Source organism: Sporosarcina siberiensis (assembly GCF_042681925.1).
GTDB lineage: Bacteria > Bacillota > Bacilli > Bacillales_A > Planococcaceae > Sporosarcina > Sporosarcina siberiensis.
Map to the genome: position 1 here is coordinate 115,344 of NZ_JBHUGI010000034.1, position 115,343 is coordinate 230,686.

The window sequence follows — 115,343 nt, forward strand, 5'->3', positions numbered from 1 at the left end:
GCCGATAACGGCAGCAATGGCCATATTCAACTTCGGATCTGGTTTTATCGGTGAAGGGTTTTCAGGAATTTCTGCTTTTGCAAGAATATTGACGTTATCGACGTTCATTAACGTAACGATTTCTTTTTGGAAGACAGATGCAATGGCGTTCGCAATATCGACCGCTTTGTACGGATTCGGATCTTGTACGGCGACCGTTATGATTTGTGAGTTTTGCACGCTGCTCACTGTAACTTTATTGTGAAGTTGTGTGTGCGTTATATCTAAATCGAGATCCTCTATCACAATGGATAGAATGGCAGGGCTTTTAATAATTCCGTTGTATGTATTAATCAGTTGTAAGTTTGTCTGAATATCTTGTGAGTTAAAAGAAGGTGATTCTGATTTCGTTTGGTTGACAAGAATTTGTGTGGATGATTGATAGATTGGTGTGAGTACTAAGAAACTAACAACCCCACTCACTGTGACTGCTATAACCGTAATGATTGCAATCAGCAACAGCCTCTTTCGAAGTGTTTTGAACAAATCTTGTAAACTAATTGTTTCTTCCATTATGTATTCGTGCTCCTTTGCCAATGTACGTTATGTATATGATTTCCAGTGTACCATATTCCTTCTTGTTTCGACATATGCAAGTGAATGAATTTGTGCCATAATTAAGAGAACACAGTAATATTCAACTAGATTACTTTTTGAAAGGGGTTTCCTATGACTAAAAAGGTTTTATTTGCATACATAGTACTAATTGGTTGTATTCTTTTATTAGTAGGGGGGTATTCGCAGTGGAAGGATAAGCTTTCTTCATTTCAAAGGGAGCGTCCTACCCAAACAGTCGTGTCTGCCGCACCGGTTACCGAGGTTGAACAAAAGGAGACTGTTGAAGAGGAGGAAGCTGCTGTTGAACCGATGGATTCGGTTCGTTTACAAAAGCTTACTGCTAATCAAGATGAATCGGTTCGTGCTCTCTTCCAGAAACGGTTGGATTCTAGTGAGAAGGTAGATTTTCTTATGATTGGGTCCACATCGATGGACTATGGTGATTCGGGATACGCAGAACGTCTGCAAGTAGCTCTTGGGGAGACTTACGCAGAATTCATAACCTTTCATAAAATTTCATTCGACGGAACGTCCAGCGAGTTCATGAAGGAAATTGAAGAAGAGAGAATTACGTTAGATGGAGATTATGATGTTGTTCTGATGGAGCCTTTCACATTACGGAATAACGGTAAAGTGATCATTGAAAAAGAGCATGCCCATATTAAAACAGTTCGGGGTCAATTGAGTGGGTTTGTGGAAGATTCGGTTCTCATCTTGCAACCGCCGAATCCGATTTATAAAATGCAGTATTATGAAACTCAAGTGCGAGCACTAAATACCTTCGCAGGAGCACAGGGCATTCCTTATATTAACCACTGGCTGGATTGGCCAGCTAAAGATTCAGCGGATTTGCCTTTATTATTGGGTGAAAATAGTATGCCGAATAGCGATGGTGCTGAGTTGTGGGCGAATGCGCTTATTGGGTATTTTATTGCGGAATAGGAATTAAAATCAGGATTCCTGCTAACCGCTGATTTCCGTTCCGACCGGACGCGTTCCACTAGCGAAGAATATAAACCATTCTTCTTAGGGCCGGGCGTCGAGCTTCATCCCGCTGGAGTCGGCGGTCTGCACTTCAATCAGCTAGAATGTAGAAAAGTTCGGCTTGACTGGAGCAAAAGACCAGTGGGGTTCACTGTATAATAAAAGTGTACTAAGCCAGAATCCCGTAGGGATTTCACTTGAAACTTTCTAATAGCGGTAAAACCTAATTTGGTGTTTCAGCTCCAAACATCACTCTTAAGGAAAACTAAAAAATGAAGGGACTTTTAAAGAGTATATAGATGGAACCCAGTCCTCCTGAACAATCTTACCTATTACTTTACTTACTTACTTACTTACTTACTTACTTACTTACTTACTTACTTACTTACTTACTTACTTACTTACTTACTTACTTACTTACTTACTTACTTACTTACTTACTCTTAAACATGCGGTGTTTCAACTGATTTTCAATTGCATTCTTAGTTGCTTGGAGTGCAAGGCGGCGACTCGGGGAGGATTGAGGAAGAATGAATTTCAATTCTTCCCGAGGACAGGTGAAACAACCAACGGCAGCGAAGCGAACGGGTTGGTCCACCGCCCGCCCTCCCGAACGCGTCCGCCTGGAACGGAAAGCAACGGGCTACTCGGAAACCTACAAAAAGTCCTCTCAAGATGTACAACTTCTTGAGAGGACTTTTTTATTGTGTACCCTATTAGTTCATCGCTTTTTTCAGAAGTTCATCACGTCTTGCTTTTTTTCGTGCATTGTAATCATCTGCATAGCTTTGTGCGTAGGATTTATCATAGCCGTTTGCTGCGAGATCTTTTTCGACAGCATTCAACACACTGTTGAACACAGTGTCTGTTTGTCCTTCGAGCGCTTCTGCTGCACCATAATATTTATTATAAAAGTACGGAAAGTCGATTTTTTTCCCTTGTGCTTTATTATCAGAGAATTCTTTTTTTGCACGGCCGATGAGTGAATTGAGTTTACCATCCGCTTGGGACTGCAGTGACTCGAATGCCGGTGTATATTTTCCTTTTATTGAAGCTACAGTTGTTTCTTTTGCTGCATCGTTTTTTCCAGATGTGCCTGTTCCTGGTGTACCTGGGCTGGATTCAGTAGTGCTTGAAACGGTGTTGTTATTTGAATTTGTGCCTGAGCTCGTGTTCGAGTTTGAACTCGTATCTGAACTTGAGTCGTTATCGGAAGTGCCACTAGTAGCAGCGTCGCTATCCGCAGTATCCTCTTCGATCTTATCGGGAGCAGGTTCTTCTCCGTCCACTGTAATCACAGTGCCATCCGGAAGCTCAATACTATAAGTATCCTCCATTATTTTATCAATTTCATTGTCCGCCACGTCATAATCTTTAAATTTAAAGAGATAGAGTAAATAACTTCCTGCACCAAGAATAATAATTAAAGAAATAGTTAAAAAGATTTTAAGACTTTTCTTCATGTTTTTACAGACTTCCCCTTCCAACCTATTATATATCTATTAGTTTATCATGAAATGGTAGTTTGGGGTACCGTCCAATCGTTAAACTTTTCTAAATCGAAACAGGTCCCTTGACGTCATGTAGAATGAAACGCAGTCAAAGAACACGAAAAAGCACAAGCACCGGACGAACCGGTTACTTGTGCATCAACAAATCACTTCTTTTTATTCTTATTATTATAATCCTTCTGTGCTTTCTGGATCCTATGCTCATCCAGCTTCTTAAACTCAGTTGGTCTCTTCACAAAACCTGTTTCCTCGCCAAACTCCGTATCGTAATTCAACTTATTCAACCGACCGCGCTCCGTCCGATCGACAACAACCTCGTCCACATCTTCCATCGGACTAAACAAAAGCCCCAAACAAACAATACCACTCAGACCTACAAGACCATAAACCGCTCGAGATAATAACGCACCCTGTCCACCAAATAGAGTGGCCACTAAATCAAATTGAAACAATGCAATCAAGCCCCAGTTTATTGCCCCAATGATCACCAACGCCAATGCAATTCGTTGTATCGTTCTCATACACTCAACCTCCTTCTTTCTAATTAAATACGCAACAAATATTTTTTCTCGCAATTTCTAACTTATCTTCTTCCAAAATCGATATTTCATACATAAAATTTAACAAAAAAAAGTGCCACAGAGATTTCCTCCGCAGCACTTATTTCTAAATAGATTTTACAACGCATCTTTAACTACTTTACTAATCAAACCGCCATCTGTTTTCCCTTTAAGCTCAGCCATTGCAAGTCCCATTACCTTGCCCATGTCTTGCTTACCGGAAAATCCGTTTGTTTCAATAATTTTTTCAATAACCACTCGAACTTCATCTTCAGTCAACTGCTTCGGCAAATACTGCATCAGTAGCTCAACACGGTTATTAAGATTCGTAATCATCTCTTCTTTATTCGTTTGTTTTGCGTATGTTAATGACTCGTGAGTTTGCTTAATTTCCGTTTGGATGATTTGCATCACTTCTGCATCGCTTAAGTCTACCCCGTCGTTTTTATCAATCTCTTTTTTCTGAATCGTACTAAGAACCAAACGAACGCTTGTTAAGTCCTCTTTGTTTTTAGCTTTCATTAATTCTTTCATCGAACCTTTTAGCTGTTCTTTCAGTGTCATAGTAAACTTCCTTTCCGATTTTTAAATCCAATACTTCGTATACCTAATTATATCGCACGTTTATTCCAATTGGAAAAAATTTTGATTTAGATTGGTCGGGAAATCGTTGATTTGCGCTACAGACGGTTGCTTTCCGGGGGGCGTGCGTTGAGCCGCTTCCCTCGCTACGCTCAGTCCAGGGTCTCAACAGTCACGCTAAATGAGGCCACTGAAAAACTTTCAGTTTTTACATCCACAACGGATTAAATAAAAAGAAAAAGAGTTGAATTCCATTTTGGAATCCAACTCTCTACTTTAATAAGGGTATATGCCCCTTATTTTTCATTCATCAGTTTGATAATTCGTTTAAGATTGACCACAAATATGGTCGCTGCACCTTGTATTTGCATGCCAAATAGACCCGAGGCAATGGCTTTTTTATACCCGTGTCTTTGTTTTAATTCGCTATTTTTTGCTTCTATTTTATATCGTTCTCTAGCCATTTTCTTGAATTGATCGGATTCTTGAAAAACCATTTGTTCTTGGTGTTCCGTAGATTTTTGAGCGACGTAAAATGATTTTGATTTTGCACCATTTTTATAACATCCCTTTTTGAAAGGACAGACTTTGCATTTTTCTACATCAAACATATAACGGGTTCTGGGATTTCTCTTATTTTGTCCGGTTATTTCTCTTTTGATATTTTTTGCTAAATGTCCGGCTTTACATGAATAGGTTCCTGCGTCTTTATTAAACACAAAATCTTCATTATTAGATCGAATACCATTAGATATAATTGGATGCAGCTTCGAGACAAGTTCAATTTGTCGTTCTTTTGTATAGGCAATATTTTCTTTTGCTGAGTAAGCTGTATCGCCGATTACTGTGTCTACCTTTACCCCTGTCAATTTACTTTTTTCTACCAGTTCCTGTAGATGTTTCCCATCATTCTTATTTCCCGTTGTGATTATAGCTGCAGTAATCAAACGTTCTTCATTCATTGCGATATGTGTCTTATATCCAAAGAAAGAGTGATCTGCTGTTTTATGCCCGAATCGGGCATCCTTGTCATTTGAATAGCTTAATTCTATTGTAAAGTCTTCTATGGTTTCTTTAAGGACGTTTAATCTTTCTTTTACAACAGGGATATCTGCATAATCGGAATGTTGTTCTACCGCTTCAATCACTCGTCGGCAGTATGTTAATTCTTCTTCAACATCTGAAGAACAGGGTTTTGTGGGGAATTTTTCCTTAAAATCCGGATTTAATTGATAAACTGCTTTTCTTACAGCTTTCGATTTCTCCTGGAGAAATTGATTTGCGGTCTTATGATTGTAACGAGCATTAGTATGAGTAGAGTCTACAATTATTGAACGACTTTTAATGACATCTTTTTCTAATGCGATTTCAATTGTTTTTGAAATCAACAAATCCATCAACTGATTATCTTTTAGACGACCCCTGCGAAATTTAGTTAAAGAACTGGGATTGATAACATCTTCTTCAGGTGTCATATTTAAGAAATATTTAAAAGACATGTCGAACTGAGAACGCTCCACAACATCCACGTCTGAAAGTTTGTAAATGGATTTTAATAATAAATACTTAAACATGCGGATTGGGCAAATGGCCATACGGCCATTATCGTGGCAGTAACTAGATTGCAATTCATCGAATACAAATGAAAAGTCGACCAAATCATTGATTTGTCTCAACAAATTGTTTTTGGGAACAATTAAATCGTAAATCACACTGAGTGGACTTAAATTGAATTCATCTTGAATTGAAATCATTCGTACTCACCTCGAAGTTATGTAATAAATTTATTATACAAAAAAATCCTTAAAAAGTCTGATAGAAATCGGACTTTTCAAAGATTTAATTTAGAATCGGACTTTTTCAGTGGCCTCACGCTAAATCCCCCAGGAGTCAACCGTCCTCCGCTCCAATCAACGGATAGTACATAATCAAATAAAGACTGTGACATCGGTTGACATCGGTGACAGTCCCCTTTACAACTCAGACACTATTCAGTCAACTACATACGCTTATTTCAGATTTGCATAGTCATAGAAAAAACTATTAGAAACCACCGTCCCACAAACAATATAAATCTCCAGTCACACCCCAAGGAGAGACCACTAAAATACAATCTAGGAAAATGAACTAATCCAGCGCCAAAGCGTCAAGCCTGAGCCGATGCAAGGAGATTGGCAGTGTACTTCTGCCGAGCTCCTTGCGTAAGGCCATCGCTAGCGCCAAGCGAATTTGAAAACCACACACCATTAGAAATCCCAATAATTCTTTATTATGGTTTTGCATACTCCAATATCGGGAATATGAGCTGGGAATCTATATACAACGAGAGAGGTGCATATTTTTGAGAGTGAGTGCGAAGTTAACTTCCTTCATTGTAGTAGTTTTGGTCACTCAACTATTTTTACCGCAGACATCAACTGCACAGAGTGAGGAGAGTTCTACATATATGGTCGTTTCATTCGATGGAATGCGCCATGATTTCACGAAGAACTACATAGACGATGGATTGCTGCCAAACTTTAAGAAAGTCGCGGATAGTGGCCTGGTTGCTGAGGACATTCGAACGATTTATCCTTCACTAACTTCAGCTTCCCACGCTGCGATGGCTACCGGCGCAATGCCTGGTAAGACAGGAATGATCAGTAATCACTTGCGCATGTCCAACACGGATTTAGCCGACAATAAAAGCGCATTTTTCTCACCGCTGGACGCCACACCGATTTGGGCAGAAGCGAAGAAGCAAGGCAAAACAACAGCAACCGTTCTCTTCCCAGGTTCCAATCCTTCACAAGGAAATAAAGCTACATACGCCGTTTATTTTGGAACGACATGGGCTAAAAACGGTTTGGATGATTTAACGTTTACAGTACCCATTGAGTGGACGGACCTTCCCGAAAGTTTCAGTCCGGTTCAGGAAGCGACTCTTACATTGAAACTGGAAGACTCAATGGATCAGAAAGTGTATATTTTAGCTGTGGATTCAACGGATAACGAAAAAAAGGACTACGATACGTTTTATTTTTATACAAAGAAAAATGGAGTAGTAATGGATTCGATTTCAGATTCCGAATGGGGTTCGATTTCATTTTTAATCAATACGGATCACCTCGCTGGCTTTTCATTCAAATTAAAAGAACCAGATCCTACTCTTGACAAAGTTGAACTCTATCGAACGGAAGTCACTTCAGCGGACGTACAAGGACCCGCACAATTTCAAAAAAACATCGCATCTGAATTCGGGTTTCTTCCTGTCCAATACGACGACGATGCGCTTAAAAAGGGTTGGATCACGCGCGTGGACTACGAAGACATTCAGGAACGTTTTGCGCAGTGGACAACCGATGTATCGCTGTATATTAAAGAACAGTACAAACCCGATATTTTATTCTTTTATTATCCACAAATTGACCATGAAGAACATAAATACTTATTAGTAGACCCAAGACAGTTGGACTATACAAAGAAAAAGTCGGCACAGTTTATGGAGTACATTACATGGGCGTATGAGCTTTCGGATCAAGCCGTTGGCGAAGTGTTGAAGACGATGAACAAAAACGATCGCCTTTTACTCGTTTCGGATCACGGTATGGAACCTGTCCACACGATGATTTCTCCCAATCATGAACTTGAAGAGGCCGGGCTTTTAATTAAAGACAAAGACGGTAACATTGATTCTAAAAAATCGAAGGCCTTTGCTGTCGCAAGTGGAGCCATTGCACATATTTACATCAACTTGGAAGACCGAGAGAAAAACGGCGTCGTGACCGAAGAGGAGTATCCCGAAGTTCAACGAGAAATCAAGGAGCTCTTTACCGATTTTAAGGCGACAGAACCCTCTTTCATCAACAGAGTAAAGTATTTATATCACAGATGGAACGAAGACATTCGTCAAGATGATGAACGCTCTTTCTTTAAAGTGTTGGCCGGGTCGAAAGAAAGTCCCTTCGAAAAAGTAGTTTCAGTTGGAGAAAAAGACGAGGACATGGAAATTCTAGAACACGAACAAGCCGGCGACGTGTTGTTGATTGCGAAGCAAGGGTATTACATCGGCCAAGACGACATCGGTTCCTCCGTCGAACTAGCAGAAGACCGCGGCAGCCACGGAGGCAATCCCGAGCGAACGGAACTGCGTCCGATTTTGTATGTGACGGGTGGTTCGTATTCTAAAGGCGAGATTAAGGAGGAAATTTCCACGCTCGATATTGCGCCGACGTTATATGAATTAATGGGGTTGGACGCGCCAGGGTTTATGGACGGGAAGGTTATTCGGGAGATGCTTGAGGGTGGGGAATAGGTTTGTGGAATGCTAAAAAGGTGTTGTCCAACCAAATTTGTCGATAGTCCAACCAGGCGTTGGGTTTGTGCAAGCAATTTTTATTTACTCCAACCAGATTCGTTTAGTACAACCAAGCAACGGGTTTGCCCAACCAAAACATTTTTAGTCCAACCAAACTTTTTTGTGTTATTATCACTCACGAAAAAAGTAGTCTATTTTTGATTTAATCAAGAAATAGACCATTTATCAAATAGAAAGAAGTTAGACATATACAAACAATGTCTAACTTCTGATTAATAATATTTATAATTAGTTACAAAATTAATTGCTATTCACTAACAGATGTATTCCAATAAATCGGGCCAGAAAGAGTAGTTATTCCTTCAACTTTATTTGATGCACCATATAAATTATTGTATCCACCTAAAATTGTAATTGGCATATGTTTTTCCCACGCGTATCCTTGTAGTTCATCCCAAATCTTTTTTGCGTCTTCATGGTTGTCTGATGTCTCCAATGAATGTAGTAATTCAGTCATTTTAGGGTCATGCATTCCTCCTGCAAAAGAAGGACTTAAGGATACTAGTTGTGATGGTGTTGTTACCGTAGACGATCCCGTAATAACCACATCCCAAGCACCAGCATTATTTTGCTTATCCAAAAGTGTAGGCCAATCATAAAGTTCCAATTTCACATTTACACCAATTGCATTTAATTGCTCCTGCATTACTACAGCCGCATTATAGAACTGCGGATAATCACGGGTAGTCATAATTCTATATTCTTCATTATTATAACCTGCTTCAACTAATAGCTTTTTAGCTTTTTCTGGATCTTTCTGATTATAAAATTCACTTCCTTCATTACTTGCCCAATTACTAACTTTATCGGTCATATAACCGGACTGAAGCCAGTATAAATCTTTATTTGCAAAAGATGTCATCATAATTTTATCTATATCAAGTGCAGCATTAATTGCCTGTCTCATTTCAAGTTTGGAAGAGAGTCCTTCATTTTCATTATATATTAAAAGCATTTCTCCATAAGTATCAAAAACCGGATATAAATCCTCTTCATTTTGTAGTTGCTCGTAGTTATCGAAAGGGATTGTGTAGGCAAAGTCATATTCCCCAGTCTTTAATCCATTTAAACGCGTAGAGGCATCCGATACAATGTAAAAGAAGATGTCTTTAACCAACGCTTCTTTATTCCCCGCCAATCCATCTGCATTCGCTTCCACGGGAACATAATCGTCAAATTTAGTAAATTTAATATACTGATCTTGTTTCCATTCTACAAACTTGAATGGACCTGTTCCTATATATTCCCCCACTCCATCTTCAGTAGCAGCTTCAACAACATCTTTCGGCATAATTGCTGCAGCCATCTTTGCTGACGCCATTGTATCCAAAGTAAGTGGAGAAGGTTTCATTAGTTGTAAAACCACAGTGTATTCATCTTGTTCTTCAAACGTAGCCCCTTCAAATATTGCACCAGTTATTGATGACTTTTCCATCCATCGATTCATAGATGCGACGACGTCTTTTGCTTTCATTTCATCCCCATTGTGGAATTTAACCGCTTTTCTCAAATGAAATGTATATGTTTTATTATCTTCGCTCGTATCAACGGATTCCGCCAACATTGGAACAGCTTTGTACTCAGAATCTGTTGTTAGTAATGTCTCGAACATAAGTCGAGCAGTGTCTCTAGCAACAGTAGCCGTCGTTGTGGGCTGATCGAGAGTAGGAGGTTGCGTAACTAAAGCCACATTCAGCGTGTCTTGTTTATTTGAAGTTTCATCTTTTCCGGGATCATCTGTCGTTTCCGAATTGCATCCAGTTAACATAACTGCTAGTAAAACAGTAAAAATCAGTTTAGTTTTAATAAACTTCATAATAAAGTACACCTCTCCCATATCTCATTTTGAGTTCTCTTCATTAAAACTTAAAACAGCTGAAACAAATACTTTAGCTGTAATCAACATTGCACTTTCATCAAAATCAAAGCGCGGATGATGATGTGGGTAAACGAGATCTGGTTCCTCCAGTTTTGCACCGACAAAAAAGTAACTGCCCGGAACTTCATTTAAATAGTAAGCAAAATCTTCACTTCCCATTCCAAGTTCCCTCTCCTTTACATTTTCGTCGCCTACTACACCACTTGCTATTTTTCGAATAAAATTGGTCTCATTTGGATGATTCCAAACAGCATCATAACCTCGATCATAAACAACTTCACAGGTTGCTCCACTTAATTGACATGTAGCTAATGCAAGTTTCTTCAACTCGTTTTCCATTAAATCACGCGTATCTGAATCGTACGTTCTAATAGTACCGCCAATGTAAGCTCCTTCAGGAATCACATTTAAAGCACTACCAGAATTAAAAGCGCCTACCGAGAGTACTGCTGGGTTTACTGGATTTACTTTTCGACTTACAATTTGTTGTAAATTTAGAACGAGCTGACTTGCAGTGACTAATGAATCTACAGTTAGATGGGGAGAAGCGCCATGTCCTCCTTTACCAGTTATTTTAATTTCAAAGAAATCCGATGCCGCCATTGTATAGCCTTCACGATAGAATACTTCACCAACTGGTAATCCACCTTGTAAATGGGCACCAAAAATCACATCCACTCCATCCAAACAACCGTCCTCAATCATAGATCTTGCTCCACCAGGTGGTAATTCTTCTGCAAATTGGTGAATAAAAACAACATTTCCTTTTATCTTTTCTTTATATTTCGCTAGTATTGTAGCTACACCTAACAAAGTTGCTGTATGTCCGTCATGGCCACAGGCATGCATCGCTCCAGATATTGTGGACTTGTAGGTAACCTCTTTCTCATCTTGGATGGGCAACGCATCAAAATCAGCCCTCAATGCAATAGTCTTACCCTTTTTACCTCCCCTTAATATTCCTACAACACCTCTTCCTCCTACACCCTTTCTGACCTCTAGTCCTAAATTTTCCAAGTAGTCTGCAATAATTTTAGGTGTTCTAACTTCTTGAAAAGAAATTTCTGGATGCATATGGAAATCTCTTCGTATTTCTATCATTTTCGGGAAAATCAGTTCTAAATCTTCGTGTAATTTATGGATATCCATATCATCTCTCCATTTCTAACTCTTTTTAAAGTTAATAAAGCAGCTACCAACATTAATTTTTTAAATTTCCAGCAACACTCCCATTATTCACTGTAGTAATAGTAGAAATCTTTGAATATAGTTTGGTTTTCTTATTTCCAATAATTAATAATTAACAAGTCGATTTTAAGTGAAGTTCCTTTTTCAACCGTGCAATGTACCGCACGCTTTTCAAAATAAACATTCGTTGGCACTATGTTTTCCTTATTAGGAGCCATCCGACTCAACCTCATTTACTAGTGTTTATTTATTAAACGTATACAAGCCATTCGCAAATTCAAGTGTGTCACGTTCAATACCGTCTATGATGACTTCAAAAATCCCTTGTTCATTATGGAGCCGATTGCTTTCGGTTTCTGAGACGTTTTCTATCGAATAGAATACAATTTGGAAATCTGAAAAGGATACAACAGACGCTTTCGCTTCATCATAGGCAACATCAAAATAATACGCCCATTTCGCAGCAAGTTCAGTCGGATTTTTGGCAACGATGTTCAACTGACTGATTTTTTCACTATGATTATCGGTATCTGCCAATAAACCACTTCTAACAAGACGTTGTACTCTTGCAGCATCCTTTTCATCCCATTCAATAATATAGGGTAAATCCAAACCCCCTTCAGGATCCTTTAGAAACAAAAGTTTCCATGAGATGAGCTCACCGTTTTGATCTTTTCTTTGCAAAACGACTGGACCTTCTGTAACGAGGCCTTTCTTTTCCAGCTTTTCTTTCACAGCATAAATGTCTGTTGTTCGTAAAATAAATCGGGCGAATCCTTCCTGGTATCCTCTATTGATGATGGATTGAATCATGCTCGATTCACCATGCGGGAGAGCTTCTAGAAGTTCTTTATTGCTGATGGAAAGAAATTCAACATATGAAAGACCGAAATGCAGTAAAGAATTGTACGTCGGCCGATTTTCATGAGATCCACCATTCCTTACATTCAATTGGTGATTTTTCAACTTAAGAGTTTCAGCTTCTGGACGTTCTAAATAATGGACAACATGGTCAAGCTGATACAATTCTCTTTGCACTCCCTTCTCTTAGTACGTCAAGGCACGTCGGTCTTTTGGATCTTTTTTGCTGTCTGCTCTCCAATTGGTTACCGGTGGAACAAGTTCTGTAATCGGCGTAATAATAAAGTCTAAGAACACAGGTCCATCTTGTTCCATTGCCCAATCGAGCGCTGGTTGAACATCACTGTTATTCAATATTTTTTTGCTCTTCAACCCAAATCCTTCTGCAATTTTTGCACCATCAATTTCAGAAAAGTCGACTGCGATGTATTCTTCATTATGGTAAAGCTGGTGTAACTTTTTGATCCAACCGTAGGCGTTGTTTTGGAAGAGCATGAACACGATTGGCAAGTTTTTTCTTCTCGCTGTTTCAAGTTCTCCTACCGACATTGCAAAACTTCCATCTCCAAACATCGAGAACACTTTCGACGCTTTTGAATTCCCGTAATAAGCACCAATTGAAGCGGAAAGTGCATATCCTAAATTCCCGTGACCTCGGTCAAAGACTGTTTGGCGGCTTGCTTTTTTAACTTTATAATGAGCGGCCATATACGGGTTTTGTGTTCCAGCGTCCACTACAAATAGATGATTTTCATCCGTCATTTTGTCTAAACAATTGATGATTTTAGCCGGATTGACAAGTGCCGAATCTTCATCCGCCTCTATTTGTGCTTGCTCCTGTTTTTCTTTCACTTTATCTTGATAAAACTCTTGCCATGAAACACTTGTCTGTGAATAACCCGATTCCTGCAACTCTTCATCCAAACCTACTAAAAATTGTTGGATATCGCACATAAACGCAAGATCTGTATGCACATTCAATTCCAAAATCTCTTCACTCATATCTACTTGAATGATTGTTGGATCGTCTCTGAGTAATGTTTTAGCTACAGTTGTTACGTTATTTAGTTTTGAACCCAACACAATGACAGTGTCCGCTTCTCGTACAACATCATTACTTTGGTCAGTTCCGCCGTTTACGCCAATGACGCCTACCGCATGTTTGTTTGTTTCTGCAATACAGCCTTTTCCGTTAATTGAAGTCGCAACCGGTATTCCGTATTTATTCGCAAAGTCTGTCAACACTTTATATGCTTGCGATAAATGCGCTCCGCCTCCAGCGAGAATAACGGGTCTTTCAGATGCTTTTATTTTTTCAGCAACTTCTTTTAAGTCTTCTGATTTAGGTGCATTAATATGTCTCAAGTAATTGGATTTTTTGAAATCGCTTTCTTTAAAATCAAATTCTTGTTCATGAATATCTTCTGGTATGGAAATATGAACTGCACCAGGGCGGCCGCTTGCAGCTATTCTAAATGCTTTTTTAATGACTTGAGGTGTTTTCGATGCTTTCCGAAGCGTCACATTCCATTTCGTAACAGCATTCGAAACCTCTTCTTGCTTCAATTCTGTTAAAGCCCCAGTGCCTTCACTTTCCGTTGAAATATCGGAAGAAAAACAAACGATGGGAATCGAAGAAGCCGTTGCCTCACTAAGACCCGGTAATGCATATAAAAGTCCCCCGCCGCTCGGCACATCCAAGACTCCCGGCTTACCGGACACTCTCGCATAAGTATCGGCCATATAAGCAGCATGTCGTTCATCTCTACACGACAAATATTGAATTTCATTTTGATGCTTTTCAAAAGCGTTGTGAAAATCCATACTTGTATCCCCAGGAACCCCAAAAACAATCTCTACATCATTAGCAATCAACAACTTTACTACCGCATCTGCTACTCTCATAATTTATTCATACCTCCTAATATTTTTAATTCGCAATTATGAATTAATTTGATTATATTAGTAGTGGTTATAAAAAGCAACAACTATTTTAAGTGCCACTAATACTATTTTAATGTTATAATAGAATTTAAGTAAAGATCTTTTTAGGACAAGGAGATATGAATATGGATGACATCGGACAAAAAATACGTGAAATAAGGCTCTCTAAAGGCTTAAAGTTAAAAGAGGTAGCAGAGTTAACCGGTCTATCCCAAGGTTTTCTATCACAAGTAGAGACATCAAAATCTTCAGTAACACTACAATCCATTTCAAAAATAGCAGATGCTCTAGAAGTAAGTAGAGCCTACTTTTTTGAAACTGAAGAAAAACCAGCTGCAAAAATAGAAATTGATAAAGAGAAAATCGAATCCAAGTCACATTTCAACTTTCATAATTCGAGTTTTGTATATCAAAGTCTGTCCAAAAAACTGGAGAATCCGTTATTCGAACCAATGCTCGTCGTCCTTATGCCGACCGACGAAGAAGTAAACGCATCCATTCACAACGGACAAGAATTCGTCTACGTCCTCGAGGGAACATTGACCGTCATCATAGAAGACGAAAAAGTCCAACTCGAAAAAGGCGAAAGCTTCCACATCAACTCAACCACACCACACACGTGGTTCAACAACACCACACAGCCCGTAAAGCTGTTATACATCTACGCCAAACACTAAAAAACTTGTGACCTCCTGAAAACAGGAGGTCACAAGTTTTTTAGTTCAAGGGGTTGAGTGGAGACAGTCCCCTTTATAAGGTGTTTAACCAACCAACGTCGCGTATAGTCCAACCAAGCACCGGGTTAGTGCAACCAAACTTTATTTAGTCCAACCAGATTCGTTTAGTGCAACCAAGACTCGGGTTTGTCCAACCAAGCACCGGGATTGTCCAACCAGAAATTTCTAAGGACAGCCACCACTTTGTCTTTCCTCTTTAATTACAGAATATCCAGTTGATTGGAGTGGATTGCGGCGACTCCAGCGGGATGAAGCAGGATAGGTAAGACCCCGCAGTGGAGCGATAGCGACCGAGGAGGCTTTCCTCCTGCCCCGTGGAACGCGTCCGCAAGAAACGCAAATCAACTTTGTATGGACTTTCTTCACTTGCATATTAACACCCTCAATCAAACATAAGTAACAAACCCATGTGCATTCGCATACAGCGCCGCACGAGTTCGATCCGACACATCCAGCTTCGCTAATATTTGACTCACATGTTTTTTCACCGTGAATTCCGTGATGAACAAACTATTTGAAATCTCTTTATTGGATAAACCTTTACCCATCTCAATCAACACCTCTTTCTCCCTCGGTGTCAATTGTTCTCTAGAGTCATTTATTTCAGTCAACGTACTGGATTCCATAATCATATCCAACACACCGGGATCGTAATATCTGCGTCCTCTACCAATCAGTCGCAAAGCATGTAGAAGTTCATCTGGAAAAGCCTCTTTTAAAATATAACCAGCAACCCCTATTTCTTTCGCCCTTCTAAACATATCCTCATTTGAAGAAGTAGTAAACACGACAAACTTACACTCAACCCCTTGCCTAAGAGCTTCTTCTATTAAATCCAAGCCCGATTCTGATCCCAATCGAAGATCTACAATAGCCAAATCAGGTTTGACCGAACTGAATAAAAGCAGCGCCTCTCTACTATTTGCCGCTTCGCCCAGAACTTCCATGGACCCATCTAACGTAAGTAGGGATTTTAACCCTTTTCGAACCAAAGGATGATCATCTACAATAACAACTTTCATTACCCAGCCACCTCTTCTTCCTTCAAAGCTTTTAGTGCAGGTATTTCAATAATAAGTTCCGTCCCTTGCCGAGTCGTTCCATCGATTGAAAATGTGCCCGAAAAAGCGGATACCAATCGTTCTATATTCAGAAGACCGATCCCCTTTTCTTTAATCAAACCTAAAGGCTGCTGAGTAATTCCCAGTCCATCGTCCTGAATGGCCAGAATCGTTTTGTTCTCCAATACCGATAAATTGAGTTCGATTGTAGTGCATTTCCCATGCCGAACCGCATTTCCACAAGCCTCGCACACAATACGGTACAGTGCATTTTGCAGCTCATCTGATATCAATAGTTCATTGCCAATCATTTGGTGATTTATTTGAATGTCATAAAGTTTTGCATATTCATCTAAATATGTTTTCAGTCGCATATAAAATGAGTTTTCCCCATTCTTTATAGAACTCAGCTGATAAATGGCTGCCCGAAGCTCTTTAATCGTTGTGTTCGCGGACTGTTCCAAAAACTTGAATTCTTGATTCATCTCACTATTTGCACTCTGGTTGTTTTTGACCCCTAAATTATGCAAAGAATATACGATACCAAACAGCCTTTGCGATACGCTGTCATGAATTTCATTGGCAATGCGGTTTTGCTCCTCAACTACGAGCATTTGTCCCGCCATATGATCCATGTGGATTCGTTCAAGCATGATTTCACTTAAATCCGCAATATACTCAAACGTTCGCCCCACCAATGAACCTGCACCGAAACTTGTCGATTTCACTCCAAGCACACCTACGTTCGTTGAAGTTCTAATGACTTTCATTAAAAAGACTTGATTATGAATGGTGTAAATAAAGGCCTCTTTCGTTCCACGTAAAACGTGCCATTCCTTTTTAAGCCCTTGTTCCAAATCGGGATTGTTTGTTGAATTGGCGAGATGACTTTTTTGATGATTACTGTCCGTTAACCACACAAACGATTCCGTACTTTGCGTACACTTCATGAGTGTTTTATTGATTTCATAAATGAGTTTTTCAGGGTTTTTATTGGAAGAAAGGGTATCGACTACATGATAAAGAGATAGGATATGCTCCAATCTTTCCTCGTACTTCATGTTCGCTTTTATCGATTCGGTATTGATTTTCAACAGTTCTTTTTGCTGTTTTTTGAGATACATTGCTTTTGCATCTAAATCCATCGCGAGTCTCGAAAAAAGTCTCACAAGTAATGTGATGAGTATGCATACTAAATAGAAATAGGAATTGTTTTGGACGATGGTTAGTAAATCGGTTTGAAATACGTTCTGCGTGATCCATGTCGCAGTGCCTAGGAAAATTGCCAGCATCGCATAACAATAGACGGGTGAGAGAAAAAGGGCTGCTACGAGAACCGGATTGAGCGCGTACCATATAAAAACGCTTGAAATGCCACCCGTTGGAATTAACAGCAAGGTCAATCCGATGAGTTCCGCCATCACGATTGCTTGTAAAGCCTTTGTATTCCCTTCATACTTTTTTTGTACTTTTGTGACCACCCAACCTACGATAACGAGCGAGCCAATGATTGTCGCATAAAAAAGAATCGAAGACGTCGGTCCAAATAAATAGAAGAACAAACAACTGAGCCCTAATGAAAGAACCCGATACAATAGAAGATATTGCATTCGTCCGGGTGGTTTCTTGCTTAATTCGTGAGTAAAGTGATTAACCATTTGCATTTGCAAAATCCTCATCTCCAAACACTCGTTTTAGAAGGATAAAAACTTTTCTGGCTTGCACCATAGTAAATTCCCCCTTTATTTTATGGAAAATAAAAGCCCAACTAAACGGAACAAATTGTCCACGTTTAATTAGGCCGGTTGCACCAGTTACTCCATACATCCAAGGTGCCCAAATAAAGGATGTACATCATCGTTTCCTAGATTGATTATTCGTTTATATTTATAGTATAACCGTGCCAGTTTGAATACATTGTCGTTTGGTGTCAGCAAATTGGTTCTATTTATGTATATTTTCAGAAGATTGTATCGCATTCGATAAAGATGATTCTTTTTACCTAAGCCCTTTCCTCTCTTGGGTTGTCCTTCACTCACACAACTCCAACACTATCCCAATTCTATAATGGATTTTGTCATTTGAATACTGACGAATGTTAATCTTTTCAGATTTATTTCGGTAGAACGGTGACAGTCCCCTTTACAATTCAGACACTATTCTGACTACTACTGTTTTCTGGTTCAATTCCTAAAACATTAAAAAAATCCTTTCCAAGTCACGAAAGACTTGGAAAGGATTTTAATATGTTGTTAATTTAAAGAACTTCTGCAAGTTATAAAGCCCTCTTTGATAAAATGTGAATCCGTCTTGATACTCCTCGAAATCCAATGTGTACACTGCGTCTTCATTAGTCCAAAGTTTACTGAAGTAGCTGTCGAGTTCCTGAACAAATTCACTCTCGGTTGGAGCAATGACTCGTAAGTTTGCTTCCAAATTGTAATTGTCCAGCGTTCTCTCAGTTAAATTCGCGGAACCGTTGGATATATACGTCTCGTCCTTTGTTTGAATTAGAACCAGTTTTGTATGATATTGTCCGACGACGGTATTGTACCAGCGAACCTTTATTTTGCCGTCTGTCTTCTCCACCATTTTCTGCGCAACCGGTCGATTTGGAAGTCCTGATTTTTCATTACCAAATGCATTTTCATTCGGATCCAAAATCATTTCCACTTGAACACCTCGATTTGCAGCGTCCACAAACGCTTGAATGATCTCACCTTCTGCAATGAAAAACATACCGAGACGAATCAAATCTCCTTCTTCCGTTTTGGCAATATCCTCAAGTAATGCATCTAAAATCTTTCGTTCAGTCACATATTGCACCTCATATTGCCCAGTACTTTCTTCTACATCATCAATACGGGGAAGCGTTCCACCGGTCGTATACTTTACAACGGATTCCTCCGCTTCTAAAATGTCGTTCAATACCGGTCCCGTTACTTTAAATGCAATATTACCATGAAAACCACTTGCATTATGTGGATTCCCTGAAGAAATCAGTCCTTCTTTTTCGGTAATGACCGCTTTACGATGGTTCGCTTTAATATTCATCATCGTCATATAGGAAGCGAGTTTCAACTTCGGAGCATCACTCGACATCGCATTTCCGATCCAACCCTCACTGCCAAAATCAGCCCAGCGAAACAGCGTTCGATACAAACCTGAATAGAGCGGTGTAGAATCACGAAGCTGATCTAAATCGGTGTAAACAACCTCGATGCCAACATCCTCCATTTGCTTAAACCATTTCGATTCATACGAACCGTATCCACTATTCAATGGATCGGTAATAAATACAATGGGCATTTCAGGATGAGTTTCTTTTTTCTTCACAAGATTTGCCGTCAATGTTTGAACAATTTTGGGAAATTCTATACCTTCATCCGAATAATGATCAAATAGAAAATAATCCAAGACAATAAATTCTTCAGCCTCGTCAATCATCTTGTACACTTCATCGAAAATCGCTAATTCATTTACGATGTTTTTGCCTTCTTGATCTGTCGCGAACGATAAATCCGTAAAAAACGTCAGATCATCTGTTTTATGTACACCACCTGCATACGAAATCCCTTTCGGAAGCGGTTTGTATGTATGCCATAAAATAACACTCGCATAAAGCACACCAAATATTCCTACACCAATCCATATTGTTTTCTTCCGTTTCTTCTTCACATACCCATCTCCACTCAAAATCTAAATAGTTATAGATGTATCCCCATTGTTGCAAGGTTGCAAACACTATCTTGGTGACAATCCTTTTTATATTTTAGAAACTATTCAGTCAACTCAAACCAAAAGACGGCACCCTACATTTTTAAGGGGGCCGTCGTTGTATTTAAATGATTGGCGTTTTGAATAATAACCATCGCTATTTGCTGGAATTCTTGTATTTGTTGCTGCAGGATTTTAAATTCTTGCAGCTCGGCAACTGTAGTATTGGCTTTCAATTGTTCAAGGTCCATCATTGCTTGTTTGAAGTTCTTTGCTGCCGGATAAACAAGTTCGTTAATCCAAAGATTTACGCTGTAATTAGAGTACGCATTTGTTGCTCTAAAACACTCCACATACCCCTGACATCTGTAATGATAGTACGTTCCTTCATTGAACGAACGATTGAAAGCATTCCATTCTTCTGGCAATGGTGCCGATAATCTTCCCGTAATGTGATAAGACAGGTTTTGAATCACTTGTATTTTCCCACTGAACTTGATCAACAGAATATAAATCTGTTCAAATACAGATTGAATGGTCGGTGCGGCTATAATCTACACCCCCTTAGTGGTGACAGTCCCCTTTACAACTCTTACACTATTCTGGCAATTCTAGTAATGGCGACTCATTTGTATTGTATGCTGATTTAGTTCTTTGAGTGCCAAACACTTACACAAAAACAGCCTGGAATTCAATTGAATTCCAGGCTGTTTTTATAGTTTAATAATGAGGCACTGTTTGTTAAACCAAAACACCGTACCAGATTACTTTAGCTAGAACTTCCACATTCCCAATTTCCTCGAATGGTATGACAACATCATACAGTAAAGGATTGGTAGATTCCGGTTTAAATAAAAACACGTTCTTGGCATCATTCTTTCTAAAACGCCTAATCGCATATGCGTCTTGGAAAAAGTATACAACAATATCCCCATCCACTAAATCCCTTTGTTCAACTCTTTTTACAACAATTGTTGATCCGTTCGGAAATAAATGATCCATACCGTCTTCGAGAACCACAAACGCTTCCAGACCATCTTCATTATAATAAGATCCTAAAAAGCTTGCTGGTAGTTTAATATACTCAACTTTTTTATCCGAAATCCCATTACACATAGACTGCGTAGATTGGGAAGCCTTTGTATACAGTGGAATCTTTACCGTTTCAGTTACGAGTAGAACGTCCTCTTTAAAAAAGTATTCCATAGGAACATTGAAATGAATAGCCAATCCTTGTAAAGCGCCCGCTCTAGGAAACTTATTCCCCTTTTCCCATTCGGAAATCGTCGCCTGACTCATACCAAGAACTCCTGCAAGTTCGACCATCGTTATTCCGCTGTCTTCCCGTAACTTTCTTAATCGTTTTGAAAACAATTCCTGTACCGTATTAACCATGTACAAAACCTCCAGTTATATTCCAAGGTGTGAAAACACCACAGTATTCAATTAAATTGAATTCCAGGGATTTTTCATGATTTACAAGGTTTATTGTTAGGTATCTTTGCGAAGTTCTGCCTCTATATCAAGTACCGTAAGTCAAATTAAAACACCATACCATATGACTTTGGCTACAATTTTCACATTTTGAATTTTTTCGAAAGGAACGACTATATCATATAATAAAGCATTTGTAGATTCCGGTTTAAACAAAAACACTTTCCCAGCATCGTTCCTTCTAAATCGACCGATTGCATATTTTCCATCAAAAATATAAATAACGATATCCTCATCCACTAAGTCTGCTTGCCCTATTTCTTTAACAACGATTGTTGAGTCTTCTGGAAACAGATGATTCATACTGTCTCCTGGAACTAAAAATGCATCTAGGTTTTCCTCATCTGCATAAGATCCTAAAAGGCTCGTTGGTAATTTAATTTGTTTAACATCTTCATCCAAAACATCGTCATTATTGGAAACAGCGCTTTGTAGGATTGTTGGATGCAGTGGAATATTCACCATTTCAGTTACAAGGAAAACTTTTTCTTTAAAAAAGTATTCCATCGGGACATCGAAATGGTTTGCCAATCCCTGCAGCGCGGCAGCTCTAGGAAACTTATTCCCTTTCTCCCATTCAGAAATCGTTGCCTGGCTCATACCAAGAATACCCGCAAGTTCAACCATCGTTAATCCGCTTTCTTCACGTAATCTCCTTAATCGCTTTGAAAACAAGTCTTTTACGACATTGACCAAGCATAAAACCCCCAATTAGACACATACTAGTTTCAGTATACAGCATTAAGTATGTATACAATACATGATTTAAAAAAGTATTTAATACGCCAAGTTGAATCAAAAGTACCTAATTATCACTATTAGCAATAAAATTAAGGGTTTATAACTATGAATTATGGGCTATACATACGTTATAGGTATTGATTTATTACTATTAGTAATATAACATAGAGTTAAGGAGTGATTTACTTGAATTCTGAAAATGGCGTTCCCTTTTATCTTATCCAAACCATTTATTCATTACGATTAAAAAGTGGTATGAATCCTTCTGAACTCGCAAACAAAATTGGCGTTACTTTGGAAGAATATGAAGGTTGGGAAAGAGACTCCTCCGATATTTCATATGAACACATTTTGAAACTGGAAGAAGTATTCCAAATACCATCCCGCTATATATTTTTCGGGAGCGATATTACGTTATACAATACTCAAAGAAATGAACCTAAATAATGTGACATTCAAAAGAATACTCTATAAACAAAAGCACTTTCATTGGAGGCTATCCTACATATGTGCACTGAGAATTCTTTAGATGAATTAAAAGAACTCTTATCCAAGATTATTGAAGATCAAACCTTGTCCCTTGAAACTGGATTGGCTGATTCATATGAATTACTCGCACTCGATCAGCTAAAAGAAGTTTATATTAAAAACAGCATGTCGCTCTTACATTCTTTAGAAATTATGCACAAAGAAAAAGTAATTGACACCAATCAGTTTAACAACCGGATTGGATCTTTACGGAACATCCTTGAACTAGCTCAAGAACTTTCATCGTTTGAAAAAAGATAACTTTTCATGCTTTTATGCATAGTATAACTCAATTGAGCACCGGATTCCCACTGTAAACTGGGAAACGGTACTCGATTTTTTAATTTATTTAAGGAGTTAGAAATGTGTGCTGACTTGCTGTATGTAAATTACGCCAAATTCGATTTAAATCGGATGATTCCATAACTGCTTCCATTCCGAAGTGTCGGAAAAGACGATTGGCACAGCCGATTGTTGTATCAGCAGCTTCTTTACAAACCTTTGAAAAGTTGTTCAAATCCGCTTCTTCCAGCATTTCTCCATCTTTATGCGTTTGCCAGATTTCCTGTAGTGTCGAATAAAAAACGCCTTCTATTTGATCATAGGTAACAAGCTCTTCATCTAAAATCGAAGTAATTGCTTCGTATTTATCATTCCCATCTTTCGACCACTGCTCTTTATTGGCCTCCAGAATTCGTCTTGCTTCTTCAAAAAAGCCCTGTCCAATTCCCAAACTCACCGCAGTAAATGAACTTTGTCCAAATTGCACAAATGGAAAAGTATGAACGATATCTCCAAATTCATTGGCATTCTTCATTAAATCAAACGTTCTCACTATAGGAACAAATGCATTTTCCACTCGAATGGTGTGACTCCCCGTTCCTTTTAACCCAAATGCATCCCAATCTTGAATGACGTCCACTTGATCGGGCGTGAAAATACACGTAACGATTTCCTCTGTACCTTCCAATTTACTATTCGCCGTAAACATCGAAGCATACGGAGCACCGCTGCAATATCTCCACTCACCCGTCACACGATAACCGCCGTTTTCTTTCACCGCAATCGCTGTCGAATGGGCACTTCCCGCAATGACTGCTTCCTTAGGGCTGAAAAGTTCTCTACACGTTTCTTCTTTAAAATTCGGGACAAACGCATTCCCCCCTGAACCGATTGCCACAAGCCAACCAAAACTACCGTCGAGTGCAGATGCTTCTTGAAAAACACGAACCGCTTCAGGCAGTTCCAACATTTTCCCACCAAGCTCTACTGGAACAAAACACTTAAACAACTTTTCTTCATAAGCAAATTGCAGCAAGTCATCCGGCAATGTACCCAACTTTTCAATCGCCGCCCCTTGCGCTTTAATCTCTTCACGAATCGATTCATTAAACATACTAGTATCCCCATTTCATATGTATTATCCTTTTTATAGTATACACCAAACAGGTGCCAGTCACTCACACAACTCGGACACGATTCGGACAACTGACTCCAGTAGAAACAAAGCCTTTATTAGAGATTCGAACTCGATTCAATTTGTTGATTATATACCTACACGGGTATATAATCAGGGTATAGATAATTAAAGGAGGAACTCGAAATGACACAAACAGCTACTGTATATACAACATCTACATGCCCATATTGCTCAATGATGACCAATTATTTAACGGAACAAAACATTCCATTTAAAGAAGTGAACGTGCAGACCGATCCAGCTGCAGGACAGAAATTAGTAGAAACAACTGGTCAAATGGGAGTTCCGCAAACAGAACTCAATGGAAAATGGATCCTTGGGTTCGATACGAACGGGATTCAGGAAGCATTAAAAGGATAAGTATTTTGAGTAATCTCAGAAAGTCCTCACTTTTTTGCAACTCATGTACCGAACAAACACCTGAAATGATTGAAAAAGAAATGAACCGAAAACTATTTCCACGCATTTGCATCGGACACGTGGCTTTATTTATTACAGGTGTCGCGATCTTGATCATGGAGTTTACAAAGTAATCGTTAATAGAGGAGGATTCCACAGACAGTACTTGTCTGTTGGAGTCCTTTTTTATCAGATTGGTGCCAGTCACTCACACGACTCCAACACTATTCAGACAACTAAATCGTATACTCTTTCCCGGCTACCGCAAGTTCTGCAGACCCCTTGTACTCCTGGATTGCGGCTTCTAGAATCTCCTCGACATTTCCGTGTAAAGGTAAGTGCGTGAGCATAAGTTGTTTTACATTCGCCTCTGCAGCTAATTTCCCCGCTTCGCTTCCACCCATATGGCCCGGTGCAACGCCGATATGTTCTTCAAACAAATTCGCTTCACTGATTAACAAATCCGCTTTTCTTGAAAAATCGACGAGTTCATCGCGCCACTCTGTATCGGCTGTCAGTACAACCGTTTTTTCTCCAACTGTGAATTTCATTGCTAAGCAATAAGCCGGGTGAATGGTTCTACAAAAGGACACTGTAAATGGACCGATTTCCACTGTTTCGTCTTCCGTAATCTCAACGCCGATTGTACGCTCTTTGTACGAGAGTTTTGCGAAATTCTCCTCATCCTGTCTATGTCCATAAATCGGTAACACAGGCGATGGATTGTTCAAGTAAAACTGAATAAGTCTGCTGTACTGAAGGCTGCCAATATCCGCAATATGATCCGCATGATAATGACTAATGACGACCGCATCTATCTTTTCTAGAGGCAAGTAGTTTTGCACTGATGAAAGAACCCCACTTCCACAATCAATCAAACAATGAAATCCCTCGTGTTCAATCAAAAAAGAAGACGTCGCTTCATTCGCTTTCGGGTACCCACCCCATATACCAATCGGAATAATCTTCATGTTTTCTCTCCTCACTAAATCAGTAATCTTATGTAGAGTGTACACGAAAACCACCGATTATAAATTATATTATTCTTTAATAAAATAATCCCAAATCCGCCTTTAATCCAAAGGTAGGTTTGGGATTATTAATGGAATCGGTTCATGGAACGCACTACTGAATATATCTTCTAACTTCGTCAATTTCCTGAAACTTGAAGCTGTTTACTAGCAATAGTTTCAAGGCAGCTGTATCCGAATTCACGATGCCTTCTTTAATGTCTTCTGGAACTTTTCCAAATCGTTCAATCAACATTTGAAGAGCCGTTTCAGAAAGTGCCGCGACTCCACCTTTTTCCATGCCTTTTTCCATGCCTTCTTCTCTCAACATATCAGCTAAAGTCCTAGCTACTTCACTCCCTTCTGGATAAGTCATTTCAAATCGCTGTATCATTCGTTCAACATCATTTTTTGTCAGGTCTTTTGCAGCACTAAATATATACCGTATCATCGTTTCAAAGTATTCAATCCCGGTTTTCTTATCTTCCAATTCATTTAGATATTGGATGGACAGAAGAACCGATTGCAAAAGTTCATCACTATCTTTCGTGTAAATATCACGAAGAAGCGTTAACAATATTCGTGTTTGTGCTTTTCCTTTGATTTCTTCATCAGCATAGGTTGACAGGTCAAACAGCAGATATTCGAAGTTGGGCACGTATATGTTCAAGTCTTCTGGAAGTTCATTGTATCCATTCAGCATAGCACCCAAATTAGTTGGTAAACGTCAATTTGACCGACCATGATGAATAACAAGTGGAATAATGATTGGCAATTCTTTAGCATTCTCTTTATTCGACTTAGCTTCCCAAATTTCAATCATATATTTTAGTAATTGAAAAGCAATCCCTTTATCCTCATAACATTTATGTTCAAACAGAAAGTAAAGGTAACCTTCTTTTCCCAAAATATTCACTTTAAATAGTAAATCCGAGAAGCTCTCAAGTAGTTTTCCATTGATATAACTATCTTTTTGTGGTTCTAAAGTGTTCACGTCAATAACTTTCATGATATTGTCTGGCAAGTAATGAGTTAGGAAATCCTTCGCTGTTGACACATTACCTAATGTTTCCTTGAAAAACTTATCATGCGGATTCTGTATTTTCATTGGCAAGACTTCCCCCTCATACCATTATCCTTACTTTATATTATACAATCTAACATCGGACTTGACCAATATTGTTGGTGGAGAAATTGAACTAGTTTGAACGGGTGACTGAACGGGTGACAGTCCCCCATACAATTCCCACACAATTCATTTCATCCGATTTTATCTGTGTGTAGTAAAAAACGACTGCTTTTCCACGATTTCTCTCACCGGAGAATTTGCTTGCACTCAGAATGATTTGGTTGCACTTAAGCTGGATTTGTTTGCAAGTCAGGACTTCCGACTCACCATATTTGAATCGGTGATGAATCGGTGACAGTCCCCCAAACAATTCTCACACAATTCACTTCATCAAAAACCCATTTAAAAAGCCTTCCAGCCGATTTCCGGGTTGGAAGACTCATTACTTCGAATATAAAACGAATTTCTGAATTTTACGGAGTAGAAATAAACCGAATTCCAACCAAATCCAACTATATAATAATGAAAATACGAATATTAGGACGAGCATAGTGACGCTGATTGAAGATGTGCTGCTTGGTCCGAAAACGGGAAAACCGAGTACATACAGCGGGATGCAAATGCCGAGGAATAGTAAAACACCATTCATGAATACGATTCCATAGCTTGAGGAAAGCGCACGGAAAGACCATCCCAAACCAAGTCCCAACAGACCTGTCGTAAATGGAAAGATAAATAATTCGGCTGGTTGAATGATCAGCAACAAAAGTATGCTTACAAAATATGTGAATACACCAGAACGAAACGATACGAGTGTGGCCATTAGGATTGGAGCGGTGGCAAATGGACTTATGAAGAATCCGATCCCTACCAACAATCCACCGGCTGATTGTAAAATAGCCGCGAATGCAGCCATAAGTGCTGCGAAAATCATTATTTTTGCCTGGGACCAATTTCGTTTTATATGCTGATGAATGTCGTTTGGAAAAGTAGATAGGGGTTTGATTACATAAATGCGTCTTCCTCCTCTCGGTTATCCATTGTATTCTTTATAATGAAGTACCTGTTTAACTCTTCGCTACTTTCCAAATAACGCCTGTGCCCGGGACCGCACTGCTTCCTGAAAAAACACCAAAATCCACAATATACATATCACCTTTCGGACAAAAAATGACGTCAATCGGTCGCTCAAAACCACCGCCACCCGTGAGTGATGCAGGCATTCCCGTTTTGTTGATGGCAAACAGGTTTACCTGACCTGTCGTCATATCGATCCACGAAATACGATGTCCCACATATGGAGTCAATTTCCCGCCTGTTGTGATTGGATCATTCGCACCGAATTCCGCAATAAATGCATTGTGGAGGGGCCCAAAGTCTGGATTCAAATTGAAACTAAAACCCATAATGGCTGAGTGAGGCGCAAATGTTGTTACCGGACGGGAAGGTTGCATAGGGTGATTAACCAGTAAAAATTCGGGCTGGGGCTTGTTTTCCGGCTTGAAACTCGACATTGTGACGGGCAATCCCCCCGTATAATCTGGAAAACCGTACCACATACCCGGTTGTATGCTGTGAAATTCATCCGGAGAATTGGCAATCGGTCGGCTTCCACGTTCATCCATTCCGTGATTTGCGGCAAACAGGCGATGATGTGCATCAAAGCGAAGTCGAAAAGGATTTCTGAGTCCCCATGCAACCAGTTCCAACTCCGAACCATCCGCATTTGCCCGCAGTATACTTCCGCTCGCACGCTTAATCCCTTTCACGACTTCACCTTTCGTACTTGGAACGTCAAAAGGAGAATATGCCCCCGTGATTACAGATTTTTTATTGCCATCCGCTAAAAAGCTAGACGTTGTAAAGTTTTTGCCCACAAGAGGGACGTCGCCGCCAGCATAATCATGAAAAAAAGGATGTTCCTTCACCCAATCATTGTCTTTGCCGACAACCCCGCTGTTCGTCGCAGTGCCCTGCCCAAAATACATTTTCCCATCCGGACCAAAAACGACGCGGTTGTTGTGATGATCGCCGTTACTCGGTAAACCTTCAATAATATCCCTTTTCGTCCCATCCGGTAAAATCATCGTTACATAGCGGCGATGCGCGACGTAAATATTTCCTTGGTGCTCCGTAATTCCAGTAAGTGGTGGATTGAAACCGTCTGCAACGAGAATCCACCCACCTTCTCCCAGTTTCCATACCTTCCCATTGCCGTCTGTAATGCCTGAATCCGCAACGAATAATTCACCTGCATCTGTAAAAGTCGCATTTATTGGAGTCGTCAAACCTTCCGCAAAAACCTCAATCTTATATCCAGGCGGAAGCGAAATATCCTCAGGATTCAACAAACGTTCATTCGGCATAAGTTGGTTCTTCACTTCTTTATGCCCCTTTCGATTTTATGATCAGTTCTCCTATACTTATGCGTTGGGTAGGGCATTTGTTCCTTTTTGGTGCCAGTCACTCACACAACTCGGACACTACTCTGACAATCCTGAATGGAATACAAAAAAAACACAGAGATTTCCTTTGCCGGTGAATTTGCTTGCACTCGGGGGCGTGTTGGTTGCACTCAAGTGGAGTTTGCTTGCGCTCAAGATGATTTTGCTTGCACTCAAGCCAATGTTGCTTGCACTCCACCCGATTTGCTTGCAAGTCAGGACTTTTGGCTTACCCAATTATCGGTAATAAAAGTTTGTATGCTTTCACGTCTGTTGATTAACCAGATATAGGAAACCGTTTCAGGTAAAATTATCATATCCACACAAGAAATTTGCGGAATGAGAAAGTCCCATCGAAAAGAATGGTATATATCACTATTGCGTGTTAGACTATTCTTACTATGAATACTCGGAGGTGAGGAATGATGTTGGATACTGTGTATGCACGTGGAAGCTTGTTGGAGTTTTTAGCCACTTCATGTGCGATTATTCATGAAATTACGCCTAACGGGACACGTCTGTCCTTTTTAGACAATTTCAGTAATCACACAGCTGTTTAGCACTCATTCCTTGCAATGCTTTTAAGGGAAAGATCGCTTACACGCGGTCTTTTTTTGTTTGTCTAGACTCCGGGTGCCAGACGCTTAAGTCATAAGCAATTGAGCTGTGTGGCAAAGAACGCCACGTCGCTAAATCGACTTATGCCTGTCGCGTCTACCGGGCACCCTGCGCTTTTCAAAGTTGTCTAGACTCCGGGTGCCAGACGCTTGGGTTGCTTCCAGCTGTGATAACAGAACGAGAGGAAGCGGAAAATATGATCTGTACAATACAACAAATAAGTAAAATGCTTGGTGGCAATACGATATTTGAAAACCTTTCTTTGGAAATAAAGACGGGAGATAAGTTAGGCGTTGTTGGACGCAATGGAAGTGGGAAAACAACGTTATTCAAGTTAATTTCAGGAGTAGAACAACCGGATAGCGGCGCGCTTCATTTTAAAAAAGGGTCGAAAATCGGCTATTTAGCACAAATTCCTTCATTCGAAAAAGAAACGACCGGCTACGATGTACTAAGCGGTGCATTTAAAGAATTAAAGGCAATGCAAGTGAAAATGACGGAATTGGAAATCGCGTTAGCCAATCCCACTACAGATGAAATGGATACGTTGCTTCGTGTATACGGGGATTTGCAGGAAGAGTTTGCCCGTCGCGACGGCTATATAATCGACTCCGAAATCGAAAAAATCATTAACGGTTTGCAATTGCAATCCTTTGTCAGCCGGTCTTTCGGGCAATTAAGCGGTGGAGAACAAACGAAAATCATGCTTGGTAAACTATTATTGACGAAACCGGACTTATTGTTATTGGATGAACCAACGAATCACTTGGATTTATTTGCAGTCGAATGGCTTGAAGATTTTTTAACAGATTATCCGGGAACAATCGTCATTGTTTCACATGATCGCTATTTTTTAGACTGCGTTGTAACAAAGGTTGCAGATCTTGAGGAAGGAGAACTTCATCTTTATTTCGGAAATTACTCCGCCTCCCTTCTGGAGAAAGAAGAACGTCTGATGCGGGAGTTCCAAAATTATGAAGAGCAACAAAAGAAGATTAAAAAAATGAAAGAAGCCATTAAGCGACTTCATCAGTGGGCAAATGAAGCCAATCCCCCGAGTGAGGGACTGCACCGACAAGCAAGGAATATGGAACGGGCGTTGGAACGAATGGAAAAGGTGCGAAAACCGCTCATCGATCCGAAGAAAATGGCGTTGTCGTTTGAAGCCGCCCCGCGAAGTGGGAAAGAAGTTGTTGTAATGGAAGGTATCACGAAATCGTTCGGACAACAGCAATTATTAAAGGCCGCCAACTTTCATGTATATTGGAAGGACCGGACAGCGATTGTCGGCCGAAATGGCAGCGGAAAGTCGACGGTATTGAAGATTCTATTGGGTGAACTACCGATTGATGGCGGGCTGAACAAATTAGGAAGCAATGTCAAAATCGGATTCTTATCGCAGCACTTTGAAATTACGGATCCAAAGGCTCGTCTCATCGATGTATTTCGACAAGAAGTGCAAGTAGCTGAAGGCGATGCGCGGCATATTTTAGCGAAATTCATGTTTTATGGACCCGATGTATTCAAGCGGATCGGGGATTTAAGCGGTGGAGAACGAATGCGGCTTCGTTTGGTCCAACTTATGCATCAGGATGTCAATTTCCTTGTACTGGATGAACCAACAAATCATTTAGACATTGAATCGCGCGAAGTATTGGAAGAAGCCTTGGAAGATTTCACGGGCACAATCGTCGCCGTTTCACATGATCGTTACTTTCTGAATAAACTATTCTCCCGTACGGCATGGCTGGAAGACGGAGTGATTACGACTTTCGAGGGGCCCTATAATTGGGCGCGGGACAAATGGCAGGAGCTCCAAATTCGAATGAAACCTGAAATAAATATGGTGCCAGCACCCGTTCTAAAACCGAAGATAGAGAGAATAAAAGAAGTCCCATCCGTAAATCCAGAAGAGGAAATCGCAAAGCTTGAACTTGTAATTACTTCATTGATAAAGAAAGCTGAATCTGAAACGGATTGGGTGAAATATGAATCGATTACGGCAGAGATTGCCGCTTTAAAAGATGAATTGGCAGCTTATTATGAACTATGGATGGGCGAAATGGAATAATACATGAATCCTGGAGAGGGAAGATTCCTTTTTGTACCGATTAGTTACTATAAAGGAACAGCTACCAGACCGATTTAAACGGCTTGACGAGCAAAAAGTAGAATAAAGAGTACCAGATTCTTAAGTTGTATCGAGAATCTGGTGTTTTTTTGGTGTTCTGGACGCTCCGACGGGTTTGCTTGCACTCGAGCAGGGTTTGCTTGCACTCGAGTCGGTTTTGCTCGCACTCAAGCGGCGTTTGCTTGCACTCAAAAGAGATCTGCTTGCAAGTCAGGACTTCCGACCCGCCAAATTATCCAATAAAAAACGTCCATTAAGCGAGTGGAGCACTTAATGGACATTTAACTTCATTTGACTCCACGCCTATTTCAAAACCCATATTCCTCATCTTTCACTTTCCGTATCGCCTCATAAGCATCCACGAGAAGCACGGTATCTTCCACCAAACGCTCCATGCGGAAAAGTACGTCGTCATTCACGATTTCTTTTCGGTGAAAATCCTGTTCTTCAATAAATACATACGTGGGCACAATATGCGCTTTCATATACGCTAAAATCGGTTTCAGCTGTTGCTCCACCATCAAATAATGCTTCGCCGTGCCTGCTGTAACAAGCATACTCACTACTTTATCTCGGAATGCATCGACCGGTAATAAATCGAAAATATTTTTGAGCGTAGCCGGAATCGAAGCTTGGAACGTCGGCGTCCCAATGATGATCGTGTCCGCTGCCATAATTGTTTCCGTCACATATTTTGTGTCGCCTTCATATTCAAAGTAATTCCGTCCATCACTGAAGACCATTTCAAATTCCGCAAGATCCAGCAATGTAACCTCTACATCCGGATACTTTTCACGAGTAATGTTCAGTGTATAATCCATCGCCGTTCTAGTTTTAGACCCTACTTTGGAGCCTGATAGTAATACGATTTTCATGCGAATCTCCCCTTATTTCCCCGCTGTATATTTCTTCACTGCTGGTAAGATTTCTGTTGCAATCAATTCAATATTTTTCATGATTTTATCAAAAGGAACACCGCCAAAGTCAATTTGAGCCATGAAACGCTGATGACCAAACAGTTCATATTGATAAAGCATTTTTTCAATAATTTGTTGTGGACTTCCAATCATTAGAGCATCGCGCGAATCCGTCGATTGAGCAAATTGTTGTTTCGGATAGCCGCCGCCTCTGAGAGCCATCATTCCTGAATTCGCATATGGATAATATTCACGAAGAGCATCCTGTGAAGTTTCCGCTGTATAAAATAAACTCGTCGTAGAAATCGGCAACTTCGCTGGATCAAAACCGCTGCGCTGCAACGCCTCACGATACGCATCGACCGAAACTTTAAAGTTCGCCGCTGGACCGCCAAGTGTTGTAAGCATCATTGGCACACCGGCATACCCCGCCTTAATCGCACTCGCAGGCGGTCCACCCACACCGCGCCAAATCGGCAAATGTCCGTTTTTCGGTTGCGGTAAAATCGTTGCATTTTCCAAAGGCGCACGGAATTGACCTTGCCACGTCACTTTTTCTTCGTCATTTAATTTCAGTAAAAGCTCCAGTTTCTCTTCAAACAATTCTTCATAATCCTGCACATCATACCCAAGCAAACTATAGGCCCCTATGCGCGAACCTCTTCCCGCAACAATTTCAGCCCGACCTTTAGAAATTAAATCAATCGTCGCGAAATCTTCATAGACACGAACGGGATCCGACACACTTAACACAGTGGCAGAACTCGCAATTTTAATCGTTTTTGTTGCTTGTGCAATAGCACCTAAAATAACGGTATGTGCCTGCGTTGTAAAATGCGTTTGGTGACTTTCACCAACAGCAAACACATCCAGCCCCGCCTCTTCCGCAAGTTTACTCGCCTCAATTAATTCATGAATCCGCTGCTGCGCACTGATTCGGCTTCCTGTTAACGGATCCAGTAAATGGTCCCCAATCGAATACAACCCGAATTCAAGTCCTTTAGTTTGATCTATGCGATATTTCTCCATTAGTATTCTCTCCTTTTTCGATGTCAAGTTGCTTTGAATTGATTAGTCAAGTGATGTTGTAAAAAAAATCACTCCGATGGCAATCCTTTTTTCTGACTGTGTTTATGCACACGCGTCATCAATCTATAGAGTGTTTTCTCTTCTTCTTTCGTTAATACATCTTCAAAAAAGGACGTTTGAAACGCCAGTTGAGCCGGCATTGCTTCTTCTAAAATCGCTTCCGCCTTCTCAGTCAAATTAATCGTTTTCGTTTTCCAGTCCTGTTTACGCACAATATAACCTTCCGTTTCAAGTCGCGCAAGCATACGAGAAATCCCGCCCTGCGTAACCGTCACTCTATCCGCTAATTCACTTTGTGTAAGTGGCTGGTGTAGTTGAATTTGTGCAAGTACATCAAATTGAGCCGTTGTTAAATCAAAACGCTTTAAAAAATCATTCGACAACTGGTTGCTTTGATTCGTAAACCGCATTAAGCGTAACCAAATCAACGATCCCATTGTATTATTACGCATCCAATTTTCCTCCCCATCACTAACCTGACAATCACTTTACTACGCAAGTGATTGGTTTTCAAGCTATTTGTCTTAAATTTGAGTGTCTGGCACTGCTTTTCATCTCACCGGGGAGTTTCCTTACACTCAAGATGGTTTTGGTTGCACTCAAGCCAGATTTGCTTGCACTCCACCCCAGTTTGCTTGCAAGTCATGACTTTCGACCGACCCGATTATCCTCTTTCAGAGTTTTTCTCGGTTTTCTTGGTGCCAGTTTTTTCTTGGTGCCAGTCACTCACACGATTCCGACACTATTCTGAATTGCGTAGGTGACTGGCACTTTTTCTGCTAGTCCAACACATAGCGTTCAAATAGTTCACGAGTAAGGTTGAATCGCGGGTTGATTGTATCGCTTCCATCTGCTTGAACGCCAATCACGACTGAAATATACCGTTTTCCATCGAAAACACCAGTGCTTACAAAGCAAGAATCGGCTTCATCTGTGTACCCTGTTTTCAAACCATCGATTCCCGCCATCGCTTGTGGCATGCCCGACAACATTAAGTTTGTAGCCCATAGTCGAGCGCCGTCGCTAGTTGTAAAATCCGTTATTTTTGTGAATTCAAGCACTGCAGGATGCTTGGCAATTAATTCCTGCGCAAGCACCGCAACATCTTTGGCGGATGAAACATTCGCGTACCCCGCCCCTTTGCCAATATAAGCCCCATCAAGGCCACTTGCGGTGAAATACGTTGTCGCCTTCATTCCAAATAACTTCGCCTGTTCATTCATAATTTCCACAAATGCATCTTCTGTTCCCGCAACCATTTCTGCAAGCGCAATAGCTGCATCATTTGCGGAAACCACCGTCATCGCGGTGAATAGTTCTTTCACGCTATATAATTTATCCGGCGACATCCCCAGTTTAACGACTCCCGATTGCCCAACCATTTGCTGCACATAATCCGTCGGTTCATATGTACTTTCCCAAGTCAGCGATCCGCTTTCAATAGCGTTCAGCACAAGATACTGAGTCATGAGCTTTGACATACTCGCAATCGGCAAGGACTCCGTACTGTTTTCTTTATAAAGCACTTTTCCTGTCTCAGCTTCAATCAAAATAATCGCTTTCGCGTCCTCATTCAAATCAACAGTCTTCGCCATTTCTTCCCGATCTTTAAGTACAAACGTTGCACCCAGCACACATACAAATAAAATAAATAACCATTTCTTCATTCCCCACACCTCTTAATTGCAATCATACACGCAAATAATGAAGAATCCTAAAGTACATTTCTTAAGAATTTCTTAAGATGCGAAAAAACCCTTCTGAATGTAAACAGAAGGGTTGCTAGTTTTTCGCATGAATAGTGTCGGAGTTGTGTGAGTGACTGGCACTTTCTCTACTTTAACTTAATCGTTATTTCACTTTTTCAGTAAACCGAGTAAAGAAGAGTAAGCCGTAACAACTTGTTGGTAATAACCGACTATGTTGTCCCAAACTGTTGTTTTAACAGCTTCTTTTGCTGGAGCTTCTGCAGCATCATCGCTATCAACAGCTTCTTCTGCTACTTCATCACCATCAGTAGGAACTTCTGTAACATCATCGCTATCAACAGCTTCTTCTGCTACTTCCTCACCATCGGTAGGAACTTCTGTAACATCATCGCTATCAACAGCTTCTTCTGCTACTTCCTCACCATCAGCTGGAACTTCTGTAACATCATCGCTATCAACAGTTTCTTCTGCTACGTCCTCACCAGCAGTAGGAACTTCTGTAGCATCATCGCCTTCAACAGTTTCTTCTGCTACGTCCTCACCATCGGCAGGTACTTCTGTAGCATCATCGCCTTCTACTACATCCTCACCATCGGCGGGTACTTCGACCACATTGCCAACATCATCTGGTAAGTTCATACCAAGATGATCTTGAATAATGAAGTCATAGTAATCAATTAAACTACTATAATTTTGTATTACAGATCTATATTCATTTACTTGCTCTTCTGTTAAAATAGTGCCATCGGTTGATTGGTCAGTTGACGTAGTATCTTCATTGATATTATCGTCGGCTGGCCATTCTGTTTCGTCTTCAATTACTGGTACGTCTGTCGCTTCATCTTCATCAACAGGTACATCTGTCGCTTCGTCTTCATCAACAGGTACATCTGTCGCTTCGTCTTCAATTACAGGTACATCTGTTGCTTCATCTTCATCAACAGGTACGTCTGTTGCATCGTCTTCAATTACTGGTACATCTGCTGCTTCATCTTCATCAACAGGTACATCTGTCGCTTCGTCTTCATTAACAGGTACGTCTGTTGCATCGTCTTCGTCAACTGGTACGTCTGTTGCTTCGTCTTCATCAACAGGTACGTCTGTTGCATCGTCTTCACCAACAGGTATGTCAGTTCCTTCGTCTTCATCAACAGGTACATCTGTCGCTTCATCTTCATCAACAGGTATGTCAGTTCCTTCGTCTTCAATTACAGGTACGTCTGTTGCATCGTCTTCACCAACAGGTATGTCAGTTCCTTCGTCTTCATCAACAGGTACATCTGTCGCTTCATCTTCATCAACAGGTATGTCATCATCAACAGGTACATCTGTTGCTTCATCTTCATCAACAGGTATGTCAGTTCCTTCGTCTTCAATTACAGGTACGTCTGTTGCATCGTCTTCACCAACAGGTATGTCAGTTCCTTTGTCTTCATCAACAGGTACATCTGTCGCTTCATCTTCATCAACAGGTACGTCAATTGCATCGTCTTCATCTATAGGATCATCCGAATCGCCCTCATTGGGTGCTTTTTCCAGAAAGTTTTTATTAGCAATTGCACGCATTACTTTTCCTTTTTCAGGTGAACCAGGAATGCTTGTTGCAAAAGATGAGACCTCTTCACCATGATTTTTAAACTCTTTCTCCTCACCCTTTTCGGCAGCTAAAGCTGAACCGCCCGCTCCGAAAATAGCAGCAGTTATCATTGAGCTTGACATTACAAACGGCAAAATCTTCTTATTTTTATTCGTATTCTTCTCTTGTGGATTAGTTTCTTTAGACATGAATCATCAGACTCCCTTTTTTTGTTTTTTAATTTCGACTACTAAATAAGAAAATGAAATAACACTCATTCTATTAAGTCGTTTTGTACATCTACCTCCTACTAAAGCAAAAGCTAAAACCAGGGTCAGTGTTTTAATATCCGTTATGAAGATTTTCAATCGAATAATTTAGCAGTGCCCCGTCTGCTTGTTAACTACACTAACAAATGAAAACAACTCAAGTGTTACAACCAAATAACAATTTTCCATGGAAATGTTATCCTATGTCACAAACGGAAACCACTCCAGTAGTCCTTACTTATAATTGGCCAAAGACCAAAAAGAGGGCCTATTCTGATAGACTTTCCCGGTTAATCCAGTTTACTCCTCTTTTTGAGATCCAAAGTCAAAGCCGTATGCAGACGTGTTGTACTACTTTACTAACATCATTATTGAATGACCCAAATGGCCTGACGTTATTCGATTTTAATATTACAGTTGTCTACAATTCTGGTGCCAGTCACTCACACAACTAAGACACTACTCCGACAACAAACGTATAGGAAACTATGCAAAATAAAACTTTGATGCCAAAAGTGGTGTGATTATTTCATTTTGGGCGTATATTCAAGGTTAAAACCTAGTTATCTAGTTATCAGATTAATTAACACAGTTGTGACAATTCTTCATATTGAGTATGATGAGGTAAAAGAAAGAAGTGAGTCTTATCGTAGCAATATTTAGAAGTGTTGTAGTAGAAATGGAATGTCCCATGAAGAAATCCGCGATCTTTCAACGTCTGGAAGGAATTGCGTATGGCTAGGAAGAATAGAATATGGAATCCCCGTTACTTCGACCATGTCATCATGCGTGGCAACAATCGACAAGATATTTTCCGGACAAAAGCAGATTTCGACGAATTTTTCCGGGTCCTTCACTACGCATATATGAAATACCCCTTTCAAATCGTCGCATATTGCATCATGACCAACCATTATCATCTACTGATCAGGTCGCCAGAAGTTCCTTTAGGTAAAATAATGGCACTCATCAACCGCCGCTATTCGGATTATTTTAACAAGCGATATTCGTACTCTGGTTATTTATACGGAGGCCGCTATTTCGCCAAGGTCGCCGCCAGTACTCATTCTTTATTGGAAGTAAGCCGATACATCCACCAAAACCCCATTGAAACAAAAATCCCTATGGTCAGTAAAATGGAAGAGTATCCATACAGCTCCTTTGCTCTCTACCACAGCAAAAAGCCATCCCCTTATGCATTCCTAGATCTTGAGCTTCTGCCATCCCATCTGCCTCCCCCCTATTCGAAATGCAACAAAGGATATCACATCTTTTGCAACGAGAAAAAAGATGCCGCAATTCACGTGACATCTTTAGACTAAAAAACAGTGCATCAGATCATTCACTTGATCTGATGCACTGTTTTTCGAATTGTGCGAATGGTTCCCGAGTTGTGTGAGTGACTGGCACCGTCTAAAAAGCCAACACCAACCAGAAGTTTATATCTCCAAGTTTTCACCCATACTACGGATACTTGTTGTTTTAGGGGTGGATTGTTTGGACAATAAAGAAATTGATGCCGTTTTTCCATTTAAAGTGGAGGAATTAGAGAAATTGGTTAAAAGTACGTTTGAACATAATTCTGCTGATGATTTACTCTTTTCTATCTACGAACATCGAGGAAAGAAGATTGCTGTATTTGGGATTTCCTATTTGATGGATACAAATAAGCTAGAACGTTCATTGTTGGAACCCCTCATTAACCATAGCAAAAAGTGGACAAGCCAAAGCTTATTAAATGATATTCCATTAGGGAACGGGTCCTCGACTGCGTCATTCCAAGCAATACTAGACGAATTACTGACCGGTAACGTTTTCATCTATATAGAAGAAGAATTGAAAATTGTGTACTACACCCTTTATATGGAGGAAAAACGCAATGTAGAAAAATCCGAACTCGAATCCGTCGTAATCGGCCCGCAACTAGCCTTTACTGAATCTTTAAACACAAATATGAATATGCTTCGCAAGCTCAATAAAACCCCGGACCTCGTCTTAGAAAAGTTGATTGTTGGTGAAATAGTTCCGTGCGAAGTTCGATTGGTTTATATAAAATCAATCGCCAATGAAACAGATGTAAATACGATGCGTCAACGAATTCAAGATTTAGACATTGATGAACTAGAAGATAGTACTGTTTTAAAACAATACATTCATGATTCCTCGTTGGCTCTATTCCCACTATTTTATGAAACAGAATTACCAAGCCGACTAAGCTATGCAATCCAAGAAGGTAAAGTAGGCGTTCTCGTTGAAAATAGCCCACTCAGTTTTATAGCTCCTTCAACATTTTTCAGTTTTTTTGAATCTATGGAAGATATGTATATGCGGTGGCACATCGGATCTGCTTTACGGATTTTAAGAATGTTTGCCATGCTGATTGCACTTTTTTCCACACCAATCTATGTAGCTATTCTGACCTATCAGTATGAGCTTCTTCCAACCGAATTGCTCATTTCCCTTGGTAAGTCCAGAGCTGGCGTTCCTTTCCCACCTATCATAGAAGCGATATTAATTGAACTGTTCATTGAATTACTACGTGAAGCGGGGGTAAGACTTCCGACAAAAGTCGCTCAAGTTATGGGAATCGTTGGGGGAATCGTTATTGGACAGGCAGCTGTTGAAGCTGGGTTAACGAGTAACGTTTTAATTATCGTTGTGGCAATAGGAGCAATTGCTTCATATACGACACCTAGCTCTTTGATGAGTTCTTCTCTTCGGATTCTACGCTTTCCATTGATTTTATTAGCAGGACTTTACGGACTCGTTGGCATTATGTTTGGTGTTTGTCTATTACTGATTCATCTGCTGAAACAGACTTCATTGGGACGTTCCTACTTGTCACCCATTTATCCATTTAGACTTCAAGACTTTAACAAAGTATTTTTCCGCTCACCCCCTTCTAAAAATGACAATCGTGCAACAATGTATCGTCCAAAAGATACCGTTCGATTTTCGCAAAAAAAAGCGAGTAAAAAGCATGATATAGATGAGTAGGTGGAATGTATGGAAATAAATATAAAAATAAAAAAAAGCCTCCGTATCCGAGCTTTTCAACTGTTTTTTATTATGCTTGGAATTCAAACAGGTGTGGGGATCTTAGGAGCACCGCGCTATATTTTCGAAAAATCACATCATGATGCGTGGGTATCCGTATTAATCGCCTTTGTTTATATGCTCATTGTTCTATGGGCGATGTTTCTCATTTTAAGTCAATATGAGAATTCGGACATTTTCGGTATTCAAGTGGATATCTTTGGAAAGTGGTTCGGAAAATTCCTTGGAACCATATATCTCTTTTGTTTTGCAGCTGAATTGCTTTCAGTCCTATTAAGTTACATCGAAGTTATTCAAGTGTTTATTTATCCTTCAATCCCCCCTTATGTCATGGCTTTACTGTTACTAATATTAACCGTTTCTACTGTTAGTGGCGGTATTCGAGTTGTTGTCGGTGTTGTATTCATATTCCTATTGTTAGCGCTATCCATTCTTTCTTTATTATATGATCCAATCTCAAGAATGGAAATCACACATTTCCTTCCAATGTTTGATGCATCCTTTACAGAATTACTGAAAGGCGCTAAAACAACTACTTATACTTTTCTCGGTTTGGAAATCCTGTTTATTATCTATCCATTTATTGATAATAAACAAAATGCGAAGCTCCCTGCCTATTTAGGTGTATCTGCTTCCGCATTCCTTGTTTTACTTGCGACGGTTATTTCAATTGGTTATTACAGCCCCTATGATTTCGACACAATGAAGTGGCCTGTTTTATCCATATTTAAATCTGTTTCCTATTCATTTATGGAACGCTTTGACTATTTCGTTGTTATAGAATGGATGATGCATGTCATTCCAACGATGGTATTGCTTATGTGGGCAATTACGTATGGGACGAAACGATTATATGCCATTCCACAAAAAACGACGTTATACGTAGTCGCAATTTGTTTACTACTCATTTCCAGCTTCATAAAACAAAGCTACAAAATCGAAAACATTACAAATCGTATATCTGAAGTTGGGTTTTGGATAATATTTGTCTATCCAATCGTACTGCTTCCTATTGTTTTAATTAAAAAGAAACGGCAAAAACCTAAAGGGAGTGCAAACTGATGAAAGGCATAAAAGTATCGATGTTATTCCTATTCAGTCTACTTCTTGTAAGTTGTATACAAACCCAAGAAATCGAAAAGTTAGCAGTGATTAACGTTCTAGGAATCGATCATTTTGAAGAGGACCAAATAGAACTCACCGTAGCCGTTTTTCAGTTTTCTGCACAATCAGAGGAAATTACTAAATTAATGTATGGAAAGGGAAAAACGATTAAAGGAGCCGCGGATGATGTAGAAAGTTCTTCTACTTTCAGATTAGCGCCCGGCAAAACGAGATTATCTATTTTTGGGAAAGAAATGGCCGAAATAGGAATTTTGCCTCTTTTAGATACAGCTGTACGTGATGCGAGACTACCTGACTTAATGTATTTGTCGGTCAGTAAGGCAACGGCTAAAGAAATCATTTCTACTGGTGCAGAAGAGCTGACCGTCGATGTCGGAGAATTACTCCACGGAATCATCAAAAATCATTCTACAAATCATAATGTTCCCCGGAGAACAGTACATGACTTTTTACGTATTTATCACGACATAGGACATGATAATGTACTACCACTATTTGAAATTCAAGACAACAACCCGAAACTAACGGCCATTGCGGTATTTAAAGGAGATGAATTTGTTGGAGAAATGACGCTTCAAGAAGCGCTCTTATTGAATTTAATGGATAAAACCGTTAAAGGAGAAAATCTGGATTTGTCACTACCTATTGAACCATTTGAAAATCATCTTGAAAAAAGAGAAGACCGAGATCAGAATAAGGAGGTCGAGATTTCAGTCTTAATTAACAAAGGAAAGAGTAAAACAAAGTTAGTTGATTTTGAGAATCAGATTTTTCAAACGAACACAAATATGGAAGTACGTTTATTAGAACAATCCGCAGGAATTAACCTTGAAAGTCCACATGTTCTAAAACAAATTGAGAAGGAAATAGAAAAGATAATGAAGAGTCGATTTGAAAAACTTTTAAACAAACTTCAAAAGCTTAATGCCGATACTTTTGGTTATGGACGCTATTATAAAAGTCATGAAAAAGGCAAAGACCTTACAAAAGACGAATGGCGCGAAAAGTACCCTGAAATCGATGTTCAATTTAATGTCAGCATAAAAATCCTCCGCCACGGCGTGAAGGACTGATGTGGTTTTGACGTGGTGACAGTCCCCTTTACAATTCAGGCACAATTCAAATCACACCGATATGAACAGTATAATTTCACTCCATTCTTTGCGAATGACTTACACTAATTAACTAAAAAAACAGCGAATCCAATCAAGTTAATTGGATTCGCTGTTTTTCTATGTGTGATTGACTGACATCCTGAAATTAATGACTAGCTACATATAACAAACTTGCGGATTTCAACCTTTTTCGAACCGCAATTCCAACCGACGCCGCCAGTACTGCTTTTATGATCCCTACTGGAATAAACGGTGCAAATCCACCCATAAATGCCGCTTGCCATGGAATTTCAGCAATGAACTTTAACCAAACTGTTCCAAAAACTAATGTGATGATCATCCCGATAAGATTGGCAATAATTGCATTCCGTACTGTGAAACTCGTTTTTTCTAAATAATAACCAATGATAAATGCTGCTGGTATAAAGCCAAATAAAAAGCCACCCGTCGGACCAACCAAACTGCCTAAACCACCTGACATACCCGCAAAAACAGGTACGCCAACCGCTCCAAGACCTAAATATACAAGTACAGAAACTGTCCCGTACTTAGCCCCCAAAATCGTTGCAGCAAGGCCGATTGCTAGTGTTTGTCCTGTAATTGGAACAAGTGGCAACGGAATCGTCACTTGAGCCAACACTCCAATTATTGCTGCAAATAACGCCGTGACAATCATCATTCGCAGTTTTTGATTTGATTCTGTCATTATGTATATATCCCCCTTTAGGTTAACCTTAATGCTTTAAAGGTTAACTCATATTCTATACGAATCGAAAGGAACTTGTCAAATACTATTTTGGGGTCTAGGTTATGTGGGCCTAGTTGGATACGGTGCCAGTCACTCATACAATTCCAATACTATTAAAGTCAAAAATATACCTCATTTCCCCCTATCTATTGAACATTCTTTTCATAACTTAACCTTCTCTTAACCTTGCTCATTTATGATAAAGACGTTTTAAAGAATAGGAGGAGAAGAAGATGAAGAAAACAAAATGGTTGATTGGTACATTTATCATTTCAATTTCAATGTTATTAGCTCCAATGGCTCACGCGGATTTTTCAGACGTTCCTGACGATCATAAATTCAAGAATTATATTGATCATTTAGTTGAATTGGATGCAATTGGTGGCTATCCGGACGGGACATTTCGTGCAGAAAGTAATGTAACACGTGGCCAAGCTGCTAAGATTTTAGCAGTAGCACTTAAAATGCCTTTGATTAATCCAGCAACTCCGACGTTCAAGGATGTACCAAAAACAAATGGTTTCTATACCTACATCGAAACACTTGCAGCAAAAGGAATCATTGCCGGGAATCCCGATGGAACATTCAAGAGTCAAAATAGTTTAACTCGGGCACAAGTGGCTGCAATTATTGCAAACAGCTTTGATTTGGCGGAGAGATCTTATGTTGAATTCAAAGATGTTGACCGTAACCAATGGTATTATCTAAACATAGACAAACTGGCAACTTCTGAAATAACAGTAGGTTACCCTGGAAATTTGTTTAAACCGAGTGGAATTGTAACCCGTGGAGAGATTGCAGCTTTTATAAGTAGAGGAATCAATGGCTACGATACAAGTAAATACGAATACCGAAACGTTTTCCTAAATATGTCCAAAGCTCAGGTAAGGGTTATTGAAGGCATTCCGTCATTAGAAAATGAAAAGTACTTGGTGTACAACTCTGTTAAAGGAAATCCACTAAACGCCAAAATCACTTATACTTTTTTCTACGGCGAGCTTGATATTATGGAATTCGATTTTGATTTAAGTCATATTCCTGCTACCGAAGCTGCAACAGAAGCTTTCTTCAACGACATTGTAAATAAAACATTTAAACCACAGTTCGGAGATGTTACTTCCAATGAAAAATATGAATGGATGCATTCGGATTTCACCAAAGACTCACTCTATGCATTTTGGTTTACACCTACAGGAAACAGAATTGAATTAGTACTTCAAGTGAAATCTGTAGAAAAAGGACCAGAAATGATTTTACGTGTTGTTCGATAACTCTTTTGAGAGATTTTAATTTTGGTAATTAGAACAACAATGATAACATGTAAAGAAAAGGGAGCGAGTCTTAAAAGACCTGTTCCCTTTTTCTTTTCAGAACCACGCGCTAGTAAGCACCCAATATCAGTCATAATAATAGATCTCAAAGTTTAGTTTGGAACTCTAACATTTAGGGTAAACACTAGATTAGGAGGAGGTTTTCTTCAAGTGTTTATAACTGAGCATTCCCTACTTATGTTCAGGAATAGAAATCCCTTCTATTCTATTATTCTAAAAGGAAACAAGAGTTTACCTAGCGAAAAAAGTTTACAATTTCTAAAGGAGGAAATAAACTAATGACGAATCATTCAAAGAAACGCAAATTTTTAGCAACATCAATAACAGCAACAATGGTAGCTGCAGCAGTAGCTCCAGTAGCAGGTTTTGCCGCAGCACCAGGGCCATTCCCAGACGTTCCAGCTACTCATAATTATGCAGGTGCGATTGCTGACATGGCAAATGCCAATGTCATCGAAGGTCTACCAAACGGTAACTTTGACTTAGGAGGTCACATCACACGATCTCAAGCAGCACAAATGGTAGCAGGTCTGCGTAGTTTACAAACTGGTGCACAAGCAAACACTACAAACTTTGCTGATGTTAAAAGTAATGTATGGTATACAGGTGCGATAAACTCATTAGTATCTGAAGGAATTATTGCAGGAATTTCAGCAACAACATTTGCACCAAATGAAAAAATTACACGTGGCCAATTGGCACAGTTATTAGTGGTAGCATATGATTTACAAGGTGAAAATGTAGACAACGTTACATTGCCATTCACAGATATTACGGGTGATGAATGGTATGCAAATCCGATCAAGATTCTATATAAACATAATTTAATCAATGGTCAGACACCAACGAAGTTTGGTCCTAAAGACAACATGAAACGTGGAGACTTCGCATGGTTAGCCGCTAACATTGATTACGCACAAGGTAATAAACTTCCAAAGCCTACACCATCAGCACCAAGTGTGGAATCGATAGAAGCTATTAATGCTACTCAAACTGAAGTTAAGTTTACCAAAGCAGTAGATAAGGCTAGTTTATTTACAACTGGTTCAAGTGGTGCTTTTATTGGTACGGCAACCGTAACAATGTCAACACTTGATGGTAAACCTGCTGGTACTTATTCAGGAAAGTTGTCTTCTGATGGGAAAACACTAACTGTTACTACTCAAAATCCTTTATCGAAACGTTATGACGTTGTAATTGACGGACTAATGACTACAGAGGGAGACAGCGTGGCAAAATATGAGGAAACGATAACAATTTCTGCAGATCAAACTGCACCAACTATTATAGGAACTGAAAAATTAAATGCTTCTAAAGTGAAAGTTAACTTCTCAGAGCCAATGAAAGCATTCACAACAGTTACTTTTAAGTATGCGGATAATGGAGCTGCGATTGTAAATGGTGCGGCTGCTGGACAAATTGCTGCCGCAATTACTGCCGGTGCATCTGATGTTACTTTCTCAATTGGTGCTAATATTGACGCATCAAGAGAAATTATTGCTACATTTATCGGTGCGGAGGACCAAGCCGGTAACCTAATATCGCCAAACCCAGCAACAGTTTCATTCATGAAAGGTGCTGCTGATGGGGTTGCCCCAACAGTAGGCCCAATAACTCAAACTGGTGCTAAATCCTTTTCCATCAAGTTTTCAGAGGAAATTCAAACGCCTCCAACAGTAACCGGTACTGGTTTAGCTCCAAACACCGTTATGAAAGATGAAACTGATCCTACAGTGTATCACTACACTTTAAATACTGGTATGTTACCTGTTGTCGCTACAACACTATCAATTGGATCCTTTGATGACTTGAGTGGAGAAAATAATCCTGGAACTACTAAAGTTGTAACATTTACTCAAGATACAACTGCACCTCAAGTAACTTCTAGTGCAGTAGTTAAAGATGCAACAAGTAAGAAAGAATATCTAGAACTTACGCTTGATAAAAATGTTGATTTAATTGCTGCATCTAGGATAGCAGGAGGAACAACAAATGGTTCATATATTAAAAACTCTGTAACAACTGCAATTGCTAATGGATCTCTCGCGAATGCACCTATTACTTATAAGTCGCTTGGAAACAAAAAAGTAGTTCGCTTTGAATTAAAAACATTACTCGGAAATACTATGGACGTTAAAGATGCCGTCTACTCTCTTAATTTAGCTATCAGTAATATAGTAAGTGAAGCAAATACACCAATTACTAGTGCTGGGGTTACATTTACTCGCGGTGAAGACGGAGTAGTAGCCAATACAAATACGAATGTTTTAGGGGCTCCTGTAGTAAGTGCTGTAGCTAATGATAATAGCAAAGTACACGTATTGTTCCCGGCAGAAGTAGATGGTGCTTCTGCGGTTGATGTTTCTAATTATTCAATTGACGGCGCTGTAATTGAATCAGTAACACTACAACCTGTCTCTGGAGGAACTCAGTTAGCAATACTAAATCTAGCAGCCAATTCCAATACATTTACGGGTGTTCGTAATAGTATGGTAAGTGGTGTAAAAGCTATAAATTCATCCAAAACAATGCTTCCATTCTCTAGTACACTAAACCTTAAGGAGAATGTTGTTCCAACAGTAACTTCCGCTCAGTTAACAGACGTTGATAAAGTGACTCTTACTTTCAGTGAATCGGTTACTACAGCCGCCGTTACTACAGATTTCGAATTACTTATCGGTGGTTCTGCGGTTGCAACTAAAACAGTAGTCACTACAGATGCACAAACTAAAAAGTCAACTATTGTATTTACTATAGAAAACCCTGTTAGTGCAGCAAACATCGCTACAGGATTATCATTAAAAGCTTTAAGTGGTTTAAATATACTAGATGATGTTGGAAATAATCTTTCAGTACCTGCTACTATTACAATTACTCAATAAATTATTTCAAGTTTTAGCCGAAGAAACTCTCTGATCAGTTGAAACTTAAATAACTAAAGCTCTGTAGAGATAACTCTCTACAGAGCTTTTTCTATTCTGAGTGGAAATAGTTTGGTGTGGAGTACCTGTGCATGAAAAACAACGAACAATTCAACCAACTGTATATACATTCAAATCTAAAGACTGCTTCAGCATATACCTTATAAATATGTAATTGGAGTGTATTGTAAGAATACTATTATGCATAGGCACCCAAAACTAAATTTTACCTATGCTTTTATTTTAAGTAGATGGTCCGTCCTACTCCCCAATCTACTGCATTTCCTGTTTTTTCTGTCGCAAATCGAATCGGGATAAGTGTCCTGCCATTTCGTATGGTGGCAGGTACATCTAGTTGAATTTTCGTTCCATTGACGTAAACATCTTTATTGTTGATTTTCATTGTAATGCTTGTATCTTCTGAAAAAGCTTGAACGGTTTGTGTTTTTTCATCCCATGTCAATTGAAGTCCTACTTTCTCAAAAAAAGATCGGGCTGGAACAAGCATACGTCCGTTCTCAATGGTTGCTGTATCTGGTTCAAACGCCAAAAGTTCCTTGTTAATCGTCGCTTTCAGTTCTTGTGTTTGACTCATATAAACAGTTGAAATAGATGGTGACAGATTTTTGAATAAATCAATTGATATATAAGTTACATTCGATTTGGTAAAAACATCATTTTTAGTATCTAGTAATTTATTGTTTAAATAAATGGAATGATTAAACGAATTGAAGGTCATCGTTTTTTTATTTCTGTCTAATTGAGTTCTTTTTCCATAAGCCTCCATAAGTAATTTTTTCGTATCAGCATATCTCTTTGTTCGGTCTCCACGCAGCATAACTACAATGTATTGATGATCGCCATTCATTGCAATGCTCACAAGGTTATGTCGAGCTAAGTCAGTGTACCCTGTTTTTCCTGCTTGAATCGAAGGGAAATAATGAGCACTATTCCGGTTGATAATCTCGTTTGTACTACTCCAAGATTTCATTACCCTCACACCTTTTTTATTCAGATAGCTTGTTAGATAATAGGGCGTCCTAGCTATTTTAAGGAACTCAGGATGCGTAGCAGCCTCTCCAACAATCAGAGCAAGATCTGAAGCGGTTGTATATAGATTTTTGTTATGATATCCATGCGCATTGGTAAAATTCGTATGAAGTGCGCCTAATTCTTTTGCTCTTTGGGTCATCATTCTAGCAAAGTTTTGTTCTGTACCACCGATGTGTTGGGCAACAGCTACAGCTGCATCATTCCCTGATGGAAGCATCAGGGCATAAAGAAGCTGTTCTAGTGTCATGACATCACCTGGTTTTATCCCTGCCTTTGAACTATCCGATGGAACATTTTTCACTCCATTTCCGATTTTAACAATATCTTGTAAACTCCCTTTTTCAATAGCAAGTAGAGCTGTCATAACTTTTGTCGTACTGGCTGGATATAATTTCGCATGAGCATTTTTTGAAAAAATAGGTTGAGCGTGGTTGGTATTTTCGACTACTAAACCCGCATATGTATTAATTATAGGATTCATTCGAAAAGTATCTTCCACATTTCCAGATTGTTTGGGTAGTTCATCAACTAGATTAGATGGTTTCTCTATATTATCATTAGATAAATATAGATTTCCTGAGTCCATACTCAAAGATAAACTTAAAAATTGTGCAGCATCTTGAAGGGGGATATACCCTTTCCCCTTATATGAAATTAGACTTCCACCTTGTAAAGTTTGAAAATCATTATATTGAATAAAGTAGGATTCTTCATGTGCTTTAATCTCCTTTGGAAACTCCATCGCATTTCCAATATTTACAGGTAATATGAATATAACCGCTATAAATAAGGCTATTATTTTCTTCGGCATGTTTTAAACTCCTTTTATTTTTTGATATTCCAAATCAGCAACAACTTTACAACAAAACACAACTTTCTACCCGTTTTTTTATAATACATCTATCTACATATTACTAGTAACCTAGGCAAAAGGAAAGGTATTTTTCTTCCTTGGGTGAATATTCGGAAGGTTATAAATATATTTATATTGACAAACATTATCGGAACTGTAATGATATTTGTAGGGAGAATTTACTATAATGGTAAGAAAGAGTAGTTACTTTTTTTAGTATAATTATAGAAATTGAGGTGGGCAAATGAAAAGATATCTTCTATTATTTATGGTTGCTATTTTCCTAATCTTCGTTCCTAAAGAGACGAATGCAGCAGAAAGTCAGCTTATTATTATTAATAAGTCAAATAACCAACTGGCCTTTTTCGAAGATGGCGAGTTAGTTCGAACTTTCCCGGTCGGAACGGGACGCTCTAAGGAGCTAACACCAGAAGGGACATTTCCAATTGTGAATAAAATTAAAAATCGACCTTATTATTCCGGGGGGATTCCAGGCGGAAGTCCAGAGAATCCATTAGGGAATCGTTGGCTTGGCTTAAAAGTACGCGGGACCAATGGCACTACATACGCGATTCATGGCAATAATAATCCAAGTTCCATTGGAGAGTATGTTAGTGCCGGCTGTGTTCGGATGCATAACGAAGATGTTCACTGGCTGTTTGATCGTGTACAAACAGGGACAAATGTAGTTATTTTAACTTCTTCAAAGTCATTCAATGACATAGCTATAGAAAAAGGATACCGGCCAACACCTCCGGTTAAGGTAATGCTTGATGGAAAAGAAATCACAACAAGTGAAAATGCAATTATTGAGAATGGCCGTGTATTAGTTCCAATGCGTTCGATTTTCCAAGAACTTGGAGCTACCGTTCGTTGGGAAGCTGCCACCTCTTCAATAACCGCTACCAAAAAGAGCGATACCGTTCAGTTAAAAATCGGTTCCAAGCAAGCAATGGTTAATGGCCGTTCGACTGTTCTAGAAGTAGCTCCAAAAATCTATCAAAGCGTTACTTTTGTCCCTACTCGATTTGTAAGTGAATCACTCCGTATTAATGTGAAATGGGATAGCTCAAGTAGAACGGTTATCTTGACTACACCAAAGGCTCCTTCAAAAACATCCATTAGCGTTTCGGTCAATAGTAACAAATTAACCGAAACAGGATATCTCACTGAGGGCAGGTCGTTTATTCCTGTTAGCGGAGTTTTCACTTCACTAGGAGCATCCGTTTCTTTTAATGGAACGACATCGACACTGACAGTTACAAATGGTGGCAATGTGCTAGTTTTGAAGGCTAGTAGTAAACATGCGATATTAAATGGTCAATCAATCACTCTATCAGCTGAGGCTAAAATTGATAAGGGACGTTTTTATGCTCCAACCACTTCTGTAATACAGGCATTAAACGGAACCGTTATGTTTGATTCGAAAACGAACACAGTAAACATTACATTACAATAGGATATGGAAGAGTTCTTTTCCATGTATCCAGTTATAACTACCCAAAGAAAAAGGATCTCAATTAAGAGATCCTTTTCAGTTTACTCCAAATTAAGACAGCTTATTTCAATCTTTGTAATGAAATTTATCCACAGGGAACAGTTCCGGTTTCAGGTGAAATCTCCTCGGATTTACTTTTTGAAGTAGACCAGCATCAATCCATGATCAAAGTCCATATGCCTCCAAGAATTGTGATGCTAGTAAGTTAATCTCATAGAAGTCATCATCACCTAAGATAGGACGTTTGCCCATGAAGGTGTAGGACTCAATATATTCTTCTGAGCTATATTTTCCGCCCAAGAGAAAGTTTCCCTCGTGGTCATACGCGACTATTGAGACCTTAGTTCTTCCCGGAATTCCATAATCAGGGATGAAGACAAGTACTTCAGTGATTTTTCCTCCGCCAGGAAGAGATTTGGTGTATGAATAATTAGTGAAGCCTATACCCTTTTCTACTACACTTGCTCCTGTTGGAACTGCTGACACCAACTTACCTAGTGTAGGTAAGTTCCCAATATATATAGATCGAGTAGAACTATCCCACTGAACCTTTTCACCCAATGCCTCACTAATAAATCTTAGAGGTACAAGCGTTCTTCCGTATTGTACTTTAGCGGGAACAGATAATGTTACCGTTTTCCCATTCACTTTTGCATTTCTAGATCCAATCTTCAGCCAAATTTTCGTATTGCCTTTATGAGCCTCTATTGTTTGGCTTTTCGAGTTCCAGTTTACACTAGCTCCCAATGATTCAAAAATTCCCCTTAGAGGTGTAAGCGTTGTTCCTTTTTCCACATCTGCCTGATAACTATACTCTTGTCTTTGACCATCTATGTATATTGATACCCCACCTTGTACGTATACTTGTGCTACAGATGCAGCATTAACACTATGACTCCCTAAAGCAAAAACGAAACAAAAAATTAAAGGTAAAATAACAAATCTACTATATTTTTTCATAATTCTCCTCCTCAACTCAATCTAACTCTACTATACTACAAACCAATTGAATTTGTGAGATAGCTGTGCAAGAAAAAAACGACAAACAATTCAAGCAATTGCATATACATACAAATACGAGGAGTTTTTCAGTATATTTCGAATAAATATGTAATTGGATTGTATAGTCAAAATAACTTTACATACAGGTATCTAGAGTGAATGGATTCTACGGGGTACCTGTTTCAGGAAAAAAACCCTTCAGTCGAATACTCGATTGAAGGGTTGAATTAGATGACGTGAAAAGGATCTTAGATTATTTTATTCGAATGAGAATGTATACGTGTCTGCAAAGGCTTTGCCATCAATTGTACCTGTTACCGTAAATTCGATAGACTTTCCATTTAAGAAATCTATTGGAGTTTCTTTTGAAATATCTTCTCCAGATACTACAGCATTAACTTTCACTAGAGCCTTAGTAATCATGTCATCAAAATTAATGACATTGTTATTCACTGACTGTTGTGAAGTTATATCAAAATTATCTCCATTAATTGTTAGTTTATAAGTTACAGCAGCAGTCGAAACTACTGTATTTGACTTAAACGCATTAAATACGGTAGTTGCATCCGTGGTGAAATCACCAAGTTTCTTATTTCCCGTAGTATCTACAGTGAATGTATTTCCCGTTAAACTCTTTATAACACCCTCGCCTTTATTCAAGTACGCGCGAAGTTGATTATTCAACAATTGTTCTCCAGTTAGATTAGCAGCAGGTGGAGCTACAACAGTACCACCGCCACCAGGTGATGGTGCTACCGGTTTCGCATCAGGGTTTGTTACTCCGTCGATTTCGCCGATGTTGCCTTTGACTGCGCTGTAGTTTTTAATCAAATCTTCTACTTTTGCGCCTTTAGGTAGGACGATGTTGCCGATTTTTGCGTTAGTTCCTAAAGTAAGGTTCGAGTTTGGTGTGCTGATAGTTAAGCTGACGACATTACCATCAATTTTGATGTTGGATGCGCCGGTCATTATTGTTACCGATGGAATTGAAATTCCTTTATCCGCTACTAAATTGACGTTGGATGATACTGTAACCGCTCCAACTTTTGTCGTTCCTCTTAATTCAAGTGTAACAGCACCCGTTTGTGATAGGTTTACAGCGCCAAGTACCGAGTTATGGAAAATAATTTGTGCCGCCGATTCTGCTGCTGCAGCTGTTGAAAGTCCTGTATTTCCGGATATATTTGAAGCGACTTTTGCTAATGCACTAGCCACAGTTTTATCGGAAACATTTGTTGCTCCTTTAACTGTAACACCATCAGCTTTGAAGATGTGACCCACTGATTTTCCGATTTCCAAACTACCGTTAATCGTTAAGTTATTCAAATTAACGTAGTCGCCGTTAATAACTATATTTCCTACAAATGTAGATTTTTTACCGTCGAGTACAACGTTGTTTTTAGCGTCTCCACTTGCATTGATTTCGATAGATTTCACCTTTGTAATTACATCGTCTACTGTCTTAAATTTAATTACTGCACCTTTAAGGGCTGCTTGGTTAGAAGTGTTAAATAGAGTTTGTAAGTCTTCTGAAAGTTTGTAAGTTCCAGTTGACAACTCTACTGAATCTGCTGTTACGCTTATAACTTCCGCCTTCTCTTGAGCAGCTGTTTCACTACGGACAACAAATGATGCCATTTGTCCACGAAGAACGGGTGCATTTGGTGAGAATGTTGTGGCAGTTGTTCCTGCTGTGATGTTGTTTGTTAGTAATGTTTGAACATATCCCGCATATGGAGCTTTAGCATCAACGTCCTTAAAGCGTTTATCCGTCAGAGCTTCTCCTTCGAATTCAAAGCCAAGCGTGATGATTGTCGCCATTTCAGAACGTTTCAAAGTTTTTTCTTGTCCGAATGTACCATCAGGGAACCCATTGATGATCCCTTTTTGCGCTAGTGCTGCAATTGCACCATAGTAATTATCCGTTACTTTTAGATCAGTGAAACCTGGGTTTTTAACGTTTTTTGTATCCAAGTCTAAGACGTTAGCAAGTATTATTGCCGCTTGGCCACGGGTAACTTCTTGATACGGCTTATATGTACTGTCAGGGAACCCTACTATAACCCCGCGTTCTACTAATTGTAATACGTCTTGGTAGAAGTATTGTCCTTTCTCTAGATCTTTAAGAGTTGGTGCTGCTGCATCTGCAAACGTTGGAACAACTGCAACGAAAGCCCCCGTAGCGACGGTTGCTGCAAGTGTAGCTTTAAAAAGTTTCTGGTAAGAATTTGAATACTTTTTCAATGTTATTTCCTCCCTATAATTCATGTTATTTATTAGAACATTCACATACCCTCCTATTTTACCATACATTCTCAATTTTAACCTTACTATTAATTTGGTCTTTGGAAGTTTACTAGTTCCACACACTGAATAATTTATTCCTTCAATAATTGATAGCCTATCATCGAACCATCGAATTCAAATAACTCCTGTAAAACATCACCATATATTGTACAGACCATCGCTGTATGAATCGCTACAATACAGTATTCCTTAGCTTTTTCCTCTTGCATTAAATGATTCCAACGACCTCCGTTCTTTCCCTAAAACAGAAAAAGCCCCCCAACCAATCTCATGGTTAGAGGACAATCTCTTTCATTCACTTCTCCATCGTTTTGACTAGTGTATTAATTCAGTGTTGCACAGAAATCTTAGTGTAATGTGTTTCATTCTAAAATATCTATACTAATTGCAATAGGTAAATCAGACCCTCCAGCGTGCATAAACTTAAGTTCTATAAATCCTTTTTCATCTGTAACTTTTCGTTCTAAAACATTAACGACATCTATCATAGGATTTAAAGTTGGTATATTTAAAACACCATTTTCTGTTTTAACCACGCCGGTATATACGCCACCCCTACTACCAACACGTACTCTAATCTTTTTATCTTCGTTTGTTTTATTAACATAAGGTATTTTAACAGTATAAACTGCACCGAAGTGTCCCCTGTTAGCTAAAGACTCTGCGTTCTTTACTAAGCTTGTGGATTCGTTGAACAAGTTGTCTGTCAAACCATTTGATATATTATATGATCTTTCAGAACCTTCACCTACGTCATAAACAGGAAATGTAGTCATGATTTCAGAACTACTCCATACACCTCTTGGATGTCGTCTAATAAAATCAAGCGGGACCGGAATGGATTTGATATCTGTCAGGATGCTATTATCCAGCGTTACAACCGTTCTAATTATATAATTCAATTCTCCGGTACCTGAAGATTTAATAACAGTAAAGTCATTTAGAAAGCCAAGCATGTCTCGAGGTTTTAAGGTAAATGAATCTAACACGATGTCTTGGCTATCACTATTTATAAATTTCTCACTCAACTGATCATTTAAAACAGCTTTTGCAACCGGAAGGCCCACTTCATACCTATAATTTCTGGCACTGATCTTATGAACTCCTTTTAGTTCCATTAATTCAATTGTGTTCGTTTCAGATAGATTTTCAATTGTAATGCCAACTGTTATATCACTGTCAAATTGATTGGTGTGCCAACCAAATACACGATGTTCTATTGACTCTTTATTTTCACTAATAACGTCATTCCATAACGTAGCATTGTTTTCTTTAATGGTATTCAAATCTAATGTCTCTGGATTATCGCTTAACATTAATCTTCTATTCCCCACTATTTGTATATTACTTGCATCTTGAATATTCGAAATAAGACTCTGTTCTTTTTCTAGAAAATCAGAGGTAATCTCTGGCATGATGATATAGATTTCATTTACTTCATTATCATAATAAACTTTTCCATTAAATGCCTCACCAACGAAACGTAAGGGAATAATTGTTTTGCCTTCATAAACAATGGGTGCCTCTTGTAAATCAATTTCTTTATTATTAATCCATGCTCTATTAGAACCAATCTGTAACTTTATATCTTGATTGCCTTTGGTTGCATATACAGATCCTTCTTCTTGATTCCAGACTACTTCTACTCCCATTGCCTCAAACGTTTCTCTAATTGGAACTAGTGTAGCTCCATTTCTAATAATTGGTTTGACAGGATAATCCACTTTTTCACCATTAACATAGATATCCGGGGGCGTCGGTTCAGGTTCGGGTTTAGGTTCAGGTTTCTCCGGGTTCGGCTTTTCTGCCGGATTCACAGGAATTGGTTTTGCCACATAATTCTTATCTAAATTAATACTACGATATAAGAACTCGGCGTACTGCTCTCTTGTCACTTTGCCAGTTGGTATATATGTATTATCTCCTGAACCAAATGTGATGCCATTTGAATATAATGCTTGTACACTTTCACTTGACCAGTGTCCTTTTTTCATGTCCCAAAACAAGTCGTCTGTTTTCACTTTTAAACCAAATAACCTTGTTAAAACAGCCGCCATTTCCTCACGTGTGAGCACACCATCTGGATGAAATATATTTGCAGCTATTCCGCCCATATAGCCGAGTTCAGACACTGCTAGAATCTCTTTTTCAAACATCGTATCTTTTACATCTGCATACGGATTAGTAGTCACTTTACTCGTGTCTAATTTCAAATAACGCGATATAAGTGCGGCCACTTGTCCACGTGTCACATTATCCTGAAACCCAAATTTGCCATTGCCGTATCCTGAAATAATATCGTTTTCAGCTAGGTACATAATTGCGTCAAATGAATAATGATTTTTTGGGACATCTGTGAACGTAACTCCATGACTTTTAACTTCCTCGGACTTTTCTTCTTCCGCTGCAGAAACGTTAATCAACCCTAGTGAGCTACCCAATAATAGTACTATCGATAGTGCCGCAAATGCCTTGTTCTTAATTCTCACTTATTATTCCCCTATCGTGGATTGTATCGAATTAGTACAAACTTTAATACACCACTTGTATTATTCTCTCTATTAGTGCGTAATTATCAAATCGGATAATTATGTTTATTATAGCATGTTTCGTAGGGTTTTGACATAATCAGCCAATAGAGAAAATAACTCTCCACAAGCTACATCGTCAACAATCAGTACAAATTCCCGTCTGATTTTAGGGCATCTGTGTGGGAAACAACAACGAACAATTCAAAAAATTTTATATACATGCAAAACCGACACCTTTTTGAGTGTATACCTAATAAATATGTAATTGTAGTGTACAGTCGGAATACTTTCATGCACAGGTAACTGAAAAAATTGCTATCACAAGTATTTAGACGTTCTTTAGGGAATCCTGTGAATAATTCAGGTTTCGGACTCCATAAAAAAAGGACCCCATTAAGGCCCATTTATGATATTAATTATTCAACAGTTGCTACCAAATAAACAAAGGATTTTTCATGTGTTTATTCTGTAAGCTACAGTTTCTTATACACTTCTCTTTTATTTTAGAATAAATATTTTTAGTTAAGCGAATCCAACAGTGTCGCCAATTGCGGATGGAGCTTCAACGCATTTAGAATACTAGTTAGAGCTTGTGCACGTGTGACGTTGTTCTTAGGATTAAACTTTCCATCTGATTGGCCATTGATAATACCAGTTTGTACTGCAGCTTTAATCTCATTTGCTGCAAATGATCCCTCCAAGTCATCAAAATCGCCCTTTGTGTTGTCCTTCGATGCATTGTTAAGGTTCAAGATCCGCGCCAGCATGGCAACCATTTCCTCGCGGGAAATCGTATTATTCGGCCTAAACGTACCGTCCTCATACCCCGTGATTACTCCAGTCATTGTAAGATTCTCAATTGAGCCTTTTGCCCAATGGTTCCCAATATCCCTCAATGCAGGTCCAGCATTCTCAATCCCCTTAATATCGAACACAATACCCAGGATCACTGCAAATTCAGCACGAGTGATCTTACTATCCGGCTTGAAATTTCCATCGCTGTATCCTTTGATCATTTGTAACTTTAAGAAAGTGTCAATGCTTTTTTCAGCCCAATGACCTTTTGCATCCGAAAAGTTGTTTGTAATTGAAGTTCTATTTGCTTCTTGAACGAGTGTCTCAATGTACTTAACAACATTGACATCACCTTTCCCTACACTTAAATTGAACAATTCCGATATAGGTGTAGGGTCAATTGGTTTAGGAACAATTGGTGTCGGGTTATTATCGTGTCCGGAGGGGCGATTATTGATGGTAACGACTTTCCCCCCTACAACACCGGATCCATCATGAGATGTTGCCTGAACTGTAATCGTCCCAGCTTGAGTTGAAACGAGTATACCGTCAGCATTAATCGTTGCTGCACCTGTACCAGGAATGACCGACCAACTAAAGGTTTGATCCGTTGCATTGATAGGAGTTACATTTGCATTAAACTGAAGAGATTCTCCGACGTACATTGTTGCCCCAACGCTTGAAACGACGATAGCATCTATCAACTGCGGACGTGTAACATTGACTGTATAGGTTTTCTTCGTTCCATCTTGCGCAGTCACAACATAGCTAATGATATTTGATCCCACACTTAGATTAATCGGATTGTTAACTGGCGTCCCATTGAGATGTAACACAACCGTCGCTTGACTATCATCAGTTACATACGTAGCCGTGGTGTCAGAAACATTATTAAGTACTGTCCCTATATAGTCGTACACATTTCCGCTTACAGAAGGGTTGAGAGTAATGTCGCTTAAATCAAAAGAATTTAAGGTAGTATTATTTGATTTCGGTGTGATAGTACTGGAAGGATCAGACCCCACTGAAGTGCCTATGCTGTTTGTCGCTGTAACCGTAAATGTGTATGGCGTGCCATTCGTTAAGTCAGTAACGGTAAGCGGACTGCTGGACCCCGTGGCTGTAATTCCTTCCGGCAACGACGTTACTGTATAGTTCGTAATCGCACTTCCACCAGTACTTCCCCCTGCGTTGAAGCTGATCTCCGCTTTTCCATTTCCAGCGACAGCAATCACACTCAAAGGAGCGTCAGGAGCTGCGGGTGCATACAAACCAAATTCACTTATTTGGCTCGACAAAGTAGTATTGTCAACATTGGCTGTAAATAATACTCTAATATAACGGCTTGTTATGGGGTGATCGAGCGTGATATTTGTGTGATTACTTAAATTAGAAGTTACTGAAGTACCTGCATTGTCCATAATAGAGGTATAAGTTACCCCATCTATACTCGTTTGCAATTCGTAATCTGCATTTCTATGAATATATGTCGTAAGCGTCCATCTACCAATCGTTGTCATTTCTCCTAAGTCTACACTCAAAAATCTAGGGAATGCCGCGCCGTTACTGCTAAACCAAAAAGTAGAATCATTCCCGTCGACAGCATTTGCAGTTGGATATAAGGTTGATAATGTCGAATCGCTAGCAACTGGTTTATTTAAAGCCAAGTTATCTGCGGAAGCCATCGCCTTATTGGATACTAAACTTCCATCCATACCAAGTAAGACATCCAAACTAATCACCATAATAAAAATGATTTTCCAAAAACTATTCATAACATCTCCTCTTTCTATTTTTCAAGAGTTAGAACGAATGCTTGATCAAATACCTAATCAGGATGTTGTAGAATTGTTCGATCTTATCGGTTAATTAAATATCAGGCAAGAACGAGACAAAGTATATAGCGATCAGTCAAAAATCGACCTTAAAACTCATTTTCCTAGGTTAATTATATAATTATTTTGGCAATGTGAATACTGAGGAATGTTAATAATTCAATTTTTATTGAAAGAAAGCTTAAAAAAGGATGTCTATGTTGAATAACCTGCCTTACACAGCTTGTTTCAAACTACTTAAACTATTAGTTAACATGAAAAAAACCTTCCAACCGATTGCCCGATTGGAAGGCTGTAATTTCGTACTTGTTTTTTTATGGTACCTGTGCATGAAAAAACAACGAACAATTCAACCAATTGTATATACATGCAAAATCAACACTTTTTTATGTATATACCGAATAAATATGTAATTGTAGTGTATAGTCAGAATAGTTTTATGCACAGGTACCCAAAAATTCAATCCCAACACAAGAAAAGCCCTTCAACCGATTATTCAGTCGAAGGGCTTGTATTCTTTGGTGTAGTACTCAGTTGTCAGAACCATGTCTGAATTGTATGAGTGACTAGCACTTGATGTTTATATTATGGTTTTAAATTTCCAGCAACAACAATAATAGGAGCTGTTGTATTACTTGGAGGTGTTGAATTAACTGCCGCATATCTAACAACAATTGAGTCTCCAACGTTTACAGCAATATCATCAGCAGCTGCAGCATTAGCGATATTAACAAAGATTCCGCCATTAATGCTATATTCTACTGTACCGTCTGTTGCTACACCAGTTAACTTAGTAGCGCCTGTAGTAATAGTAGCAGCTGCAATTGCAACTCCAGTTGGTGCTGCTAAAACAGAACCAATTGTAATAGTTTGCGTATCACTAGCGGGAAGTGTAGCAGTAGCTGCTACTCTAACTTTAACGTTTGTAGATGGATTAGAAGCTAAAACAACTGATGTAGCACCAGTTGGTACAGCTACCCAAGTACCGTTATCAACGCTGTATTCATGAACATCTGTCACTGAACCAATAGTTTTAGTAGCATAAGTAAATGTTGCAGAAGGTGCTAATGCACGATCTTGATCAATATTTACCCATGCTGTTGTATTCAAGTTAACATCAATGTAACGTACATACAATTTATCCCCAATTGTAGGAGTAACTGTAGCTTCTGTTGTAGTACCAACTGTGAATACAGTTCCTACACCAGAATTTCCGAATGTTGAATAAGGATTAGCAACTGTTGCTGGTAAAGCACTAACATCAGATGAAGCTGAAACTAAGAATTCTACTTTTACATTTTCATTCGTAATAAATGCAGATGTAATGTTTAATTTATCAGTCGCAGCATTGATAAAGCTAAAGTTAGCCTTAACTGGTGCAGCAGATACGATTTTATCAGTTACTGATGCATTAGTGATAGACAATGGAACTCCTAATGCAGATTTAGTAACATCTACTCCAGTTTTAGTAGAAATAGTTACTGCTGTCGAAGTTCCATCAACAGTGTATTTCCCATCAGCATTTAATGCATCTTCTAAAGTAATTTTAACTAATTGATCTCCTACAGCTACACCTGTTAAGTCATGACCAGTGCCTGTTTTAGCTAATTTGTTTACATCATCGTCAGCAGTAACTAACTCTGCATTAGCTACTTTAAGAGTTTTAGATCCAGCAGTTACTACAAAATCACCATTAAATACGTTCGCTAAAGCAACTGAGGGTTCAAAGTATAGCGTTTTCGTATCGTGTGCCATTACAGTTCCAGCAGATACTGTTGCTGCTGCATTAGCTACTGTAAGAGTTTTTGCAACATTTTTATTACCAGCCAAGTCTTTAACATCTACAACGTAGAAGTTAGAACCCCCTAGTAATGATGCAGCTGTTAATGAATTACTTGGACCAAAATTAGCAGGTAAAGTAATATTTACAGTCTTGGTACCGACAAATTCGATATAAGAAGTTGCAGGTAAAGTTTCAAAAGTTGAACCATTAGTTGTTGAATAACGGAAATTGCTTAAATCAACTTCTGATTGATTAATATCTTCACTGAAAGTAATTGAAATAATGTTACCACTACGAACAGCATTTCCAACAACTGTAGGAGCAACTTTATCTTCTGTATCTAAAGATACAGTAGTATCCGTAATTTTGTTTTTAAGGTATGTTGTGTCAATCACATCTTTAATAGTAATGCTATAAGGATTGCGATCTGCTCTGATATCACTTGTAAGAGTTAAAACAACAGTAGTTTTATCTGTACCTTTATATGCTACACCAGATTTACCAAGTGCTACACCTTTAGAATCAGTTACAGTGTAGTTAGCTACATTCAACTCCACAGCTTTAGAGAACTTAAATTCAAGAGTTCTTGCATTTACTTGTTTTACAGATTGATACTCAGGGCGAACTGTATCAACAGTTGAATTAACTTTTACTTCATAATCTACTTTAGAATTTCCAGAGAAGTCTACAACTTTATCAATTTTCAAAGTGTTTTCTCCAGATGGCAAACGATTACCTTCTGTAAATGAGAAAGTCCATACAGAAGGATCTAATGTTGATTGACTTTCTGTAGCGTAATGTTTAGTACCATTGTTAGTCCAATAAAGATCCATATCTGCCGGAGAAACTGCTTTAACTTCACGATCAAATTTAATTTTCACTTCTTGTTGTGTAGAAGAAACTACAGTGTAACCTGGTAGAGCTGCATCTTTTGTTACTGTAAATTTAGATTCATTTAAACCAATGCTATATGCAGCAAAGTCTTTAACATTTGTAGGGTCAACAACTAAAGTATATTCACCATCAGCAAGTGGAGAACTTAAAGCGATGTTAACTGTTTTATTCATATTCGAAAGTGTAACAGCACCACTACGAACAGCATTGTTAATTTTGAAATTGCTAATTGAGGCAGTACCAGTAGCGATTGGTTCAGTGAAAGTAATTTTCACTAATTCATTACCAACAGTTTCTACTGATGCTACTTGAGGTAATTGACTGTCGCTAACAACTACATCATATAGTTTAGTATCGATATTCGCTATGTTTTGAACAGCAACTTTAACTTTTTGTCCTTGTTTAGGAGTGGCAGCGTTGAAAAGTGTAACTGTTTTTTTGTCATCAGATAATTTGAAATTATCTTCATGTACAGCTACTCCATCAATTAAGAAGTTATCTTCAGTTGCTTCAACTTTACCATCAAATGTTACTGTAACTTCTTTAAGGTTAGTCGCACTTACCGAAACAACTTTAGTTGCTGTTACTACTTCTTCTACAGGCTTAGGTAGTTTTTCACCGTGTACATAATCAAGGTTAGCAGATAACCATGCAAAGTCGCCGCGCTTCATATCTTCTTTAGGACCAAACTTAGTTGCTGATTGACCTTTAATTAGACCTTCGCTGTGCAAGATTTTGATTGATTTTTCATAAAACATACCTTCAGCAACGTCTGTGAATGGTAATTCAACGTTATCAACATTTACTTTTTCTAAACCGTAAGCTTTTACTAGTAATACTGCTAATTCTCCACGCGTAATTTTAGCATCTGGAGCAAATGTTGTTGCCGTTTGACCAGCAACAATTTTCTAAGCTACTAATGAGTTAATAGCACCTGTATACCATGCATTGCCTTTAACGTCTGTGAAATCTGTTGCATTAGCTTCTTCACCAGTTTTCAAGTCAAGTAGACCTGCAACCATTTGTGCTGCTTGTGAACGTGTGATTTTTCCACCTAAGTCAAAGTTACCGTTAGGCATACCTTTGATAATGTTAGCTTTTGCCATATCAGTAATCGCACCTGCATAAGCGTGATCAGCTGGAACGTCTGGGAATGACGCCGGCGTTGCAGCAAAACCTGCTACTGGTGCTACTGCTGCAGCTACCATTGTTGCTGTTATTGATGATACCAAAAATTTACGCTTGTTTGAATTCTTCGTCATGTGTCTTGTTCCTCCTTTAGATAGTAAAACTTTTTGCTAGAAGTAGTGTTATTCGTGTCTCGAAAGTATTTTGCTACCAGGTAAACCTCGTATCAAATCTTTCAGATCCTTATAACAAGACTAGCAAACCACTATAACAATAACAATATAGTTATAGTACGAGTATACGTGACATTCATAAACTAGTCAATAGTTTCGTTGAGTAGTTTACTTTCAGTAGACATATATCCTCACCAACTAACACTATACTACATTCGCTAGATAATATCACCTCTAATTATCTATTACCTATCATTTCCTCTTATCTTTTAATCTAGTGTCCCTATTTTCCACGTCATCTTCATATCTTGTGCTATTCATAAGACATTTGTAAGGTTTAGTTGCCGTTAAATAATTCAATGAATTTTACTCGTTTCATTTTTTTCTGCCGCTTTAGCCAAAAGCAATGCAAATTCTGCCCTTGTAATCTTTTTCGTAGGTTGGTAGGTGCCGTCAGGAAAACCTGTTGCGATATTCATTCCTTTTAAAATATGAATCGCCTCAGTAAAGTATTGTGCTTCTTTTACATCGGGAAATGGTGAGGTTGCGATTTTAGTTAAATTGAAACCTTCTACTAACATGACAGCCGTATCTGCTCTTATCATTAAATCACTTGGACCAAAATCACCGTTTGTATAACCTCTGATGATTCCACGTTCACTTGCTTGCGCAATATAACCAGAAGCATAATGCTCCTGAGAGACATCGTTAAAAATGGTCGGTCGGCGAGTTCCTTCTATATGTAGTGTGCGACTGATCATCGTAATTGCTTCTGCCCTTGTTATTTGTTTACTTGGATAAAAATTCCCATCTGGATAACCGCTAATAATCCCTTCCTTATATAAAGTCATAATCGCCTGTTCACTCCATGAATTCGGTTCAAGGTCGGGAAAAGCAATTTCAACTACACTTTTAGGCGCTTGAACCAGCCCGTACCCGAATTGTGAATCTTTTCCCAGTGCCCCTAAATCCATTGCATCTTTCTGCATAAGTGAGCGTATTTGTTTATTGTTTAACAACGGATATGCTTCTTTATATAAAGCTGCAATTCCTGTTACAAATGGAGCTGCCATAGACGTGCCACTACTCGTTGCATATGGTTTTTTTGTTGGATTTTGAATGTACGTGCTAAAAACCTCTTCACCTGGCGCAACGAATTCTAATGAATTCCCGTAATACGAAAAATCGGATTTATCACCATTTTTATTAATCGCACCAACAGCTATAACCGCCGGAAAGCGTGCTGGATAAAGAACGTCAACCGGTTCAATGAAGTCTATTAACTGATTGCCTGCTGCGCCGACAATCAATAAGCCATGTTCATACGCATTGTTAATCGCTAATTCCATAATGATGGATTTTTGTTGTGTTGTAATACTTAAATTAATAATATCAAGATTATTAGCAACAGCCCATTCAATCCCTTGAATGACATCCGAGTTATTTCCGAGTCCGTCGTTCCCCATTGCTTTTATCGCGTACAATTCTACCTCTGGTGCAATACCAATAGTACCAAAATCATTATCTCGCGCTGCGATGATACCAGCGACATGTGTGCCGTGACCATTATCATCATCATGATAATCAGTCGGTGAACCGATAAATGAAATCCCACCGGCAACTTCTAAGTCTGGATGGTTTTTGTCGATACCTGAATCAATGATGCCAATTTTAATTCCTTTACCTGTAAAACCCAACTTATGCGATTCAGATGCGTTTACTTCTGTAAAGCCCCAATCTACGATTTGCATATTAGTAGAAATGACTGAATCTGGCTCAATTGTTTTTACAGTGTGATGTTGTCGAAGTTGTTGTTTGACTTCTTCAGTTACTGTTATGGCGACAGCGTTATAGTTGGAAAAAGTATGATGTATTTCAATTTCTTCATTGTTTAGTAGTTCATAATTTATACGTTCTTTAAAAGTAACTATGATTCTCTCTTGTTGATTTTGTTGTGCAACTGTATCTGTTGTTGTAAAGGATATAAGAGCAAGTAAAAATGTAAATACAATTATTAAAAACGACTTTTTCTTCATAACACAACCTCCTCGTGATCAGTATTTTCAAAACCAATTTATCTTTCTTATCCCACAAAATACTCCAAATTCTTTCTTGCTGTATAAAAAAACAAACCGTTTCTCATTAGAATCTCTAAGAGAAGACGGTTCATTCTTATTAACTAGTTATCTATCTAGTTATCTTTCTTTCCATCTGTAATAATCCATAATACCCGCCGTAATTGCTTGAGCAGAAATGTCTTGATATTGTTCTGACCCCAGTTTCCCTGCATCAGATTTATTTGAAATAAACGCCAACTCAATTAGTGTCGATGGAAAAGTCGTGCGGAGAACCGCAAAATTCGCTGTTTTCACACCGCGATTCGTCGTGTTTAAAGCTTTATACAACCGATTTTGAATGAATGTTGTCAGTTGTTTACTATCGCTCACTTTTGTAGATACGTTCGCTAATCTATAAAAACTTTCTGTTCCACTTGCGTTGCCATTTGAAAATGAGTTCATATGAATACTAACGAATGCATCTACATTTGCTTTACTAGCAATATTTACGCGTTCTTCTAAACCAACGTATACATCACTTTCACGCGTCATTTTAACTTTAACATTTTCTTTTTCTAATAACTTTTCGACCTTCTTAGCAACCTCAAGCGTGACTATCTTTTCAACTAAACCGTTACCAGCTGCGCCTGGATCATACCCACCGTGACCAGCATCGATTGCGATGTGACGTTTTGGTAGTTCTGGCTTATTTGGTAGTTCAGCCTCAATCGACTCATCACCATTTGCGCTAACTAAATAATCCTTATGAACAAATCCATTTACCGATGCCGTTTGCATGTATTGCCATATGTCATTAGAACCTGTCGTCAGGACTCTTGTGTTGTTAGTCAATTTACCAACGACAGCATGTTCCATTCCCGGGCCTGAGCGCACATTTAATGTTGTACCTTCAAGATTAACAACATACTCGTTCACTTTTACTTCTTGTCGATATGTAGGATTTATACTTCTTGCTACCAAAACACTAAATTCAGCTCGATTGATCTCTTCGTTCGGTTTAAAAAGACCATTTCCAAGTGCAGTTTTGACTCCATTTGAGTACAATGCATCTACTGCCGAATAAAGATTTTTATCCTTTGGGGATACGTCTGAAAAAACAGCGGTATTTACCCCTTTTAATTCAAAGGCCCTTTCCAGCATAATGGATATGTGCCCACGAGTTATTTTATCTTTTGGGCGGAATGTTCCATCCGTATGTCCCGAAATAATCCCGTTTTCAACTGCCGTGGCGATATAACCTGAACCAAATGACTTCGGGTTAATATCTGAAAAACTAGGTTTTCGAAAGTCTTCCTTTAAGTTTAAAGCTTTTCCAATCATATATGCCACTTCTTCACGTGTAACTTTATTGTCCGGTTTAAATGTATTATCCGGATACCCAGAAATAATACCTCTTTGAATAAGATTGTTAACCTCTTTTTGGACATCAGCTGGTATATCAGTTAGGGATGCAGCATGTGTTGGTTGAAACGGAATCATAAGGCTAAGCGCTAAGACGATGATCATTTGAAAAATAATTGTTTTTTTGAATTTCATTTTCTTAGTTGTCCCTCCAAAGATAGAATAGTTTGAAACCCCTTACAGATTCGTTCTACTGTTAGATCATTCCCAGTAAACGAGAAAGCGAGACTTTCGTTTTGTCTAACTCTCCTTTTTACTTTTAAAAACCTTTAGTGCTGCTTGGGCTGTGTTTTGCGCTTCTTCTTTATAATGAGAAACTTCAGCACCTAATCGCCTTTTTTCTTCTTCAAGATCATTTGTCATTTTAGTGAACATATTTGTTAAATCTTCCGTATCCCAATCATCTTTTTCAATACTTCCTACGAGTGGTTGTCCACATATTTCGGAAAATGAATCGATTTTAGGATCGTAGGATAAGGGTAGAAACGGTGTGTTCACAACTGCAGCAAAAATTAAAGCGTGTAACCTAATCCCAATTAATACTTCGGATTCATTAATCATTGCAATTTTCTCGTGAATAGATGCATCATGCGGCGCGATTTTACTTTCACTATCCATAAGATTGACAATTTCTTTAGATGTGGTTAAATCATACGTACCGTGCATCGGTATGAACACAATTTGATAGCCTTGCTTTCCAATGAAGGAAAGTGCCTGTGCTAATTTTTGTTTGTACGTGTTCGTTGTTGGCCAGTCACGAACAGATACCGTAACGACTGGCTTAGTAAACTGCTGACTTGTAAACCACTCACTCGATTGTTGAACAAGGTCAATTCCTAATACTGGATCAGGTACAATATCGATGCTCTCTTTTATACCTATTTGTTGCAACAAGTGTTTAGAATCATTGTCACGCACAGTTATGGTCGTATTTTTTAAAGCGTTCTTTACGATTAAACGTGACAACTTATGATTGAACGGTCCCATACCTTGTGCATAAATGAAGACCGGCTTTCTATAGAACTTCGCAATTTTGATGATACCGGCATAATACGGGATCGTACGAAATCCCGTCTCGTCCTGCATCAAACTACCACCACCGCTAACAAGACCATCACTCATCTTAATAGCCCGTACCACGTCTTTCAACTTCCATCGATCAACAGCTTTCACATGATAACGTTCGGCTGTCACTTTTGGATTGTTTGACAATACGGTAACTTCCAAATCGGGATGCATTTTTCTTAAAGACTGGATGATTGCATAAAGTATTGCTTCATCGCCAATATTGTCAAATCCGTAATAACCGGAAATTACTACTTTCAAGATTTACACCTCTGCTTCAAGTAGCGATTATATATGCCCGTAGCTTTTTTTACGATATAAATCAAGATTAAACCGAACACATACCCAATTGCCAATCCTAAAACACTTCTTAAAAGCGAGATATATAGCGGAATATGCATATGTGTAAACGTGTTGACTAATGATATAAATCCAATAATACTTGGAATTAGTAGAACCATTCCGATTGTTTTCTGACGCGGGTAGACATAAAGCGCCAGTACAAAAAGAGGGAATCCAATAAGAAATTCTTTTGTTCGTGGTCGTGCATACAACCATTGTTCTAGCAATTGTCGAATTGTTAGTTCAAGATCACTTGCTACGCCTGCATTACCTGACCTACCAATATAGTAAACGACCAAAGCAAAAATAACAATAGCCAATGCGGCATGTAGGTATAAAATCGGCTGCTTTGCAATTTTCTTGTAACTGCCATAAAGCACGTATAAACATAAAAAGACAATCGGAATAATGAGTAATAACTTTACACCTTTAAACAAATTAACCCCAACTAAGTAATCATTGCCATTTAACAAAGATATGACGATTGTAATTCCTATGAAAGCAATGAGAGCTGTGCTTAAATAATTGCGCAGAATGGATTTCTTTGTCGATTCGTCCATACTCATCTTGACCCATAAAACAGCAAATACCGGTGTTACTATAGCTGTTAATAAAGCAAATGCTTTTAAAATAAACATTACTTCTAATAGAAGATAAGCAATTGATAGAATTGCTAGACCGACTCCAACTGCTATTGTTAGTTTACGTATTTTAAATATTTTTTCGGTTGCAATCATTATAAATGCAATGAGTGCAATGAAAGCTGTTATGTAATTCAATAACGATACTGAATATTTATCAAATGGTTTCACTTCGCCTAAGACAAACTGTTTCGGTATTTGATTTTGAACGTCTTGTAAATATTTTTCGACCTTCATTAAACTTTCTTCTGGATTCTCTTTATCAAAGCGTAAAAACAAAGAACGGATATTCCGTTCCTTTACAGCACGAACAGACCGATCCACAGCAACTGCATGCTTCTCTATCTGACTTAAATTAATGCTGTGCATTCTGATTATATTCATATCCATACTATAAGCTAATGTATTAAAGCCGCCTTGTGTATGCCCTTCAATCTGGTATACATTATAATTAGCTTCTACGAGTTGCCCAGCAACTTCTTTGATTTTATTCGGATTTTGCATTCCAAATACATGCTTGCCCGATGGCACCACTCTACCACCTGATTTCCCTCTTAGGGCTATGGTTTCTTCTAAAACCCGATCTACATCAGACTCTTCCAAACTTGGAATCCTCGGAATGAATGTCAAACCTGCCTGCTTAATTTCATCAATCGTATCATTCGAGTAACTAAGTGTTTTATCCAAAACCTCATTTTTTTCACCAGGAATATAGAGCATTTTTTTACCTTGTATGGATACTGTTTCAAGTTCTTTATCCTCAAAAAAACGACTTAAATCACTCGTTAAGTTTGTTTCATTTAGTACATGAATATAGAAACCTTGAGTACCATGCGTCATATCTATATCCATTTCATTTGAAAACAAAGCAAATTCCCTTACTCTTTCGGGACTTAAAATAACAATATCTCCCATTAGTGATAATTCGACTAAAGTAATCGGCTCTAAACTAATCGACTGGACACCCGCATTTTTTAGACGTCGCATGATTTCGGTAGTTTCACTATCCGTACTTATCGCAAGTTCTGTTATTTCTTCATACGGTACAATAAATTCATAGACATTATTATTCCATTCGGTTGTTATTCGTTCCCAAACGGCTGGCAACGAGAGTAGTAAGGATACTGTTAAAATGATCCACAATGGTTTTTTAAACATGTACTTCTGTTTCCCCTTTCAAGTTCGCAATTTACTTCTGATTACTTTTTTAGTTTTAACAGTATATTTTTCAAAACTGGGATTTTCAATAGATCTTGACGATCAATGACGTTTGTCACCATTAAACTTGTGAAATATACAATCACTCCAACGAATATTGCACCTGCTGAATACAATAACGCTGTTTTCCGACTCCATAATTCGACCTCAAAGTATAATGTTGGCACGCCAATCACTGTCGCCATCAATAGTGTCGAAACAACGATCATAGTATGTTTTTTCGACCACATTGTAAAGGTTGTTCTGCGATTCATAACATAACTGTTAATGAAGAATATAAGGATATAAATTAGTAAAGTTGAATAAGCTGCCCCGACTAAACCTAGTTGTTTTATAAAAACACTGTTTGTTACAACTTTCAGTATGACAGCAGCCACGACGATATAAGCCGCATGTTTTGCTAAATTCATCCCTTGCAGTATACCTGTCCCTAAAATCGCAAGTGATGTAAAGACTGAGCTGATTCCAATTACCGCTAGTACATAGCTTCCTTCAGTATTCGTAAATAATGCAATATTGAGCGGCACAGTCAATGCAAACAAACCAAATGCTGCTGGCCAAGAAATAAGATGTGACACAAAGTGAGTTTTTTCGATAATTCGCCTTGTTGCTTTCAAGTCATTTTCCGCTAATTTCCGCGTAATCAATGGGATTAACGGCAAAACCAATGAGGCTGACAGGACAGTCACAATTTGTACGAGCGAAAGACCTCGACCATATATTCCGTATAAGTAATTCAGTTTACTACTGTCAACATTCGCATTTAATAAGCTCATAGGAATCGTTAGCGAGTCCACTAAGTTCACCAGTGCCATCGTGATTGCACCGATACTAATTGGAAGTGATATGAGTAAAATCAGCTTACTTGTTTTGATGAAATTTCCAAATGAGAACGGCGGCCGTTTAACCACATTTATTCTCTTACGATTTTTCTTAAACAACCACTGTAAATAAATGAGCGAAGCGAGTGCACCCAAGGAGGAGCCAATCATAATTCCCCCAGCGATAGATTCACTGCCGTAATTCTTACCGACTAAAACAACAGCGAGGATGAGGATGAGACCCACTCTAACAAACTGTTCGATGACTTGTGATACAGCTGTCGGCATCATATTTTCAAACCCTTGAAAATATCCACGATAAACGGACATGTACGGAGCGATTAATAACGTGATCGACACTATGATCAAAGCCGGTTTAACGCTTGGACCCCCAAGTAAGTTCGCAATTTGGTTTGAAAAAATCATAATTAATGAGAAGCTCAAAACACCAAATAATAAAGTTAAAACCGATGCCGTTCGGTAAATTTCGTCGACCCCATCGTGATCATTCTTAACTCTAGCTTCAGTAATCAGTTTAGAAATTGCTACTGGAATACCTGCCACAGACAAAGTTAAAGCGACCATATACACAGGATAGACAAGCGTGAAAATACCTAGAACTTCATCTCCAGCGATATTTTGTAATGGAATGCGAAAAACACTCCCAAGTATTTTAGAAATAAGTGTCGCAATCGACAAGATCAGTGTGCTTTTAACAAATGTATTATTCATTCTTTAGAAGTTCCTTTGAGTTTCTCTTTAAACACTTGAAGGATAAATTGTGGAATTGCAATCGATCGCTTGATACGAACCGGTTGTTTTATAATTCGATACAACCATTCTAAATTCGCTTTTTGCCATAGTACAGGGGCTCGTTTAACGGTCCCGGCAATCACATCAAAACTTCCCCCTATGCCAATAAAAATTCCCTTGTCAAATAAATGAATATGTTTTGAAATCCATTTCTCTTGAAGGGGTGCCCCAAGCGCTACAAAAACAATATGAGGTTCTGCCTTGATTATTTTTTGTGTAATTTGATCGTCTGACCAGTCAAAGAACCCATTTTGCGAACCAACGATTTCTAAGTTTTCATAGTCTCGTTCTACGTTTTGAATCGTTTTATGAAGCGTATCTTCTGTTGCGCCTATAAAATAAACTTTGTAACTGTTTTGATTTGCTAATTTCAATAGCTCCAACATAATTTCATATCCAGACACTCGTTCAGGTAATGGTGTTTTTAGTAGTTGAGCTGCTTTCACAATACCTATCCCGTCCGCTGTTACATAATCTGCTTTTTGAATGTCCTTCATATACTCTTCATCTTTATTAGCATTCATCACAATTTCCGGATTCGCAGTTACGACGAATCTTTTTTTATTATGAATAATACTATCGTGTAGTCTTTCAACTAATTGCTGAAGTGTTGTATCTATAAATGAGACGCCTAGTATCTTTATAAGTTTTTTAGTTTTAGTCATTAGTTCTCTCCATTTACTGTACATGTTGTACATTTTGTGAAATCCATCTACATTTATACGTGAATTCCCTATTAGATACTATAACATAAATTTAATTTTAATTTTACATACTTATTTAGACTCTACTATCATTTGTTTTTTTTATTTGTTACATTAAGAGAACAATATAATTATAGGAGGCTATTACACATGAAGAAAGCAATTGTTTTCAGTATCGGTTTTATTTTCATATTTTCCCTACTATTCCCACAAACATCTCACGCAAGTGATATCGATGGGCATTGGGCAAAACATGATATACAAGAATTGGTTAATAGAAACATAATGGGTGGTTATGGAAACGACGTCTATTTGCCAAACAATAACATTACGCGTGCCGAGTTTATAGTGCTTATTTTAGGATCCTTAAACATTAATGCTCAAAAATACAACAATCCATTTAAAGATGTGATTGAAGGTAAGTGGTATCATGAGTCTGTAGTGACTGCTGCTCAAATAGGACTTGTCGCAGGTACTCCCTCCGGTAATTTCGAACCCAATAAAGCCATTACAAGACAAGATATAGCAGTCATGATTACGAGCGCATTGGAAATGAAAAATATTAAATTAATAGAAAGCAGCGATCTTTTCCTAGATGAAAAATCAATCAAACCTTATGCTAAACCATCTGTAAAAAGGCTGCAGCATATAAAGATTGTTGCAGGTAAAATCGCAGGTCCGAATAACAAATATTATTTCAAGCCGCTGGATAATGCCACACGAGCAGAAGCAGCTGTAATGCTCGTCCGAATGCTAAAAGCAATTGAAGAACCAATTCAAGTGATTCGTACAGTTCCATACAACTATGATTTTAAGCAAATGGTCGATAAACAAATGGCAATTACAGGTACAGCAAGACCAAAAACAGACATCGCAGCCACATGGTATGAAAGCAGCCGTAAAATGGTAGAGTATTATGCGAATCCGAATAATTTCAAAGACAGCGCAAACGGGATCTATCAATTTCTCGTATTATCGGAAAATGCCGGTTTAAATAAAGATGAGATAAATGAAGTATTATCCGATGGTGGCGTTTTAAGAAATAAAGGAGACGCATTCTTAAATGCCAGTCGTACATATGGCGTGAACGAAATGTATTTAATTGCCCATTCTTACTTGGAAACAGGGAGAGGAACATCAAGTCTAGCAACAGGAAAGCTTATGGTTGGGGTAGACAAATCCGGAAAGGCAGTTACGGTAACAGATTCAAATAAAGATGAGCTGATAGATATTAAACCAGTTTTTAATTTATTCGGTATTAAAGCAAATGACAGTTGTCCAGAAGTTTGCGGCTCAATTCATGCTTATGAGCAAGGTTGGTTTACAGTAGAAAAGGCGATTGATGGAGGAGCGAAATTTATCGCTGGAAATTACTTCGATAGAGGACAAAATACCCTTTACAAAATGCGCTGGAACCCTAGTACGCCAGGTACTCACCAATATGCAACAGACGTGGCTTGGGTTGTGAAGCAGACAAATAGAATGAGAGACATGCTTGTTGAATTATACGACAAATCTAACAATGTTATTCGGATTTTCGATGTACCACAATTCAACAATACTCCAGTAAAAACAGCATTGCCAACAGGTGAAGAGATTTTCCTAATCGATACCAAACATCCATCTGTAGGAAAGAAAGCGAAGGCGACTGCGCCATTTGGAGTAAACTTCAGAACAGTCCCAACGACTTCATCAGCATTTGGAAATACAATCATTGATAAACTACCATTGGATACAGAAGTGGTAATTATAGCAGAAAATGCGAATTGGTTTAAAGTAACAGTAGACAATAAAGAAGGCTGGATTTTCGGTGAAAACCTCGCTATTGAGGGAGTGTTGAGCACTAGCGCCGTCTCAAGTACCACTGAACTAAAAGAAGAGACTTACGAGGTAAGTTCTACACAAGAAGTAATTAGTGGAAAAGCGATTGAAGAGGCCATTACCTTAAAACAAGAGCCCAATGAATCTAGTTCTATTCTGCTAGAACTTCCAATTGGAACTGAAATCGAAATTCTTGAAGAGGTAAACGGTTGGTTCAAAGTAAGCTTTGATGATCAAACAGGATGGACTCCAGTTGAATCCATTACTAATTTAATAGAAGCAAACTAAATACAGAAGAAAATACAGAAAAATCCCGAAGAGATGTTTTATCTCTTCGGGATTTTTTATTGTATTAATAAAATATTTACGGGAACCAAAAAGTTCTTCTATATTTTCACTAGCTGGATTCGTTCCAAGCCGTTGATGGATTTAATCGTGGTTTTCAATTAATTTATTTAAACGATTTTCCAACTCATCCTTCTTTATTAAAACCCCAAAATCATCTGGTTCTTCAACACCGCGCTCACCATTAATTACATGAGCAATCATCGCACCTACATGCGGATAAAAGTGATGCCCATCAAAATAATTCTCCATGTTATTTGTGACAACATTCGGATACATAAAATGGTGAACTTCTCCAAACACTTCGGTTATATCTTCAAGCCATCTCACATAATCAGGATAACGCCCCTCTTCAAGCAAGGCATCGAATAGCCCCGTATAAATTGGCGTCGTAAATAGAATAAACTCGGTGTTCGGATTGTTCCTTTGTATCGTTTCTAACATCTCTTTAAATTCTTCATTATATTCATACTTTCCATCTTTATAAAACTCATTACGAAACTTGCTTATTTTTTCGACTGTATCTTTCTCTTTTTGTTGACTGTCGATTTGTAAAGCGTCAGCGACATTGCTTCTATTATAATTTCTCGGTTCTACAATGTCTCCTGCTTTGGACAAATTATAATTACGTCTTGAATAGTTTAAAACATCGAGTGATAATAGATTTTTGTATCTATAAAAAGGCTCTTTTACTTGATCAATATATGTGTTGAAGTCTGATTCTGCACTCGTTTCAGCAATACTTGTTTTAAAAAAGTCAACGCCAATGATAATTGTATCCAAATCCATCCCTTTTTGAGTTTTGGCAAATTCGATCATCGTATCATAATCTTTAAAAGATAAATCAGCGACGGCATAATTGTATACTTTTCGATTACTAAACTCATTTTGATTGATATATGTCGACCTACTGCTTCCTATCAGCAAAGTATCATAATCATCTTTGTTGAAATAAAGGTTGTTTGTTTTTTGTTGTCGTTCATTAATAACAGTTTGCACCTGATTGTATTTATGATTCGAACCAAATGTCCACATAGGATCCATCCAATAATTAAACACCGCAATCGGTAGTATGCAAGCTGCTATTAATAATATTGTAGTTATCGTAAAACCTTTTTCTGTCATTAATTCACACCCTTACAAATAGAGGCTATATTTAAAAGTTGAAATATAAAAACTCACTTACCTTTTGCAACTGGAAAACAGAATAAACAAATAAAATAGTCGTAAATAAAACACGATATATATTTGGCTTGAAATTACTTCCTAACTCATTTGTATTCTTCGCAAACACAGTTATCAAAAAGAATAAAACCACCATTAGTATGACGACTAAAACATTCGGAATTGTTATCATTTCAAAGCTTACAATAGGTTCACTATTAAAGAAGCTTTCTGAGATTAATCCTTTTGAGAACACTGAATCACCAAATCCAAACATAGCTTTCATTACATTTAAAGCCACTTGAAAATCTGGTGCTCGGAATAACACCCATGTGATGTTTATAAATTGAAACGTTATAAACCAAGCAACCACTTTAGGTAGTACAAAGTCACGTGTAGACCACCATCTATAGATTACACTGGCAACTCCATGTGCTAGCCCCCACAGGACAAACGTCCAACCAGCACCATGCCAAAAACCACTTATAAAGAATACAATTAATATATGGATATACGTGCGACGAATCCCTTTTCTACTTCCACCTAACGGAATATAGATGTATTTCGTTAGGAAACTCGATAAGGTAATATGCCAGCGCCTCCAAAAATCTTGTATGGATAGCGCTTTATAGGGTGAATTGAAATTAAAAGGTAATTTAATATTAAACAGTAACCCCAGACCAATCGCCATATCAGAGTATCCGCTAAAGTCAAAATAGATTTGGAGCGTATACGATAAGGATGTGATCCAAGCATCCACCATCGACAATTGCTCAGAAAGTCCATAACCCGTTGTTGCCCATACAGCAAAAGTGTCAGCAATTCCTATTTTTTTAAAGAGTCCAAGTGTAAAAATAAAAATACCTAAGCTAATATTACTATAGTTGATTACTTTATTTTTCCGGTTTTCAAATTGCGGAATGACATGACTATGGTGAACAATAGGACCCGCTATAAGTTGTGGAAAAAAACTCACAAATAACGCATAGTTTAAAAAACGGTATCCTTTCGTTTCGTAACGATAAGAATCCACTAAATACCCAATTTGTTGGAACGTAAAAAAACTGATAGCGAGCGGCAATACTAAGTGTAAAATAGTAAGGTCCGTCGAAAAGATTGTGTTGATATTTGTAATAAAAAAATCATAATACTTAAAATAGCCCATTAAACCAATATTGAAAACTAAGCCGATCACCAAACTGAATTGGCGATAGGCTTTATTTTTCAATTTTCCAAGCAATGTTCCAATAAAGAAGTTTACAATCATCGAACTTAAAATTAAAGGCAAATAAATGGGGTTCCACCAACTATAGAAAAATAGCGAACCCGCTAAAAGCCAAAACTTAGATAAGTTAAAGTTGATTTTATTAAATAAATAATAGCCTACAAAAACAATTGGTAGGAATACAAATATAAATTCAAAGGAGTTAAATAACATGTTAGACCGCCTTTATAGATTAACTGTTTATATTCAACCATACTATCGCTCACTAGTTTAAGGCGTTCCGAAAATAATCAGTTACATTTAAAGATGTTTTTTACATGATAAAGTGAAACCTCATTCAACGGGGACTCACAGGACGGGCTGTTTTTAGTTAGTATACCCGTTAATACTTTTTTAATTTAAAACCTTATCTAGAAAAACAGAAAACTCTGCTCTTGTGATTTTATTGTTCGGTTTAAAAGTCCCATCAGGATAACCACTCGTCAACTCACTATTCACTAATTCAACAATGGCATTATACGCCCAATGTGAAGAATGAACATCACTAAATTGTTTCGATTGATTTGACGTTTTAGTTAGTTCAAAAGCACGACTCAAAATTGAAGCCATTTCCGCACGCGTTAATGCCCCATTCGGATAGAACATGCCTTTTTCTCTTCCAATGACAATTCCCTTTTCTGCGACTGCGGCAATATCATTATAAGCGAAGTTTTTTTCATTCACATCTTTAAATGGATTCGGCTTTGTTGATGTTAACTTTAAAGTTCGTGCAATTAAACTAGCCGCTTCAGCACGTGTTAAAGAGTTGTTCGGCTTAAATGTCCCATTAGGATAGCCTTTAATTAAGTCACTCTTATATAAATATTGAATTGAATCTTTTGCCCAGTGATCTGTTTTGATATCGAAATAACTAGATTGCTCGTATTCGTCTGAGTAAATTGCTTCTAATTCAGAAAAGTAGATGACACCTTTTTTCTGTAATTCAGCTGATGGTTGAGCAATGTATATTTGTTCAAAGGATAAAGGCATCGTTAAATTGGTCGGTAATTCCGCTTTTACGTATCTCCAGCCACTCCAATTTAATCCTAATTCACTTGTAAAGTCTATTGTATGACTCTTTCCTGTTCCGTCAATAATTGAACCACGTAACCAATTTTTATTTTGATCTCCATGTACCCAGACCCCAAGGTATTTAGGATAGCTATCCATTTTAATTAGACTTTTTGATTTTAAATAAGCTGCTTTTACTCCTAATTCGCTTGTGGTGAAATCATATTTCACTTTAACGCTTTGTTTACCAAAACTCTTATTCTCTGCAACTGAACTGTTTTCTAGCGATGCTTTAGCGCGTGCTGTTGTAACTGTCCAATTGTCAGTATTTGTAATAGGATCTAATAAAATAGGTCTTGTGTCCGCATCGAATACTTGTATTTGAACTTTAGCACTTTTATCTCCGATTTTGGCCACAACATTGCCAGTTCCATTATTCGTAGCAATAAATTTATTTCCTTCCATTTCACCGATGTTTCCCTCAACTTGCCATGTAATATTTTGAGCCGAGTATTGGAAAGGATTATCATAAATGTCTATTGCTTCTTTAATTTCTATTACAGCAGATCCACCTTTATTAACAACTTGCGAAAGTGAATCTAGTTTAAATGATTTAATAGTTCCAGGTGGTGCTACACTGACCGCTTGCATGATTGCAGAAACACGTCGTTCGTAGCCTTCGGAAGGAATGTTTATCATTTTAGGAAATAAAGATCCCGGTTGACTTGTCACCATTGTTGTTGACCCGCCGCCATCTAGATTAATTGCACTTACTGCACCTTTTGCAATTAATAATTTTGATAAGTCTTGTAAACTTGTTCCGTTACTATGGCCTGCTCGTCTTCCATCAACAGTTACAAGAAAAACTTTTGAACCAGTTGCATCAATTCCTATTGCTGTCCTTGGGTGTCTTGATGCTACAAATGAAGAAGCTGTCGGCATTGATATATGGGTTTTATTATCTTTAACTAGTAAAGGACCAGCGCCTAAAATATACTTCGCATCTTTCCATTTTTGATCTATATTTACGTTTAAAGTAACTTGTGTGCCTGCTGTTAACTCTTCTAATTGACTAATGATGGCTTTATCATGACTAGAGATAACAAATCCATCCGCTGGCACTTTAGCATCTGCTGCTTGTCCCACTTTAGTTATGCTATGTATCGTTCCTGTTATTTCATCACCAAACGCTAGATTCGCCGTGTTTTTCGAAGCATTAGTGACGACGATTTCCACACCCCACGCATTTGTTTTAGTCGTGTTTACCGCAGAGGTATATAAAATTGTTTGCCCTTCTGCTCTTTCCCTATTTACGCCCTCTAAGATTATCGGATTACTTCCTGAAAGAGATAAAGTTAATTGTGTCGAATAGTAATCTGCAATCGCTTTTCCTGATTTGGAAATACCAAAAGCAACTGGGCTTTGAGTCGGACTCTCATAATTGCCACCTAGAATGCCATAGTTTCTAATAACATTATTCTCAGCTATTAAGTTAACCGGACTCCCATTGCCCCCAAAAAAGGCAGCATTTGTCGCACCAATAACACGGTGACCTAAATGACTGTTTTCCCGTGCAAAGGAACTTGTCGTTTTTAATTTATAAAGTGGGTTCGGGACCCCAATTTCTAATTTAGTAAATGGATCGTTCAAGTTTATATTTAATAAGTTTACAGACTGATAGACTGAATTCGTTTTATAAGATTCATGAATATGCGTAACACCTGGTGATAATTTTGTTTCATTTGAATTTGTTTTATTTTGAAAAACAGATGCTCCAACGAATGATGCCGTTAGTGCCAGTTGTACACCTACAATTACTGAGAAAATATGTATTATTTTTTTAAACAAAGTACTCCTCCTAAATTCATTTCTTATTTTATTTCTAATAATTAATCACTGTTCTACTATAGCATTCTTTTCAAACTAGTTTTTTGTGATTAATTATAGATTATCATATTAAGTCGAACGATAGGTAGATAAAAAAAATAACGCTAGTGAAGTCCCATCAACATCTCCGATTTTCAGGAGATGTTGATTTTCTTTCACCAACGTTATAAATTACAGAACTTATAAGTTTAGGGCTATTTACTATTTTGATTCGTTTAATGAAAACTGATTTCTATTCCATTTGTCTTTCGGTCATAGTCAACAACCGCTCCTAGTACTTCTGTGATAAACCTGATTGGCACAAATGTGGTACCGTTTCGAATTTCGGCTGGTACGTCTATTGTTCTTTTTTCATTGTTTACATACACAACTTTTGATCCTTCGGTTAGTACGATTTTTTTGTCGCCACTACTAATTGCAATTTGTTTTTTCTTTTTATCCCAACCTACAGACGCGCCAATCGTTTCGCTAATAAATCTAAGCGGCACTAGTGAGCGACCATTCTTCTCATAAACAGGGGCTAACAATTGTAATGCGCCCTCCTCATCAAAGACTGTTATATCATCAACAAATAGATTTAATGAGTTTTTCTTAGCTTTAGTAATATGTGGTCCCTTTTTGAAAGAAACCTCTTTTCGTCCAGCTTCTCGTCCTTTAGAATCATAAACAATTGCCGTGAATTTATTGCTACCTGAACGTAATTTGTGATGTTCTAAAGAAAATTGATAAGGATACTCTTTACTTTCGGATAGCTTACTACCATTTAATAGATAAACAACTTTACTAATTTTCGGATCATATGTTTTAACGAATCCTGATCCATCAACTGAATGATATAGTGTTGTATTTTGTTCTAAAGGCACTGAGATTTTAGGCTTTTTCTCATCTTGGCCGACAAGTGGACCATTCACAACATTTGATAAATAATAAGCATCATTCAAAGTTTGAGTATACGCACTCAACATCGAAGTATTCTTTAATAAATCAAAGTTGTTTAATCGTCGGTCTTCCTTAATATACTGTCCATTAATTGTATCCACATTAAACCAGTGGATTGATTTCACTTTAGGATATTTCATTTTCAAGCCTGTGTAAAACATCTTCATTTTTGTGATTCCAAATTGAGTAACATCTTGATTTCCAACAGAAGTAAAGTGACTTGCTGCATATTCACCAATCATCATAGGTTTTTTAGTTGCATATTTATTATAAAATTCATCTATTAAGTCAAGCGGATTGACATGCTCTGCTGGTTGACTAGAATCACCGTTAAAAAACGGTACGCTGTATAAATTTAGACCAACCCAATCCACAAATTCGTCGCCGGGATAATAATCATCAATATTATTAAAAGGTACACTGTTCGGAACCCATGCCATTGCAACATTTGGTGCTTCTTCTTTCATAATTTTATGTACGAGTGCGAATTTCTTTTTATATTGGGCGGGGTTATCATGCCAAGCAACCCAAGGACCGTTCATTTCGGAAGCAAATCTTAAGAATATCGGAACTCCTGAAGCCTTCGCTTCTCTTGCAAATTTACGTAAGTACTCATTATCTTGTACTTCATTTAGTCCCTTATTCGGCTCGAGTGCGAGTTGAATTGCTCCACCGGCTTGTTTAACCTCATTTGCAAACTTAGTTGGAAATGCTGTGCCATAATTATGATAAGTAAAGTAAACAGCGTGTTTCTTCTTGGTTAGTTTATTAAAATTAGTATACTTATCCACGTAATTACCAAGTAAACCACCTAGTTCGATATAAGCACCTACATACATACCACGTTCAGGCTCATATTTACCTAATTCCTGCTTCGGCAATTGAATGTCTTGATTCGTGTAAAGTTTGATTTCTGTATTTAATGCATCCCCGATATTTTTAACAGCTTGATATGTATCCATATCACCTAAAGAACGATAAATTTCGGCTTCTAAATAATACGTTTCAGCAGCTTTTTGGTATTGTTTTGTTTTTTCATAACTAATCGCTAATTTCCTATATGTACTAGCTTTTGATGAAATTTCTGTAGCTTTTTTAAATTCAATAATTGCTCCTGCGTAATTGCCCTTTTCCATCAATTTCACACCTTGAGTGAAAAATTTCCACTCACTTGCATAACTTTTCTCTGGAAGTGAAAATGTGCTAAACATTATGGCAAGAATGAATACTAATATTAATTTATTTTTATTCTTCAATTAATTCTCCCCTTTTTTAATAATTTACATTTCACCAATACATTACCATGTCCTCAGAAAGTTATCAATCTTAATTAGGTTAAAAGTCCCTTCTATATTTTCTATTTTTGGCGCTTATCCACATAGATATTTTATTTATTATATAGATTATTATATTAAGTCGAACGGTATATAAATAAAAAGTAGCTCAATTGGGTATACATTGATTAACCCCAATCAACTAATAAAGGAGTGCTCCCGATGAGCTAGATTGTTTTTATCCTTACAATGCTCTTCAAGCAAAATTGGAATATCATAATAAACGTCAAAACTGTGGCTATAAACGCTCTGTAAACCTTGACGATATCACACATATCCTTGTTCATTTGAAGAAAGGCTGGTCGCCAGAAATGATTGTGGGACGATATGAGAAGAAAGTTGGAAAGCCTTTTCCTATAAGTGTTTCAAGTATTTATCGATATGCAGCTGCTGGGTTGTTTCACCTTTCGCAAAAGCTTCTTATCCGCCAAGGAAAGAAATTGATAAACAACTTACAAGAGACCCGCAGAAAAATGCCACAGTTAAAAAAGATTCACGAACGTCAGGCTCCAAGAAGTTAGATTGGTCACTGGGAAGTGGATATAGTTATTGGAAAAGCTCATAAAAGCCAAATATTTACGCTTACAGAACGAATGAGCCGTTTCAAAATCATTCAAAAGCTGTCCTCAAAGTCTGCAAAGGAAGCAGCTACAGAAATCGTTTCCCTCCTAAAAAGCCTGTGAAGTCAATTACTGCAGACAGGAGAAAAGAATTTCATATGTGGATAGAAGTTAAAAAAGGACTTGAGATTCCTTTCTACTTTTCAGATCCTGGTGCTCCGGGACAACGAGGCATTAATGAAAATACGAACGGTCGAATCCGACGAACATATCCAAAAGGAAATCATGGTGTTTTTATTGAATTTCAATAAGTCCCTAGAAAAGTGCTTAATTTCAATACACCTTTTGAGATACTGATGAACTACCGTGTTCGACTTGAGTTGACAATTTATAGTACATAATACGAGGAGTTGAAATTTAGTTGAGGACTTTTAAAAAGATAATCGGAATTGTAGCAGTACTACTGCTTGTTTTTGGTGGTCTTGCTTTATTAAAACTTTGGCCATCAAAAACGAATAATGAGACGTCTGGAATTGTTTCTAAGGATGAAGCTGGACGTAAATATTCTATGGATGTTGTCTATGATGGTAACCATCACAAAATTAACTATCCCGTTTTCTACAAAGATGATCATATATATATATCTTTGAATGACTTACAAAACATTGTTGATATGGATACAAAAGAAGACGGAAAAAAAGTCACTATTTCATATAAAGATAATGTTTTAAGATATGAAGGAGCAGTCATACAAAATAGCAATGCAAAAGAAAACGAAGTAGATAAATACATTATTAAAGATGAAATTATATTTATCCCTGACAGACATATTGAAAAGTTTCTCGGCATTGAAGTTGGTTATTTTATGGATGAAAAAACAAACACAATATCTCTTAAAAGCCCTTTGGAACAACAAAAAGAAAACTATGATCAAGAGATTGGAACAACACTATTCTTACACAAAGACAATGTCCCTCTAGAAAAAAATGAGCCGAGAAAAGGGTTGTATTTAGGAGGATATGTTTTACAAGACGAGTACATTGATTTGAGTATGAACAAATTTAATGAGATTGCTAATAAAGATCATGCAACTTATTTTAAATATGTGGGATATGGAATACCCTTTCCAAAGGAATGGGTAGATGAAGTTATAGCTGTTGGTGGCTTTCCACAAATAGCATGGGAACCAAACAATGGACTTGAGAAAGTACAAGATGATGAGTACTTGCGACAATTTGCACGAGATGCAAAAGAAGCAAATGTACCTGTCTTACTCAGATACGCTAGTGAAATGAATGGAAATTGGACGGCTTACTCTGATAATCCTGAGTTATACATTGAGAAATGGAAACTAGTTCATCGAGTCATGCAAGAAGATGCGCCGAATGTAATGATGCTATGGAATGTATTCACAATACCTGAACAAACGATTAATGATTTTTATCCTGGAGACGAGTATGTAGACTATGTAGGCCTAAATATTTATAATGTCGTTTATCATAATGATGAATTAGTTGAACCCTCTCATTTCGAGGATCCTTTGCGGCTTTTAGACTACGTGTATAATACGTACAGTCATAAAAAGCCAATTGTAATAGGAGAATTTGGTGCAACAAATTATAATGTTACAGACGGTTTATATCATGTTGACTTTGCAATTGAAAAAATTAGTCGAATGTATAAACATTTGCCGCATTTGTATCCACGGGTGAAAAATATTTATTATTTTGATGTGAACAACTTAGTTAATGCCCCTGAAGGCAGGAAAATCAATAATTATGCAGTTACAGAAAATAAACGAATTTCAGAAGCATACGTAAATTATATTGCACAGGAAGAATACCTATCTGGACTAGTGCAGGATACTTCTGAGAAAGAAGTGTTTTCATACCGTGATTTCCTTTTTTACTATGAAGGAGAACTATTTGTTGATACTCAATTTGTTTCCGATTACTTACAAATGGATGTCAAAGACAATGGTGCAAAATCATATAAAATCACATACAACGGACAAACTCACCAAGTTCAAAAGGAAAGCTTAAACATTGATAAAGCAGCATTTTTTGAGAAAAGAGAAATTAATGGTGTTTTACTGAATGAACTGTTAGAGAAATTTCAATTAAAATATGAAGTAGATAATAATGATATCCATATTTTCTATAACTAATCTCAGACACCCTATAGAAACGCAAAAAACGCCCTCATGTGAAGGCGTTTTTTTGTTGTTTCCACAAATATTCGGTTGCTTCAATTCAAGTAGAAGGCTAATTCACAGCATGCCAAACTATAAACCCTTATTTAGCCTCATTAGCCTTCCAGTCATTAACCCACTTCTCCATACGGTCCATCGCAATAACAAGCTGATCATAGGCATAAGCATAAGAAATTCGTACATACCCTTCGCCGAGATGCGTAAACGCAGTACCCGGCACAACCGCAACACCCGCTTCTGGAAGAAGTCGATGTGCAAATTCATCCGCTGTCATATTCAAGTGTTTCATAGATGGGAAAATGTAAAACGCTCCGTTTGGCTTAACGGTATCAAAACCCATCGCAACAAGACGGTCGTACACATAATCACGTCGTACGATATACTCTTTATTCATTTCCGCCGGAGTATCTGCACATTCTGTGAGAGCTGTAATTCCAGCGTATTGTGCAGATGCATTCGCACAAATCGTACCGTGCGCATGTAATTTAACAGTATGTTGCATCCACTCTGCTGCACCGAATAAGAATCCAAGTCTCCAACCCGTCATCGAATGGGATTTGGAAAGGCCGTGAATAAGGAATAACTTATTTCTGATTTCCGGATATTCCGCAAACGACTTATGTTTTCCTTCAAACGTATTTTCACTGTAGATTTCATCCGACACAACAAACACGTCGTGACGCGCAAGTACTTCAACGAGCTCATCCATCGTATCGTGTGGAAGCGTAACACCAGTTGGATTCGACGGATAACTGAAGACAATCGCTTTTGTTTTCGGTGTTATGAGTGCTTCAAGTTCTTTCGGGTCTGGAATGAATCCCGTTTTCGTTGTGTCCAAATAGACGATTTTAGCACCTGTAAGTGTAATCAGTGGGTCGTATCCTGCAAAGATTGGTGCGGGTACGATGATTTCATCGCCTTCTTCAAGAATTGTGCGGAACACGATGTTCATTCCACCACTTGCACCTGCAGTTATAACGGTTTCCGTTTGTGGATCGTATGTAAACCCATATTTTTTCTCAAAAAATTCGCTTGCAGCTTTACGAAGTGCCGGTAAACCAGAATTGAGCGTATAACCTGTTTTATCTTCCCGAATCGCTTTTAGTCCCGCTTCTTTCACAAGTTCCGGAGTTGGAAAATCCGGTTGCCCGACCGTTAAGTTAATAGCGTCTGGGTAGTTGCTCATAAGATTTGATATTTTACGTATGCCCGAAAGTTCAATTTTCTCTACAATCGGATTGATTGTTAATGCCAAAATAATTCCCCCTCTTGTTTTGACTTACGTTTTCGCAAGCCTCACATCTATAGAATACCGAATTGTTCGATAGTTAGATAGTGTTATGTTTGTTTTTTATTCGATATATTCCGTTTTTTTCTCTGCGACCACATGTCTTCTGCGGCTCCAGAACCTAAAATTACACCTGAAACAATTAGTACGAGTCCGACTAAGTGTCGGTACGTGATGACTTCACCAAGTAAAAGAGCTGCGAACAATAATGAGAACAACGTGTTTAAGTTAATGAAAATTGCCGCCTTAGACGGTCCTACTTGTCCAACTGAATAGTTATACAGCATATGTCCAACAGCGGTTCCGAGTATCCCACTTGTGAAAAATGCCAACCAAAACTTAGGCGGAACAGTCGCAAATGCTTGTATTTCACCAGGTTCTTGAACCAGTCCGATGATTAGTAAAACGACACTTCCGACGACAAACATATACGCAGTCATCAGCCTTGGATCCAGTGTTGCTGCAGCTTTTGCAATAACTAGAAACGACAACACTTGCGCTATGATGGAAACAAACACAAAAACATCACCAAGTGCGAGACCACTTGCGCCGCCGCTCGCGAGAACGACTGAACTTACACCGAGTAACCCGAGAGCAAGCCCACCCCACTGAACTTTCGATGGGTAATTTCTCAAAATGAGCGATACAAAAACTGCGGTCAGTACTGGACCCATTCCCAAAATAAGTCCGGCGTTCGAGCCACTCGTTCGGGCTAGACCCATCGATAGAAAGTAATGATGCATAACAACGTTTAGTATTGCGCCGAGTACAATGTATTTCCATTCTTTCCGAGTCGGCCATCGAAACAGTTTGAATATGAATAGGATAATAAAGACGGTAATTCCCGCGGTAAGTATACGAAACGTGGTCAGAGTTACTGGGTCAATGACGGTTACAAGATATTTTACTAGCGGTAAGTTGAATCCCCAAATGAGCATTACAAGCGTCAGTACTATGTAGATATTACGCATCTTCAAGTAAGGATTCCTCTCCTTCATTCGAGTTTAGTCTTTGATATATAATATATTGCCAATCTTGTACCCATTCATTGTACAACAAAAACCCGTCCCGCAAATTGATTTCCATTACTTAATCGTAAAAATCCCTTCAAATTAAGAAGGGATTTTTTTGAATGCTATTCTTTAATTGTTTACCAAAGCGCAATTGCTCCGTCTGTTCTCGCTTCGGTTCCACCAGAAAGTACACCGGTTTCCGGATTGCGCCAAATGATTTGGCCGCGCCCAAATGAGCCTGTATCAAGTGTCGGGACAATTTCGTGCCCGAGCCGAGTAAGAGCTTGTGCGAGATGGTTCGGGAAATCCGGTTCTACATGAACAGTTTTCCCTTTCATCCATTGCCAACGAGGAGCATCCAGTGCCGCCTGCGGATTTAAATTGTAATCGATTGTATTAATGGCCACTTGGAAATGACCTTGGGGTTGCATATATCCACCCATAACTCCAAATGGACCAACTGCTTGGCCATCCTTAGTTAGGAAGCCTGGAATGATTGTATGGTATGTGCGTTTTCCTGGTTCCAGTGCATTCGGATCCTTTTCATCTAATGAAAAATCGGCTCCGCGGTTTTGCAGCGAAATCCCTGTACCCGGGACCACAATCCCTGAACCAAAGCCCATATAATTGGATTGTATGAAAGAAACCATATTGCCTTCATTATCCGCAGTCGCCAAATACACAGTACCGCCTTTTGGTAGCTCCATAGGTTCTGGAAGTTGTGCTTCGCCAGTAATTTCCCCCGCTCGTTTCGCTGCATATTCTTTAGATAGAAGCTCCTCTACCGAGATTGGCATATCAGAAGGTTCTGTAATGAATGCTTTACCGTCTGCGAATGCAAGCTTCATCGCTTCAATTTGTTCATGCAAAGTCGATGTATCGTTAGGTTTTGGTGGATTCATCTCAGAGAAAATATTCAGTGCCATAAGTGCAATCATACCTTGACCGTTCGGTGGAATTTCCCACACATCATAGCCCCGGTAATTTGTCGAAACAGGTTCAACCCACTCCACTTTAAATTTTTCAAGATCGGATTTGCGTAAATACCCTCCTTGTTTCGTCATGAAAGCATCTATTTTGTCTGCAGTTTCTCCTTTGTAGAAAGAATCCGCGTTCGTTTCTCCTATCGCACGAAGGGTTTCAGCATGTCCTGGTGATTTCCACAGTTCGCCGATTTCCGGTGCCCGTCCATCAGGTGCGAACGTTTCAAACCAACTTTCGAATTCTTCTCCAGATGTTGATTTTTTAAATTTAGCATATGCAATCTTCCAGTACTTCCCTAAAATCGGTGTCAGCGGATATCCTTCTTCTGCATACCGAATTGCAGGTGTTAGACATTCTAGTAAAGAAAGTTTCCCAAATTTACGAGAAAGTTCCGCCCATGCCGCAGGAACCCCTGGAACTGTAATCGGAGTTAACCCGTATATCGGCATCTTTTCGTGACCTGCCCCTTTTACAGCATCAATCGTAAGTGATTCAGGTGCCGGACCTGAAGCGTTCAGTCCGTGTAATTTATCTTTCACCCAAACGAGTGCGAACGCATCGCCGCCTATTCCGTTCGATGTTGGTTCCACAACCGTAAGTGCAGCAGCTGTTGCGATTGCTGCATCAATGGCGTTTCCACCTTGACGCATGATTTCAATACCCGCCTGTGCCGCGAGCGGTTGAGATGTAGCCACCATTCCATTTTTTGCAAACGCGGTATGTCTATATGAAGCATTTGGGTTGTATAAGTAATCCATTTTCATTTCCTCCTAGGTCAAATCGTTTTCTCTTGATAATCAAAAACAGTTAAATTTACAGTTTTAATCCACTTCTACTCTTAAATCGCCTTAAAAGAATATGGCTTTCAACCCTAGTAATGCCCTTTAAGATGTAGAGTTGTTCATTGACAAAGACTTCCAGATCAGAGAAATCATTTACCAACACATGCATATGAAGCGTTGAAGGCCCCGTCATTTGATAGCAACTCGCAACGTTTGTATTATCTGCCAACGCTTGTGCAACTTGAACTAAGAACTCCGGTTCACAATCTACTTCAAAAAATGCAGATACGTCTTTTCCGACTTTTTCACTGTTAATAACCACAGTAAAACGCTCAATAATTTCTTTATCTTTTAATTGGTTCACCCTGTCTCTTACAGCCACTCTCGACAGATTCAGTTCTTTACCAATGTCTACATAAGACATTCGCCCATCTTGTGTCAATAATTCCAGGATTTTTTCGTCAATTATATCAATCGCCATTCTTTTCACCTAATTTCATTATTTAAATAAATCGATTAGTTTAAATGTAACAACAGAATAACGAATAAGTCAATTCACCTCATTAAAGCGTGTTATTGATTGATTATGAATCTATCTCAAAAAACTGAGAATATGTATACTTATGATTCGGAATTCATTTCAATCCTTATTCACATGTTTTTCTTTACAATTATCCTAAAACCAATGCCCCGTATATAATAGCCCCTCCAATGACATATGCAGGATGAATCTTTCTCTTTTCCAAGAGAATATAACTAACCGCAGCGATGATGACTGTTTGCGTTATGCCGATGCCGTCGAAAGAGTTTGCTATAAAACCAAATGTCATGGATCCCAGTAGTACAGCGATTGTCGGTTTAACAAGTCCCGTCATTTTCTTCACTTTTGGTGAGTCTTTAAACTTCATTAGCAAGCTTAAAAGCGCAATCATCAGTATAAGGGACGGAGCTACAGTCGCGAATACACCTACACTTGCACCTAGGATTCCCGCTTGTTCATACCCAATATATCCCGCCATCTTCGTAGCTATCGGACCCGGAAGCGCATTTCCCAGAGCAAGAACTTCACTAAACTCATTCACAGTCAACCATTCATAACGATTCACCACTTCATTTTCCACGAGTGGAATTGTGGCAGGTCCACCACCATAACCTAGTATCCCCGGTATAAAAAACGCTAAAAATATTTGCCAATAAATCATAAGTCACACTTCTTTTTCTTTTTATTTGGAGTCAGTAGCGCGTAGCAAAGCAGAATCACAATAATAATTGCTGGATGAATGCCTAAAAATTCAATAGCGATTAAACTACCAATCAAGACAATGAGCATCTGAGCCCAACCAAGTGTTATTTTTGAAGACTTTATAAATTCAAGCGTAATCACACCAAGCATTACGCCCACAACAGGTACGACCGCAGCAGATATTCCTTGTACCCACGGTTTGTCTTTGTATGCATTGAGAACATTTAAGAAAATAATCATTAACACAATCGTAGGGATAATCGTAGCGAATATCGCGACTAGAAGACCTATTAAGCCCCCAACCCTCCACCCGATATATCCTGCCATTTTGGTTGCAATCGGTCCGGGCAACGCATTTCCAAGGGCCAAAATATCCGAAAACTCTTCATCGTCCATCCATTTGTATTTCTCAACAACTTCTTTTTGAATTAAAGGAATTGAAGCTGGACCTCCCCCATATCCCAATATCCCAACTCGGAAAAAAGCTAGAAACAGTTGAGTTTGCAAGCGTAATTGAGTGGGTTTGTCCTGTTCATCTAACAGTTCCTTTTTAATAACCACGAATCATTCCCCCCAATCCTATCCATCATTTAGTCTGTATATTGGCGCGCAATCAGAAAAAAGCTGAATCGTCACTTTTACTACCATATAAATGAATTATTAGCTTTATTACTTAACTTTTGATATATCGGAGTATAGCATACCAAAATTACATAATCTATCTTTAATTCGAAAAATCTGATTATATCGCGAATTAAAAAAAGAGAGTGCTTGGAAAAATCAGCACTCTCTAGAAAAAAATCATTTTTTATAAGATTATTTAAATCCTTTTCTCGATCGAATTCGACTTCCAATCGTAAACAGTAACTCCATAAAGAGGGCCGCTAAAATCCCCATAAGCAATCCGTTTGAAAGTAGGGGCTGGACAAGCTCTGGTAGCGTGACAAATGCCGTTGCCGGAAGTCCCATAATCGCTAACCCAAGTAGGGCTGGTAGTGCGACCCGATACACCGTTTTTGGTTGGAACGTGAGCCCTTCAATGTTTTTGAGAGCCGAACCAAATAACTGTAAATACGCTACAAAAAGAACTGAGTTTCCGACCGAATGGGGAATCGTTGAGAAAAACCCACTAAGCGGCGGAATAAGCCCCATGATGATGAATAAAACAGCACCAAGTAAAAACGGGCTTCGTTCGCGAATTCCTGTCGCATTTAAAAATCCGAGCGACGAAGCATAAGGAGCATTCGGAACAAGACCAAGTGCTCCGGAAAGCACTGTCAATGAACCCGTTATGACGAATGAAGAACGATATTGTCTCGGCGTCGTGATTTTCTCAAAAATCGATTCCGCCCCTTTTAAAGTCGCAATCGTATTCGAAGAGTTCAACAGTCCCGTGATTACAACAGTCATGATAATTCCCAGCTCAAACGTAGGTTGTCCCCATGGAAACCACATTAGAAAAGGCGTTGTATGAATGACTTCCGTCGCCTCAACTGGAAACAAAATAACCGCAGCAATCCAACCGACAACCATTCCAATCAATAAATTCAAACTGCTTACAATCCCTTTGCCTCGCGTATGTACAAGGATTGTTAGAGTCGCTAAAGCAAATGAAAAAAGAGCCATTTTTAAATCAATCGAATCACTCGTATTCAGGCCGAGCATTCCTTTCAAAAAAATCGAAATCAGCTGATTTGCAAGCAAAATGAGGAACACAAACATCACAAACGGTGTAAACCATTTCTTCAGTACCTCACCCATCCCAAGCAAACCAAATACAACAACCAGAACTCCCGAAATCATCGCACCAACGGCAATACTTCCACCAATTGTCGATAATTCCATATTCATAGTACTCGCCGTCGCAGCCAGACTCAAAATAACGCCCCACCAAAGACCCGATTGCCCCTCCATCAATGCCAAGCGATGCCCAAAAATCCCTTGCAACAGACATGCAACACCAGTGAATATAAATGAACGCTGAATCGCCGACACAATCTCAACCTGATCCAACTCAAATGCAGCACCCACCGAAATCGGCACAACAATTGTATTCGCAAACATAAAAAACAACCACTGAAATCCAGCTAACATCGTAACCGATACCGTCAATCGTCTCGCTTCCACCAACCTGCACCTCTATCAAAATAACTATATACTTATCTATTTATTCCATTATACAGAAGATTAGTTGAATTTGTTGTCGGATTAAGAAGATTCATTTCGAAAGTTGGTTGTTGGTTGGACGAAAAGTAATCTCGTTGGACTATTTACAGAGTTCGTTGGACAAATTCCAAGATTGGTTGGACTATCGCAATCTGGTTGGACGAAAAATAATCTGGTTGGACTATTCGCAGAGTTCGTTGGACAAACTCTGCGTTTGGTTAGACTATCGAATACGACATACCAGGTATTCTAGTAGAGTTAATTACAAATCCACATCTCTATGAAAATTCTGAACAACATGACTCGCAGGATTATACTTCTTCATCGTATACCCTTCCTTTTTAAGCCACTCAATAATTTGTGGAAGCGCAATAGCTGTCTGGGAACGATCATGAAGCAACACGACAATATCTCGATCCCCTGCCTTATATGCACGATTCACACCATCTTGGACATTCTTAACAATCTCGGAATACTGCTTATCCGAATACTTCCAGTCATTCGAATCTACATCCCAATCCCATATCTTATATCCCTCTTTCTTCAATTCACCTTTCATCGCGGGCGTCAAATGAGGCTTACTTCCATAAGGTACACGCATCAGTTTAGGCACATCTTTACTGCTTGATAACTTTTTAATCATCAAAGCCCCAGAGCTCATCTCCGACATAAAACTTTTTGACGAAGCATACACTTTCTTTTGGTCATGCGTAATACTATGAGACCCAATATAATGTCCCTCACTTGCAACGTTCTTAACAATCTTCGGATAATAATTCATCTGATTACCAAGAAAGAAAAAAGTACTCTCAACGTCATACTTTTTAAGGGTCGCTAAGTTCTTTGTCGTAAAAAGATTTGGTCCATCGTCAAACGTCAAATACACATTTGCCTTTCCCTTACTCGGGCTTGGTTTTTCAGGCTTCGGAACAGGCACCGGTTTAGTTGGTGGAACAACATTCCCCAACAAAACATTCATATGCTTCACATATTCTGAACCTCTTAAACTCTTATAAGTATCACTATAAATACGAGAAACATTCAAATCAGAAAAATATTCAAAATGAAAACCGAAACTTGCTGCTATATAAGAGACATCGGCAAATAATTCACCGTTTATATCACGAATGGGCTTTCCAATACTCACAACATCATCAACAATCGTTTTACCAGTCACATAATCATAAATCAACACATGTTTATTCTTACCCACATACATTTTGTCAGCATAAATAATTGTTGCATTTAACGAATGTATTAACGTATCCAGAGGTACAAACAACTTATCCTCTACCGTCTTAATATCATCCTGACCAAACTTTAAAACATGATCATGTAAACCAATATACTGCTTCGGCTTTTCCGAAGCAGTCACAATTCCCATACTAAAAACGAAACCAAAAATAATCATAAGACCCAAAGCACTCATAATCCTTTTCATTTCCATCCCCCATTTTCCATAACCTCTTTATCTACAACATTAGTATACCAAATAAAACTTGAATCTTAGAAAAAACGATATTACTCATGTATACGCTAAACTTAATAATAAAATCACTCTTAAGATTGCATACGTCATGAAATTTAAAAACCGTATTCTCACAAAAAAAGAACCAAACAAGACAACAACTGCCTCGTTCGGTTCTCTATCTTCCCTACTTACTTCAAACCCATGTACATTAAATAATTTCTCCATCCAAATGACTTCCAATCGGCTTTTTCAGGAAACTGTGTTGGCATTGTCAAAAACGCTCTTGGATCATATTCAAAACGCTGAAGATTTGTTCCATCAATCGCAACATCACCCAACTTAAGACCATCCGTCACAACAACCCGGTCATGCCATATAAAAGGCGAGATAACCTTCATTTCCGTCAACCGGCCAGACTCATCAAGAATCGTCGCAATCGCCGAACTCTTATCATAACTGCGCACCCAGTCTGCTTTTATCGACAAAGTATCCAATACTTCCTCCAAAACAACAATCGCATTCAAATTAGTACCATACGGATTAATATCTGTTTCGATTTCAGGTTCTGTTCCCGGTTCTGTTTCAGCATTAACTAAAATACGTACTTCATAATAAGCAAGCGGATTTTCAACCTTTTTTGCATCTAAAAATTTATATGCTTGAAGCCACTCATCATCTTGAGCAGGAACCTCGGAAACCGATAGTACTGTTCCTTCTCCTACACCATCGGTACCAACTCCATGAACAAGAACTTTAAGACCTGGCACCACGTCTTTCCATTCATTCTTTTGAACATAAGTGACAATCACTTTCTCAGAACTATAAATATCTACAGCAAGCGTAGATCCGCGAAGCGTCACTTTGGAAACAACACCATCAACAGGACTCACAATGGCTGGCCTAGATGGATCTTGTGCAAGCTCAGCTTCAACGACAACCATTCTACGAACAATATCGGCTAGATTTCGTTCTGCGGTCGCGATGGCCTGTGCATAAGACCCATCCAATGAAACATCCACATTGACATCGACATTTAAACCGACTTCAACCGTTGTATCTTCCGCAGTACTATTCACATTATCGGTTTTATTAGTCATCGTAGAACTGTTCGCGGCTGCTACTCCTCGGTCGTATTCAAGCGTTGATATTAAATCTAATGCCTCAGCCTCTTGTTGATACAAAATTTCTTGTTCCGATAACAAAACACTTCTTCGTCCTTCGGATTGCTCAATATTCAAAAGGGCAAGTTCCGAACCAACATTAACAACATCGCCTTCCGTAACGAGCCAAGAATCTACTGCATTTTCGTTACCAACATAAACCGTTTGTGTTTGAAGCGGAGCAACAAGAGCCTCTTTTACCAGATCTACTCTAAAATCGTCAGTAGACATCCGTTCGAATTCATCGACAGACACCGATTTTTGAATGACACTTTTATCACCGAATATTAAATATAGATTCACAGCTAAAAATGCACTGATTGCTATCGACATAGTTATATTTACGTATTTATTCATTTCCTGCACCTCTCTCAAAGATTGATTGAAATAGGTTTTCCGTTGGAATGAATCCTGTTGAAGCAACCATTAGTGCAAGCACTAAATGTAATCCTATTAATATCCACAATATCTTTTTAGGATCAAACGCATTGTACGAAACAATAAATTGATATTGAATTCCTATCACTACAGCCGTAAATACGGATAATTGATTAAAAAAGGATGTGTAAAATGGAATTTCAATAAATGTCGCCGCAAGCGGTCCGAACGATAGATAGGACACACTTGCTGTAGTACCCGTCAATGTAAACACAAAGAAAACAAGTGCTTTTTCCATAATAAAGAGACTTGTCACTAATAGTTGGACAGGTAAGAGCTTTTTAAATGGAATCTTTGTAATGAGATACAATATGTAGGCAAAACCAAAGTAGTGGAAGAACATATATAGAAGTGCCCAAACAACTATTCCCAGTAAAGAAGCATAACGTGCCAGCGTATAATCCACGGTGGACATCGTCGTTAAAAGGGGTGTGAGCGTTTCTGTATTCATTCCCCATAACTCTCTCGCCATGAAAAGCACTAATCCAATTAAGAAAACAGCGTACACTCGTGCGTTAAATCCTCGCATAGCATTTTTTTTGAGTTGTTCCGCCAAAAACTGCGGATTCGTAAGGAAATGCCAGTATTTAAAATTAAAAAACATATTTGCAATTCCTTTCTACTAATTCTTCATAGTCTATGTATACCCTACTTTACCAAACTAACAACGTTTTGTAACGCAAAAGCTGACAAAATATACACCCTTTCAATATAAACAATTTGTTTGGTTAACTATCTATTTATCTATACCCTGAAAATCACTTCAACTAACAAATCTGATTCTTCTTATTTCCCGGGAAATCGACAAATATACGAATTCTGCCGAAATGGGGAATACTTTTATTTTTGCGCAAATTAAAACACCTATCGTTGATAACCCGACAGGTGTTTTTAGAATTCCATTTTCAAATCTGTTACAGTCCTTCCGTCAACACATTAAAGAGTTGTTGGTTTTTCGTTTCAAGTGCATAATCAATCATTCGTAAACGATTTTCAGATTCCAGACTGCCAATCAATTCAGTAGCTTCATTTGAAACTTCTACCGGTGGTTGCATGTCGATGTCTATATCCATATTTATGCTCCCTTCCATAATTGTTTTTAAATGCTGATGTAGGTCCGAAATAAGGAGCAACTGGTAAAGCGGTAGTCGTATAAAACGATTTCCCCGCTGAAATACGAATACTTCTCCTAAATTTTCAACTTGGAAATTTTTCATATTTATAACAATTTCCTTACCTTCAGCTGGAATAAAATGAAAGACTTCACTTCCTTTAATAATCGAAAAATACTGATAGGCAAAAACGAGGCGGAGTCTATAATCTTCTTGGCTAGTAAAAAACGGCGTCATACGTTGGACAGATAACATCTTTCTCCCCTCCTCTATTATTTTTATAATTTCTTATTACTCTCATTCTATCACAAATCCACCCATTATGTGAATATTTAAAAGATATTGTTACTTTATTTTTTGGGGGCAACTCAAGAACTTACTTTAAATGAAAGTAGAGCATCTCATTTACGTACTCGGTAAAGAAGTTGTATAATAGAAGGAATGCTTTTTTTGAGGAGAGTGGTCTGGGTGCATATGACCGTAGAACGTGTTTCCTACTTACACGAAGAGGAAATCGCTAAGCTTATGAATGTAATTAAACACTCGCTTCATCCTGAAGATTCGGGTGAAGCGTTGATTGTACGCAGAGCGCTTGCGTTGGTTCGGAACGGTGCAATCGATTCTTATACTTATGATTCTGTAGAAGAAAAAATTCTTGTGAAAATTAGTGGAGTTGAAATTGTTGATGTAAAGATTTCATTCAACGATTTGAATACGGAGTGCACATGCTCCCATAACGGATGGTGCGCGCATCGTACTGCTGTTATTTTTCATCTCTACCTACAATTTCATTCTTTAACAGACTGGGTCCATGAATGGAGACGAACTGAAGCGGAACAACTTGTTTTAACAATTTCCGACCGAACTCCAGAAGCTTGGAATGATGTACTTACACGTCTTACTCGACCATTACGTACAATCGAACTTCAAGAAAATCCAGCCGTATTTATTCACGAGTTCTCATTAATAGATCAAAAAGCGATTCCACTAGCTCCTTTTGAATGGGAATGGAAACCGCTTTTCGACGTTTATTACCGTTTGCAAGCACTAGATGCAGCATGGCCATATGTTTATGCTCATTTAGGTGACAATGAATCTTCCTTCTCATATGGAAAATGGTATGTGAAAAACTGGGTAACCGACCAACTGCGTAAGTTACATGATAGTGTTATCGCACTTTCAACAAAACCCAAACTGTTTTCAACGGATGCTTTTCATGAACAATTAAAGTACATGGTACGTACATTTACTTTGAAAAATACTGGTTTATTTAACGAACGTTTTCAAGCGTATCGCTCTTTTTGGGAACATCTTTTCGTCGAAAATACATTACGCAAAAAAGAATTGGAACTTCTTAAAAAAGAAGAAACGTCTGAAGCTGTTATTTTAATTTCTCTCTTTGATATTTTAAATGGTAATCATGAACAACTGGACGATCTCGTTCAACACGTCACTTCTGATAACTTTACAAATTGGCTACCACTTGCAGATTTAGCGGATGTTGAAGGCGATACAGAATCACTTGCAGCAATCATGCGTGCACTTCTACCTTTTATCGGCGAACATTTAACGCAGTCCGTGCAACTTGCCCGTCGCTCTGTATTTGTACGTAAAATCGACGGTTTGCTTGAGTCAGCGAATTTCCCAGAAGACGAACGAGAGAATATGTTTTCTTATTACGGTGAAACCGGTGTTGATGTCTATGCAGATTTCCTTGTTGAACGCGAACGATTTCACGAGTGGGCGGCTCTAATGCACAGATACAACGTTTCTTATGACGTAGCAGAAGCAGGCGGCTTAAAAATTGCACTCTCTGAAGATCCGGCTGCCGTTTTACCACTTCTACACAGATATGCAACTGCTTTTATAAACGAAAGAAACAGACAAAGTTATCGTCGTGCAGTTAAACTCTTTAAAAAGATGAAAACAGGTTCCAAAAAAAGCGGGAAATCAGAGTTTTGGAATCGGTATGTCGATACTGTGCGCGATAAAAATCGCCGGTTACGTGCACTTATGGAAGAGATGGAGAAAGGGAATTTGAATTTATGACGAATGCATTTACTTTAGAGCGTTTACTACTTCTAGGACTACAGCCAACTGAAAACGGATCTTTCTTAGTCACAGCAAAAGATGTAAACGGCTCTGTACTAAATCCAAATGAACTTGTTTCATATTTATTTTTCAACAATGAACAGTCTTTATATGGTCTTCTAACTGAAACAAATGATGACGCAGTCATTCTTAAAGCGGACCAATTGCTTTCTTCGTTTCCTGAAACGCACCCGTATGTAAAATACGACGGTGCTACAACTGAAGACGCGGAACAATTAAAAGCTGTTCGGGAGGCATCTATGGCCTGGAAGGACCCCGAACTTTGGAGTTATGCAGAGGCGGATGAAACCGGAATTCATTTTAATGCGGGGAAAGCTGGAATTTCAGAAGAAGCCGCAACACTTATTCGTTTAGCGGTGCATGGTAAACTCGCTGGATCCTCCATTCGAATGGACCAACTCTCACTGCTCCTTCCTCATTTACGAATTTATGGGTGGCCCGGAGAAACGGTATCGACGATTCCAGTACAAATTGCACTGCGCCTAACTGAACCAGAACTCGATTCCGATACAGATTGGCTGCTTGAAACCGTCATTATCGGCGACCGCGGCCGTCATTGGCAACCGGCAGTCCGTAAAGTAGATGCTCCTATTGAGGAGGCACTTCCGGCAAAATGGAAAACGTATGCTCATGAAATCGCAAAGAAACAATCGGAAATCGTTTCGTTCTTAAATGTTGTAGAAATAGATTCTCTTAACAGTTTCCTATCCGTTTCGATGACTGATCCTAAAGTTCGTTTATTCATCTCAGAAGATTTACCACTTCTTCAGTCTTTCGGATATTCTGTAATTTTGCCTGCTTGGCTCAAGTCTGTAACAGAGTCCAAAATGCGAGTGCGCACCAATGCTGGCGTTCAGTCGTATAATTCAACAACAGGACTTGATGAGGTTTTATCCTTCGATTGGAATTTCTCGCTTGCCGGCAATAATATCGACCGAGAAACTTTCAGTAAAATGGTTGATGAAAATCGTGAATACATTCGTTCTGGTGACGAATGGTTCCATATTGACCCACAGTGGCTGAAAAAGATTCGAGATCTAATGGATCGTGCGGATTCTGGAGAATGGACAGTCAAGGATCTTTTATTCCAAGACGTACCAGAAGAAATGGTTCCTTTAGAAGCCGACGAAGATGAAGAAGATCCACTGCTGCAGTTCACAATGCAAAAGACGCTCCGCAGTTATATGGAAATTCTTTCGGAGAAAAAAGGACTTCCTTCAACGGGTGTCCCTTCACTGCTTAAAACAGAACTTCGTCCGTACCAGGAAGTTGGTTTCGACTGGCTCGTGTTCATGCGGGAAAATCATTTCGGCGCTGTTTTAGCAGACGATATGGGACTTGGTAAAACAGTTCAGCTTATTTCCTATTTACTCGAAGTTCATGCACGTCCGGAAACGAAGACACCATCCCTCATCATTTGTCCAACGAGTGTTCTTGGGAACTGGCAAAAAGAGATTGAGCGATTTGCTCCGTCCCTGACCATCCATACACATTACGGACCGAACCGTGAGAAGGACGAAGCTTTTACAGAACTTCTTATCCGAAACAAACCGGATATCGTCTTTACAACGTACGGGACGGCCTCACAGGATGGTGAAATGCTTGCTGAAACAGAATTTACGAGCATTACTCTTGATGAAGCTCAAAACATCAAAAACATGCAGACAAAACAATCTCGTATGATCCGTAAACTGCGAGGTCAGCATCATATTGCATTAACCGGAACACCGATTGAAAACCGATTATCGGAACTGTGGGCAATTTTCGATTTTATTCACAAAGGGTATTTCGGGAATTTCCGAAAGTTCACGGATAATTTTATTATTCCAATTGAACGAGATGATTCTGAAATCGATAAACGAAAACTACGTGCAAAAATTCGACCATTTTTATTAAGAAGAACGAAGAGCGATCCCGATTTACTGCTGAATCTTCCGAAGAAACTGGAACAAAACGAATATTGTCCGTTGACCACAGAACAAGCGGCCTTGTACGAAAGCTTTCTGGATGAAACCAAGTTTAAGTTGCAAACGTTAACTGGTTTTGAAAAGAAAGGGTTAATCTTAAAAATGCTGAGTCGACTGAAACAATTATGTAATCACCCAGCGCTGTTTCTTAAAGAACCAGAAGCGCCTGCTGAAGAAATGATAACGCGATCTGATAAATTGAAACGAATTATTTCAATGGCTGCGGAAATCGTTGAAAACGGCGAACGGTGCATCATTTTCACTCAGTACATCGGAATGGGCAAACTCATTCGTCAATGCTTGTCCGAACTCCATGGCATTGAAGCCCCTTTCTTAACAGGAAGCATGCCAAAAGGTCAACGTGATTTACTTGTTGAAGCTTTCCAGGACGGTGAATTCCCAGTATTTATTTTATCACTTCGAGCGGGTGGAACAGGCCTTAATTTAACGGCTGCAAATCATGTACTTCATGCGGATAGATGGTGGAATCCCGCTGTAGAAAATCAAGCAACAGACCGTGCGTACCGAATTGGCCAAACGAAATTCGTGCACGTTCATAAGTTTGTGACGATTGGAACGATTGAAGAAAAAATCGACAAGATGTTAGTTGAAAAAGCTGCACTTTCCGATGATCTCATTCAATCCACACAGTGGCTCACTGAGTTATCTGACACAGAGCTTAGCGATTTACTGTCATTTGATTATTAAACGAAGGACTTCAGATATTTTCTGGAGTCCTTTTTTCTCTGACTGTATTTAGGAAAAAACTATTTTGGTGATTTGCATTGTTTTCTAGTTCAAGGACACGTTCGTTCAAATGTGCAACGATACGAATAAGTTGTCCTATCTGCAACTCCATCCGTATAACATCCTTTTCGAGCTGGTTCATAGTGATCTTCCCCCTTTTAGTATCCGCACGGGTGAAAACTGAGTCGTTGAACGGTCACATAACTAAGTTTCCCTCCGCTGCGGTTTTAACAGTAGATGATAAGCAACTTCGGTACCCCCACCGAATTTTGGTTGCTTCGTTATATATAATTCCCTAAATCAAATGGTTGCCGTTCCCCAACGGCCATTTCCCCTCACATATAGCCAAATTCAGTCTGATTAAAATCTCCCTTCACATTAAAGGATAGGTAATTCTTCTTTTTCGATTTTTGGTAAGTGAAAATGTTCTGATCCATTTTCAGTCGAATGCTTTTCCAATTCTGTAGACTCAGCACTTCTCGGCTTTGTACTAATGAATCGAATGTCTTCGCCAACAACTTCAGTTACATAAACACGACTTTGATCGCCTCTTTCATAAGTACGGGACTGAATTCGACCCCCTATCCCGATTAAAGAACCTTTTCCACATGTTTTAACGGTGTTTTCTGCGATTTTACCCCAAACTGTACAAAGTACAAAATCTGTTTCAATTTCACCTTTCAAGTTTTTGAAGTTGCGATTTACAGCGATGATAAAACTGGTTTGCATGCGGCCTTCAGAAAATGTGCGCAATACGGGGTCTTTTGTTATTCGTCCTACGAGTGCTACTTGATTCATTCGATATCCTCCTTTCTGCTGGAATGTCTGTATCATACTTCCAAAGATTGCAAACTGACAAATCGGCAAATTCTAATTTTGGGTGTATTTCACGATGCAAAACTCCACTTTGACAGATTTCATTTACTGTTAAAAGTTGGCATATCCTTGTACTACCATCGATGCAATGGTTTTTTACACCATTTTCAAATTTCAACTTTGGCATAGTTCGTTTTTTCTTCTATGGATGGTATACTAAAAGTAAAGTTTGGAGGGATTACTATAAAAACGTTCAAAATGTTATCCGTCTCAATTACTCAAGAAGGCCAGCAACTAGACATCCCACTCTTAGACGGAATCATCATCAACCAGGAAAATAGTCATCGTATGTGGATTCTTGAAATGTTCATCGATCAAAAACATAAAGAACTTTTCGAGAAATGGAAAGAATCTGAGCAATTAATCGAAGCAAAAGTAGTCATTTCCTATCCCGAAAACGAACCTGCTGCTTTCCTAGTCGATGTCGAAACTATAAAGCAAATCGGTGACAACATATCTGTATTGCTAAAAGGCCGTTTGAAACGAGCACGTTCTGAATACGCGGAGCAATTATTAGAGCAATTGATCGAAGAAGACCTACACGGCGCAGCACTACTCGAACGATTCGAATCCGACATGAAATCCCGTCCTCGTCTAAAAAAGGACTCTGAAAAACCTAAAGAATAAATCCATATCCCGCCGTCTTTTTTATAAATATGTATTGAGCTAATGAATCCTTTAACACGCTGATTTCCGTTCCGAGCGGACGCGTTCCACGGGGCGGGCGGTGAGCCAATCGAACTACGAAGAGTTCGATTTGCCGTATTTCTGCGTTTTGTGCAGAAGTTAAGGCAGCTGTGCTCACAACGCTACGCTTTTGCTCGCAAAAGTCGTTCTACGTAACGCCTTTCGCTAGCGCTCCACTGCGGGGTCTAACCTGTCCTCGGGACGAATTTAAATCCATTCGTCCTCAATCCCGCTGGAGTCGCCGCTCTGCACTCCAATCAGCTAAAATCGTGGGAAGTATAAGTGCATTTTTTTGAAATTAAGTAAAGTCCGCATTCGGACAATTTCCATATAGTTCACATTACTCTTTACTCTACAGTGTGCAATCTAAGTTGCTTGGAGTGCAAGGCAGTCTAAAATCACGACGTCCTGTCGTAACGACTGCATGACCCACTTCGTGTGGGCCCTCGGCTAAAGATGACTCCGAGAGGATTAGCGTGTGTCTTGAGACCCTGGACGGAGCGAAGCGAAGGAAGCGGCTCAAGCCACGCCCTCCGGAACGCGTCCGCCTGGAACGCAAAGCAACGTGGATACCAGAAAACTTATTTTGACAAAACAGCTTCATCCTTAACTTTTAATATAGTGCAAACAAAAAAGTCGCCTCCAATTTCGGGGGCGACTCTTTTTGTGGTTTGTGGTTATCGGTTCATCTTATCCCTGTCTTTAGTGGAATTTTCTTCAATTGTACCATCCTGCGTAGTACCATCGTTATTATTTCCGTCCATTTCAGTCGTGCCATCCGTGCCATTCATTTCATTCGTACGGTTGTTTCTATTCTCGTCCTGAATAATACCCTCACGTTGGCCTTTGCCATTCATATCGGTATTTTCATCCAGACCGTCCATATTAGGTCCTGTTTGACCGTTATCAACATCTGGCGTCCAGTCCCTGTTTTCCATTGGCGTCTCGTTTTTATCCGGGACAGCGTTGTCATTCATATTACATCCCGTTAAAACAAGTCCCGATACCAGAAAGAGCGGTATGGCTTTTTTCAACATAGAAAAACTCCCTCCTTTCCACAAACCATTTGTCATACAAAACGTATGATACTTTCTAGGTTGGTCGGAAATGAGGGAACTATCCATCATTAAATATTATTTTTTTAATAAGCCTTCTACGTATGCTGCTTGCGCTTTACAGTCATACTCATAATGAGTGCCTTGCTCTTCTTGCATTATTTGGATTGCAGCAATCTGCTCGTCCGTTGGTGGATCTTGAAGGATACGATTAATAATTTTATTAATCCGACCGGCAAGTTCTTCATGAAATTCAGGATTCAATTTAACATCTTCCGGAATTTCTGTATACCAAAGAGCTTTTGTCGTAATATACTGCCGCCAACTTGAAACAAAGTCCTCAATTCGAAATTTATCTTCACTCCATGCAATATCACTCATATATTGTTCGAAAGCCTGTGTAATTGACCTTGTTATACTAATCTTCAGATTTGGAGATAGACTTTTATACATTCTTTTTACAACCTCCTACTAGTAAGAAACGCGCATATTTAAATCAATCGAGTAATGCAACACTTACTATTCTATCCAAACAACGTAATTGTAGCAAACTTAATTCTTTACTTCAACGACCGGCCCAAGTGCAAACATGATTTCTGTTTCGCAAGCAATCTCGCCGTCAACAGTCGCGATTGCTTTTCCTTTGCCTATCGAACCTCGCAGACGCGTGATTTCAACCTCTAGACGTAAAGTGTCACCGGGTGTTACTTGTCTTTTAAAACGGCAATTATCGATGCCTGCAAAAAAGGCAAGACGCCCTTTGTTTTCTTCTTTTTGCAAGATTGCTACGGCTCCAACTTGTGCGAGCGCTTCAATGATCAGTACACCGGGCATTACCGGATAACCCGGAAAATGTCCATTAAAAAAGTCTTCATTGATCGTAACGTTTTTTATTCCGACGGCACGTGTGCCTTCTTCAAGTTCAAGAATTCGATCCACCATTAGAAATGGATATCGGTGAGGTAAGATTTCTTGAATCTGTTGTGATGTTAGCATACCCAACCTCCTGAAAGTATAAAATCAATTAAGAAATAAAAAGAGTATATGTTACTGTTTTCCACTCATTATATCCAGTATGTGAACCCATGTTTCTTTTTTGAGTGCATCGGCCGGATTTCCGTCACCCATATACCCGTAGCCGATTGTTACACCAAGTGCGATAGCACCGACAATAAGTACAGCTACCAAAAGAATGCGTAGCCAAATAGGAAGGATGCGAATTTGAACCCAAAGTGTTCTTTTAGGACGTACCTCTTTCCCCTCAGTTTTTAATCGGTTGCGTTCTGCCCGAGTTATAGGAGCTTTCGGCGGATCTGTCTTATTCAACTGTATTTCCGTTCTATTTTCATCATTCATCGTTCAGACTCCTAACACGATTTCATCGAATTCCATTTATGAGACCCATCATTTGATCGGCAAGAGTAATTGCACGTGAGTTGAACTGATAGTTACGTTGGACGGTGATTAAGTCGGTCATTTCTTTTTGCATGTCAACGTTCGATGATTCAAGTGCATTATTTTCCATACCAATTCCGCTTCTAGCGGCACCTTGTAAATTCGTTATCGCATCATTTTCTATAACGCCTAGTTCTGCAAGATTTGAAGGCAGTACGCTGTAAGTGCCTGACAAATGCTCCATCAAATTCGGACGTTCAATGACAGTGACTCCTAGTTCAATTTCTGCGGTCGTGCCATCATTCAATTTCAATCCCAGTGTACCATTGGATTGGATAAAATACGATTGCACATCATCTGCAAACGTAATTGGCTGCCCCGCAGCGTTCGCTACAGGATACCCTTCGCTTGTCACGAGCATAAGTTGCCCATTATCGATTGGAGACACGTAAAAAGCCCCCTGACGTGTATAGGCAACCTTCTCACCGGCTTCTGTAGGCATAAGTACGTTGAAGTATTGTCTTTGTTTTGTAAGAGCAAAATCCAGGTCACGGTTCGTAATTTGCAACGTGCCGACTTTTGAATTCATTGAGGCTTGTCCAAGTGCAGCTCCTACGCCGTACCGAATACCAAGTGGTGATTGTCTTGGTGCTTCGTCAGCTTTGTCGTTGTTAAATTGTTGGTACAAAAGCTCTTGAAAACTCGCATTGCTTGATTTGAAACCATGCGTATTCGTGTTTGCTAAGTTGTTCCCAATTAGATCGAGCTTGTGTTGCAGTTGGTTCAATGTATTCGTAGCTGTAACCATCGTCCGTAGCATATACGTCCACTCCTTTCAATTGACTCTTCCTTAATTGACTCGTCCTACTTCGTTAACGGTTTTCTCCATGCTTCGGTCATACGCTTGTAGTATTTTTTGATTGGCCTCAAAGGCACGATAAGCGGTCATCATGTCTGTCATCGTACGAGCCGCATCAACATTCGAACCTTCTAGATAGCCTTGTTGCATCGAATATGAAACACCGGCAGCCCCAGCAGCAGTTGGAAGTCCTTCTCCGCCTTCTGTTACGAATAAGCCATTGCCCTGCTTCATGAGCGCTCCTGGCTGTGCTGCAAATGAAATGCCAAGTGTCGCAACAACAGCATTGTTTTCCATAATAACGCCAGATTCTGAAACAGTAAATTCATCGCTTTGCAACTCGATTCGCTGACCGTTTGTATCCAACACATAATGTCCGGTTGGGTTTGTCAAGAAACCATTCGGGTCTAGCGCAAAATTGCCGTTTTTGGTATACATTTCGCCGCCTGCATCATTTTCAAGTGTGAAAAACAATGCACCCACGTCGCCCGTTTCAGCGTCTGTCGGGAGTAACCCGTCAATGAGCGCAACATCTGTTGTTAATTGTGTTTCACGTATTTGGCCTTGTTCAAACAGTGGCAGTGTTTCCTGCATATAAACCCCTGTTGAAATCCCACCAACATTGCTCATTCCTTTAATATTGAAACCGTCCTTCGTAGGAATATGGGCCGTGTTAATACTCGATAAATACATTTGTGGAAAGGAACGAATTACAGCTTGTTCGGCTTTAAAACCCGGTGTATTTACGTTCGCCATATTGTTCGTCAACAGTTCAGTTTTTCTTTGTTGAGCAATCATTCCTGATGCAACCGCATTAAATCCACGAAACATGCTGTCCTCACTCCTTTCTTAGTTTTAAGTTAAGCTCGTCTTGAACTTTTTGAAATACTATCTAGCAAAATTCCAGTCCCAATTGCTACGCAATCCAGTGGATTATCCGAAACAAATACCGGTACTTTTAATTGGTCCGCAAGCAACTGATCTATTCCGTGAAGAAGAGCTCCCCCACCTGTCAAAAACACGCCTCGGTCAATGATGTCCGCAGATAGTTCAGGCGGTGTTCTTTCCAAAACATTTTTAGCAGCTTGTACAATTAATTGAACCGATTCTTTTAAAGCATTCCCAATTTCTTTGGAATTCACTGTAATCGTGCGCGGAAGTCCCGTAACCATATCACGGCCTCGAATATCGAGTTCTTCGTCACGTCCACCTGGGAATACGGTTCCGACATGAACTTTAATGTCTTCTGCAGTTCGTTCCCCTATTAGCAGTTTATATTCTCGTTTAATGTATTGTGTGATGTCATTATCAAATGTGTCTCCAGCAATATTAATGGATTCCGATGTTACGATGTCACCCATGGAAAGAACGGCTACATCTGTCGTTCCACCACCAATATCAATGACCATATTTCCACTCGGTTGGAAGATATCCATACCGGCACCAATTGCAGCAACTTTCGGTTCTTCTTCGAGGTAAATTTTCTTACCACCAGACTTTTCTGCAGCTTGTCGAATTGCTTTTTGCTCAACGCTTGTGATGTTTGTCGGGCAACAGATTAGTATGCGGGGTTTAGAGAAGATCCCTTTGACTTTTAACTTTGTAATAAAGTGACTGAGCATTGCTTCAGTGATGTCGAAATCTGCAATGACTCCGTCTTTTAGTGGGCGAATGACTACGATGTTGCCCGGTGTTCTCCCAACCATGCGATACGCTTCTTCTCCTACCGCAAGTACTTTATTGCTTAATTTATCTACAGCGACGACCGATGGTTCATTTAAAACAATGCCTTTGCCTTTTACATGTATGAGAACATTCGCTGTACCCAAATCAATCCCTATATCTTTTGCAAACATTGATGGATTTACCCCTTCCGGTATCATTAAGTGGAATATTATGTATGTTATTTTTTCACGCTCTTAATACAATTTTATCACAGTAACCGCAAAATGAACATAGTAAACACATTTAGCATTCCACATTTTTCCACAATTAGACAATAAAAAAAACAGTTTCGTTAAAATCTACGAAACCGCTTCAGTACTTCCGTGTCATTTCTCGACTTTCCGAGATTCATTCATCCATTTAATGCGCGTTGCCTCGCCACCCCGTATGTGTCTGACGGATTTATGATACGCAAGAATTTTTGCAACGTCTTCTGCAAGTGCCGTATCTACATTCGGCAATCGTTCTGTTAAGTCTTTATGGACCGTGCTTTTCGAATAGCCCGTCGCCTTCGCTAGTACGCGTACGGTAACTTCAGTTTCCATCAGCAACTCCCCGAGGCGCACGCATCGCCTCCTAATTTGCTCGTGCACGCCCTCTTCCTTTCCTATCGGCTCAGAATCTTTACTTATCTTATGCTGTGCTTTCCTCAGGTATGCGTGATTTAAGAGGGTGAGTCTAGCTTCTATAGGGGATTGATAGAATTTATTTGAACATGAAAAAAGCCCCTCCAAAACAAACTGGAGCGGCTCTTTTGAAACAGACTTACATTAGAATCCTAGATACGAGTGCGGACTGACCGTTTTATCATTGAGCAGCACTTTGTAATGCAAATGAATTCCGGCAGTCGGATTCCAATCATTTTCAGTTGCTGTTCCAAGGGCTTGTCCTTGAAGGACTTCATCACCTGGTTTTACAAGGACACCTGTGACAGAAGCATAGACTGTTTTCAGTCCATCGTTATGAGCGATTACAATTTCATTACCTATGAATGGATCCATAACGATTTCATCTACAACTCCACTCATCGACGCAACTACTTCAAATGGCTCACCCCCTACTGAAATGGAAATGCCCGTATTCGTTGTGTACGTTTGATTGAATACAAGTAATGCTTTTTCACGCATTTCCACGGATGCCTCTGGGTCATAATATTCCTGGAGGATTTCCACGTCATCTAGAAGGGCTTCAGCAAATGGATACTTGATGTTTTCCTTCTGTGCATTCGTTTCGACCACTAACCCATCCGGTTTTGGCGTCTCCGTCGCAGTATCTTTCACGTCTGGGGTATCTACATTTATAAGTGCGTTATACCCCCAAATCATGCCTACGAAGACAATCGCCATACTCGAATACATAACAGGCCAAAACCAATTTTTTCTTTGTGTACTTGTTTTCTTCTGAGAAGGGGCTTTCGGTTTTTCTTCTCGCATAGTCATCACCTCACTTGCTATTGTTTGCAAGTCAACATGATTTTAAACATTCTGAATCAAGTAAAGTGAAATTTTTTATTTCTGTCCCTGAATAATAGTGTTCTAGAATCTGTTTTGCCGTCCAACCCTCGGCTGCAAAGACATCCGCACCGTATTGACTCATCCCAACACCGTGCCCATAACCAACTGTTTTAACAAGAACAATATTGTTTGTTAAATCATAGGCTATATCAAAATCTGTTGACGCAAGCCCTAATACTTCACGCATTTCACGACCTTTTAAATCAAAATTATTGGAAACCACTTTTTGAACACGCCCCGTTGAGTTTCGAACGAGTTTCAATGATTTGAACATCTCATCATTCCACTGCATTCCAAGAGCTGCATTCCATTCCGCCAACGTCAGTTCTTTTTCTTTATTAAATGAAGGAGCGACTTTGTCTTCTCCTGGACTATCAACACTTTGTAAATATGGAATATCGTTTCCTCCATAGTTCTGCGCAGTTTCAGTCTTCCCATTGGACGTCGAAAAAAACATCGCTGAAATCATTTTATTTTCATAAACGATTGTTTCACCCGCAGTCTCATTCACGAGTTTCGTCAATTTCCGTTCGTTGCGTTTAAAATCTTTGCCCCATCGTTCTTTCCGTTTTTCCAGGGTATTGAAGACTTGTGCAGAAACGTCAGCGGCAATTGGTTTCCTACCGAACTCCGTTAATCTAAGGGCATATGTCCGAGCTGCAATCGCCTGGGCTTTCAAAGCCTCATCTTGAAATGTAACAGGCATTTCAGCTGATACGACTCCTTTAACATACTCTTCAAGAGGAACTGGCTCGTCCAATCCAATAACCGTAATGTCCACCTGACACGTTTCCACCTCACTTTCCTGTTGAACAATTACAGCGTCCGGAGCCTTGTGTAATAAAATCGGCACAAAAAAAAGCATCAGCGTCAGTAGCAATAAGGCACTCCATACATTCAATAGTTTTCGCATAGTCGATTATATGATTTTCAGCAGTTTTTATTCATTACTTCACCCCACACAAAAAGACCACATCCAGTTGGACATGGCCTTATTGAATAAAAGTTATGAAATTAGACCGTTTGTACTTTCTTTTCTGTAAGGGATTCAGGTGAAACACGTACAATATCCGCTCCAAGTGCAGCGAGTTTGCCATGGAAATTCACATATCCGCGGTCAAGATGCGATAATTCCGTAACGCGTGTAACTCCGTCTGCTGCAAGACCTGCAAGAATAAGTGCTGCGGCCGCTCTAAGATCCGTTGCAGCTACTTCCGCTCCTTGTAAATCAGAAGGTCCTGATAAGACGACAGATCTTCCTTCGATTTTTACGGATGCATTCATACGACGAAATTCTTCAACGTGCATAAATCGATTTTCAAATACCGTTTCAGTTAAAATTCCAGTACCCGTCGATGTTAACATAAGTGCCATCATTTGGGATTGCATATCTGTTGGGAACCCTGGGTGTGGCATTGTTTTCAAGTCCACTGATTTCAAAGGATATTCAGCAGTTACACGAATTCCTTCGTCTAATTCCGTAATGATAACGCCCATTTCTTCCATTTTGGAAATCAGTGCAGCATTATGTTCTGGAACCGCATTTTCAATAATGACATCGCCACCTGTAATTGCTGCTGCAACCATAAAAGTCCCTGTTTCGATACGATCAGGTATAATATGATGCGTTGTGCCATATAATTTCAATACACCTTCAATGCGTATTGTATCTGTTCCAGCACCAACAACTTTACCGCCCATTTCGTTAATAAAATTCGCTACGTCTACAATTTCTGGTTCTTTTGCCGCGTTTTCAATAATCGTTGTACCTTGTGCCAATGCAGCTGCAGTCATAATGTTTTCAGTAGCACCTACACTTGGGAAATCCAAATAAATCTTAGCACCCTTTAAGCCGTTTGGTACATTTGCTTCAACATGTCCATGACCAAATGTAATTTCAGCACCCATTGCTTCAAAGCCTTTTAAATGTTGATCAATTGGTCTTGACCCAATTGCACAGCCACCTGGTAAAGCGATACGAGCAAAACGATTACGAGCAAGAAGTGGTCCCATTACAAGAATAGATGCACGCATTTTACGTACATATTCAAATTGAGCTTCGCTTGATAACTGTTCTGTCGAATCAATGATGACTTCATTAACATCCAGTCGGTTTTCTACTTTCGCATCCAAGCTTTTCAATACTTCGCTAATTGTGCCAACGTCCGAAAGGTTCGGTACATCTTTAATCACGTTCACGCCTTCAGTAGCGAGTAGGGCAGCAGCCAATACGGGTAATACCGCATTTTTTGCACCTTCCACGCGCACAGTTCCACTCAACCTGTGACCACCTGTGATAATTATTCTTTCCAAAATTTATCCCTCCAACTTCTAAATTGTGTCATCGAACACGATGTTGTCATTTATAATTCGTTTAAATGTCGATTTTATTGGTGATTATTAGTAAATCAAAACACATACAATTCTACAGCGTTCAGGCTTTTTATACAAGAAGCTCTTTGAACGATTTTCTATGCTCCAACGATGTAGTATATATTATGTATGCCTATAGTATTTTGTGTCATACTATGTCGTTCCTTCGTTCAAAACACTGTGTTCTTATTTTTTTTGTTAAATGTTGTATATATCTAGTTCCCCGAAGAATCGTTCTTCAAACATTGTTTAATGTGATGATTTACCTATCATCGCCCCATTAACGATTTTCGTTAGCGCGGCGACACTAAGTATCGCTTCATCCGAAAAGCGTCGGTAATCTTCCTGACCAATAGGATATCTCCAGAAAGAAATTTGATACGGAACTTCCGATCAAAATGCTTAAAAAAATAAATAAAAGTTGTGCTTGAAATACACGATTTTTCCGTATCATTTTTTCCGGCATCAAAGCTTGTAACGCAAAAAAGGCCAGTCCGATAAAAATGATATGGGAAACGATTGCAAGTAATGGCTGGAAACCAAACATTCCGTCCATATAGAAATCTCCTTCCATTTGTTTTATTGTTCTTTGACAAATGACATTAGTGACTGACTTTAAACTGCAATAATTATTAGTATGTTTTGCTATAGTATTGTCCGAAAAGTGCGTAAGAACTGGTTTTGGAGTAAACCGTTGCTTTCCGTTCCAGTCGGACGCGTTCTGGAGGGCGGGCGGTGGACCAACCCGTTCGCTTTGCTACCGTTGGTTGTTTCACCTGTCCCGCTGATCCTCCCAGAGTCGCCGACTTGCACTCCAAGCAAATAAGAGTGCACCTTGAAATAGAAAGTAACATATAGAAACAGTACAAAAAATGGATTACACCTATTTATTGAAAAACATGAAACTGGTCTCTAATCCTTCGCCTAATAATTGTAGTATTTATTGAACTTATGTTTCCCACACTTTTAAGGTGATTGGAGTGCAGACCGGCGACTCCAATGGGATCAGCGCGAATGTAGAGACCCCACAGGAGCGTGGCTTTCGCGACGAGGAGGCTCGACGAGCGCCCCATGGAACGCGTCCGGTCGGAACGGAAATCAGCGAGTTTTAACAGAACTCTTAGTATAGTTTTATTAAATATGCCACTAACATCATAAATTGTACAACCGTTTTTATTCATTAAAATAAAATCCGGACAGAAGTCAGTTTCTCTTCTGCCCGGATTTTTTTAAGAGTTATTTGCCTTCGAAAACACTAATTCTGTTCAACGCACGTTTTAAATCAAGTTCTATCAAATTAAAGTCCGCGTCGTCTTTTTTAGCTTTAAGTTCTTCCTCCGCACGACTTGCTGCAAGTTTTGCACGAGCAATATCGATTGTGGAAGCAGTTTCAGCACTTTGTGCAAGAACTGTAACGACATCAGGACGTACTTCGATAAAACCACCGTGAACTGCAACAACTTCCGTCGAGTTACCCTTATTTATACGAAGCGCACCGATTTGCAGTGGCGCTACCGTCGCAATGTGGCCGGGGAGGATTCCCATCTCGCCTGTTTCAGTAACTGCGATGATCATGTCCGCTTCAGATTCAACAACAGGGCCGTCGGGAGTGACGATATTGATTTTCATTGTGCTCATTTTTTACCCTCCTGGTCCCTTCTAATCAAATACGCCTCGACGCATATACTATCCGCCTGAGGCTTAATTTGAATCAGAAGGGATTTATCCTGCTGGTATAAATTATACTTCTACACCCATTTTTTTCGCTTTTTCGATTACTTCTTCGATGCGTCCAACAAGTCGGAATGCATCTTCTGGAAGATGATCGTACGTTCCCGAAAGGATGTCTTTAAATCCTTTAACTGTTTCAGCAACAGGTACATATGAACCAGTTTGGCCCGTAAACTGCTCTGCTACGTGGAAGTTTTGTGAAAGGAAGAATTGAATACGACGTGCGCGACCAACGATTAGTTTGTCTTCGTCACCGAGTTCATCCATACCTAGAATTGCAATGATATCTTGTAGTTCACGGTAACGTTGAAGCGTTACTTGCACTTGACGAGCAACCTCGTAGTGTTCTTCTCCAACGATGTCCGGAGACAAAGCACGTGAAGATGAAGCAAGTGGGTCAACTGCAGGGTAGATACCCATTTCAGAAAGTTTACGCTCAAGGTTTGTAGTTGCATCAAGGTGAGCAAATGTTGTAGCAGGAGCCGGATCCGTATAGTCATCCGCTGGTACATAAATTGCTTGAATTGATGTTACTGAACCTTTATTTGTTGAAGTGATTCGCTCTTGTAGTAGACCCATTTCTGTAGCAAGTGTTGGCTGGTAACCAACTGCTGAAGGCATACGTCCAAGAAGTGCCGATACTTCAGAACCGGCTTGTGTATAACGATAGATGTTATCAATGAATAGAAGAACGTCCGCACCTTGTTCGTCACGGAAATGCTCTGCCATTGTAAGACCTGTTAACGCAACACGCATACGCGCACCTGGTGGCTCGTTCATTTGACCGAACACCATTGCCGTTTTCGTGATAACACCAGAATCTGTCATTTCATAGAAAAGGTCATTTCCTTCTCGTGTACGTTCACCAACACCAGCGAATACGGAAATACCACCGTGTTCTTGTGCGATGTTGTTAATCAATTCTTGAATTAATACAGTTTTTCCTACACCCGCACCACCAAATAGGCCGATTTTACCACCTTTGATGTATGGAGCAAGTAAGTCAACTACTTTAATTCCTGTTTCTAGAATTTCAACTTTCGTTGAAAGGTTTTCAAACGTTGGTGCTAAACGGTGAATTGGGTCACGACGTTCAGATGCTGGAATTTCTTCACCAAGGTCGATAACTTCACCAAGAACGTTGAAAACACGTCCTAATGTTACGTCACCAACTGGTACAGAAATAGCAGCTCCTTGGTCATTAACTACAGTACCGCGTTGCAAACCGTCTGTTGAAGACATTGCAATTGTACGTACTGAGTCATCACCGAGGTGAAGTGCAACTTCAAGAGTGAGCACTTCAGGCTCTGAGTTTGGACGCTGAATTGTAACAGTCAGTGCGTTATAAATTGCAGGCAACTGGCCGTTTTCAAACTTAACGTCTACAACCGGACCCATTACTTGAAGAACATGTCCTTTGTTCA

The 115,343-nt window shown here is 38.9% G+C and carries 92 protein-coding genes, 1 pseudogene and 1 riboswitch (2 of these 94 cut by a window edge); of the genes and pseudogenes, 21 read left to right on the forward strand and 72 right to left on the reverse strand.

The genetic code is table 11. The features are described 5' to 3' along the window. Positions 1-552, reverse strand: the 5' portion of a protein-coding gene (locus ACFSFY_RS14600; RefSeq protein WP_381539267.1) for a YveK family protein. Its footprint begins 177 nt before the window's first position; only the first 552 of its 729 coding nucleotides appear in the window; it begins with the start codon at positions 550-552; its stop codon lies beyond the left edge, outside the window. A 156-nt stretch (positions 553-708) separates the two neighbouring features. Between ACFSFY_RS14600 and ACFSFY_RS14605 the strand changes: the two genes are divergently transcribed. After that, the gene (locus ACFSFY_RS14605) at positions 709-1,539 is read left to right on the forward strand and encodes an SGNH/GDSL hydrolase family protein (protein ID WP_381539269.1); all 831 of its coding nucleotides are present in this window, start codon (positions 709-711) and stop codon (positions 1,537-1,539) included. 758 nt (positions 1,540-2,297) lie between these two features. Here the strand turns inward: ACFSFY_RS14605 and ACFSFY_RS14610 are convergent. The 4 genes from ACFSFY_RS14610 to ACFSFY_RS14625 all read right to left on the reverse strand — a co-directional run bounded on the left by ACFSFY_RS14610 (position 2,298) and on the right by ACFSFY_RS14625 (position 5,988). After that, entirely contained in the window at positions 2,298-3,044 is a 747-nt protein-coding gene (locus ACFSFY_RS14610; protein ID WP_381539271.1) for a hypothetical protein, read from the reverse strand. Positions 3,045-3,238: 194 nt separating this feature from the next. Further along, complete coding sequence (locus tag ACFSFY_RS14615) at positions 3,239-3,613, reverse strand: DUF378 domain-containing protein (protein WP_381539273.1); 375 nt, start codon at positions 3,611-3,613, stop codon at positions 3,239-3,241. 156 nt (positions 3,614-3,769) lie between these two features. After that, complete coding sequence (locus tag ACFSFY_RS14620; protein WP_381539275.1) at positions 3,770-4,216, reverse strand: GatB/YqeY domain-containing protein; 447 nt, start codon at positions 4,214-4,216, stop codon at positions 3,770-3,772. Between the two features lie 314 nt (positions 4,217-4,530). Next, complete coding sequence (locus ACFSFY_RS14625) at positions 4,531-5,988, reverse strand: IS1182 family transposase (protein ID WP_381539277.1); 1,458 nt, start codon at positions 5,986-5,988, stop codon at positions 4,531-4,533. A gap of 593 nt (positions 5,989-6,581) precedes the next feature. On the opposite strand from ACFSFY_RS14625, the gene ACFSFY_RS14630 reads away from it, so the two are divergent. Beyond that, the gene (locus tag ACFSFY_RS14630) at positions 6,582-8,528 is read left to right on the forward strand and encodes an alkaline phosphatase family protein (protein ID WP_381539640.1); all 1,947 of its coding nucleotides are present in this window, start codon (positions 6,582-6,584) and stop codon (positions 8,526-8,528) included. 310 nt (positions 8,529-8,838) lie between these two features. Here the strand turns inward: ACFSFY_RS14630 and ACFSFY_RS14635 are convergent, their stop codons facing one another. The 5 genes from ACFSFY_RS14635 to ACFSFY_RS14655 all read right to left on the reverse strand — a co-directional run bounded on the left by ACFSFY_RS14635 (position 8,839) and on the right by ACFSFY_RS14655 (position 14,424). Further along, positions 8,839-10,407: an ABC transporter substrate-binding protein gene (locus ACFSFY_RS14635; RefSeq protein WP_381539278.1), complete on the reverse strand. Its 1,569-nt coding sequence runs from the start codon at positions 10,405-10,407 to the stop codon at positions 8,839-8,841. Between the two features lie 24 nt (positions 10,408-10,431). After that, complete coding sequence (locus tag ACFSFY_RS14640; protein ID WP_381539280.1) at positions 10,432-11,619, reverse strand: M20 metallopeptidase family protein; 1,188 nt, start codon at positions 11,617-11,619, stop codon at positions 10,432-10,434. 131 nt (positions 11,620-11,750) lie between these two features. Further along, positions 11,751-11,876: a hypothetical protein gene (locus tag ACFSFY_RS14645; RefSeq protein WP_381539281.1), complete on the reverse strand. Its 126-nt coding sequence runs from the start codon at positions 11,874-11,876 to the stop codon at positions 11,751-11,753. Between the two features lie 25 nt (positions 11,877-11,901). After that, positions 11,902-12,684, reverse strand: a complete 783-nt coding sequence (locus ACFSFY_RS14650) for a VOC family protein (RefSeq protein ID WP_381539283.1) — start codon at positions 12,682-12,684, stop codon at positions 11,902-11,904. Between the two features lie 21 nt (positions 12,685-12,705). Further along, positions 12,706-14,424: a thiamine pyrophosphate-binding protein gene (locus ACFSFY_RS14655; RefSeq protein WP_381539285.1), complete on the reverse strand. Its 1,719-nt coding sequence runs from the start codon at positions 14,422-14,424 to the stop codon at positions 12,706-12,708. A 164-nt stretch (positions 14,425-14,588) separates the two neighbouring features. Between ACFSFY_RS14655 and ACFSFY_RS14660 the strand changes: the two genes are divergently transcribed. Next, the gene (locus ACFSFY_RS14660; protein ID WP_381539287.1) at positions 14,589-15,140 is read left to right on the forward strand and encodes a helix-turn-helix domain-containing protein; all 552 of its coding nucleotides are present in this window, start codon (positions 14,589-14,591) and stop codon (positions 15,138-15,140) included. Positions 15,141-15,586: 446 nt separating this feature from the next. Here the strand turns inward: ACFSFY_RS14660 and ACFSFY_RS14665 are convergent, their stop codons facing one another. From ACFSFY_RS14665 to ACFSFY_RS14690, 6 genes are all read right to left on the reverse strand, one after another. Then, positions 15,587-16,222: a response regulator gene (locus ACFSFY_RS14665; protein ID WP_381539289.1), complete on the reverse strand. Its 636-nt coding sequence runs from the start codon at positions 16,220-16,222 to the stop codon at positions 15,587-15,589. Beyond that, entirely contained in the window at positions 16,222-17,925 is a 1,704-nt protein-coding gene (locus ACFSFY_RS14670) for a sensor histidine kinase (RefSeq protein ID WP_381539642.1), read from the reverse strand. The genes ACFSFY_RS14665 and ACFSFY_RS14670 overlap by 1 nt, the downstream gene beginning before the upstream one ends. Positions 17,926-18,051: 126 nt before the next feature. Then, positions 18,052-18,135, reverse strand: a riboswitch (cyclic di-GMP riboswitch). A 367-nt stretch (positions 18,136-18,502) separates the two neighbouring features. Next, positions 18,503-19,939: a phospholipase D family protein gene (locus ACFSFY_RS14675; RefSeq protein ID WP_381539291.1), complete on the reverse strand. Its 1,437-nt coding sequence runs from the start codon at positions 19,937-19,939 to the stop codon at positions 18,503-18,505. A 134-nt stretch (positions 19,940-20,073) separates the two neighbouring features. Next, complete coding sequence (locus ACFSFY_RS14680; protein WP_381539293.1) at positions 20,074-20,454, reverse strand: hypothetical protein; 381 nt, start codon at positions 20,452-20,454, stop codon at positions 20,074-20,076. Between the two features lie 265 nt (positions 20,455-20,719). Further along, complete coding sequence (locus tag ACFSFY_RS14685) at positions 20,720-21,373, reverse strand: XRE family transcriptional regulator (RefSeq protein ID WP_381539295.1); 654 nt, start codon at positions 21,371-21,373, stop codon at positions 20,720-20,722. A gap of 141 nt (positions 21,374-21,514) precedes the next feature. Next, a complete protein-coding gene (locus tag ACFSFY_RS14690) occupies positions 21,515-22,168 on the reverse strand; it encodes an XRE family transcriptional regulator (protein WP_381539297.1) in 654 nt (217 codons plus the stop codon). A 231-nt stretch (positions 22,169-22,399) separates the two neighbouring features. On the opposite strand from ACFSFY_RS14690, the gene ACFSFY_RS14695 reads away from it, so the two are divergent. Together ACFSFY_RS14695 and ACFSFY_RS14700 are read left to right on the forward strand one after the other, a co-directional pair. After that, a complete protein-coding gene (locus ACFSFY_RS14695) occupies positions 22,400-22,660 on the forward strand; it encodes a helix-turn-helix domain-containing protein (protein WP_381539299.1) in 261 nt (86 codons plus the stop codon). 60 nt (positions 22,661-22,720) lie between these two features. Then, entirely contained in the window at positions 22,721-23,002 is a 282-nt protein-coding gene (locus tag ACFSFY_RS14700) for a hypothetical protein (protein WP_381539301.1), read from the forward strand. A gap of 88 nt (positions 23,003-23,090) precedes the next feature. Here the strand turns inward: ACFSFY_RS14700 and ACFSFY_RS14705 are convergent, their stop codons facing one another. Then, entirely contained in the window at positions 23,091-24,137 is a 1,047-nt protein-coding gene (locus tag ACFSFY_RS14705) for an acyl-CoA dehydrogenase family protein (RefSeq protein WP_381539303.1), read from the reverse strand. Positions 24,138-24,344: 207 nt separating this feature from the next. Here ACFSFY_RS14705 and ACFSFY_RS14710 point away from each other — a divergent pair, with 207 nt between their 5' ends. Then, positions 24,345-24,581, forward strand: a complete 237-nt coding sequence (locus ACFSFY_RS14710; protein WP_381539305.1) for a glutaredoxin family protein — start codon at positions 24,345-24,347, stop codon at positions 24,579-24,581. 275 nt (positions 24,582-24,856) lie between these two features. On the opposite strand, the gene ACFSFY_RS14715 is transcribed toward ACFSFY_RS14710, so the two are convergent. From ACFSFY_RS14715 to ACFSFY_RS14730, 4 genes and pseudogenes are all read right to left on the reverse strand, one after another. After that, on the reverse strand, positions 24,857-25,591 hold the full coding sequence (locus ACFSFY_RS14715; protein WP_381539307.1) for an MBL fold metallo-hydrolase: 735 nt from the start codon (positions 25,589-25,591) through the stop codon (positions 24,857-24,859). Between the two features lie 154 nt (positions 25,592-25,745). Continuing rightward, a pseudogene (locus ACFSFY_RS14720) lies at positions 25,746-26,738 on the reverse strand (Rpn family recombination-promoting nuclease/putative transposase). Positions 26,739-27,141: 403 nt separating this feature from the next. Beyond that, positions 27,142-27,633 carry a hypothetical protein gene (locus ACFSFY_RS14725; protein ID WP_381539309.1) on the reverse strand — a complete coding sequence of 164 codons (492 nt, stop codon included), beginning with the start codon at positions 27,631-27,633 and terminating at the stop codon, positions 27,142-27,144. A gap of 133 nt (positions 27,634-27,766) precedes the next feature. Then, positions 27,767-29,080: a PQQ-dependent sugar dehydrogenase gene (locus ACFSFY_RS14730; RefSeq protein WP_381539311.1), complete on the reverse strand. Its 1,314-nt coding sequence runs from the start codon at positions 29,078-29,080 to the stop codon at positions 27,767-27,769. Between the two features lie 485 nt (positions 29,081-29,565). Here ACFSFY_RS14730 and ACFSFY_RS14735 point away from each other — a divergent pair, with 485 nt between their 5' ends. Both ACFSFY_RS14735 and abc-f read left to right on the forward strand, forming a co-directional pair. After that, positions 29,566-29,703, forward strand: coding sequence for an RAxF-45 family protein (locus tag ACFSFY_RS14735; protein WP_381539313.1), 138 nt, complete (start codon positions 29,566-29,568; stop codon positions 29,701-29,703). Positions 29,704-29,957: 254 nt separating this feature from the next. Next, the gene (abc-f, locus tag ACFSFY_RS14740; RefSeq protein WP_381539315.1) at positions 29,958-31,832 is read left to right on the forward strand and encodes a ribosomal protection-like ABC-F family protein; all 1,875 of its coding nucleotides are present in this window, start codon (positions 29,958-29,960) and stop codon (positions 31,830-31,832) included. Positions 31,833-32,200: 368 nt separating this feature from the next. Here abc-f and ACFSFY_RS14745 read toward each other — a convergent pair whose 3' ends face one another. The 5 genes from ACFSFY_RS14745 to ACFSFY_RS14765 all read right to left on the reverse strand — a co-directional run bounded on the left by ACFSFY_RS14745 (position 32,201) and on the right by ACFSFY_RS14765 (position 37,392). Beyond that, positions 32,201-32,767: an NADPH-dependent FMN reductase gene (locus ACFSFY_RS14745; RefSeq protein WP_381539317.1), complete on the reverse strand. Its 567-nt coding sequence runs from the start codon at positions 32,765-32,767 to the stop codon at positions 32,201-32,203. 12 nt (positions 32,768-32,779) lie between these two features. Next, the gene (locus ACFSFY_RS14750) at positions 32,780-33,838 is read right to left on the reverse strand and encodes an LLM class flavin-dependent oxidoreductase (RefSeq protein WP_381539319.1); all 1,059 of its coding nucleotides are present in this window, start codon (positions 33,836-33,838) and stop codon (positions 32,780-32,782) included. A 68-nt stretch (positions 33,839-33,906) separates the two neighbouring features. Further along, positions 33,907-34,350, reverse strand: coding sequence for a MarR family winged helix-turn-helix transcriptional regulator (locus tag ACFSFY_RS14755; RefSeq protein ID WP_381539321.1), 444 nt, complete (start codon positions 34,348-34,350; stop codon positions 33,907-33,909). Positions 34,351-34,677: 327 nt separating this feature from the next. Further along, positions 34,678-35,565: a D-alanyl-D-alanine carboxypeptidase family protein gene (locus ACFSFY_RS14760; RefSeq protein ID WP_381539322.1), complete on the reverse strand. Its 888-nt coding sequence runs from the start codon at positions 35,563-35,565 to the stop codon at positions 34,678-34,680. A gap of 189 nt (positions 35,566-35,754) precedes the next feature. After that, positions 35,755-37,392: a hypothetical protein gene (locus ACFSFY_RS14765; RefSeq protein ID WP_381539323.1), complete on the reverse strand. Its 1,638-nt coding sequence runs from the start codon at positions 37,390-37,392 to the stop codon at positions 35,755-35,757. Between the two features lie 794 nt (positions 37,393-38,186). Here ACFSFY_RS14765 and ACFSFY_RS14770 point away from each other — a divergent pair. From ACFSFY_RS14770 to ACFSFY_RS14785, 4 genes are all read left to right on the forward strand, one after another. Beyond that, positions 38,187-38,774, forward strand: coding sequence for a transposase (locus ACFSFY_RS14770; protein WP_381539324.1), 588 nt, complete (start codon positions 38,187-38,189; stop codon positions 38,772-38,774). A 175-nt stretch (positions 38,775-38,949) separates the two neighbouring features. Next, the gene (locus tag ACFSFY_RS14775; RefSeq protein WP_381539326.1) at positions 38,950-40,449 is read left to right on the forward strand and encodes a spore germination protein; all 1,500 of its coding nucleotides are present in this window, start codon (positions 38,950-38,952) and stop codon (positions 40,447-40,449) included. A gap of 9 nt (positions 40,450-40,458) precedes the next feature. Continuing rightward, entirely contained in the window at positions 40,459-41,571 is a 1,113-nt protein-coding gene (locus ACFSFY_RS14780; protein WP_381539328.1) for a GerAB/ArcD/ProY family transporter, read from the forward strand. Continuing rightward, positions 41,571-42,707, forward strand: coding sequence for a Ger(x)C family spore germination protein (locus ACFSFY_RS14785; RefSeq protein ID WP_381539330.1), 1,137 nt, complete (start codon positions 41,571-41,573; stop codon positions 42,705-42,707). The genes ACFSFY_RS14780 and ACFSFY_RS14785 overlap by 1 nt, the downstream gene beginning before the upstream one ends. Before the next feature lie 187 nt (positions 42,708-42,894). Here ACFSFY_RS14785 and ACFSFY_RS14790 read toward each other — a convergent pair whose 3' ends face one another. Beyond that, positions 42,895-43,455 (reverse strand): biotin transporter BioY, encoded by a 561-nt coding sequence (locus ACFSFY_RS14790; protein ID WP_381539332.1) that lies wholly within the window; start codon positions 43,453-43,455, stop codon positions 42,895-42,897. Positions 43,456-43,730: 275 nt separating this feature from the next. On the opposite strand from ACFSFY_RS14790, the gene ACFSFY_RS14795 reads away from it, so the two are divergent. Together ACFSFY_RS14795 and ACFSFY_RS14800 are read left to right on the forward strand one after the other, a co-directional pair. Continuing rightward, positions 43,731-44,768 carry an S-layer homology domain-containing protein gene (locus ACFSFY_RS14795; RefSeq protein WP_381539334.1) on the forward strand — a complete coding sequence of 346 codons (1,038 nt, stop codon included), beginning with the start codon at positions 43,731-43,733 and terminating at the stop codon, positions 44,766-44,768. Between the two features lie 338 nt (positions 44,769-45,106). After that, entirely contained in the window at positions 45,107-47,710 is a 2,604-nt protein-coding gene (locus tag ACFSFY_RS14800; RefSeq protein ID WP_381539336.1) for an S-layer homology domain-containing protein, read from the forward strand. Between the two features lie 277 nt (positions 47,711-47,987). Here the strand turns inward: ACFSFY_RS14800 and ACFSFY_RS14805 are convergent, their stop codons facing one another. After that, a complete protein-coding gene (locus ACFSFY_RS14805) occupies positions 47,988-49,613 on the reverse strand; it encodes a stalk domain-containing protein (protein ID WP_381539338.1) in 1,626 nt (541 codons plus the stop codon). Positions 49,614-49,899: 286 nt separating this feature from the next. On the opposite strand from ACFSFY_RS14805, the gene ACFSFY_RS14810 reads away from it, so the two are divergent. Beyond that, positions 49,900-51,114 (forward strand): L,D-transpeptidase family protein, encoded by a 1,215-nt coding sequence (locus ACFSFY_RS14810; RefSeq protein ID WP_381539340.1) that lies wholly within the window; start codon positions 49,900-49,902, stop codon positions 51,112-51,114. A gap of 204 nt (positions 51,115-51,318) precedes the next feature. On the opposite strand, the gene ACFSFY_RS14815 is transcribed toward ACFSFY_RS14810, so the two are convergent. The 13 genes from ACFSFY_RS14815 to ACFSFY_RS14875 form a co-directional block, all read right to left on the reverse strand. Further along, positions 51,319-52,113 carry a copper amine oxidase N-terminal domain-containing protein gene (locus tag ACFSFY_RS14815; RefSeq protein ID WP_381539342.1) on the reverse strand — a complete coding sequence of 265 codons (795 nt, stop codon included), beginning with the start codon at positions 52,111-52,113 and terminating at the stop codon, positions 51,319-51,321. 300 nt (positions 52,114-52,413) lie between these two features. Next, on the reverse strand, positions 52,414-54,399 hold the full coding sequence (locus ACFSFY_RS14820; protein WP_381539344.1) for an S-layer homology domain-containing protein: 1,986 nt from the start codon (positions 54,397-54,399) through the stop codon (positions 52,414-52,416). A 134-nt stretch (positions 54,400-54,533) separates the two neighbouring features. Further along, complete coding sequence (locus ACFSFY_RS14825) at positions 54,534-54,671, reverse strand: hypothetical protein (RefSeq protein ID WP_381539346.1); 138 nt, start codon at positions 54,669-54,671, stop codon at positions 54,534-54,536. A 153-nt stretch (positions 54,672-54,824) separates the two neighbouring features. Continuing rightward, positions 54,825-56,951: a stalk domain-containing protein gene (locus ACFSFY_RS14830; RefSeq protein ID WP_381539348.1), complete on the reverse strand. Its 2,127-nt coding sequence runs from the start codon at positions 56,949-56,951 to the stop codon at positions 54,825-54,827. A gap of 560 nt (positions 56,952-57,511) precedes the next feature. After that, the gene (locus ACFSFY_RS14835) at positions 57,512-59,563 is read right to left on the reverse strand and encodes an S-layer homology domain-containing protein (RefSeq protein WP_381539350.1); all 2,052 of its coding nucleotides are present in this window, start codon (positions 59,561-59,563) and stop codon (positions 57,512-57,514) included. A gap of 645 nt (positions 59,564-60,208) precedes the next feature. Beyond that, a complete protein-coding gene (locus tag ACFSFY_RS14840; protein ID WP_381539644.1) occupies positions 60,209-63,205 on the reverse strand; it encodes an S-layer homology domain-containing protein in 2,997 nt (998 codons plus the stop codon). A gap of 3 nt (positions 63,206-63,208) precedes the next feature. Beyond that, positions 63,209-63,562 carry an S-layer homology domain-containing protein gene (locus ACFSFY_RS14845; RefSeq protein WP_381539352.1) on the reverse strand — a complete coding sequence of 118 codons (354 nt, stop codon included), beginning with the start codon at positions 63,560-63,562 and terminating at the stop codon, positions 63,209-63,211. A 395-nt stretch (positions 63,563-63,957) separates the two neighbouring features. Continuing rightward, the gene (locus ACFSFY_RS14850) at positions 63,958-65,637 is read right to left on the reverse strand and encodes a S8 family peptidase (RefSeq protein WP_381539354.1); all 1,680 of its coding nucleotides are present in this window, start codon (positions 65,635-65,637) and stop codon (positions 63,958-63,960) included. 159 nt (positions 65,638-65,796) lie between these two features. Next, positions 65,797-67,215 carry an N-acetylmuramoyl-L-alanine amidase gene (locus ACFSFY_RS14855; RefSeq protein ID WP_381539355.1) on the reverse strand — a complete coding sequence of 473 codons (1,419 nt, stop codon included), beginning with the start codon at positions 67,213-67,215 and terminating at the stop codon, positions 65,797-65,799. 105 nt (positions 67,216-67,320) lie between these two features. Beyond that, on the reverse strand, positions 67,321-68,406 hold the full coding sequence (csaB, locus tag ACFSFY_RS14860; RefSeq protein ID WP_381539357.1) for a polysaccharide pyruvyl transferase CsaB: 1,086 nt from the start codon (positions 68,404-68,406) through the stop codon (positions 67,321-67,323). Continuing rightward, complete coding sequence (locus tag ACFSFY_RS14865; protein WP_381539359.1) at positions 68,403-70,286, reverse strand: DUF5693 family protein; 1,884 nt, start codon at positions 70,284-70,286, stop codon at positions 68,403-68,405. The genes csaB and ACFSFY_RS14865 overlap by 4 nt, the downstream gene beginning before the upstream one ends. Before the next feature lie 41 nt (positions 70,287-70,327). Beyond that, entirely contained in the window at positions 70,328-71,899 is a 1,572-nt protein-coding gene (locus ACFSFY_RS14870) for a putative polysaccharide biosynthesis protein (protein WP_381539360.1), read from the reverse strand. Then, positions 71,896-72,645 (reverse strand): WecB/TagA/CpsF family glycosyltransferase, encoded by a 750-nt coding sequence (locus ACFSFY_RS14875; RefSeq protein ID WP_381539362.1) that lies wholly within the window; start codon positions 72,643-72,645, stop codon positions 71,896-71,898. The genes ACFSFY_RS14870 and ACFSFY_RS14875 overlap by 4 nt, the downstream gene beginning before the upstream one ends. A gap of 189 nt (positions 72,646-72,834) precedes the next feature. On the opposite strand from ACFSFY_RS14875, the gene ACFSFY_RS14880 reads away from it, so the two are divergent. Continuing rightward, complete coding sequence (locus ACFSFY_RS14880; RefSeq protein ID WP_381539364.1) at positions 72,835-74,793, forward strand: S-layer homology domain-containing protein; 1,959 nt, start codon at positions 72,835-72,837, stop codon at positions 74,791-74,793. A 141-nt stretch (positions 74,794-74,934) separates the two neighbouring features. On the opposite strand, the gene ACFSFY_RS14885 is transcribed toward ACFSFY_RS14880, so the two are convergent. From ACFSFY_RS14885 to ACFSFY_RS14900, 4 genes are all read right to left on the reverse strand, one after another. Then, the gene (locus ACFSFY_RS14885) at positions 74,935-75,975 is read right to left on the reverse strand and encodes a hypothetical protein (RefSeq protein WP_381539366.1); all 1,041 of its coding nucleotides are present in this window, start codon (positions 75,973-75,975) and stop codon (positions 74,935-74,937) included. 31 nt (positions 75,976-76,006) lie between these two features. After that, the gene (locus ACFSFY_RS14890; RefSeq protein WP_381539367.1) at positions 76,007-77,452 is read right to left on the reverse strand and encodes an MBOAT family O-acyltransferase; all 1,446 of its coding nucleotides are present in this window, start codon (positions 77,450-77,452) and stop codon (positions 76,007-76,009) included. Positions 77,453-77,632: 180 nt separating this feature from the next. After that, positions 77,633-80,137 carry an S-layer homology domain-containing protein gene (locus tag ACFSFY_RS14895; protein ID WP_381539369.1) on the reverse strand — a complete coding sequence of 835 codons (2,505 nt, stop codon included), beginning with the start codon at positions 80,135-80,137 and terminating at the stop codon, positions 77,633-77,635. Positions 80,138-80,391: 254 nt separating this feature from the next. After that, positions 80,392-82,371 carry a stalk domain-containing protein gene (locus ACFSFY_RS14900; protein WP_381539371.1) on the reverse strand — a complete coding sequence of 660 codons (1,980 nt, stop codon included), beginning with the start codon at positions 82,369-82,371 and terminating at the stop codon, positions 80,392-80,394. A gap of 796 nt (positions 82,372-83,167) precedes the next feature. Here ACFSFY_RS14900 and ACFSFY_RS14905 point away from each other — a divergent pair. Continuing rightward, positions 83,168-83,320 carry a hypothetical protein gene (locus ACFSFY_RS14905; protein WP_381539373.1) on the forward strand — a complete coding sequence of 51 codons (153 nt, stop codon included), beginning with the start codon at positions 83,168-83,170 and terminating at the stop codon, positions 83,318-83,320. A gap of 110 nt (positions 83,321-83,430) precedes the next feature. Beyond that, entirely contained in the window at positions 83,431-85,176 is a 1,746-nt protein-coding gene (locus ACFSFY_RS14910) for a glycoside hydrolase family 26 protein (protein ID WP_381539375.1), read from the forward strand. Positions 85,177-85,303: 127 nt separating this feature from the next. Here ACFSFY_RS14910 and ACFSFY_RS14915 read toward each other — a convergent pair whose 3' ends face one another. From ACFSFY_RS14915 to ACFSFY_RS14965, 11 genes are all read right to left on the reverse strand, one after another. Then, positions 85,304-86,476 (reverse strand): aminotransferase class I/II-fold pyridoxal phosphate-dependent enzyme, encoded by a 1,173-nt coding sequence (locus ACFSFY_RS14915; protein ID WP_381539377.1) that lies wholly within the window; start codon positions 86,474-86,476, stop codon positions 85,304-85,306. Positions 86,477-86,559: 83 nt separating this feature from the next. Then, a complete protein-coding gene (locus ACFSFY_RS14920; protein ID WP_381539379.1) occupies positions 86,560-87,486 on the reverse strand; it encodes a DMT family transporter in 927 nt (308 codons plus the stop codon). A gap of 173 nt (positions 87,487-87,659) precedes the next feature. Further along, positions 87,660-89,264: a gamma-glutamyltransferase family protein gene (locus ACFSFY_RS14925; protein ID WP_381539381.1), complete on the reverse strand. Its 1,605-nt coding sequence runs from the start codon at positions 89,262-89,264 to the stop codon at positions 87,660-87,662. Between the two features lie 55 nt (positions 89,265-89,319). Beyond that, positions 89,320-89,769 carry an Lrp/AsnC family transcriptional regulator gene (locus ACFSFY_RS14930; protein ID WP_381539383.1) on the reverse strand — a complete coding sequence of 150 codons (450 nt, stop codon included), beginning with the start codon at positions 89,767-89,769 and terminating at the stop codon, positions 89,320-89,322. A 190-nt stretch (positions 89,770-89,959) separates the two neighbouring features. Next, positions 89,960-90,490 (reverse strand): chromate transporter, encoded by a 531-nt coding sequence (locus ACFSFY_RS14935; protein WP_381539385.1) that lies wholly within the window; start codon positions 90,488-90,490, stop codon positions 89,960-89,962. Beyond that, entirely contained in the window at positions 90,487-91,086 is a 600-nt protein-coding gene (locus tag ACFSFY_RS14940; RefSeq protein WP_381539645.1) for a chromate transporter, read from the reverse strand. Before ACFSFY_RS14940 ends, ACFSFY_RS14935 begins: the two co-directional genes overlap by 4 nt. 261 nt (positions 91,087-91,347) lie before the next feature. Next, on the reverse strand, positions 91,348-92,658 hold the full coding sequence (locus tag ACFSFY_RS14945; RefSeq protein ID WP_381539387.1) for a uracil/xanthine transporter: 1,311 nt from the start codon (positions 92,656-92,658) through the stop codon (positions 91,348-91,350). A gap of 301 nt (positions 92,659-92,959) precedes the next feature. Then, positions 92,960-94,138 carry a polysaccharide deacetylase family protein gene (locus ACFSFY_RS14950; RefSeq protein WP_381539388.1) on the reverse strand — a complete coding sequence of 393 codons (1,179 nt, stop codon included), beginning with the start codon at positions 94,136-94,138 and terminating at the stop codon, positions 92,960-92,962. 218 nt (positions 94,139-94,356) lie between these two features. Further along, the gene (locus tag ACFSFY_RS14955; protein WP_381539390.1) at positions 94,357-95,685 is read right to left on the reverse strand and encodes an HlyD family secretion protein; all 1,329 of its coding nucleotides are present in this window, start codon (positions 95,683-95,685) and stop codon (positions 94,357-94,359) included. After that, complete coding sequence (locus ACFSFY_RS14960) at positions 95,678-96,370, reverse strand: hypothetical protein (RefSeq protein WP_381539392.1); 693 nt, start codon at positions 96,368-96,370, stop codon at positions 95,678-95,680. Before ACFSFY_RS14960 ends, ACFSFY_RS14955 begins: the two co-directional genes overlap by 8 nt. A 310-nt stretch (positions 96,371-96,680) precedes the next feature. Continuing rightward, a complete protein-coding gene (locus tag ACFSFY_RS14965; protein WP_381539394.1) occupies positions 96,681-97,133 on the reverse strand; it encodes a transcriptional regulator in 453 nt (150 codons plus the stop codon). 213 nt (positions 97,134-97,346) lie between these two features. Between ACFSFY_RS14965 and ACFSFY_RS14970 the strand changes: the two genes are divergently transcribed. Then, on the forward strand, positions 97,347-98,927 hold the full coding sequence (locus tag ACFSFY_RS14970; protein WP_381539396.1) for a hypothetical protein: 1,581 nt from the start codon (positions 97,347-97,349) through the stop codon (positions 98,925-98,927). Then, positions 98,924-101,665 carry a DEAD/DEAH box helicase gene (locus tag ACFSFY_RS14975; RefSeq protein ID WP_381539398.1) on the forward strand — a complete coding sequence of 914 codons (2,742 nt, stop codon included), beginning with the start codon at positions 98,924-98,926 and terminating at the stop codon, positions 101,663-101,665. The genes ACFSFY_RS14970 and ACFSFY_RS14975 overlap by 4 nt, the downstream gene beginning before the upstream one ends. A 10-nt stretch (positions 101,666-101,675) precedes the next feature. On the opposite strand, the gene ACFSFY_RS14980 is transcribed toward ACFSFY_RS14975, so the two are convergent. Then, positions 101,676-101,846 carry a hypothetical protein gene (locus ACFSFY_RS14980; RefSeq protein ID WP_381539399.1) on the reverse strand — a complete coding sequence of 57 codons (171 nt, stop codon included), beginning with the start codon at positions 101,844-101,846 and terminating at the stop codon, positions 101,676-101,678. 236 nt (positions 101,847-102,082) lie between these two features. Next, on the reverse strand, positions 102,083-102,502 hold the full coding sequence (locus ACFSFY_RS14985) for a single-stranded DNA-binding protein (RefSeq protein WP_381539401.1): 420 nt from the start codon (positions 102,500-102,502) through the stop codon (positions 102,083-102,085). Between the two features lie 222 nt (positions 102,503-102,724). Between ACFSFY_RS14985 and ACFSFY_RS14990 the strand changes: the two genes are divergently transcribed. Next, positions 102,725-103,207, forward strand: coding sequence for a YwpF family protein (locus tag ACFSFY_RS14990; RefSeq protein ID WP_381539403.1), 483 nt, complete (start codon positions 102,725-102,727; stop codon positions 103,205-103,207). Between the two features lie 737 nt (positions 103,208-103,944). Here ACFSFY_RS14990 and ACFSFY_RS14995 read toward each other — a convergent pair. The 14 genes from ACFSFY_RS14995 to atpD form a co-directional block, all read right to left on the reverse strand. After that, positions 103,945-104,304: a hypothetical protein gene (locus ACFSFY_RS14995; RefSeq protein ID WP_381539405.1), complete on the reverse strand. Its 360-nt coding sequence runs from the start codon at positions 104,302-104,304 to the stop codon at positions 103,945-103,947. 96 nt (positions 104,305-104,400) lie between these two features. Further along, positions 104,401-104,775, reverse strand: a complete 375-nt coding sequence (locus tag ACFSFY_RS15000; protein ID WP_381539407.1) for a hypothetical protein — start codon at positions 104,773-104,775, stop codon at positions 104,401-104,403. A gap of 99 nt (positions 104,776-104,874) precedes the next feature. After that, positions 104,875-105,318, reverse strand: coding sequence for a 3-hydroxyacyl-ACP dehydratase FabZ (gene fabZ, locus ACFSFY_RS15005; protein ID WP_381539408.1), 444 nt, complete (start codon positions 105,316-105,318; stop codon positions 104,875-104,877). 51 nt (positions 105,319-105,369) lie between these two features. Beyond that, positions 105,370-105,678 carry a DNA-directed RNA polymerase subunit beta gene (locus ACFSFY_RS15010; protein WP_381539410.1) on the reverse strand — a complete coding sequence of 103 codons (309 nt, stop codon included), beginning with the start codon at positions 105,676-105,678 and terminating at the stop codon, positions 105,370-105,372. Between the two features lie 22 nt (positions 105,679-105,700). Continuing rightward, entirely contained in the window at positions 105,701-106,537 is an 837-nt protein-coding gene (locus tag ACFSFY_RS15015; RefSeq protein ID WP_381539412.1) for a flagellar hook-basal body protein, read from the reverse strand. 30 nt (positions 106,538-106,567) lie between these two features. Continuing rightward, entirely contained in the window at positions 106,568-107,407 is an 840-nt protein-coding gene (locus ACFSFY_RS15020) for a flagellar hook-basal body protein (protein ID WP_381539414.1), read from the reverse strand. 29 nt (positions 107,408-107,436) lie between these two features. Continuing rightward, the gene (mreB, locus tag ACFSFY_RS15025) at positions 107,437-108,432 is read right to left on the reverse strand and encodes a rod shape-determining protein (protein ID WP_381539416.1); all 996 of its coding nucleotides are present in this window, start codon (positions 108,430-108,432) and stop codon (positions 107,437-107,439) included. Between the two features lie 195 nt (positions 108,433-108,627). Then, positions 108,628-108,894: a sporulation transcriptional regulator SpoIIID gene (locus ACFSFY_RS15030; RefSeq protein ID WP_381539418.1), complete on the reverse strand. Its 267-nt coding sequence runs from the start codon at positions 108,892-108,894 to the stop codon at positions 108,628-108,630. Positions 108,895-109,071: 177 nt separating this feature from the next. Then, the gene (locus ACFSFY_RS15035; protein ID WP_381539420.1) at positions 109,072-109,734 is read right to left on the reverse strand and encodes a peptidoglycan DD-metalloendopeptidase family protein; all 663 of its coding nucleotides are present in this window, start codon (positions 109,732-109,734) and stop codon (positions 109,072-109,074) included. 31 nt (positions 109,735-109,765) lie between these two features. Continuing rightward, positions 109,766-110,695 (reverse strand): stage II sporulation protein D, encoded by a 930-nt coding sequence (spoIID, locus tag ACFSFY_RS15040; RefSeq protein ID WP_381539422.1) that lies wholly within the window; start codon positions 110,693-110,695, stop codon positions 109,766-109,768. A 134-nt stretch (positions 110,696-110,829) separates the two neighbouring features. Continuing rightward, positions 110,830-112,128: a UDP-N-acetylglucosamine 1-carboxyvinyltransferase gene (murA, locus tag ACFSFY_RS15045; RefSeq protein ID WP_381539424.1), complete on the reverse strand. Its 1,299-nt coding sequence runs from the start codon at positions 112,126-112,128 to the stop codon at positions 110,830-110,832. 379 nt (positions 112,129-112,507) lie between these two features. Further along, positions 112,508-112,744 carry a DUF1146 family protein gene (locus tag ACFSFY_RS15050; protein ID WP_381539425.1) on the reverse strand — a complete coding sequence of 79 codons (237 nt, stop codon included), beginning with the start codon at positions 112,742-112,744 and terminating at the stop codon, positions 112,508-112,510. Positions 112,745-113,424: 680 nt separating this feature from the next. Next, entirely contained in the window at positions 113,425-113,826 is a 402-nt protein-coding gene (locus ACFSFY_RS15055) for a F0F1 ATP synthase subunit epsilon (RefSeq protein ID WP_381539427.1), read from the reverse strand. 102 nt (positions 113,827-113,928) lie between these two features. Further along, positions 113,929-115,343, reverse strand: partial view of a F0F1 ATP synthase subunit beta gene (gene atpD / locus ACFSFY_RS15060; RefSeq protein WP_381539429.1) — the 3' portion only. Its footprint extends 1 nt past the window's final position; the window shows 1,415 of its 1,416 coding nt (coding positions 2-1,416); the start codon is cut by the window's right edge — 2 of its three bases fall inside, at positions 115,342-115,343; the stop codon is at positions 113,929-113,931.

Coding starts and splice junctions, on each gene's coding strand:
- ACFSFY_RS14755 (WP_381539321.1), bottom strand. CDS start 34,350: ATGCGTAATAATACAATGGGATCGTTGATTTGGTTACGCTTAATGCGG.
- ACFSFY_RS14905 (WP_381539373.1), top strand. CDS start 83,168: ATGTGGATAGAAGTTAAAAAAGGACTTGAGATTCCTTTCTACTTTTCA.
- ACFSFY_RS14670 (WP_381539642.1), bottom strand. CDS start 17,925: ATGCAAATGGTTAATCACTTTACTCACGAATTAAGCAAGAAACCACCC.
- ACFSFY_RS14995 (WP_381539405.1), bottom strand. CDS start 104,304: ATGTTGAAAAAAGCCATACCGCTCTTTCTGGTATCGGGACTTGTTTTA.
- ACFSFY_RS14760 (WP_381539322.1), bottom strand. CDS start 35,565: ATGAAGAAATGGTTATTTATTTTATTTGTATGTGTGCTGGGTGCAACG.
- ACFSFY_RS14885 (WP_381539366.1), bottom strand. CDS start 75,975: ATGACAGAAAAAGGTTTTACGATAACTACAATATTATTAATAGCAGCT.
- ACFSFY_RS14610 (WP_381539271.1), bottom strand. CDS start 3,044: ATGAAGAAAAGTCTTAAAATCTTTTTAACTATTTCTTTAATTATTATT.
- ACFSFY_RS14710 (WP_381539305.1), top strand. CDS start 24,345: ATGACACAAACAGCTACTGTATATACAACATCTACATGCCCATATTGC.
- ACFSFY_RS14835 (WP_381539350.1), bottom strand. CDS start 59,563: ATGAATAGTTTTTGGAAAATCATTTTTATTATGGTGATTAGTTTGGAT.
- ACFSFY_RS14960 (WP_381539392.1), bottom strand. CDS start 96,370: ATGTTTTTTAATTTTAAATACTGGCATTTCCTTACGAATCCGCAGTTT.
- ACFSFY_RS14800 (WP_381539336.1), top strand. CDS start 45,107: ATGACGAATCATTCAAAGAAACGCAAATTTTTAGCAACATCAATAACA.
- ACFSFY_RS14605 (WP_381539269.1), top strand. CDS start 709: ATGACTAAAAAGGTTTTATTTGCATACATAGTACTAATTGGTTGTATT.
- ACFSFY_RS14615 (WP_381539273.1), bottom strand. CDS start 3,613: ATGAGAACGATACAACGAATTGCATTGGCGTTGGTGATCATTGGGGCA.
- ACFSFY_RS14855 (WP_381539355.1), bottom strand. CDS start 67,215: ATGAAATTCAAAAAAACAATTATTTTTCAAATGATCATCGTCTTAGCG.
- ACFSFY_RS14950 (WP_381539388.1), bottom strand. CDS start 94,138: ATGAAAAGGATTATGAGTGCTTTGGGTCTTATGATTATTTTTGGTTTC.
- ACFSFY_RS15050 (WP_381539425.1), bottom strand. CDS start 112,744: ATGGACGGAATGTTTGGTTTCCAGCCATTACTTGCAATCGTTTCCCAT.
- ACFSFY_RS15020 (WP_381539414.1), bottom strand. CDS start 107,407: ATGTTTCGTGGATTTAATGCGGTTGCATCAGGAATGATTGCTCAACAA.
- ACFSFY_RS14725 (WP_381539309.1), bottom strand. CDS start 27,633: ATGATTTTCGCAGCACTTATGGCTGCATTCGCGGCTATTTTACAATCA.
- ACFSFY_RS14955 (WP_381539390.1), bottom strand. CDS start 95,685: ATGAATAAATACGTAAATATAACTATGTCGATAGCAATCAGTGCATTT.
- ACFSFY_RS14930 (WP_381539383.1), bottom strand. CDS start 89,769: ATGGCGATTGATATAATTGACGAAAAAATCCTGGAATTATTGACACAA.
- fabZ (WP_381539408.1), bottom strand. CDS start 105,318: ATGCTAACATCACAACAGATTCAAGAAATCTTACCTCACCGATATCCA.
- abc-f (WP_381539315.1), top strand. CDS start 29,958: ATGATCTGTACAATACAACAAATAAGTAAAATGCTTGGTGGCAATACG.
- ACFSFY_RS14825 (WP_381539346.1), bottom strand. CDS start 54,671: ATGCAAGAGGAAAAAGCTAAGGAATACTGTATTGTAGCGATTCATACA.
- ACFSFY_RS15055 (WP_381539427.1), bottom strand. CDS start 113,826: ATGAGCACAATGAAAATCAATATCGTCACTCCCGACGGCCCTGTTGTT.
- ACFSFY_RS14985 (WP_381539401.1), bottom strand. CDS start 102,502: ATGAATCAAGTAGCACTCGTAGGACGAATAACAAAAGACCCCGTATTG.
- ACFSFY_RS14875 (WP_381539362.1), bottom strand. CDS start 72,645: ATGACTAAAACTAAAAAACTTATAAAGATACTAGGCGTCTCATTTATA.
- ACFSFY_RS14785 (WP_381539330.1), top strand. CDS start 41,571: ATGAAAGGCATAAAAGTATCGATGTTATTCCTATTCAGTCTACTTCTT.
- ACFSFY_RS14990 (WP_381539403.1), top strand. CDS start 102,725: ATGGATGGTATACTAAAAGTAAAGTTTGGAGGGATTACTATAAAAACG.
- ACFSFY_RS14750 (WP_381539319.1), bottom strand. CDS start 33,838: ATGGAGAAATATCGCATAGATCAAACTAAAGGACTTGAATTCGGGTTG.
- ACFSFY_RS15015 (WP_381539412.1), bottom strand. CDS start 106,537: ATGCTACGGACGATGGTTACAGCTACGAATACATTGAACCAACTGCAA.
- ACFSFY_RS15000 (WP_381539407.1), bottom strand. CDS start 104,775: ATGTATAAAAGTCTATCTCCAAATCTGAAGATTAGTATAACAAGGTCA.
- ACFSFY_RS14705 (WP_381539303.1), bottom strand. CDS start 24,137: ATGTTTAATGAATCGATTCGTGAAGAGATTAAAGCGCAAGGGGCGGCG.
- ACFSFY_RS14810 (WP_381539340.1), top strand. CDS start 49,900: ATGAAAAGATATCTTCTATTATTTATGGTTGCTATTTTCCTAATCTTC.
- ACFSFY_RS14815 (WP_381539342.1), bottom strand. CDS start 52,113: ATGAAAAAATATAGTAGATTTGTTATTTTACCTTTAATTTTTTGTTTC.
- ACFSFY_RS14975 (WP_381539398.1), top strand. CDS start 98,924: ATGACGAATGCATTTACTTTAGAGCGTTTACTACTTCTAGGACTACAG.
- ACFSFY_RS14735 (WP_381539313.1), top strand. CDS start 29,566: ATGATGTTGGATACTGTGTATGCACGTGGAAGCTTGTTGGAGTTTTTA.
- ACFSFY_RS14640 (WP_381539280.1), bottom strand. CDS start 11,619: ATGGATATCCATAAATTACACGAAGATTTAGAACTGATTTTCCCGAAA.
- mreB (WP_381539416.1), bottom strand. CDS start 108,432: ATGTTTGCAAAAGATATAGGGATTGATTTGGGTACAGCGAATGTTCTC.
- ACFSFY_RS14845 (WP_381539352.1), bottom strand. CDS start 63,562: ATGACGAAGAATTCAAACAAGCGTAAATTTTTGGTATCATCAATAACA.
- ACFSFY_RS14660 (WP_381539287.1), top strand. CDS start 14,589: ATGGATGACATCGGACAAAAAATACGTGAAATAAGGCTCTCTAAAGGC.
- ACFSFY_RS14620 (WP_381539275.1), bottom strand. CDS start 4,216: ATGACACTGAAAGAACAGCTAAAAGGTTCGATGAAAGAATTAATGAAA.
- ACFSFY_RS14890 (WP_381539367.1), bottom strand. CDS start 77,452: ATGTTATTTAACTCCTTTGAATTTATATTTGTATTCCTACCAATTGTT.
- ACFSFY_RS14780 (WP_381539328.1), top strand. CDS start 40,459: ATGGAAATAAATATAAAAATAAAAAAAAGCCTCCGTATCCGAGCTTTT.
- ACFSFY_RS14980 (WP_381539399.1), bottom strand. CDS start 101,846: ATGAACCAGCTCGAAAAGGATGTTATACGGATGGAGTTGCAGATAGGA.
- ACFSFY_RS15035 (WP_381539420.1), bottom strand. CDS start 109,734: ATGCGAGAAGAAAAACCGAAAGCCCCTTCTCAGAAGAAAACAAGTACA.
- ACFSFY_RS14965 (WP_381539394.1), bottom strand. CDS start 97,133: ATGTTATCTGTCCAACGTATGACGCCGTTTTTTACTAGCCAAGAAGAT.
- ACFSFY_RS14925 (WP_381539381.1), bottom strand. CDS start 89,264: ATGGATTACTTATACAACCCAAATGCTTCATATAGACATACCGCGTTT.
- ACFSFY_RS14770 (WP_381539324.1), top strand. CDS start 38,187: ATGGCTAGGAAGAATAGAATATGGAATCCCCGTTACTTCGACCATGTC.
- ACFSFY_RS14870 (WP_381539360.1), bottom strand. CDS start 71,899: ATGAATAATACATTTGTTAAAAGCACACTGATCTTGTCGATTGCGACA.
- ACFSFY_RS14700 (WP_381539301.1), top strand. CDS start 22,721: ATGTGCACTGAGAATTCTTTAGATGAATTAAAAGAACTCTTATCCAAG.
- ACFSFY_RS14790 (WP_381539332.1), bottom strand. CDS start 43,455: ATGACAGAATCAAATCAAAAACTGCGAATGATGATTGTCACGGCGTTA.
- ACFSFY_RS14625 (WP_381539277.1), bottom strand. CDS start 5,988: ATGATTTCAATTCAAGATGAATTCAATTTAAGTCCACTCAGTGTGATT.
- ACFSFY_RS14795 (WP_381539334.1), top strand. CDS start 43,731: ATGAAGAAAACAAAATGGTTGATTGGTACATTTATCATTTCAATTTCA.
- ACFSFY_RS14645 (WP_381539281.1), bottom strand. CDS start 11,876: ATGGCTCCTAATAAGGAAAACATAGTGCCAACGAATGTTTATTTTGAA.
- ACFSFY_RS14805 (WP_381539338.1), bottom strand. CDS start 49,613: ATGCCGAAGAAAATAATAGCCTTATTTATAGCGGTTATATTCATATTA.
- ACFSFY_RS14655 (WP_381539285.1), bottom strand. CDS start 14,424: ATGAGAGTAGCAGATGCGGTAGTAAAGTTGTTGATTGCTAATGATGTA.
- ACFSFY_RS14685 (WP_381539295.1), bottom strand. CDS start 21,373: ATGGTTAATACGGTACAGGAATTGTTTTCAAAACGATTAAGAAAGTTA.
- ACFSFY_RS14850 (WP_381539354.1), bottom strand. CDS start 65,637: ATGAAGAAAAAGTCGTTTTTAATAATTGTATTTACATTTTTACTTGCT.
- ACFSFY_RS14715 (WP_381539307.1), bottom strand. CDS start 25,591: ATGAAGATTATTCCGATTGGTATATGGGGTGGGTACCCGAAAGCGAAT.
- ACFSFY_RS14865 (WP_381539359.1), bottom strand. CDS start 70,286: ATGTTTAAAAAACCATTGTGGATCATTTTAACAGTATCCTTACTACTC.
- ACFSFY_RS14935 (WP_381539385.1), bottom strand. CDS start 90,490: ATGATTTATTGGCAAATATTTTTAGCGTTTTTTATACCGGGGATACTA.
- ACFSFY_RS14765 (WP_381539323.1), bottom strand. CDS start 37,392: ATGTCTAAAGAAACTAATCCACAAGAGAAGAATACGAATAAAAATAAG.
- ACFSFY_RS14880 (WP_381539364.1), top strand. CDS start 72,835: ATGAAGAAAGCAATTGTTTTCAGTATCGGTTTTATTTTCATATTTTCC.
- ACFSFY_RS15010 (WP_381539410.1), bottom strand. CDS start 105,678: ATGAATGATGAAAATAGAACGGAAATACAGTTGAATAAGACAGATCCG.
- ACFSFY_RS14745 (WP_381539317.1), bottom strand. CDS start 32,767: ATGAAAATCGTATTACTATCAGGCTCCAAAGTAGGGTCTAAAACTAGA.
- ACFSFY_RS14635 (WP_381539278.1), bottom strand. CDS start 10,407: ATGAAGTTTATTAAAACTAAACTGATTTTTACTGTTTTACTAGCAGTT.
- ACFSFY_RS14665 (WP_381539289.1), bottom strand. CDS start 16,222: ATGAAAGTTGTTATTGTAGATGATCATCCTTTGGTTCGAAAAGGGTTA.